Source organism: Dehalococcoidia bacterium, assembly GCA_040902535.1.
GTDB lineage: Bacteria > Chloroflexota > Dehalococcoidia > DSTF01 > JACRBR01 > JBBDXD01.
The window spans coordinates 114,310-227,997 of the sequence record JBBDXD010000019.1; the positions used below are offsets into that span (position 1 = coordinate 114,310).

The following is a 113,688-nucleotide window of genomic DNA, read 5'->3' on the forward strand; positions in this document are numbered from 1 at the left end:
GGCGCGAGCTCCTCATCCTGGACGTCACGGCCATGGCCGGCGACAACGTCTGCGTTGCGGGCCTGGATCTCGAGTCCAGGACGACGATTCGCCTCAACCAACCCCAGCCGACGCGCAGTGGCCTGAAAGCGCTCGGGGGGCTCACGCCTGGCGAGGTGATCGCCGTCGATGTTGAGCCCCTCGCCCAAACGACACGTCCGCACGTGGAGGATCACCAGTGGAATCCCCGCAGCGTCGAGAAGTTCCGCCGCATGGACAACGCTGAGATCCTCGGGGCGCTGACGGGGACAGAGGTCCGCTCCCTCAAGGATGCGTTCGGAGAGCCATCGCGTTCAGGAAAGCGGCATAACGCCGGATGGAAGCCCGGCGAAGGCGAGCGCTCCCTTGCGACGCTCCGCGTGAGGTATGTCCGTCAGGAGGAGGTCGAGGCGGGCAAGATTCGGATCGACCTGCGCGACAACGAGCGATACTGGCATGGAATCCCATTCCAGGACGTGACGGTCAGGGAGCACGGCACCAGTTGTGAAACATGCAGTGCAGGCTTCCTCGACCTCGTTCGGACGGACTTCGAGGCGAATGCATGCCTCGTGCGCGTCGGCCTGACGCGGCGATTTCCGCCGGACGAACATGACGACGGTTCGGCCTGCTGGCTTCAGGTCACGAACATCTTCGCCCGCGACCGCGCTCACTTCTTCTAAGGCTAAGTGGGCTAGTCTCCCACGTTCGGCCGCCACCCCTAATGCCGAAGGCCAGGCCCGCTGCCGAGAGTTAAAATGGGTGTGAATCGCTTCATCTATTCGGTGGAGGTGGCCCCGCATGGCGCAGCAGTACCAGAACTTCATCGGCGGGCGGTGGGTGGACGCGCGGAGCGGCGAGCGCTTCGAACGTGAAAACCCGGCGACCGGCGCGATCACCGGCAGCTATCCGCGCTCGAGGCGTGATGACGTGCAGGACGCCGTCTGCGCGGCCCTCGACGCGCAGCAGCGGTGGCGCCGCATGCCAGCGCCCAAGCGGGGCGAGATCCTCTACCGCGCGGGAGAGATCCTGGTACGCAACAAGGAGCGTTACTCGCGCGAACTGACCGAAGAGATGGGCAAGGTCCTGCCCGAGGCGCGCGGCGACATCCAGGAAGCCATCGACATGACGTACTACATGGCGGGCGAGGGTCGGCGTACGTTCGGGCAGACGACGCCTTCCGAGCTGCCGGACAAATTCGCGATGTCCGTACGCGCGCCGGTGGGCGTCGTGGGTTGCATTACGCCGTGGAACTTCCCGATGGCGATACCGTCGTGGAAGATCATGCCGGCGCTCGTCACCGGTAATACGGTCGTCTTCAAGCCGTCGCAATACGCACCGAAGAGCGCGTACAACCTGATCAAAACGCTCGAGGAGTCCGGCATTCCCGCAGGCGTCGTCAATCTCGTGTTCGGTGAGGGCGCGGAGGCCGGCGCCGGCATCATCGATCATCCAGCCGTCGCGCTGATCTCGTTCACGGGCTCGAACGCCGTCGGCAAGCAGATCGCCTTGCAGTGCGCGGAGCTTGGCAAGCCGGTCTCGCTCGAGATGGGCGGCAAGAACGCGATCACCGTGCTCGACGACGCCGATGTCGCACTGGCGATCGATGGCGCGATCTGGAGCGCGTTCGGGACGACGGGGCAGCGCTGCACCGCCGCGAGCCGGATCATCGTGCAGGGCGGGGTGTACGACGAATTCGCGACGAAGTTCATCGAGCGTGCGAAGTCGATGCGCCTCGGCAGCGGGCTCGACGAATCGACCGACGTGGGGCCGGTCGTGAACCGGCAGCAACTCGAGAAGATCGCCTCGTACATGCCCGTCGGCAAGGGCGAAGGCGCGACGATCGCGACCGGCGGCGGCATCGCGGACGGCGATCGATTGTCGAACGGCTATTTCTTCGAGCCGACGGTCTTCGTCGATGCGAAGCCTTCGATGCGGATCGCGCAGGAGGAGATCTTCGGGCCGGTGACGGCGCTGATCAAGGTGGATAGCCTCGATGAAGCGATCGACGTCAACAACGGCGTGCCCTACGGACTCAGCTCGTCGATCTACACGCGCGACGTCGACAAGGCGTTTCGCGCGATCGAGCGGATCGACACGGGGCTTGTCTACGTGAACGCAGGCACGATCGGCGCCGAAGTACACCTGCCGTTCGGGGGCACGCGCGGCACCGGCAACGGCCACCGCGAGGCCGGCACAGCGGCGCTCGAGACCTTTACGGAGTGGAAGTCCGTATACATCGACTACAGCGGCAGGTTGCAGAAGGCGCAGATCGATGATGTCTGAGCGGTCGTCAGTCGTCAGTCGCCGGTCGTCGGGGGGACCTCGCGAGTCGAAGGCTTCCCGTCGTGCGGGTCGACGTTACGCATTGGGGGTTGCATGACGGCGCCGATCTTCCGCGCGCCATCATCGCCGGCGGCGAGTCCGGCGCACGCGTACGGCGTGCTGCGGCACGGATTTGCGTCGTTTTACGCGGCGCCCGTCGTCGAAGACATGGACGACTGGCACGCCGACGTCGCGTTCGTCGGCGTGCCGTTCGACGCCGGCACGAACGACCGGCCGGGCGCGCGTTTCGGGCCGGCGGCCGTGCGCGACGCGTCGATGCGCTACCGGCCGGAGGAATTGTGGTCGGGCTGGATCGACGCCGAGCACGGCGGTCGCATCCTGGCGGACGTCTCGATGGCGGACGTAGGCGACGTGAACGTGCGCACCGTCGACCTGCGCGAGAACTTCGACGCGATCACGGAGGCGGCGCGGATGGCGCGTCGCAGCTCGCGCGTGCAGGCGTTCATCGGCGGCGACCACGCGATCACGTTCCCGCTCGTCCGCGCCTACGAGGATACGCCGCTGACGCTCATCCAATTTGACGCGCACCAGGACTACACCGACGAGAAGTCCGGCGTACGCTTCTCGCACGACAACCACATGCGGCGCTCGAGCGAGTTGCCGCACGTGCGGCAGATCGCGAACATCGGACTGCGGGGCGTCATCGAGCATTTCGAGCCGTACGAAGCGGCGCAGCGCAACGGCGTCACGATCGTGCCGGCGGAGCGCATCGTCCGCGAGGGCGTCGATGCGGCTATGGCGCCGATAGCGGGAAGCGGTAGCGCATACGTGACGATCGACATCGACGTGCTGGATCCGTCGGGGGCGCCGGGTACCGGGTATCCCGAGCCGGGCGGCATTACCTACTATCAGCTCCGCGACGCCCTGCGGCTCGTCGCCGCGCGCTACGACGTCGTGGCGTTTGATGTCTGCGAGGTCGACCCGATCTACGACACCGCCGCCGTCACGACGCGCATCGCGGCGAAGCTGGTGCTGGATTTTCTGGGGGCCGTCTTCTCACGCTTGCAATAAGCACTGATGTTCTGTTAGAATCCCGCTCCCGCACTGTGCCATAATCGTCGCGAAGGGAGTCGTCGACATGCCCCCAATCGACTGGCTTAAACTTGTTCTCTTCCCTACCGATGGAGAACCTACGGCGCTGGATCCAATCCGTATCCAGAAGGCGTTGTTCTACATCTCCCGGTCAGACCAGATTCCGTCGACCGAGAAGTACACCTTCGTCCCATACAACTATGGCCCGTATAGCAAGGCCATTTACGACGATCTCGATGAACTCGTCGCCAATCAACTTGCGGTTCCTGTTCAGAACACATCTCGCCGCTGGAGTCAGTACCAACTTACGCCTGCGGGCACGGAACACGTACGGCAACTGATGCCGGAGATACCGGGGGAATGGGTGGTGCTCGCAGCCGAAACCCGCCACCTAGTGACTTCCCTTACGTTCAAAGCTTTGCTGCGAAGGGTCTATGCGGAGTATCCAGACTTCGCCGAGAACAGCATCGCAAACATCTAATGACGATTGTATGCGCGCTCATGGCGAAGACCGGCGTTGCAATCGCCGCTGACAGTCAAGCAACAGACCTCGAAGCCGGAATCAAGATTGTTGCCGACGATAAGCTGTGTCGACTCGGGACTCATCTTGTCTGGGGGTTCTCCGGCGCTGTCGGCCTTAAACAATTGATACGTCCCGCACTAGAGGCGGCACACGCGCCCGACTGGAAGCGCAAAACGATCGCAGAGCTTAGGATGCCCATCCCGGAACGCATAGCCACGGTTCGTAAGGCGGTCGCCGCTCAGCACTTGATCGCTCAAGCGCTTCCCTCGGCCGAAGCGATGGTCGTCGGCGTTACCGGTCCTCCAGGTATGCTCAAGCCGTGGATCCTCGAATGCCCTAGCGACAATATCGCGCAAGAGCATTTTCGCTTCTGCGCCATCGGAAGCGGAAAGAAGGCTGGGTATCACGGCTACGAGTCGCTCCGCCACTATGAGCCCCACGAGCAACCCATCGGGCTGGCGAAACTCTTTCTGTTCCGGATCATGGACGACGCGATCAGAGCGGAGGGATTCGGCGTCGGGGGCCAGATCCACCTTTGGAGCGTCACTAATGATGGTGCTGTAGAGGAGCCAGGCCCCGCGATGGAGGATCTGGCGCAACTGCTGGACCAATGGCGGCAGACTGAGAAGGAAGGACTCCGAGGGCTGATGAAGCCGCCCGGGGACGAGCCGGGCGCGGAAGCGCTCGACACCGAGACTGAAGAATCTTCAGCCTAAACCGTGATCCACTCCGGGTTGCTGACTTCCAGCTTGGCGTACACGGTGTCCCGCACGTGCGCGAGCACGAGCGCGCGGAACTCGCCGGTGTCGGCGTCACCTTCGCGGATGCGCGCTGCTAGCTCTTCGTTGCGGGTGCGGAGCGCCTGGCGCAGCGCTTCGAGGGTGCGCGGGCGCTCGGACGCGCCGAGGACCACGTCGAGGCCGCGCCATTCGGCGTCGAGCTGGCGCTCCTCGTGTTGCAGCTCGCGCCGCACCGTGCGGATGACGTTCGACGCGACGCGCGCGTTGTACTTGCGTGCGCCATCGAGCCACGGCACGAACTGGGTATCGAGCAGGAGTTCGACGGCGCGCAGCAGCTCGTCGACGCTCGGGCGGTCGTGCATGTTTGCCTCCTTATTCGCCGCTCACTCGATGAGCGAGAGCAGTTCCCATTCGGTCTCTGCGGTGCGACGCCCGATGCTCGCCAGTTCGACGCTGTCAGAGCGTCCATCGAGGTAGGTGCGCGCCTGGCTGATGCAGATGATGCCCCATCGCAGGTTGCCGAAAATCTCCCAGAAGCGCACGCGCTCGGGATCCACCTGCACGCCGCCCGCAGTCTCGTACGCGGCGAAGAACTCCTCGCGTTCGCCGATGCCGCCGACCGGCTTGTCGCCGCCGAAGCGCCACGACCGCACCGACATCCACGCCAGGTCCTCCATGGGGTCGCCGGCGTGCGCCAGCTCCCAGTCGAGGATGAGTTGCACGCCGCTCGCGTCGAACAGCACGTTGCCCATGCGATAGTCGCCGTGCACCAGCGTACGGCGCGCGGCGGGCGGCGGCAGGCGCGCGCCGAGCCATCGCAACGCCAGTTCGAACGCCGGGTGCGGCTCGGGTGCGAGCGTGCGGAACGTCTGCTCGTAGCGCGCCAGTTCGTGCGCAACCGGCGACTCGCCGGCGGGCGGCGCGGGCAGCGTCTCGATACCGGGCGCGGTGAGCGGGATCGCGTGGATCTTCGCGAGGATGCCGCCAAGCTGCGACGTCAGCACGGTGCGCGTGTGCGCGTACGCGTCTTCGCGCAGGAGCCGGCGTGGCAGGGTCTCGCCATCGACGCGGCGGACGAGGAAGAACTCGCCGCCGAGGGAGTCATCGCCAAAGAACATGGGCTCTGGCGCGGGGACGCCGGCCTCGCGCGCGGCTTCGAGCAGCCGGTACTCAAGCAGGCGCGATGCCGGCGTCAGCGCCGCGCGCGCGTCGTGCTGCAGGATCAGCGGCAACGTCTCATCGCCGATCGCGGCATCGAGCGACCACGTCTCGCGCGATGCGCCGCCCGTCAATCGCCGCAGATCAGAGATGCGCACCGCAGGCCCGCCGGTCGAGCGCTCCAGGAACGCTTCGAGGCGGCTCGTCAGTTCTTCAGGCGTGCCGTCAGGCGTCACCTGGCTCGACCTGATCGAGGTACTCCGAGAGCCCGTAACCGACGGCGTCGCCGCAGCGGAACTCCGTCATGCCCTCGCCGACGTGCGTCGTCATGCCTTCGCGGCGATTGCGCAGCGGGATGAAGCCCATCACCTTGCCGGACACGTCGAGCTTCTCGCCGGCGGCCGTCGTCACGTGCGCAACGAGGTTGCGGTGAAACAGCCCGTTGTCTTCGAAGTCCGTCTCGATCTCGACGTTCGCGATGCGCTCGAGCCTGTCGCCGCGCACGACGACGCCGCCCTGCGTCGTTTCGTCGGGCGAGCGCCAGATCTTCGACACCATCATGCCGAAGTCCGGGGCGAAGTTGATGGTGAGCCATCGATACGAGTGGATCGCCTGCCAGTACCGGGGGCCCCACGAGTGGTCGCGCAGCCCCAGCCCGTCGATCGGCATGATTTCGCCGTCAACGTCGATGGTGCCGCTGACGGCCATGTGCTGCTCGTAGTGCGCCTTCGCGAACTCCTTCTCCGGGTCGACGACCTTGTGATTGCGACCGCTGGAGCCGTACACGGGCCCCGCCGACGCGTGCACGAGGTCGAGCTTCACTTTCTTGAACGGATTGTTGCGAAACGCCTCGCGCGGGTCGGCCATTTGCGCCGGCTCGGTCAGGTACACGGCGTGGCCGTCGTACGTGGTGCGCAGCTTTTCCATCGGTTCGATGACTTCGAATCTCATGCCGCCGGCGTCCATCGCGTCGTTGTGCGAGATGTCGGCGCGCTTGAACTGGAAGAGCACGCTGCCATCGGGCATGTAGAGCGTCATCGTCATCTCCGCGTAGCCCTCGTTGGCGCGGTTGCCGAGCCGGACGAAGCCGCCGCTGTTGCGGGCGCGGTCGAAGAAGTTGAAGTACATGCTCTCGTTGAAGTTCGACTCCGGCCCCAGGGGGTGCGTGTAGTCGTCCTGCGCCGAGAGGTCACCGAGGATCGTCGCGACCATGTGTCACCTCGCGTTTAGCGTCCACGTCGGGTTGGTGCGGACGGATCGAGTGTAGGGGAAGCGGCGGGCGAGAGAAAATGGCGCCCGCGATGATGCGGTGAGTTCAGATTCTCGACGCGACTCTCGGCCGCGCGCTACCGGGCGAGCAGTCCCGCATCGATGACGAACTGCGAGCCGGTGACGAACCGCGCGCGGTCGGAGGCGAGATACAGCACCGCCTCCGCGACGTCCTCCGGCTCGATCCACGGCACGGGCAGCAGGTTGCCGGCGGAGCGCTCCGCGACTTCCCGGGGCGTCAGGCCTTCCATCTGCGCGAGGCCGTCGTTCATGGGCGTGTTGACGCCGGTGGGATGAATCGAGACGACGCGGATGCCGTGCGGCGCCAGTTCGATCGCCCAGGAGCGTGTCAGGCCGGTGAGGCCCCACTTGGATGCCGCGTAGTGGCTCAGCCTGTTCATGCCGCGCAGCCCGGCAACGGACGAGTTGTTGATGATGACGCCGGACTGCTGCCGGATCATCACCGGAATCACGCGCCGCGCGACGAGCCAGCTCCCCTTGAGGTTGATGTCGATCATCGCGTCCCAGGCGTCCTCGGTGAGTTCGTGGGTGAGGCCGTAGGCGCAGATGCCGGCGTTGTTGAAGAGAATATCGACGCGACCGAACTCGGCGACCGTCGCATCCACGGCCGTCGTGATCGACGCGTCGTCGCGCACGTCGCCCACGAACGTCAGGCAGTCCGATCCCGACTCGCGGCATGCGGCCTGCAGCTCGCGCAGGTCGTCCTGCGATCCGAGTTCGTACGCCGGATACGGCAGCGGCTTCGCGACGTCAAAGGCGGCGATGCGCGCGCCTTCACGAGCGAGCGCCAATGCGACGGCTCTGCCCTGTCCGTGCGCGGCGCCCGTGATGAACGCGACTTTATCCGTGAACTCTCGTTCTGCCATCACTCCTCGCCCTCAACGGCGGCGGCGCCCCTTCGGTATGGCGCCAGGTACGTGTCCAGATCGACCTCCAGCGCGTTGTTGACGATGTTCGTCGCGACCATCATCGCGCCGAAGGCGGTGAGCGCGACGATCTGTTCGGCGTTGAACGTCGCCGCGAGGCGGTCGTACAGTTCGTCAGGGACGCGCGCCAACGGCCTCGCGAGCGCCAGCGCGTAGTCGACGACGGCCTGTTCGCGCGCATCGAGCGGCGGCGCGTCGGGTGTGTCACCCGCGTCCTGGAGGAGGCGGCGGAAGAACGTCGAACAGATGAGACAGTCCGTCTCCGCCGAAATGGCGTGCGAGAAGAGGTTGGTCAGCCGCTCGCCGAGGAACGGCTGCACGGCATCGCGCAAGGGATACCACCCCATGAGCGCGCGAAACGCCGGCTGCGAGTGCAGCAGGGTCTGCTTCATGTTCGTCATGCGACCGTGCTCGCTGACGACGCGATCGTAGGCTGCGCGGGCGTCTGGCGGCGCGTCGTCGTACTCGACCGGGCGGATACGCGGCATGAACGTGTGCTCCTGCGTCACGCAGAATATCCTATAGGAGTGCGAGGAGCGTACGGACGGAGATACCCATGGCCGATGTGAAGTACAACGAACTGACCGATGAAGAGCGACGCGTGATCGAGTCGAAGGGGACGGAGCGCCCGTTCTCGGGCGAATACGACGATTTCTACCAGGCCGGCACGTACGTATGCCGTCGTTGTAACGCGGAGCTTTATCGCTCCGACGATAAATTCGACGCCCATTGCGGCTGGCCCGCCTTCGACCAGGAGATCGCCGGCGCGGTCAGGCGCTTGCCGGACCCGGACGGGCAGCGCGTCGAGATCGAGTGCGCGAACTGCGGTGGCCACCTCGGGCACGTCTTCGTCGGGGAGCGGCTGACCGAGCGCAACACGCGGCACTGCGTCAATTCCCTGTCGATGCGATTCGTGCCGGCGGGTTGAAGCGGCGCATTCATGATCGACTACAAGCCCGGAGCACCTGCGGGTCGCTGTGGCCCCGCAGGTGCTCCGATGTTCTATTGTGTCAGCGTCAGTCGCCGCCGGTGCCGGCTTCCTGTGCGAGCCGCCCCGCGGGCGTCGCCTGCGCGGGCGAGTCGGGCTCGACGCGCAGCACGGGCAGCCAGCGCAGGAACGGCGGCAGGTACCAGTTCCACTTCCCCATCAGCTCCATGACGGCGGGCACGAGCACGAGCCGGACGACCGTGGCATCGATGAAGATGGCGAACGCGAGTCCGAAGCCGAAGAGCTTGAGGTCCCGCAGGCCGCCGAGCACGAAGGCGCCGAACACGCAGACCATGATCGCCGCCGCCGCCGAGATCACGCGTCCGGTCGCCGCCAATCCATCGGCGACGGCGCGGGCGTTATCGCCGGTGCGGTCGTACTCCTCGCGGATCCGCGAGAGCAGGAAGACCTCGTAGTCCATCGACAGGCCGAAGAGGATGGCGAAGAGCATCATCGGCGTCCACGCCTCGATCGGCCCTTCGCGACCGAGGCCGATCAGGTTCGCGCCGATGCCCCACTGGAAGACGGCGACCATGGCGCCGAACGCCGCCGCGATCGACAGCAGGTTCATGATCACGGCTTTCGCGGCCACCACGATGCTGTGGAATACCAACATCAACAGCAGGAACGACAGCACCAGCACCGAACCGATGAACAGCGGCAGCCGCTCGGTGATGTAGTCAGCGAAGTCCACGACGCCCGGCGCGTCGCCGGTGAGGCGAATAACGGGCGTATCACCCTCGATGACTGACGGCACGACGTCGTTACGGATGCGGTGGACGAGTTCCGTCGTTTCCTCGTCCTGCGGCGCCGAGTCCGGGTAGACGTTGAACAGGTGGATCGTGCCGGACGCAAACGACTGCGGCGCGGTCACCTCCGACACGCCTTCCGTCGACTCGATCGCCGTCTTCAGGCGATCGAGCGCCGCGACGTCGGATTCTCCGTTCGGCGTCTCAGCGACGATGATGAACGAGCCGTTGAATCCGGGCCCGAAGCCCTCCGCGAGCACGTCGTAGGCGCGGCGCGTCGTATCCGACTCCGGGTAGTTGCCGGAGTCGCCGAAGCCCAGGCGCAGCCAGAACACCGGCAGCGCGAGCACGATCAGCACTGCGGCGCTGAGCAGGAACGCCGGCCACGGGTGGCCCTGGATGACGCGGCTCCATTTGTACCAGATCGATTCGCCGCCGCTCTCTTCGGCGGCTTCCTTGTGAGGCAAGCCGAAGCGGTCGATGTTGCGGCCGGTGAAGCCCAGCAACGCCGGCAGAAGTGTGAGCGACGCGACCATCGTCAGGAACACCGCCAGCACGCAGGCGATGGCGATGCTGCGCACGAACTCGAGATTGAGCATGAACATGCCGAGCAGCGCGATGACGACTGTGATGCCGGCAAAGAGGACGGCACGGCCTGACGTATCGAGCGACAGCGTCACTGCCTGTTGCGGATCGAGGCCGTCGCGCAGCCCTTGCCGGTAGCGTGTCACGATAAAGAGCGCGTAGTCGATGCCGACGCCGATGCCGATCATGGCGGCGACGGACGTCGTGAACTCCGGGACGTCGATCAAGCGCGTCACGAGGCCGATCAGCGCTGCGCCGGTGCCGACGCCGAAAAGCGCCGTGATGATCGGAAGCCCCATCGCGAGCAGCGAACCGAAGGCAATCAGCAGGATGATGACGGCCGCCGCGATGCCGACGAACTCGCTGGAGAACTCGGGCTGCTCGGCGAAGAGGAACCCGCCCAACTCAACCTGGAGGCCCTGGAGTTCGACGTCATCGCGCACGTCCTTGATGATGTCGGCGTCGCCGGTGTACTCCCGGCTGCTGCGGTCCGAGAAATTGATCTCGGCGTACGCGATCTGGCCGCCATCGGCGATTTGGTGCGCGTTCTCCGCGTCGTACGGGCTGACGACGTCGACGCCTTCCACGTCGCGTTCGATGCTGTCGAAGAACGACTGCATCGCCGCACGCACTTCGGGGTCATCGACGCCCTGGTCGGCGCGAAAGACGACCTGGCCGAAGAAGCCGGTCCGTTCGTTGACTCCTCGCTCTTCGAGGAGGTCCAGGGCCTCCTGGCTCTCGGAGCCGGGAAGCTTGAACTCGGTCTTGAACTCCCCGCCGAAGGCGAAGGAGAGCGCGAATGCGCCCACCAGCAGCGCTACCCAGGCGAGCAGCACGAGCCAGCGATGGCGGTACGAAAACTCTGCAAGCGACTTCAAGAATGACCTCCACGTCGAGGATGGGTTGGTGACCGCACGGTGGTCCGGATCAGCCTAACGGACGGGACTGACAGCGTAGTGTCAGGGGGTTGCGCAAAGTTTGACGAGACTTCGAATTCGGAGCGGATCGAGCCACTCAGCCCGTCCGCCAGATTCATCTTGCCAGCGTATCAACGCGGCCGTCCGGTCGCATCGTGCCATCGTCGTAGCGGCGCTGCATCGATCGTTGTACCTGCATCACCGCCGCGATGATGCCTCTCTTCGAGTGTGCCGTTACTTCACGAAGGCCGCCGCGGAGCGCCGGCTTCCATGGCCTTCGTGTCCGCGGGCTTGTAGATCGTCATGAATCGCATGCTTCTGTCTCCTTTACCGGATGCTTGCTGGCGGCCGGACCTTCATCTCACTGACGAGCGACTGTTCCACTAAGGCGTCGAACGCGCCACCTCCGGATCGACAAGGTAGCGCGTCGGTGCGGAGGCACAGTTTGTGAAGTCTGTGCAAAGCTGAGTGCACAGAAATGTAATCGCTTCGGGAGCACGTTTAGCCCACGCGCGCCGCCTGGGCGCCGAGCCACACGGCGGCCATGCCGCAGGCAAGCGTCGCCGCGACGTTCAGCGTCGCGGAGGCGAAGTCGCGCGCTTCCATGAACTGCAACGTATCCCATGCGATCGCGGAAAACGTCGTGAACGCGCCCAGGAAGCCCGTCGCGACGAGCAGGCGCACGTCGCGCGACAGACCCGTGCGCTCTTCGCTGAGCGTGAGGAACAGGCCGATGATGAAGGCGCCCGCGACGTTCACCGCGAACACACCGACGGCGTTCGAGTTTGCCCATTCGGCGACGCGCGTCGCACCGTAGTAGCGTGCGAGCGTCCCGAGTGATCCGCCGATGATGAGGTAGAGGGTGTCATCGCATGAGGGCGGGCGGCCCGCAGTGCCTGGCCGCCTGCCCGGTAGAATCTGCCTTCCCGCTGCGCTACGGGTGATGCTCCGACGGGGTGACCTCCGGGAAGCCGACGTTTCGCGGGATCAAGATGTAGTTCTGGACGATCGATGCGACGGTCCCGCCGATGATCGGGCCAACCCAGTAGATCCAGGCGTCCTTCCATTCACCCTCGACCAGCGCCGGTCCGAAGTGCCGCGCCGGGTTCATCGCCGCGCCTGTCAGCGGCCCGCCGACGAGGATATCCATGGTGATCGTGAGGCCGATCGCGAGCGATGCGATGGCGTGCGGGCCGCGCGAATCGACGGCCGTGCCGATGATCACGTACACGAGGAAGAACGTGAGGATCATCTCCAGGATCAGCGCATTGGCGCGACCGAAGATGATGCCATCCGCCGCGCCGCCGGCCTCGTCGTAGTTCACCACGGGTACCGCAGAGGCGAAGTTCGCAACGGAATCGTCGAACAACTCCCTCAGGATCAACGCGGCGACCGCGGCGCCGATAAGCTGCGCGGCGATGTAGCCGATTGATTTCAGGAGGCCGATCTTGCCGCCGAAGAACAGGGCAATCGTCACCGCGGGGTTGTAGTGCCCGCCCGAGATGTGACCCGCCGCCGCGACCATGAGGCCGATCGCGAGTCCGTGGGCGAGCGCCACCATGACCAGCGTGCCGCCGTTGTTGTACCCCTGCGTCGCCGCCAGCAAGATCGACCCGGCGCCGAAGAAGACGAGGGCGAAGGGACCAATCATTTCGGCGATCAGGGGACGAATCCACGCGTCCAGCAGGTCGTCGTCCATGAAGTGGTCGGCGGTGTAGTCCCGGGCGGGGACCATCATGTCGTCGTCGGCCATGGCGGGCCTCCTAAATGCTAAGGCGATACGACCTTTATGTGGATCATCCTAGATTCGACGGATGAGGTCTGTCAATAGCCGTCAGCGCCAGCCGTCAGCGCCAGCCTTCAGTGCGGTTGGCGTCCTTGAGGGCGGCGGCGTAGAGCCGATCGCGGGGCACGCACCCCGTCGCGTACTGACCCAGGTCGTTGTGCTTCGCGCGCATGAGGGCCGTGCAGTAGCTGACACCGACGCACGACTTGTCGCGCTCCATCGCTCCCCTTTCCAGCGCGTCGGCGGCGAAGTCCGGATACGCCAACGCGCCGCGCCCCAGGCCGACCATCGAAACGGCGCTGCTCGTTATGTTCGCTGCGCCGGTGTTCAGCGCGTAGTGCCGCAGCCACGAATAGCCGGTGCCGACGACGGGCAGGTCGGGGTACGCACGCTGGACCGCGGCGGTCAGCCGCATGTGCCGCTCGACGCCTCGGAGCGGGTGCTCCGGCGGCGTGTAGCCGTCGACGGGCGGCTTCTCGAACGGCCGGCCGATGTGCGGATTGTAGTAGGGGCTTCCCATCGACACGTTCACCATCGCGAGGCCATGTGCGCGAAGGTCGCCGATCAAGCGCAATGGCTCGTCCAGCAGCGGCCGCGAGGGGTCGTGCGGGTCTGTGCCCCAAGCATTCCGGTAGGGAACTTCGTGCGGGGCGGGCACGCCGAACCCATCGGCGGCGGCTACGTACGGCAGACTATCGAACACGTTCATGCGCGTCGCCAGGATGATCGCATCGCCCAACCGCGCGCGGATTTTGGCGAAGACGTTGCGCACGAAGCGCGTGCGATGCTCGTAGTCGCCGCCGTACGCACCGTCGCGCGTGTAGGCGCCGAGCAGTTCGTTGAGCAGGTAGGTGTGGCACTGCTTGATGTCGATGAAATCGAAACCGATCTTCGCGGCAAGGGCGGCAGCGTCCGCGAAGCGATCTTCGAGCCGCTCGAGGTCCGCATCGGACAGCAGCGGCGCGCGTTCGCAGCCCTTCAGCGCATCGATCGCCGCGCCGTGCTGGACGATGATCGGCGCCGGATGAGACCAGCGGCCCGAATGCGTGAGTTGCACCCCGACGATGAAGCCGTCGGTCGACCCGAAACGCGCGCGATGGGCGGCACGCGTCGCATCAAGCAGGCGCTTTAACTCGGGCGCTGTGTCCGGCGAGATCAGCAGTTGGCGCGGGTTGGCGCGGGCGTCAGGCGCAACTGCGGTAGCCTCGCCCCAGAGCAGAGCCGCGCCGCCTTCCGCGAAGCGCCGCCAGCGGCGGAACGTCAGTTCGCCGGGCGTGCCATCGAGGTTGCCGTCGCAACCCTCCATCGGGTGTACGGCCATCCGATTCGACGCCGTCAGCGGCCCGATCCGCACGCCTGCCGCCAGCGCTGACAGATCGTCTGTCACGGGCAGGTCGACGTCCAGCGCGGCGACGGCGTCGCGCAGCTCGTCGAGTGTGCGGTACTGGAAGTACGGCATGGCGGGTCTAGCGTACCGGAGGCCGCGGCGGCGCCTACGTGCCGTGACGGGATCGCACGCCCTATCGGCGGGAACGATTGCCACGGTTATGTCACGAATGAACGGCGTTCACCCCTTCGGCTGATGCGGGCGCGCGCATATCTTCGAATCAGCCCGGATCCGCGTGCCTCGCCGGGCGTCTTCACTGAGCGGCAATGCGCGGTCATCGCGCTCGCCCTACGGCGACGCGCGAGAGGCGTTGCGGCGTGGGGGCGGGGCGGCGCCGTTCGTCGCAGGTTCCTTGGAACACGGGAAGGTTGGAGCATGCGAGAGCGCTTTTGGCACGGCTGGGGCTCCCTTGCCCTGGCGGCCGGACTTGCGGTGGTCGCGCTAATCTCCGCGATCGGCGCAGTACAGGCATCAGGCGGCGGCGGGCGCGGCGAAGGACATACGCCTGTCACGATATGCCACTGGGTACCGGCGCACGGCGGAAGCTTCGTTGTCATCACGGTCGACGACGATGGTCTGAACGGACACGGCGAGCAGCACGAAAACGATGTGATACCGGCGAGCGACGACTGTGAAGACGAAGGCGACAAGACGGCGGTATCGACGAAGACGCACGCCCCGAAGACGAAGACCATCGTGGTGACGCAGACCACGGCCCCGGCCACGACGACGCCGGCCGCGACGAACACGTCAACGGCGGTCGCCACCCAGACTTCGACATCGACGCCGCTGGCGACGCAGACCGTCGTGGGCGGCCTCGGCCCGGGTCCGGATCTCACGCCCGACGCGACAAACACGTCGGTCGCGGTGGCTAGCTCGACGAGCACACCCGAGGGCGATGAGGGCGCAGACACGGCGACGCCGGAAGGCGTCGACGGCGAAGAAGCGTTGGACGAAGATGACGACGGCGAAGGCGGCGTGTTCGGGGAGTCGGTCGCGCCCCAGGGCGGCGGCGCCGAGGCGTTGCCCGAGTCCGGCACGGGCTTTGGATCGAGCGGGAACGACGCGTACCGGTTTAGCCTCGCGGCGCTCGCGTTCGCGGCGCTAGCCGGCGCGAGCATGCTTCTGCTACGACGCAGGCTCTCCCTCTAACGCAAGGCCGGTTTACGAACAGAGAAGGGGCTGCACAGCGCAGCCCCTTCTCTGTTCGTTGTTAGCGCAACGAGACGAGCGAGATCGCTATTGACGTACACGCTTTGGGAGTGCGTTCGTGCGAGAAGCCGCGCGGGCTGAAAGCCCGCGCTCGTACCTCGCTCGTGTCTCCCGCTCGTCTCGGTAGCCCGCGCGACCGCTACCAGATGCCGAGTTGCATCTTCACGTCGTCGCTGGCCATCGTCCGCGGATCCCAGGGCGGCGAGAACGTGACCTTGCCGGTGACCGTCTTCACGCCGGGCAGATCGATCACGGCATCCTGGATCTGACCATCGATGACGGGGCCCAGCGGGCAACCCGGACTGGTCAACGTGTAGATCACCGTCACGTCACCCTGCTCCGAGATCTCGATCTCGTACACGAGCCCCAACTCGACGATGCTCATGTGGATCTCGGGGTCGAAGACATCTTTGAGCCGTTCGCGGACCAGTTCTTCGCTGAGTAATCCCTTGACTGACATTCGGCCTCCTACAGTTCCTCGATGCGGACGGCGCCGTCACCATGTTCGTGCTGGTCGATACCCTCGTTCAACGTGTGCCAGGCCAGGGTCGCGCACTTCACGCGTACCGCGAACTTCGCGACGCCCTGCAGCGCTTCCAGGTCTCCCAGCGACGCTGGGGGCGGCGCATCCGGCTCCTTCATCATATTCTGAAACTCGTCGGTCAGTCCGCGGATCTCGCCGACGGTCTTGCCTTCGACGAGCTCTGACATCATGGATGCGGAGGCCTGGCTGATCGAGCAGCCACGGCCGCGCACGCCGATGGCGGCCAGCCGCTCACCGTCGAAGTCGAGTTCCATTTCGATCTCGTCGCCGCACACGGGGTTGAAGCCCTCGGCGGTGACGTCCGGCGCGCCCACCTTCTGCCTGTGGCGCGGATTCTTGTAGTGATCCAGGATCAGGTCCCGGTACAGCTCATCGAGCTGCAGTTCTTGCGACATCTCCGAATATCCTGTCGCTTGCCTTGATCCCGTCGATCAGGGCGTCGACCTCATCATGTCGATTGTACAGATAGAAGCTGGCGCGCGCCGTCGCGACGGTATCGAGCCGCCGCATGAGCGGCTGCGCGCAGTGGTGTCCTGCCCGGATCGCGATCGCCTCCTGGTCGAGGACCTGGCTGAGGTCGTGCGGGTGCAGGTCGCGATAGTTGAACGTCACGGCGCCGCCCTTCTCCGTCGCGTCGGCCGGGCCGTACACCACGACGCCGTCCGTCGCGCTCAACCGGTCGATGGCGTATTGCGTAATGGCGATCTCGTGCGCGCGCACGGCGTCCATGCCCAACCCCTCGAGGTAGTCGATGGCAGAACCGAAGGCGATCACGTCGGCGATGTTCGGCACGCCCGCCTCGAACTTCATCGGCGTCTCTGCGTACGTGCTCGTGTCGTCTGCCACGCGGCTAATCATCGATCCGCCACCGAGGAACGGGTCCATCGCGTCCAACAGGGCGCGCTTCCCCCACAGCACGCCCACGCCCGTCGGGCCGAGCATCTTGTGCGACGAGAAAGCCAGAAAGTCGCAATCCAACTCCTGCACGTCCACCGGCATGTGCGGCACACTCTGCGCGCCATCGACCACCACGATCGCGCCGAACCTGTGCGCAACCTCGGCGATCTCCTTGATCGGGTTGATCGTGCCGAGCACATTCGACATCTGTGTGATCGCCACGACCTTCGAGCGCTCGCCGATCTTCGCCAGCACGTCGTCCCAGATCAGGTGTCCCGTGTCGTCGATCTCGATGTACCGCAGCTTCGCGCCCGTCGCGAGCGCCACGAGCTGCCACGGCACCAGGTTGCTGTGATGCTCCATCCTCGACACGACGATCTCGTCGCCCAGCCGCAGGAACTTGCGGCCCCACCCATGCGCGACGAGGTTGATCGACTCCGTCGTGTTACGAGTGAAGACGATCTCCTGCTCCGGATGCGGGGCGTTGATGAAGCGCCCCGCCTTCACGCGCGACGCCTCGTACGCCTCCGTCGCTTCCTCTCCGAGCGTGTGCAGCGCCCGATGTACGGCCGCGTTGTAGTGCTCGTAGTAGTGCACGAGCGCGTTGATCACCTGGCGCGGTTTCTGCGTGGTGGCGGCGTTGTCGAGGTAGACAAGCTGCTTGCCACGGATCTTGCGCTCGAGGATCGGGAAGTCTTTGCGGATCTGCTCGACGTCGTAGGTCATATCAAACTCTGCTATCCGACGTCGACGGTGACGTCATCGCCTTCCACCTGCACCGGGTATGTCTTTACGGGTCGCACGGCCGGCAAGACGACGGCTCGGCCGTCCGTGACGTCGAACCTCGCGCCGTGGCGCGGGCATTCGACGAGCTTGCCTTCGAGCACGCCCTGGTCGAGCGGGCCGCCGTCGTGCGTGCACACATCGTCGATGGCGTAGAACGTGCCGCCGACGTTGCACAGCGCGATGCGTTTGTCCGCCATCTCGAACACCTGGATCTGTCCGTCCGGGACGTCCGACGTCTTTGCCACTGCCACGAAGTTCCCCACTTGCACGTGCTTCCTTCTGCTATTGCCCCGCGGGCGCGTCGTCCGCGAGCAGTTCCTCGGTCGAGAGCGTTGCCGTCTCGCCGCCCGCCTTAGCGATCACGGCGTCGGTGACACGCGAGCGCAAGCGCTCGCTGGGGATCCGCATAATCACGTCGGCGAAGAATCCCTCGACGAGCATCTGTTCCGCGATCTTGCGCGGGATCGCCCGCGATTGCAGGTAAAACAGCTCGTTCTCGTCGACGGGGCCGGCCGTCGCGCCGTGGCTGCACTTCGCCACGTCGTAGGCCTGGATCTCCAGGATCGGGATCGGCGCCGCCTTCGCGTGGTCGCTGAGCAACATGTTGCGCGAGGTCTGGTTCGCTTCGCTGCCGCCGGCCGTCGGATTGATGCGCGTGATGCCGTACCACACCAGTGACGACGCGTCGGTCAGCGCCGACTTGAACTGCAGGTCGCTGATCGTGTGGTTGCCGACGTGGTTCTGCAGCGTGTTGTAGTCGAAGTGCTGGTCGCCGTTGCCGAACGTCACGCCGAGCAGTTGCGCCTGCGCGCCCGCCTGCGGCATTTCGGTGTCGATGCGCATCTTCGTCAGCTTGCTGCCCATGCCGGCGGCGAGCGCAGTGAAGCGAGCATCGCGTCCGAGCGTCGCGCGCATGGTCTTGAAGTTGTAGACGCCGTCACCCCACTGGTTGACGTCGTAGTACTCGAGTTGGGCACCATCGCCGAGCACGATCTCCACCGCGCTCGAAACGAAGCCCTTCTGCCCGTCCGGCGACGCGCTCTCGTCGATCAGCGCCACGCGGCTGTGCGCCTCGGCGATGACGAGCGTGCGGGTGAAGAGCGCCGCGCCGGCCACGTCGGGGCCCGTCGTCAGCATTTGCAGCGGCAGCGTCACCTCGACGCCCTTCGGCACGTAGAGGAAGGCGCCGGTGTTCCAGAGCGCAGCGTTCAACGCCAGGTACTTCCATTCCTCGGGCTTCACGGTGTCGTAGAGGCGGCCGCGAGCGCGATCGAGCGCGTCACGCAGCGGCGCGAAGACGACGCCGGCGTTTCGCGCCTCCTCGGGAAGCGTGATCTCGGTGGTCGCCGCACTTCGCTGCAACCCATCGAGCGGCAACGCGCGCACGTCGGTACGGCGCCACTCCTCGTCGTAGATATCGGGCAGGTCCATCGATTCGTACGAGCGCCAGGCCGCGCGCCGCTGCTCTTGCAGCCACGCCGGCTCGTTCGCGGCGATCGCCTCGACGTCCTGCTCGGTGATGCCGGGGATGCCCGGCGCAAGCACTTCTTGGGTCATCTCAACACGCTCTTTGAAACAAAGGGGCGCGGTACGCGCCCCTTGTGATCTCGCTTCCCGCTTCTCGCTTGTCGCTTCCGGGCGTCAGCCGACGGCGCCTTCCATCTGGAGTTCGATCAGCCGGTTCAACTCGACCGCGTACTCCATGGGCAATTCCTTGACGATCGGCTCGACGAAGCCGTTGACGATCATCTTCGTCGCGTCGACCTCCGAGAGGCCGCGGCTCTGCAGGTAGAAGAGCTGGTCCTCGCCGACCCTGGACACGGAAGCCTCATGGCCGATGTTGACCTGATCTTCCTCGATCTCCATCAACGGGTACGTGTCGGAGCGCGACTTCTCGTCGAGGAGCAGCGCGTCGCAACGCACGGTGGCCTTCGAACGCACAGCGCCCGGGTACACCTTGAGGGCGCCGCGGTAGCTGGTGCGGCCGCTGCCGCGCGACACCGACTTCGAAATGATCGTCGAGGTTGTGTCCGGCGCGGCGTGCACCATCTTGGCGCCCGCGTCCTGGTGCTGCCCGTCCGATGCCATGGCCAGCGACAACACCTCGCCGTGCGCACCCGGCTCCATCAGGTAGACGCTCGGGTACTTCATCGTCAGGCGCGAGCCCAGGTTGCCATCGACCCATTCCATGACGGCGTTCTCGTAAGCCGCCGCGCGCTTGGTCACGAGGTTGTAGACGTTCGTGGACCAGTTCTGGATCGTCGTGTAGCGGACGCGCGCGCCCTTCTTCACGATGATCTCGACCACCGCGCTGTGCAGCGAGTCCGACGAGTAGGTCGGCGCCGTGCAACCTTCGACGTAGTGCACGTAGCTGCCCTCTTCGGCGATGATGAGGGTCCGCTCGAACTGGCCCATGTTTTCCTTGTTGATGCGGAAGTACGCCTGGAGGGGGATGTCCACTTTCACGCCGGCCGGCACGTACACGAAGCTGCCGCCAGACCACACAGCGCTGTTGAGCGCCGCGAACTTGTTGTCCGCAGGCGGAATGATCGTGCCGAAGTACTGGCGGACGAGATCCGGATAATCGCGCACCGCGGAGTCCATATCGACGAAGATGACGCCGAGCTTCTCGAGGTCCTCGCGGATGCTGTGATAGACGACCTCGGAGTCGTACTGCGCCCCGACGCCGGCGATCAGCGATTTTCGCTCCGCCTCGGGGATGCCGAGCTTCTCGAACGTGTCCTTGATGTACTCGGGGACGTCGGTCCAGCTATCCTCGGCGCGGTCCGACGCGCGGGCGAAATAGTAGATGTCGTTGAAGTCCAGGTCGTAGTTCTGAATGCTGCCGCCCCAGAAGCCCGTCGGCATGGGCTTCTCGAGGAAGTGCTGATAGGACTTCAGACGGAAGTCCGTCATCCACTGCTCTTCGTTCTTGACGCGCGAGATCTCGCGGACGATATCTTCGCTGAGGCCCTTTTCGGTGCGGTACTTGTAGACGGCATTGTCGTTGTCGTTGAAGCCGAACTTGTAGCCGTCCTCGACCGCGATCTGCGGAGTAATCTTTGCCACCATCGCTTATGCCTTCTCTCCAGCGGCCGCCAGTACGGGGCCGTACTTCGCGATAACCGGGTCGTATCCCTGCTCTTCCAGTTGCAGCGCCAGTTCCGGACCGCCGGACTCGATAATCCGCCCCTGGTACAGGATGTGCACGAACTGCGGCGTGATGTAGTTGAGCAGCCGCTGGTAGTGCGTGATGAGCACCACCCCGAGTTGGTCCGTCATCAGTGCGTTCACGCCCTCCGCGACTGTCCGCAGCGCGTCGATGTCGAGGCCGGAGTCCGTCTCGTCCATGATCGCCAGGTCCGGCTGCAGGATGCCCATCTGCAGCACTTCGGCGCGCTTCTTTTCGCCGCCGGAAAAACCTTCGTTGACGTAGCGGCGGGCGAACTGCTCGTCCATGCGCAGCAGCTTCATCGTCGAGAGCAGCTTCTCGCGGAACTCGCGCACGGGCACGTCCTCGGAGCGCACCGCCTTCAGCGCCTGTCGCAGGAAGTTCACCATCGTCACGCCCGGGATGCTCGTCGGGTACTGGAACGCGAGGAACATGCCCATCTGCGCCCGCTTGTCCGGCGTCATGCCGAAGACATCCTGGCCCTTGAACGACACCGTGCCGCCGGTCACCGCATAGCGCGGGTGGCCCATGAGGGCATTCGCGAGCGTGCTCTTCCCCGAGCCGTTCGGCCCCATGATCGCGTGCACTTCGCCGCGACGGACCGTCAGGTCGACGCCATTGAGGATCTGCTTCCCCTCGACGGCGACCGTGAGGCCCTTGATATCCAGTAGCGTTTCGCCAGCCATTCGTTCCCTTCCCTGATACGCGCCGCAGCGCCGATTTGCGTCGTTAGCTCGATGCGCCGTCGTCGACTGCGGTTTCGCTTTCCTGCGCCCGCGCCTGGTCGCGCACGACGTACTCACACATCGCGTGGCCGTCCACCATGCGGCTCACCTGCTCCACCGGCGCGCCGACCAGCAACTCGACGGTGCGGTGGTCGGCGTGGCACGGCGCCTGCGACGCTTCCGCGGCCTTGCGGTACGGGCAGGCCGTATTCATGAGGTGAAAGCCGTCGGCGTCCTTGCGCCAGTGGTCGACGATGCCCTCGTCCTTGAGGGCCTCGCTCGTCTGCGCGACGCGCTCCCGGACGGTCGCGCCGGTCACACTCGGCCGGTACGCGCCGGCGATGTCCTGGGCGACGCCCTCGAACACCTCATCGAGCAGAGCCGAGCCGGCGTCGCGGGCGGCGAGTTGGCGCACCATACGGCTGACGAGCCGCGGGTAGTGGCCGCTCAACTCCTCGGCGCGCTCGGTCAGGCGGTAGACGTATGCCGGTCGCCCGACCTCGTGGCGCTGGATTCTTACGTCAACCAGACCCTCCGCGCGCAGCACTTCGAGGTGGCGGCGAATATTGGCCTGATTGAGGCCTAGTTCGCCCGCAATCTGCCCAACCGTAGCCTCGCCACGGGCGTTCAAGAGGTCGCGCATCAGGTCTCTGGTGGACTTCATCGTATCTAAATCTACCGTTTGGGGGCCGTGATAACAAGCAAAAACCGACTTTAAATGCAGGATTGCATCAAAATATTGCGCGTTATTTCACAGGCGAACGCGAAGTCCCATTCCGCGCTTCGGAGGATGGCTAGAGTGCTGCGAGCTGGTCGAGGGCGTTCGTCAGCTCTTCCTCGGTGAAGACGGCCTCGATCTTGCCGACTACGGCGCCCTCGCCGTTCATGAGGAACGTATAGGGCTCGGTCGGCAGGTTCCACTCGACGCCCGCTTCGCGGTAGGTCTTGAGCTGGAAGTCCTTCCACACCTCGATGTGGATGAAGTCGACGCGGTCCTGGTGCGCGGGCATCTGGTCCAGCAGCACCTCGAGCACCGGCCCGCAAAACCGGGATTCGCAGAAGGCGGGCGTGCTGAACTGCACGACGAGAGGCCGGCCCTTGCCGAGCACGTCGGCGATGACCTTGTCGTGCAGGGGGCAGATCGGGTCGCGCGAGCAGAGGCTTTCGCTGTTGGGGTTCGTCGCTCCGGTGTCGTTCTGGCTGGCGGGCGGGACGCTGCCGACCGCGGGGCTCTTCGGTTCGGCGAGCACCTCGAAGGGCACCTGCACCGTAACCGGCGGCGCGCCGCCTTCGGGGGCAACCGCCAGCTCGACGCCCCAGGCTCCGGCGTCGTCAAAGGGCGTGTTGGCGACGTAAAACGACACCTCGTCGCCGGACAACTGCTCGCCGGTCGTCGAATCATGGGCATGCGCGCCTTCGACGTTTAACTCCACGAATCTAAGATCGCCTTCGCCGCGGAACTCGCCGGTCTGGCCATCGGCGCCGATCTTGAAGAACCGCGCATGGACGGCGGCGTCCTTGACGAGGCGCGCGTCTTGCAGCAGGCCGACTGCGAAGCGATTGTTCTGCGCGGCGACGAACTCTGAGGTCAGCAACACGGGCCTGATGTCTCCTTCGCCGCCCGGCGTGGTCATAGGCGAGGGCGATCGCTCCGAGGCGCTCGTCGCGGTCGGCGACGGGTCATCGTCGCCGCCGCCGCAGCCAATGGCATACAACGCTGCGCCGCCGGCCGTAGCGGCGAACGCGCCGCGGACGAATGCGCGACGGCTCAGCGCGCGTCGAATCAGGCGTTCAGTATGTTCGGGGTTCACGCGGGGCTCCTGGCCGGCGTACCGGATGTGCCTATTCACCGTAGAGTACGCGGTGGGCGCGGGCAACGATCCGTGCGCTGCTCCGCAGCAGGATCGCATGCCCGGCAGTGTTGCATCGAGCGGCGGACGGCTTAGCCGCCCGACCCTGCCTCGATCAGCGCTTTCAGATCCTGCTTCGCGTCGAGGATGTTCGACCAGAGGTCGCCGATGCGCTCGACGCGGTCGGGGAGCGTGTCGATGTCGAAGTCCGTGGGATAGACGTGACGCAGTTCTTCCCACGTCACGGGCGCCGAGGCGGCGGCTGTCGGATGCGGCCGCAACGAATATTGCGCCGCGAGCGTCTTCCCGCGCGTGTTCTGGTTGTGGTCGAAGAAGATCTTGCCTGTGCGCTTGGTCGTCGTCCACTCCATGGTGATGTCCTTGGGGTAGAGCTGGATCATGTAGCGCCCGACGGCTTCGCTGGCGGCGCGGATCTGGTCGTAGTCGTACTGGCGCAGCACCGGCACGTAGATGTGCAGTCCCGTCTTGCCAGTCGTCTTCACGAACGACGACAGGCGCAGTTGCTGCAGAATGTCCTTGAGCGCGAACGCCATCTCGCGCGTCTTCTCGAACGCCTTGCGGTTGAGCGCCGGCTCCTCGCCCTTCTGCTCCGTCCCGGCGTAGATGTAGGGGTCGAGGTCGAAGACCATGTAGTCCGGGTAGTTGAGCACGCTGCTTTCGATGTTCTCCTCCGAACCGGAGAACGTCGCCGGCAGGTGACGGGCGTCCGGCTCGGGGTTCGTGCGCGCCATCCACGCGTGGATCTCAAGGTCCGCGAGCTGCGCCAGCCAGATCAGCGTCTCGAAGTTGTTCGCCATGATGTAGTCGCCGTCGCGGTCGTTGTGCGCGGAGTACAGCGGCACGCGTTCGACGGTGAAGTCTTTCGGAAACGGCTGCGGCCAGTGCTTCTGGTAGAACGAGCCGCCGTTGATCCCGTTGGGGTAGCGCGTCAGCGTCAGCGGCCGGTCCTTGAGGTGCGGCAGCAAGTACGGCGCGATGCGCGCGTAATAGCGGATCATGTCGCGTTTCGTGCGCGGCGGGCGACCCTCGGTCGCCGGCCAGAACTCCTTCGACAGGTTCGTCACCTTGATGCGCGCGCCGCCGACCTCCAGCAGCACGTCCTCTTTCTTCGCGGTGTCGAGTTGCTCGACGACCGAGGCCACGAGCGCGTGCATCGACGACGGCGCGGCGACGGCGGCAGAAGCATCATCCTCGACGACGACATCAACGGACTGCTTCGTCGCGTCTTCGCGGCGGACCGAGCGCGGATCGATATCTTCGCGCATGCCCAGGAAGACCGGCGCGCGCAGGTTGCCATCGCGCGTCCACGAGGCGAACTTCACTTGCGCGACGAGTTCGGGCTTCACCCAGAAGCAGCGCGCGGCCTTGCCGCCGGCCCAGCGGCCGCCGATCGTCGTCGGCGGGTTGACGAACGGCGATTCGTCGGTCTTCAGTTCGCGCAGTTGCGTCGTGATGTTGTCCAGCATGACGTCGGACAGCCCCGACCCGACGCTGGATGCGAAGCGCAGGTCGCCGTCGTCGTCGTAGTAGCCGACGAGCAGCCCGCCGAAGGTCCTGGCGCGCGATCCTTCGCCCTCTGAATAGCCGCCGACGACGAACTCCTGCTCGTTGACGTTCTTCACCTTCAGCCACGACTTGGTGCGCACGCCGGGCTCGTACGGGCTGTTCGCGCGCTTCGCGACGATCCCCTCGAAGCCGACTTCGGTCGCTGCCTTGTCCATCGTCACCCCGTCGTCCTGGATGTGGTCGACGTACTTGATGTGATCGCCCTGCTCGAGCGTGCGCCAGAGGATCGCCTTGCGTTCGCTGAGCGGCAGCGCGGTGAGATCGTGGCCATCGAGGTAGAGGATGTCGAAGGCGTAGTAGTACACCGGCGTCTGCGCTGCGATGCGTTCGACCTCGGCGGGGCGCGAGAGGTTGATGCGCGGCTGGATCTCCTGGAAGTCCGGCACACCGCTGTCGTTGCACGCCACGATCTCGCCGTCGAACACGGCGGTGCTGGCGCGCTGGGCGCCGACGGCATCGCGCACTTCTGGATATTGCACGGTTGCCGGATTGCCGCGTCGCGTGCGCAGTTCGACGTCGCCGTCGCGCAGGAAAGCGAGGGTGCGGACGCCGTCCATCTTCGCTTCGAAGAGCCAGCCGGGCCGCGAAAACGCCTTCTCGATGAGTGTGGGGAGCATGGGTCGCAGGGTGCGCGGATCGGGGAAGTTCGCCTCTTTTGCGTGCGGATGCGGCTTTTTGTTCGCACCGTCTCCCGACCGCATCGCGGGCATGCGGCCCTCCTGGAGGTCCTTGATGCTGAGGCCGCTGATCACCGACTTGTCTTCGTCGAGGATGTCGCGCGTCGTCGATGCGTACTCGTCGCGATGCTTGATCAGCAGCCAAGAGTTCGGCTCTTTCTTTGTGCGCACGAGCGTCCACGAGCCGCGCAGCTTCTTGCCACGCATCAAGATCGAGATCTTGCCGCGCTCGATGCCCTCGCGCATGCGGCGGCTGCCCTCCTCGCGGTCGCCCCACGACGTCTCGCCGTCCTCGTCGGGCGTGTAGGTGCCGTTGTCCCAGACGATCACCTGGCCGGCGCCGTAATTGCCCTTCGGGATCACGCCCTCGAACGAACCGTAGTCGAACGGGTGATCCTCAACGTGCGCCGCCATGCGCTTGTCGGCGGTGTTCAGCGAAGGCCCGCGCGGCACGGCCCACGACACGAGCACGTCATCGACCTCCAGGCGGAAGTCCCAGTGCATGCGGGTCGCGCGGTGCTGCTGGACGACAAACGTGAGGTCCCGTTCGTCCGCGGGCGTGCCGGATTCGGGCTCCGGCGTCTTCGCGAAGTCGCGCTTCTGGCGGTAGCGCAGAAGCTGGTCGAGGTCGGGAGCGGGTTTATTGGCCACGATCCCATTGTGGGAGTCCCGAGGCCGCGCAGGCAATGCAGGTGCATGAGAGAGCCGGTTGGGCGCACGCCTCGAAGTGGTCCGCTCGTCACGCGACCAGAGAAAGCGCCCAGGTGCCGCCCACGTGCTCGCCGGCCAACGACGCCTCCGCCCGTACGTGGCCGGACGCGCCGGCGAAGCACCCGGCGCCTCCGTCAACCTCATACCGGAGACGCATGAGATGATCGACCGCAATCTCGTCTTCGACGTCCGTCACCTCTGCCGCCGTAAGCGTGGCGAAGACCTCGTCGCCGTTCTGGCGAGACAGTGTCATGTCGCCCTCGCCGGGATAGTCGATGAGCCCGCGGTTCCACGACACCGAGCCGACGAGCGTCCAGGCGCCGTCGTCTGAAACGCCTTCGATCGTAATCGTCTGCGTCCCGTTGAGCAGTTCCTGCCGCTCGACGATGTCGCCGGTGATCGAAACTAGTAGAAACGCCATGTAGCACATCACGCGAAGCGCGGAGAACACCAGCCGCCGTTCGATCCAACGTCTCAGAGCAGTGTACGCAACGCAGGTGCGCACAGCCGTGCGCCCCTGCCATCCGATCCACGTGAAGTTTGCGCGGCTAGCCCTCGTCCTTGACCTTCTTGATGGCGTCGATCAACGCCGGCATCACCGTCTTGAAGTCGCCGACAATACCGAAGCGCGCCGCCTTGAAGATGTTGGCATCGGCGTCCTTGTTGATCGCGATGATGTTCTTGGAGCCGGAGCAGCCGGCCATGTGCTGGCTGGCGCCGGAGATCGCGACGGCGATGTACACCGTCGGGCTGACGACCTTGCCGGTGAGGCCCACCTGCTCGGCCACCGGTCGCCAGCCCAGGTCAGCGACCGCGCGGCTGCAGCCGACGGCGCCACCGAGCACCTTCGCAAGCTCTTCGATGCCGGCGAAGTTCTCCGGGCTGCCGAGGCCGCGACCGCCCGACACGACGACGCTTGCATCTTCCAGCCGCACGCCTGCCGCCGACGCCTCTTGCCGGTCCACGACGTTCGTCCGCACGCCCGACATATCGGCGCTCACCTTCTCGACCGCGCCCGCGGCGCCGCCTTCGATGGCGTCCTGCGACTTCGGCCGCACGGTGGCGATCGCCGGCTCCGTCGAGAAGCTGTTGACGGCGCGGGCGTTGCCGCCGTATGCGGGGCGCGTCGTGTGCAGCTTGCCGTCGTTCATCTCCATCGCGATCGTGTCCATCGCGACGGCCGTGCCTAGCTTGGAGGCGAGCGCCGGTGCGAGGTCGCGGCCCATGTCGGTCTGACCGAGCAGGATGATCGCCGGGTCGGCCTGCTGCGCGATGGCCGCGGCCGCCGCGACGTAACCGTCGGTGGTGTACTGCGCGAGCGCAGCGTCATCGACCACGTACGTCTTCTCGACGCCCGTCACCTTCGCCGCGGCGCCTTCGACGCCGGCGCCGATGAGCATCGCCGACACGGGTCCGGCGCCGAGCCGCTGCGCCGCGCCGACGAGTTCGTTGGTGATCGCGACGACTTCGCCGTCAACGACCTCCGCAAGGATCAGTACTCCGTTTGGCATTCGATTTCTCCCGTACCGGCGCGCGACGCGGCCGCCTAGATCAGCTTTGCTTCTTTGAGGCGTCGCGCGAGCGCCATCGCCTGCTCTTCGGGCGTATCACCCTCCATGATCTCGACCTTCGTATCGACGACCGGCACGAAGAGCGACTCGAGGGTGAGTTTCGGCGCGAGCGCTGGTGCGTCGAGGCCGAGGTCGGCGGCGGCCCACGTCTGCAGGGGCTTCTTGCCGGCGGCCATGATCTGCTGAAGTTTTGGATAGCGCGGCTCGCCCAGTTCGTTGCTGACGGTGACGACGGCGGGGAGAGGCGCCTCGACCTTCTCCGTCGCGTCCGGCAGCACGCGCTCGACGGTCACCTTGCCGTCGTTCACGGCGACGGCCTTCGCGAAGGTCACGACGGGCGCATCGATCATGCCGGCGATCAGCGTGCCGGTCGTGCCCTGGTCCCAGTCGACGGCCTGGCGGCCGGTGAGGACAAGGTCGACATCGCCGAGCTTCTTGATGGCGGATGAGAGCACCGTCGCCACGGCGCTGCTATCGAGATTGTTGAGTGAATCGTCGCTGATCAGGACGCCCTCGTCGGCTCCCATGGCGAGGCCCTTCTTGATCACCTCTCTCGCCGTGGGCGCGCCGAGGCTGATCACGGTGACCTTGACGCTATTGTCGGCGTCCTTGATGCGCATCGCTGCTTCGACCGCGATCTCGTCGAACTGGCTGGCGACGGCGGCGACGCCGGGCGGGGGGACGACTTTCTTCGTCGCCTCATCGACCTTGAAGCTTGCGGGCGGAATGTCCCAGTCGGGAACCTGCTTCACGCAGACGGCAATATGCAACTTCGTCCCTCCGTATGGGCAGAATCAATGGTCACGGCACTGGTCAGGGTTAATGCCACCAGGCGTCGCTGCCGATCCGGTGGCCCTGAGGCCGATGAAAGGTACATAACCGACCGTCTACGATCTAGGAGGGCGATCCTCACCCCCGCGCGCGGCCTCAGCTCCCGAGCGTCGGATGGAGTGCCACTGAGGTCAGCGCGCGATCCCACTTAGCGGAAGGTACCTCCGCTATAGTGTCGCGGCGATTCGGAGGGGGAGCGGAGGACAGATCTGATGACGGCATTGCGTTACTTATTCGCCGTCGCGGCGATGCTTGCGGGGCTCACGATCTTCGGCGCATGCGATGGCGACGGCGGCAGCAACGATGATGGCACGCCGTCGGCGGTTGCGACGGGCGGCGGCGACGAAGGCGATACGCGGGACCTCGCGGCCATCGCCCGACGATTTAACGAAACGGCGTTCCGTGGCGAGTACGACCTCACCGGATCGGTCGATGAGTCGGAGTTCACCAACGCCAAACTCGTCATCTACAAGGACGGAGTCGACCGGTTGCGCTTCGACCTGTCGGCCGAAGAGGATGGCGAAGCCACGGAGGTCATCTTCATCCAGACGCCGGAAATTTCGGCGTTTTGCCTGAGGAACGCGGGGGAATTCGGGCTTCTGCTCGGCGTGGCCGAAGACGAAGGCGTTTGTTTCAACGACGATCCCAGCGGCGGCGGCGGCGCAGGCGACTACAGTGAAATCATCGAGCAGATCGAGAGCGGCGAGGGCGAGATCGTCGAACGCAGCGAGCGCGAGATCGCGGGCGAGGACGGCGACTGCTATCGCATTCGCGATGCGGAAGGAAACGTCAGCGACGCCTGCTTCTCCGGCGATGGGTACCTGCTGGCGGTGAACGAAACAGATGGCTCAGGGCTAGAAGCCACGAGCGTCAGCGGCACGGTTGATGATGGCGACTTCGATCCGCCGTACGAGCTTCGCGATCTGCCGGATTTCGGCGGCGAGGAATAATCAGCGGCAGCGGTAACACCGAAGAGGACCGTGCAGTTTCGCACGATCCTCTTCGCTTCTGGTCGGGGCCTGGTTACCCGCGATCGCTTACCGCGGCGCGCCGGCGTTCGGCTCAACCGGCTCGACTTGCTCGCCCGTGCCGGGGTTGGCGCTGGAGCCGGCGCCGCCCGACGATCCGTCTGTGCCAGCGCCCTGGTCCTGCGGGCAGGCGATGGCACCGTCGCTGGAGACGGCGCAGTCGGGCGGCAGGCAGCGGGCGCGCGCCGTGTCGTCGCAGTCCGGAGGGGCATTGTCGACGCAGTCCGCGGCGGCGCGTTCCTCCTCGGGCGTCAGCGTCGCTTCTGGATTGAGCGCGGGTTGCGGTGGCACGCACGAGACTTCGGGTGCGGCGCAGCCATCGGCGTCGTAGCCGTTATCGCAGAGCACATCGGGCTCTGCGCAGACCCGGTCCGGCGCGCAGTAGGCATCCTCGCCGACGACGACGTCGACGCAGTCAGTGACGCCCGGTGCGCACATCGCGAGTCCGCCGTCTGTCCTCTGATCACCGAACGGCGTATCGATGCAGTCACCGGTGCCTTCGAGGCAGGTGCCGCCGGCAGCGCCGCTGTCCGTCCGGTCGCCGCCGAGCGGCGTGTCCTGGCAATCAACGGTGCCCTCGATACAGATCGCGGAGACGCCGCCGTTGGCACCGTCTGAATTCGCGTCCTGGTCTGATTGGCTGGCTGACGGATCGTCGCCGCCATCGTCGCCGCCCCAGATGGCGTAGGCGCCGCCGGCCGCGGCGACGGCGAGCACCACCGCGGCGATACCTATGCCGAGCCTATTCCAGTTCTTCATGTCGGTTCTCCTCTAGCGCTTCGCGGCGCCGGCCGCCGGCCGCCGGCCTGCTGTCTGCGACTATGACGCCACGCCGCCCTCAAAAGTTCCACGGCGGAGCAAGGAGGCATTTCTGCATTTCCGCCCCTCACGTCCGGACGCAGCTCTCAAGGGAGAAGGCGCGGCCGAGTCGAGCGAGGATCGCGCGCCAGCGGGACTCCATGTCGGTCGCGTAGAGGTACGGGCGCCAGCCGAGGTTCAGGTAGATGTCGAGCGCCGCGAGCCGATCATCCTCGGTGCCGAGCCACGGACGCGCGTAGCCTTCGTCGACCAGGCGGTTGGTGACGGTCGCGGCGGCTGCCGTCGCGAGGCCGCGGCGCCCGTGCGCGGGATCGGTGACGAGCCAGCCGAGCGAGCCGTCGTCGGGGTGGCGCTCCGGCGACTCCGGCGAAAAGGCGACGCATGACGCGACAAGCAACCTGGACGCGGAGTGCTCGATGACGACGAAGCCAGCCGGCAAGGCGTACCTGCGCGTATGAGCGAGCGTGCCCTTGTCAGTCCAGCCGAGCGCGAACAGCTCCTCATAAGCGCGCTCATCTTCCTCTCGGAAGTGGCGGAGTGCGTATCCGGCCGGGAGCGCGGACATCTCCACGCGGTCACGCGATGGCCGCACCATCTCGAGCTGATGTTCAAAGCGCGATTCGAGGTACGGATGCCTGGCGCGGCTATTCATGGTTCGACCCTAGCATGCAGCGCGTTTAGCTCAGGAACCGCTAAGGCGGCCCGCCTTCCCGCATCGGCAGACGGACGGCATAATCCCGGTCATGCCCCGACGTATCTACGCCTCCAGGATGGCCGGTTGACCAGCGCGCGCTTCGCGGTCGCCCTTGCGCTGCTGCTCGCGGTCGCCGCTGTGATCGTCGGCGCGGCGGCGTTCGTGATGGCGTGGGCGGACGAAGCCGACGACACCGGGCGCCTCGTCTCGACGCGGATCACGCTCTCGTACGAGGGCGACCCGGTGCTCTTCCCGCTGGACGACTTCTATTTCGCCCGCGGCGGCGATGAGCGGATGCGCGCGCTCTACGTCTATCCGCCCGGCTTCTTCGGTCACACGCGCGGCTGCAAAGTCGTCTGGATCGCCGACGAGGACATCGACGGGCCCGGCGGTGCGGGGCCGGGCTACTTCGTCGACCCGTGCGGCGGCGCGCGCTTCTCGCGCGACGGTTCGCTGGCCGCGGGGCCGGCCGACCGCGGGCTCGACTACTTCGAGACGCAGCCCGGCGTCGAAGGCATCATCGTCGACACGCGGACGCTGTGGTGCGGGCCGCTGTACGCACCGCCCACGCCGGTCCCGACGGCAACCTTAACGGTCACCGTCACGACGGTGATCGGATCGGCGACGGCATCGCCCACGATCACGCCGTTCGGCGGCGCCAGCGCGACGCCCACGCCGAGCGCCACGGCGACCGCATCGCCGACGCGCACGACGACGGGCACGCCGAGCGTGACGCCGGACGCTGAGGAGACGGCGACGGCCCGCGCGACGCCGCACGAGTGCGACCGGGTGTCGCCGAACAGCAAGCGGTAACGCCCGATGGAACGCGCGGGATGAGAGTTCGGTACGGTCGTGTGCGCTAGGCTTGCGCGCGCTCGACGTCGCGCATGTGGCGCGCGATCTCGAGATCGCCCCAGCGATACAGCAGGTGCCTGAGCGGCCCCAGCTTGCGCGGCAGGTCCGGATAAGTCATCTCACCGCGAATGATCTCTGTCAGGTAACGCCAGAACCCGTTGTTGTATTTAAGCATCATGATCGAGACGCTTGGCAAACGCTGAAACACCGCCTGCAGCCGGCGCGACGCCAGGATCTCGTCATCGACCAGCGCGCGCAGTGTGCGGCCGTAACCGTCGAGCGACGTGACGCTGCCGGCGAGATAACGGTGCGCCTCTTCCGCCGCAAGGCGCCCGCTGATGAACGCCGCCCAGATGCCCTCGCCCGACAGCGGGTCGACGAGGCACGCTGCATCGCCGGCGAGCATCGCGGGGCCGTGGACGACGGGCGCGTCGTCGCGACGGAGCGGCAACTGGTAGCCGCGATGCCCGAAGAGTTGCGACTCGTCGAAGCCGTAATACGCGCAGAGCTGCGACAGGCGGCCGCGCAGCGTCGGTCCTACGGACTTCCAGCCGCCGACGCCGACGTTCAGATGATCGCCCTTGGGGAAGACCCAGCCGTAGCCGCCGGGGATGCCGCCGAGGTCGAGCGCGATGAGGCGCGCCCAACGGTCCATCAGCGCGCCGTCGGCGGGCAGGTTCGCCTCGTAGGCCACGGCGACCTCCGAACGCGGCTCCAAGCCGAGCACGCTCGACGTCACGCCGTTCACCCCGTCCGCGCCGACGAGCACGCGCGACTCGTACACGTCGCCGTTCGAACGCACGCGCGCGACAGCGCCATCGATCTCGAGCGAAGCAGCGCCGACGCCGTCGCGAAACTCTGCGCCGCCGCGCACCGCGTGCTCGACCAGATACTGGTCGAGGTCGCGGCGCTGCGTCATGCGCGCCAGCAGCCGCGTGCTCGTGCGGTCGAAGCAGCGGCCGAGCTTGACGCTGATGCGCACGCCATAGATCTCGCGCTCCGTGACGGGCGCGAGGTCGAGATCATTGGCGTCGTCGGCGCGGAACGTGAGGCCGCCGCCGCACGGCTTGTCACGCGGGAACTTCGCCTTGTCGAGCAGGAGCACCTTCGCGCCGCCGCGGGCGAGATGTCGCGCGGCGGTGCTGCCGGCGGGGCCGGCGCCGAGGACGATGGCGTCGTAGCTGGAGGTCATCGTTGGAATTTTACTCTCGGCGGCACTCGACCGCGCTGGTCGCCGAGCGCAAGGCGATGCGCGTCGCGCATGAACTCTCCGGTGTCGCCTATCACGGCGAGATTCTTCGCTGCGCTCAGAATGACGGTGTGCTTCAGTTCAGCGCGATAATGGCCGCCGCGAGCAGGATCCCTTCGGCGCCGATCGCCGCCAGCAGCAACACGTAGCCCACCATGCGCTCCCACGAGTGCGCGATGAAGCCCGCAGCGAGATTGATCGCCAGGAGGCCGATGCCCGTCATCGGCAGCTTGAGCAGTTCGGACTTGGAGCCGACGCGCGTCACGCCTTCAAGTTGCGGGAACGAGAGCTCGATGCTCTGCGACAGCCCCGCGTACTGGTGATACACGTACGCGAACATCGCGAAAAAGACGGCGGCGGCGGCGAGCGCCAGCGTTTGCGCGATGCGGTCGTCCCAGAACGGCTGCGCGGCAAGGTAGAGCCGGTCGGGCGTCTGCGGCACGGCGACGAGCGACCCGAGCCGCTGTTGCGCCTGTACCGCCTCCGCGAAGGAGACTTCGTCGTCGACGCTGACGGCGTATGACTGGCCCGCCGTCACCACGTAGAGCAGGTCGTCCGGGGAGCGGTGCGTCGAGTAGAAGAGCGTGTCGCCGATGCCGCCATCGACGTGCGCGCGTCCGACGTGATGGCCCATCCAGCTCACGCCCGCGACCTGGGGATTCGGCAGTTCGCGGCCGGGCACGAGCCGCTCGATCTGCGACATCGGCACGAGCTGGCGGATGTCGCCCCAGACGATCGTCAACGCGTTCCTGTCGAGCACGTAGCGCAGCGTGCCCAGGCTGTACGTCCAGTACGCGAACAACAGCCCGAGCAGGAAGAAGATCGACGCGACGATGTAGAGCGAGATGACGCCGAGCGATACGTCCTGCGCCAACCCTCGCGCGACGAGCGCGACGGTCAGTGCGAAGCACCACGCGGCGATGCCGCCGCCTACCAGCGTCCCGATAGCGCGCGGGGGCTTGAATTCCATGCGCGGCTAGCTCTTCGCCGCCGCGGTCTCCGCGACGGGCGACACGGCCTGCACCCAGTGCGCGTACTTCGGATTGCGACCGCGCAGGCAGTCGAAGAACATCGCTTGCAGCCTGGACGTGATCGGACCGATGCCGCCGGTGCCGATTTTGCGCCGGTCGACTTCGATCACCGGCGAAAGATGGGCGGCGGTGCCGGTGAGGAACACCTCATCGGCGACGTACATCTCGCTGCGGTCGATCGTGCGTTCGATGACTTCGAGGCCAAGTTCCGCGCGTGCCAGCTCGAACACGGACGCGAGCGTGATGCCTTCGAGCACGTTATCGCTGCGCTCCGGCGTGATCAGCCTGCCGTGCCGGACGATGACGATATTCTCGCCGGAGCCCTCCGAGACGTGCCCGTCGTCGTTCAGCATGATCGCCTCGTCGAAGCCGTTCTGCATCGCTTCGGTCTTCGCGAGCGCGGAGTTCACGTAGAGGCCGGTGACCTTTGCGCGCGCCGGGATCGACGTGTCGGGCACACGCCGCCACGTCGATGTCTGGCAGCGGATGCCCGCATCGAGGTCCAGGTAATTGCCGAAGGGGATGACGAACAGCAGGTAGTCGTCCGCAACGTCGTGCATGCGCGGGCCGATGACCTCGCCGCTCTTATAGGCGATGGGCCGCAGGTAGACGTCTTCGCGGTAGCCGCACATCGCGACGACCTGCTCGCAGATGTCCACCAGTTCATCGACCGATTGTTCCATGCCGATGTGCATGATCTGGGCCGACATGCGGAGGCGTTCGAAGTGCTCGCGGGCGCGGAACAGCAGCGTCGCGCCCTGCTCCTCGCTCCAGTTGCCGCGGATGCCCTCGAAGACGCCGGTGCCGTAGAGGAACGCGTGCGTCATGACCGGTACCCGCGCTTCCTCCAGGGGCACGATGCGCTTCTGGAAGTAGGCGTATTGGGTAGGCATCCTTCGCGTCCTTTCTATTCGGGGATGGGGCGATTATAGGGTTCAGCACGGTCGCGGGACAAGAATCTGCTGACTGCTTGCTCAGCGGACGGCAAGCCGGTGTACGAGCGCATGGGCTTCCGCACGGTGTGCGAGTACCGCACGTTTCATCGGCCGGGGGGGCGAGAGCGAGCGTGCGGCGACGGGAGCCTGCGGATCTCACCGTGACATCGCCAATCAAAGGACTCAACCGTCAGACCCGCCGTTCAGTGAGGCGAACGCCAAGGCGTGTTCGCCCGATCAGCGATCCTGATTATTGTTACGCTGTTCTGGTCACGAACGAGCATACGTACGGAGAGAGTGAGCTGGACGGTGGAAGCTGATCACTCCGCCCGCCAACAACTGACACGACACAATCACTTCGTCCCGCAAGGGTATCTTCGAAGATGGACGAACGACGGGAATCATCTTTTTTCGTACAGGACTCTTGTCTCCCATTCGTCGGTCCCACTCTGGAAGCTGTCCTCAACACGCGGCGTCGCGTTTCAGAGAGACCTATACAGCACGTTTTCGGGTAGCAAGGAAGCTGACGGACTCGAAAGATGGCTCGCCAAAGAGTTCGAAGCGCCGGGAATGGATGCGGTACAAAAGGTCGTGGATGGCGCTCGGCTTAAGCGGCAAGACTGGCATAACTTGATCCGTCTTCTCGCCGCTCAAGACGTTCGCACGCCGCGGCAATTTCTTGAGTCGATGCAGCGCTGGCAAAGCGAGATGCCTGAACTGCTTGAACGAACTGCACGCGAATCCCTAGCCGAATTCACTGCAGCGAAGCGAGATGGCCGGCAACTGCCCATCAGCACCGAACCCAATGCGTTTTCGGACGTCTTGAGGGTAACCGTTGATCGGAATCAGTCAGTGGTAAAAAGCGAGGTTACACTAGGTCGGGGACTCTTCGCGGCACAGATTCGACACGCGTTGACGACCACAGTTCAGGCTCTGAAAGAACACGACTGGCAGATCTTGGAACCCGCGAATGGGCACGACTGGATCACGAGCGATCACCCGGTTCTGAAGCTCAACTACTATGGAGCGAGCGGCTACGACTTCGGTGGGGGATGGGGCAGGCGGAACACCAATCTGATCATGCCGCTAACGCCCGAACATCTTCTACATACCCAGGTGGGGACAAGAGGTAGGCGCCGCGAGCAGTTGTCCGTCGAAGGCACGACGCTGTTCCAGCGTTTCTTGGCAGAACGCGCCCACCGTGCCATATTCGCAAATAAGCCCATGGATTGGGTTGGTGAGGTTCGGACTAGGATCGTTGATGCTGCCCAATACGAGGGCGAGCAACGAGCCTGGCAACGATGGCCAATCGAGCAGCTGGCATCTGAGATCGAGGCGAACTGAACTCGGTCGTTACCGGCGGCCGAAGGCGGGCTTACGCCGCGATCCGAAGCCCGACATGGTGTTGCGTCGGGAGCCGACTTTCGGCTGTGTCTTCGGCGGGTCGACCTTGATCTCTTCGCCCTCGGGCGTCAGGCGCGGGAGCGTGCGGCCGAGGCCGCGTTCGATCTCGCGCCACTTCGGCAGGTCGGCGGGGCCGAGCAGCGTGATCGCGCTGCCGGAGCGGCCCATGCGGCCGGTGCGACCGACGCGGTGCGTGAACAATTCGTGGGTCTCGGGCAGTTCGAAGTTGATGACGCGCGTGATGTGCAGCACGTCGAGGCCGCGCGCGGCGACGTTCGTCGCGAGCAGGACCGGCGTCTTGCCTTCGCGGAAGCGCTTGATCACGCGGTCGCGCTGGCTCTGGCTCAGGTTGCCCTGCAGCACGTCGACGTCGTAGCCGAGACGCTCGAGCTTTACGCCGAGGTTGCGCACGCCGTGCTTGGTGCGACCGAAGACCAGCGTCGTGCCTTCGGTCACTTCGTCGAGCAAGCGCTTGAGGACGTTGAACTTGTCCTCGCGCCAGACTTCGTACACGACGTGGTCGATCTCGGGCGCTTCGGTCTCGTCTTCGGTCGCGGTTTCGATGACGACCGGGTGCTTGAGGTGCTTGGTCGAGACCTTGTGTACCCACTCGGGCGTCGTTGCGGAAAAGAGCGACATCTGCCGCTCCTTCGGCGCCATGGCGAGGATGCGCTCGACATCGGGCGCGAAGCCCTGGTCGAGCATCTGGTCTGCTTCGTCGAGCACGAGGTACGTGACGCCCTCGAGCGTCATCGTGCCGCGCTGCAGGTGGTCGAGCACGCGCCCCGGCGTACCGACGCAGATCTGAGCGCCGCGATAGATGGCGTCCTGCTGGGGTCCGAACGCGCGGCCACCGAAGATGACCGTCGTGCGAATGCCCGAGCCGCGCGTCACCTGGTCGATGACGGCGTGAACCTGCTGGGCAAGCTCACGCGTCGGGACGAGCACGAGCGCCTGGAGCCAGCGGTCTTTGACGGAGATCTTGTGGATGAGCGGCAGGCTGAACGCGAGCGTCTTACCGGAGCCCGTAAAGGCCTGCCCGATGACGTCTTTCCCCTCCATGAGCGGCGGGATCGACGCCTCCTGGATCGTCGTGGGTACGACGATATCCATCGCTTCGAGAGCCTTCATCACTGAAGGCCGAAGCCCGAATTCACTGAACGTAGACAAATGTGTACCTTTCGTCGGAGATTTCTTCTCGACGACCAGTGCGAAACAGGGGCCGTTGCACTGGGATGTTCAGTGGGAGGCAATCGCAGCGGACGTTTTCTGAAGATCTTATGTGTCGAGTATACGGTCCGGGGGGCCGCCTCACAAATCGGCATACGCCCTAGATTCGCCCGCAGACTCGCCCACAGGCCCTCCTGGAGTCCGCATGAGCTTCGAAACCATCGAGTACAGCGCTGAAGGCGGGGTGGCCCGGACCGTCCTCGACCGGCCGGAGCGGATGAACGCGATCAACACGCAACTCGTGGCTGACCTGCGGGCGGCCGTCATCGCCGCGAACGACGATACGGCCGTGAAGGTGCTCGTGCTGAGCGGCGCCGGGCGCGCCTTCTGCGCCGGCTACGACCTGGATTGGGGCACGAAAGCAGAGGACGCCAACCAGCGTTCGATGGCCGGGCAGTGGGACCCGGTGCGGGACTACATGGGCATGTCGCGCAACGTCCGCGCTTACATGTCGCTGTGGGAGAGCCCAAAGCCCGTGATCGCGCAGGTACACGGATGGTGCGTCGGCGGCGGCACGGACCTGGCGCTGTGCAGCGACCTGATCTTCATGGCGGAGGACGCGCAGATCGGTTATCCGCCGGCACGCATCTGGGGCGAGCCGACGACCGTCATGTGGGTGTACCGCCTCGGCCTCGAGCACGCGAAGCGGCTGATGCTCACCGGTGAATCGCTCACCGGCGTGGAGGCGGAGCGTCTCGGCCTGGCGTCGAAGGCTGTGCCGTCGGAGCAGCTCGCGGGCGACGTCGACGCGATGGCGCGCAAGCTCGCGACGATCCCGCTCAATCAACTGGTGATGAGCAAGCTGCTCGTGAACCAGGCGTACGAGAACATGGGGCTGCGCACGTCGCAGCTCATCGGCACGGTGTTCGATGGCATCGCGCGGCACACGCCGGAGGGCGTCGCATGGCGCGACATGGCAATGAAGGACGGCTTCCGCGAGGCGGTGCGCCGGCGTGATGCGCCGTTCGCGGATTACGGGGAGCGCGGGAGCAACTCATGATGCGGTCGTTCGGAGGAGGAAGCAGTAGTGTTATTTCGTGCAAACTGTTACACGGATGCAACTTTCAGATCGCTCATTTGATGACTCAAGCGGCGAGGCTGGATAGCATTCGGCGATGGAATAATCCGGAGCGACCGGTTAGGGAGCCATGGGTCACGAACGGCTGAAACGTTACGAATCCAACCTGGTCGAGCTCCGCATGAAGCTCATAAGGACGCTCGGGATTGACGCGGTGGACGTGGTGATGAGACGTGCTATCGCCGAAGTGTCCAACAGTTATCCCGCGCTGTCGCTGATCAGATGCGTGGACGAGCAGGTCGTATTCGACGGCACTGAGGCCGCGTTGGCCGGCGCAGCCGATGATCAGATCGATGCGGCATTCGAGGCGTTAAACAGCGTGATGCTGCTCGTCATCGCGCGAATCCTTGGTCGTGAAATCGCTTCCCGGCTCGCCGAGGGTGTGGAGGCTCACCACCTCATGAAAGGGATCCCCCATGACGGTCCGTAGCGGGCTTCGGAACCTCGACCGCGTAACGACGGGCGTGGATTCGCTGGATGACATCCTGGAAGGGGGCATCCCCCAGTACTCGATCGTCTTCGTCGCCGGTCTACCGGGAACGGGGAAGACCATCCTTTGCGAGCAGGCGTTGTTCGCCAACGCAAGGCACGGCACGTGCCTCTACATGAGCACGTTGTCTGAGCCGGTCATGAAGATGCTGCGCTTCGGCCAGCGTTTTGAGTTCTTCGATTCGACCGCGCTTGGACACGACGTGATCTATAGCGACCTGGGCGCAAGCATCCGCAGGGGCGGCGCAGACGGATTCCTTGCGGAACTCGAGCGATTAGTCCAGGAGCATCGGCCCAGCTTCATCGTGATCGACAGCTTCAAAGTCCTCCGTGAAGAGTTCGATGAAGACCGGGCTTTCCGGAAGTTCGCCGCAGATCTGATGGCGATGCTCAGCACGTGGGAAGTGACGTCATTCCTGGTCGGTGAGTACTCCGAGCGTGACATCCGGGAGCGACCGGAATTCGCCATCGCGGATGGCATCATTCACCTGTACGGGACTGAGGAATCGCTCCGCCAGAAGCGCTATTTGCGGATCATGAAGATGCGCGGGACGTCCGTCTTCTCCGGCGAGCACTACTTCGACATCTCGACCAACGGCGTGACCGTGTATCCGCGCATGAACCCAGAGGTTGTTGGCGAGTACGCGATCCCGGAGGGACGCATTGGCTCCGCCGTGATCGGACTGGCGGACATGATGAGCGGGGGTGTAGAACGTTCGACAGTCACGATCATTACTGGCCGCACAGGTTCTGGAAAAACGATTGTCGCGCTCAGCATGCTTGTGTCCGCGGCGCGAGCCGGCCTTCCTGCGCTTCTGCTGACGCTGGAGGAAAGCCCCGCTCAAATCTCCCGCAACTTTCGCAGCTTCGGCTGGGAAGTCGACTCGCTCCGCGAACATGGCTTGCTGGACGTGCTGCACGTTTCGCCTTCCGAAGTCGATCTCGATGCGCATGCTGTGCTGCTGAAAGAGCGGGCAGAGCGTATTCAGGCCAAAGTGGTGGTGATCGACAGCATCACCTCGTTTCAGGCCGCGGTACCCGACGAGCAGAAGTACACTGGCTATCTCTGGGCGATCGCGGACTACTTCAAGCGCTCCGGTGTGGCCGTTCTGATGACGAATGAGTTGACTTCGGGAGACTCCTTTGTCGAGCGAAAGGTCTCTTTCGTGGCGGATAACATTGTGTCACTTGCATTCAGTCAACGTGGCGCTGAGCGCATCAGGACGGTGAGCGTGCTCAAGACGCGAGGAAGCCCGCATGAAAACGTGGCGCGCGAACTTCTAATTGCTCAGGACAAGGTATCCGTCGGTGAACCCGTGACGCTCAACGGGTCATATGTTGGCTAAGCAATAGCCAACACCGTGAAAGTCCAGCAGAAGGGTAGGCCGCTCGGGGTCGTCGCCGAGCTTTTTGCGCAACGATTCGGCGGAAACGCGCAGATACTCCATGTCTCGCGTATTCTGCCAAACCTTCGCAAGGATCTCGCGATACAGACAGACCATGCCCTTGTTTGCGGCGAGGTGCTTCAGAAGCGCCCACTCCGGCTCGCTCATCCTGATCACCGCCCCGTGGACGCGAACGATCTCACGGATCAGGTCAACTTCGACACCATCCGTCCGTACTAATGTTGCCTCGGTGTACGGCGGCTCCATGCCGAGCAGGAAGCGCACCCTTTGCAGAAGCTCGTCCTGCTCAAATGGCTTGACAACGAAGTCGTCCGCGCCAAGCGCGATCGAACGGGCATGGGTCTCCGACTCGTCATTCTCGCCGAGGACAAGCACTGGCACATTCAACGCCCGAATGTCTGAAATCAGTTCAAGCTGAACAGCACCATCGGCGGGCGCATCGAGAATCACGAGCGATGGTTGCAGATGTTCGCAAGCTGCACGCGCATCCGAGGGCTGTGCCAACTCCAGGTTGAAGTCACGACCAAGTTCGAGTGCTGTCAGCAGACGCACGCGTGAGTCGGCGTGAACGAGAAGAATGACTGCCTTGTCGCTCATTCCGGCGTCCAGTGCACGGCCTGTCGTGACCCGGCTTAGAGCGCATTCTATAGTCGCCCTTCCTGCAACGGCAACAAAACCCTAAAGAGGCGGTCCGCGTCGTCTCACATCGGTCTTCAGTACCTTGCCCCATCCCAACGCCAAACAGCAGGACACGGGGTGTCTACGCCGTCGAACCCCACGATCCCGCTCTACCGGCTCGTCATGAGCAAGCTGCTCGTAAACCAGGCGGACGAGAACGTGGGCTTGCGCACTTTGCACCTCATCGGCACGATGTTCAACGGCATCGCGCGGCATACGCCGGATGGCATCGCATGGCGCGACATGGCGATGAAGACGGCTTCCGCCAGGCGGTGCGGCGGCGTGACGCGCCGTTCGGTGATTACGGGGAGCGCCCGCCCTCCGCGTGAGCACTGGGCGTCGCTCTAATGTTGAGTGTGAGGAACCGTGAACGTCGACACTTCCGGACTAGTTCCAGAAGCACAACGACCAGCACGTGAGGCGGCCGAGGCGTGCCTGAAAAGCACAGGTGACCGGTGCATTGCTCTTGTCGCGGTCGGATCCGTGGTCAAAGGCGGATTCATCCCCGGATGGAGCGACATCGATATTCTGCTCTATCTCACCGACGACGCGTTCGACGACGGAACGCTGCATCTTCCTCTGGCGTTGACGATTCAGCGAAGTCTGGCAAACGTCGAGCCGGCGCCGTTTCAGTTCATCTCCTGTCTTGCCGTCCGCGCATCCGATCCGAGGGCCGCCCCGCCACTCGTACACGGTGCATACGTGTCGCTCGCCGGGATCGTGCCGTCCTCCGAAGCAACGCCCGAGGAGCTCCGCGCGCAGGCGCGAGAATGGTTTGCAGCCGCGGGACCGGAGCCGGGATACGTTGGCATCGGGTTGCTCGAACATGGCGGCGGGCGGTTGCCATTGCTGGTACGACGGTTGTGCGGTGAAGTCTGGCGTGCGCTGTTTCACGCTCTCGCATTGACGGAGGACCCAATTCTTGCATGGACGCTGCCGAAGCCTGCCGCCGTAGAAATGCTTCCAGGAGAAACAGCGTCGGGACGTAAGATTCGCGCGTTCTATCGATCCCTCACTGCGTACCAGCCGCATGACAGAGACTCGCTGGACGCCGCGCTGCGCGTGCTGACAGACGGTTTGGCATTTCTCCGAACGCTAAAAGCGGAGGCGGCGCTTGTGCTCGCGATCGGCGTCCCGAACCAACGGCTGCGCGAGATCTGATCTCGTATCTCTTGCAGCTCAATCCGTAAACAACTCATCACGCCTAACCGGCAAGCAGACGAAACGCAGCCGCCCCTGCCAGCATCGACCTATAGTGGAGAGAGACGGAAAGACCGCAGCAGACAGGAGGTTTCGAGCATGGTTGCTCAGACGCAGACCCGCACCGGCACGGACGTCATGGAGTGCCTCGTACACGCACAGGCGAACGCCATCGCCAGTTACCTGAACTACAAGCGCTATCACTGGTTCACGTTCGGCGCTCATTTCCGCGACCTGTATCTCTTCTTCGACGAAGTCGCCGGCGAGGCGTTCGCGGAGATCGATCCGTTCGGCGAGCGGATCCGCATGTTGCACGGCGACCCGTTGTCGACGCCGCGTGAGATCGAGCGGGCGGCGACGATCCGGATGGCCGAAGGCAAGGTGACGCCGCGGCAGATGCTGGAGGAAGCGCTGGCAAACGAGCGCAACATCATCGAAGGCATGCGGCGCGGGGCGAAGGTCGCGGAGGAGAGCGGCGACTACGGCACGAACGACCTGTTCTCGCAGCACGTGCAGACGCACGGGAAGTACGCGTGGTTCATCCAGGAGTTCCTGCGCAAGGACGACGGGATGGGGGCGTAGCCGTTAGGGGCGAGCGCGTTTCACGAGCACTGGAGGCTGGAAGCTGGAAGCTGGAGCGGGTGAAGTCTCGATCAACGTGAAGCTTGAACGAGACTTCGCTCGCGCCGCGCGGTCCTGTGGTGCGCGGTTTGAATTAGCCGGCGAGGCGGACGTTAACGGCGCGGCTGCGGCGGCTGTCGCGCGGATCCGGTTCGGTGTCGAACTCGACGTTCTGGCCTTCGCTCAGGTCATCGAAGACGGCGCCGGCCTGCATCGCTGAGCCGTGGAAGAAGATGTCCTCCGAAGCTCCTTCCGGCCGGATGAAGCCGAAGCCGCGGTCTCGCACCAGTCTCTTGATCTGTCCGCCTGCCATGGAAACTCTCCTTGCGTCGTCGACGACGACCTGCACCCACAACCGGCCGTATGCGCCGGCCCCTCGTCTCGGTACGTCTGTCGGAGCAGTTGGAAGCTTCAGCGGCAGGCGACGTCGCGATGAGGATTATGCAGGAACGGTAGCAACCGTCCGCGAACGTACGCAAATGAGCGTCCCGGAGGAGCGTCGTGGCATAGCGGCGCCGGCAGGTTCCGCGTATTGCTGCGCCCGCCTACAATGCGCCCTGATTCGCATCGAGGAGGAAGCGGCCATGGCAGAGGTCGACGGCGCGACGCTCATCGCGCGCAGCCTGAAGCAGCACGGCGTGCAGTACATGTTCGGGATCGTCGGCGTGCCCGTCGTGCCGATCGCGTTCGCCGCGCAGCGCGAGGGCATCACGTACATCGGCATGCGGCACGAGCAGTCGGCGTCGTACGCCGCGCAGGCCGTCGGTTACCTGACGGGGCGGCCGGGGGCGTGCCTCGTCGTATCGGGCCCGGGCATGACGAACGCGATCTCGGGCATCGCCAACGCGTGGTCAAACCGCTGGCCGATGATCCTGCTCGGCGGCGCGTCGGACATTTCGCAGCACGGCATGGGCGCGTTCCAGGAAGCGCCGCAAGTCGAAGCGGCGCGCATCTGGTGCAAGTACTCAGCCGCTATCGACCGTGTCGACAAGATCCCGTACTTCATCGAGCAGGCAGTGCGCACGTCGATCTATGGGCGGCCGGGGCCCGTCTACCTCGACCTGCCCGGCGACATCATCGGCGGCATGATCGACGAGGAGCGGGCGCCGCAGCGGCCGCCGCTGGCGGATCCGCCGCGGACCTTCGCCGATCCGGCGTCGGTCGATGCCGCTGTGGCGGCGCTGAAGAGCGCCGAGCGGCCGCTGGTGATCGTCGGCAAGGGCGCCGCGTACGCGCGCGCCGAAGATGAAGTGCGTGCGTTCATCGAGTCGACGCAGTTGCCGTTCCTGGCATCGCCGATGGGCAAGGGCGTGATGCCGGACGACCATCCGCTGTCCGTCGGCGCCGCGCGGTCGCACGCGCTGCAGAACGCCGATCTGGTGTTCCTGATGGGCGCGCGGCTGAACTGGATCATGCACTTCGGGTTGCCGCCGCGCTTCAACCCCGACGTGCGCGTCGTGCAGATGGACATCGCACCCGAGGAGATCGGCACGAACGTGCCGGCGGAAGTGGCGCTGGTGGGCGATGCGAAAGCGATCACGGGGCAGATCAACGCGGTGCTGCGCGATGCGCCGTGGCAGTTCGGCGCCGAGAACACGTGGCGCACCGGCATCGCGAAGAAGGTCGAAGAGAACCAGGCGCAGACCGCGCCCCTGTTCGAGGACGACTCCGTGCCGATGAACTACTACCGCGTGCTGCGCGAGATCCGCGACATGCTGCCGAGAGACGCGATCATCGCCAGCGAAGGCGCCAACACGATGGACATCGGCCGGACCGTGCTGCCGAACTTCCTGCCGCGGCATCGCCTCGACGCGGGCACGTTTGGCACGATGGGCGTCGGGCTTTCGTTCGCGATCGCCGCGCAGGCGGTACACCCGGGCAAGCGCGTCGTGGCGGTCGAGGGCGACTCGGCGTTCGGGTTCAGCGGCATGGAGGTGGAGGTGGCGTGCCGGTACAACATGCCGATCACGTTCATCATTCTCAATAACAACGGCATCAGCGGCGGCCCCAGCACGATCGACCCGAACCGGCCGGTGCTGCCCGTCGCGTACGTGCCGCAAGCGCGGTACGAGCGGGTGATCGAGGCGTTCGGCGGCGAAGGCTACTTCGTCGAGACGCCGGAGCAACTGCGGCCGGCGCTGGAGCAGGCGTTCGCGAGCGGCAGGCCGAACGTCGTGAACATCATGATCAGCGCGCAGGCGGGTCGCAAGCCGCAGCAGTTCGGCTGGCTCACGCGGTAGTCGCCAGGAACCGCCGCACCTCTGCCTGGAAGACGCCCCACGCGGGTTCCTCCTCAAGGAGGATGTGGTTCGCCGACTCGAGCGGCACGAAGCGGGCACCGGGGATGATCGACGCGATCTTGCGGCCCTCCTCGAACGGCGCGCGCGTTTCATTGCGCGCGTGGAGGACCAGCGTGGGTGCTGTTACACGCGGCAGCAGGTCGTCGACGTCGATGCGTGAGAACTCCTCCATGAAACGCACGGCGTTCTCCGGCGACGTCGAGATGCGACACAGATCGTTGAACCAGCGGACCTGTTCGCCGCTAGCACCCGGGATGAAAAACGACGCAAAGATCTGGCGATAGGCCGGATTGTCGCGCCCCCAGCCTTCGCGTGTGAGCGTGAGGAGCGCCTGGCGTTCGTCCAGTTCCTCACGTGATCGTGCGCTCGCGTTCCAGCCGCGGGAGTACGCCCCGCAGAGGACGAGATGGCTCACGCGCTCGGGGTGCCGCACCGCGTACGTGATCGCTACGGCCGCCCCCTGCGAGATCCCGAGCAGCGCGAAGCGCTCGACGCCCGCCGCGTCGACGACCGCTTCCAGATCGCGCACCCACGCATCGATGGTGAAATCGGGCACATCCCAGTCAGACAAGCCGCAGCCGCGTTCGTCGTAGCGAACGAGCGTGTGCCCACGCGACAACTCTTGCATCCAATGGCGCCACACGGGGCTGTTCCAGTCGAAGTCGAGGTGACTGAGCCAGTTCGCCGCCTTGACCAGCGGTGGCCCCTCGCCCGATCGCGCATAGGCGATGCGCACGCCATCGGCGGCACGGCAAAACTCGATCCGCTGGGTCAACTGTGCGTCATGCGCGCCAGCGATGACGTCGGGTGACGCATCCGGGCGAGCGCCCGCGACCGAGACTTCGACATCGGCGATCCAACGATAACCACGGCGAGGCAGCGTGCGGATCACCCGTTGTTCCTCGCCGTTGTCGCCGACGGCTCGACGCGCGGACATGAGTCGCGTGTTCAGCGCTCCGTCGGAGATGTAGCGATCGGGCCAGATCTGCCCGATCAGTTCGTCCTTCGTCACGACGCGCTCGTGATTCTCGACGAGATAGACGAGCAGGTCGAACACCTGCGGTTCAACCGGCACGCGCTCGCCGGAACGTCGAAGCTCATACAGCCCGGTATCGAGCGTGCAATCGCCGAATATGTAGATCGTCGCGTTGGCCGCCATGTCAGATACCGCGCGCCTCACGGAGACCTCGCGCCACCTTCGGCGCGGTCTGTCCGCAGGCAACATCCACAGATTATCTACGGAATCGTGACGGAACCTTCAAGCCAGCCGAGAGCCTCCGGAATACCGTCCTCCATATCGTAGCGATCATTTGTGGAGGAACGTCATGAACACGCACACAGTCACGGGCGGGAACCAACTGAAGCTCCACGTTGAGGAAGCTGGGCCTGCCGACGCTCCATCGATCCTCTTCATCCACGGATTTTCGCAGTGCGGCCTCGCGTGGCGCCGCCAAATCGACTCCGAACTGGCCAGCCGGTTTCGGCTCGTCGCCATGGACCTTCGGGGCCACGGCCAGTCGGAGAAGCCTGCCGACGCGTATGGCGATGCACGCCTGTGGGCGGAGGACGTCCACGCCGTGATCGGGGCGCTCGATCTGAAGCAACCCGTGCTCGTCGGCTGGTCGTATGGAGGTTTTGTGATCTGCGACTACCTGCGCTACTACGGCGATCACGACGTCAGCGGCATCAACTTCATCGGTGCGGCTACGAAGATCTCGCAGGAGACGGCACCAGCCATCCTTGGAAGCGACTTCTTGTCGCTGCTGCCGGGCTTTTTCTCGCACGACACCGATGAGACGATCGCAACGCTCGTGACGTTTGCAGGGATCTGCACGCATCGTCAATTGGACCGTGGCGAGTTCTACCTGACGCTGGGATTCAGCGCTCTCGTGCCGCCCGCCGTGCGCCTGGGCCTGCTCTCGCGGACGATCGACAACGACGATCTGCTGCCAAAGCTGCGCGTGCCGGTGGTCATCAGCCACGGCGAACGCGACCGCATTGTGCATGCGCAAGTCGCGCGCGATCACGCGGCGCTCATCCCGAACGCAGAGCTGTCGATGTACGCGGACGCCGGGCACGCAGTCTTCCTGGATGATGCAGGCCGATTCAACCGGGAGCTTGCGCGCTTCGTTGATGCATCGTCGGGCGTCGGCGCGGGATTGCCTACTCGCGGTGCGGGCGCCCATTCTACTGCGGCTGATATGTGATCCTGACGCGGGCGAGGAGGCCGGCCGGGTTGTCCTCGTACCGGCAGTTGCCGCATGCGTTGCCGTTCGCGGCCCAGAGCTTGATGCAATTCTCGCCGCTCTCCAGCAGCGCACCGATGTTCACGCTTGTGACGTTGTTCGAGCCGGTCACCCACTGGATCCAGTTGTCGTTGACGTAGACATTCGCGCCGTGGTCGGCGGCGAGTTCGAGGACGCCCGTGGCCGGCGCGCCTGCGATATCGAAGCAGCGCGCGAAGTAGAACTGGTCGTCGTCGTTCCACGAATCTTTCGTGATGCCGGGCACCCACATCCACTGCGCATTCGGTATCGTGGCACGCCAGATGTTGCCGCCGGCGTCCCATGATGTCGCGCTGCCGGGACAGTTCGCGGGCACCATGTCGGGCTCCCGTCGCAGGCAGACGACGCGCGCGCTGCCGATGTCGTCATCGAGGCCGCTGTCCCAGTACACCGTCCATCCCCCCGGCGATGTCATCGCAATGGTCTGGAGCGGCGGTACGGGCGTCGGCAGGATGGGCGTCGAGGTGCGCGTGGCGGTCGGCGGCGGGCCGGAACCGCCTGTACTGCCGCCACCCCCGCCCCCGGAAGGACGCGGCGTCGCAGACGGTACCGCGATGGTCGCGGAGGGTGGAGCGGGGCTCGGCAGCGGCGCCGGCCCGTGCGGCTCGGCGGGCACCGGCGTTGGTTGCGCCGGAGGCGGCGCGGAAGGTTGCGGCGGAAGGCTGACTTGCCTTCGCGCAGCGGCCGCGGTCGTCGGGCTTGGCGGCGGCGCCACGGCAGCGCCCGCGACGACGCCTTCGTCAGCGGCTTCGGTGGGTGGCGGCGCTGCCGTGGATGTTGCCGTGGCGGCGCGCGGGGTGCGCGTCACCTGGTCCACCGTCACGCCGACGGGTGTCTCATCGCCGGAACCGTCGCCCGCGGCGGCGGTTGTAGCATCGCCATCGTCGCTGTCCCTCATCGCGTTGACGGTGAGGAAGCCTGCGGCGGCGATCGCGACGACCGCCGCGGTGCCGGCGAGCGCGAGCTTCGCGCTCCGGGGAGGCGACCATCGAATGGATGAGACACGACGGGCACCTGCCGTGACCGCACGGCGACCCTGGCCGCCCGTCGCGACGGCAAGCGCGGCGAACGCACCGGCGGCGCCGATGACCCCGTCAGAGAGACCTCTCGCCGCCCGGCGGCTTGCCCTGACAACAGGCTTGAGGACGCGGTCGGGACGCAGGCGTGCCGCGGCGACACCGAGAATAGCGGCGCCGGACGACCTCGACGCGCGCTTGAGCCGTCGATCCGGCACGCTCGCCGTATCGAGCTGGCCGACGAGGTGCAGCGCCTCGATCAGGTCGTCCGGATCGTGATACCGCTGGTCCGGTGATTCTTGCAGCAGACGCAGCACGACCGCCGCGAGCCTGGGCGATGCTCGGCGCAAGAGTCCGACATCGAGCGACCTGCGCGGCGCAGCGGCATCGAACGGCAGGCCGCCGGTCAACATCTCGAACATGTTCACGCCGAGCGAATACATGTCCGACGGGACGTAGACCGGCCGCTCGTGTACCTCGGGCGCGGCGTAGTCCGGCGCCGGGACGAACGCGATGCGCGTCGAGGCCATGACGTCCTGCGTGGCCGCGATGCCAAAGTCGGAGACGCCGACTTTCGCGCCCTCGCCGAGCAAGATGTTCTCCGGCGTCAGGTTGCGGTGCACGACGCGCTGCGCTTCGGCCGCATTCAACGCATGGGCGACTGACAGCGCGATGCGGTACGTCTCGGCTTCCGACAGGCGACCTTCGCGCTGGAGACGCGAACGCAGGCTCTCGCCTTCGACGAGTTCGGAGGCGATATAGCGTTCGCCGCCGGCCTCCCCGGCTTCGATCACGCGCGCGATGTTGGGGTGATAGAGCTGACTGCCGACACGGGCGGCGGTCTCGAGCCGGGCGATCACATCGTCGTGACGGGCGACTTCCGGGCGGATCACCTTGAGCGCGACCGAGGCGCCGGTGCGCGTGTCGCGGGCGCGGTAGACACTGCCGGTGGCGCCGGCGCCGAGCCATTCCTGCAGCTCGTAATGGGCGATGGATTGCGGCACGATACACCCTTCGTGACCGCGGGGCGTGACCTACCATAATGCGCTGTCAAGCGAACTTCAATGCCCGTGCGCACGCAGATCGGGCATCCAGCGGGATGCGAAGCAAGCGAATTTCCGCATCTTGACTTTTCGGCCGGGCGATCGAGACCGATTTTTCGCCCGGCGGCGCTACAGCACGGCCAGGTACCGGTCCATCTCGAAGTCGCTGACGTGGCGCCGGTAGTCGTTCCACTCGATGGTCTTGTTCTTGATCAAGCTCTCGAACACGTGGTCGCCGAGCGCCCGGCGCATCAAGTCGCTGGCGGCGAACGCCTCGATCGCTTCCTTGAGGCTGCCGGGCAGCAGTTCGATGCCGCGTTCGCGTCGCTGGTCGTCCGTGAGCTCGAAGACGTTCTCCTCCGTCGGCGCCTGCAGCGGATACTCGCGTTCGATGCCCTCCAGCCCGGCGGCCAGCATCGCCGCGAACGCGAGGTACGGGTTGCACGCCGGATCGGGCGCGCGATACTCGATGCGCGTCGAGACTTCCTTACCCGGCTTGGACTCCGGCACGCGGACAAGGTCCGACCTGTTGCGCCGCGCCCATGTGACGTAGACGGGCGCTTCGTATCCGGGTACCAGGCGTTTGTAGCTGTTAATCCACTGGTTGGTGACCAGCGTGAACTCCGACGCATGGCGCAGCAGCCCCGCGGTGTACGCCTTCGCGATCGGCGAGAGATGGTACTCGTCGTCGCCGTTGAAGAAGGCGTTGCGGTCGCCCCGGAACAGCGATTGGTGCGTGTGCATGCCGGAGCCGTTCTCGTCGATCAGCGGCTTCGGCATGAACGTCGCATAGACGCCGTTCGCCAGCGCAACTTCCTTCACGACGAGCCTGTAGGTCATCGCGTTGTCGGCCATCGTCAGCGCGTCGGTGTAACGCAAGTCGATCTCGTGCTGGCTCGGCGCCACTTCGTGGTGGCTGTACTCGACGCCGATGCCCATGTCTTCGAGCGTCAGCACGGTCTGCCTGCGCAGGTCGCTGGCGACGTCGAGCGGCGTCAGGTCGAAATATCCGCCCTTGTCGAGCCCTTCCGGCTTGTCCGCCGACCGGAAGTAGAAGAACTCCAGCTCCGGCCCGACGTAGAAGGTGAAGCCGAGGTCGTTGGCGCGCTTGAGTTGCCGCTTCAGCACGTAGCGGGGGTCGCCCTCGAACGGGTCGCCGTCGGGGTGGAGGATGTCGCAGAACATGCGCGCGACGCCACGCTCGCGGGGGCGCCAGGGCAGCGTCTGGAACGTCGCCGGGTCTGGCATGGCGATCATGTCCGACTCGTCGACGCGGGCGAAACCTTCGATGCTCGAGCCGTCGAAGCCCTGGCCCTCATCCATCGCCTGCTCAAGCTCTTCGACCGTGATCGCGAAGCTCTTGAGCGACCCCAGGATGTCCGTGAACCAGAGCCGGATGAACTTGACGTCCTGCTCGCGGCACGACTGCAGCACGTACGCCTTCTGGTCGTCGAGCATGATGGCCTTCCGTCTCGCTGCGATAACTGGCGCCATTGTATCGACGCGACTCCTGCCAACCGGCAGGAAATAGCGCTCCGGCTGCCGCTCGTAACCTGAACTTAACCGCGTCTTCCACCGTGACCTTCGCGGACGTCTGCCGGCCGGTGTCGCCGTCGCCACGAGGTTTCGCTGACGCCGGGCGACCTAACTTGCTATTATGTAGTACCTGTACGCCGAGGGAGGATACGCATGACGAAGGAATACGGGCTTCCCTGCCCTGTCGCCCGCACACTCGAGATCGTCGGTGACCGCTGGACGCTGCTGATCGTCCGCGACCTGCTCGCGACGGGCACGCGCAAATACGCCGAGCTTTCGGAGTCGCTTAAGGGGATCGCGCCGAATATCCTGGCGGACCGCCTGAAGACGCTGGAAGAGCACGGCATCGTCGAGCGCGAGTTCTACTCCGAGCACCCGCCGCGCGCGCACTACAAGCTGACGAAGAAGGGCGGCGAGTTGAACATGGTCATGCTGGCGCTCCTCCAGTGGGGCAACCGGCACCTCTACGATGGCGTATCCATCGTGCACGAGGCGTGCAGCCACGACGTGACGCTCACCGTCATGTGCGAGCACTGCGGCGAACGTGTGCGGCCCCGCGAGATGCATCGCAAGTTCAAGCGCCGCGAAGCCGCGATCGCCGCCGGCGCGAGCATATAGGTCGGAGGGCGCCCCGCCGAGTGGCGGACTGGGCGCGCGTCTCTCCTCGATCCAGCTACTTGACTTTTGCTAGTGACTTACTACAGAATTGCTAGTGACGCGCGACCTGCGCCACGCCGCTAGCGAGGAGTCACCAGCTGCCATGGACACCGACTTCGCCCTCCGCGCCATTACCGCCAGCCGGGAAGCCGAAGCGAAGCGCCTGCTGCGAGCACGCGCCGCCCGCGAGGACGCCGCCGTCCTGGGACCGCCGCGCGGGCGGTTCCCGTCGGTGCTCCGCACGGTACTTGGCTCGCCGAAACAGAAGGCCGTCGACGGCATCCAGGGAAAGCACGCCAACCCCACGGTCTAGCTGCATTCTCGCGTCGCTCCGTGCATTCCACCTGCGCAAACGATGTCGCGCTGTCGAATGGCATGTTGGCCGCGCTTCCGTCCTGCACACCTGCCGCACGCACCCTGGGCATCCCGCATCCCGCTTCCAGCATCCCGCGTCCAACAACGGCACTTCCCCCTGCCCCGCCGACGTGCTTTGATCGATCGCGCCACCATTGACGATGGGCACGGAGGAGTTCGAGCATGGCCGGACAGATGGCATCGTTTCCGAGCAACGGTCACACCGGCGAGGGCCATCTCGCCATGCCGGCATCGGGAAGCGGCCCGGGCGTGGTTGTCATCCAGGAGTGGTGGGGGCTCGTGCCGCACATCAAGGACGTCGCCGACCGGCTGGCGGACGCGGGGTACGTGGCGCTGGCGCCGGACCTGTACCACGGCAAGACGACGACCGAGCCGGACGAAGCCGGCAAGCTGATGATGTCGATGAAGATGGACGAAGCCGCGCAGGACATGTCCGGCGCCTTCGACTATCTGAAGGGTCACGACGCGACGACGGGGAAGATCGGCAGCGTTGGCTTCTGCCTGGGCGGCGGTCTCTCGCTGTATCTCGCGACGCTGCGCCCGGTCGACGCGTGCGTCATCTACTACGGCGCGCTGCCCGGCGTGCAGCCGGACCTCAATAATATCGCGGGATCCGTGCTCGGGCACTACGCGGAGAACGACGGCTGGGCATCGCCGGAGGCGGCGGCGGCGTTGAAGAAGCAGATCAGCGACGCGGGCAAGCAGGTCGAGTTCTACCAGTACGCGAATACGGGCCACGGTTTCTTCAACGACGACCGTCCGGAGGCACACAACGCCGAAGCAGCAAAGCTGTCGTGGCAGCGGACGCTCGACTTCTACAAGAAGCACCTCTCCTGAGGTGGCATTTGAGCGCACACGCGAGCCGTATCGCATCAGCACCGACCCGGAGCTGCTCGACCTGGACGTCATCCATGGTTTTCTCAAGGGGGCGTACTGGTCGCCGGGCGTGCCCCGCCAGGTCATCGAGCGCGCGATCGAGGGATCGCTGAACTTCGGCCTGTACAGGGGCGATGAGCAGATCGGATTTGCGCGCGTGTGCACGGACCGCGCGACATTCGCCTACCTGATGGACGTGTTCGTGCTGCCCGAGCATCGTGGCAACAAGCTGTCGGTGTGGCTCATGGAGACCGTGATGGCGCATCCTGACCTACAGGACCTGCGCATCTTCCGGCTCGCGACGCGTGACGCGCACAGCCTCTACGAGAAGGTGGGGTTCAGCCGCATCGCCAACCCGGACGCCATGATGGAGATCACGAGGCCAGACATGTACTTGACGATGGAGCAACAGCCATGAAAGCAGCGGTCTATTACGAAGCCGGCAAGCCCGACGTCTTTCGATACGAAGACGTGGCCGATCCGCAACTGCATCCAAAGGGCATCTTATTCGACGTCCAGGCGATCGGCATCGAGGGCGGGGACGTCCTCAACCGTGCGGGCGGCGAGCTGGTGCAGCGGCCGCACATCGTCGGCTACAACTGCGCCGGCGTCGTGCGGGAGGTGGGCGCGGAGGTCACGGACCGCAAGCCCGGCGACCGCGTCATGGCGCTGATGGCCAACGGTTCGCACGCGGCGATGGCGTCGGTGCCCGCGACCTCGACGTGGCTCGTCCCCGAGGGCGTCACGCTGGAACAGGCGGCGTGCGTGCCGGTGGCGTTCGGGACGGCGCATGACTGCGTACACGAGTTCGGGCGTGTGAAGCAGGGCGAGACCGTGCTGATCCAGGCGGGCACGTCGGGCGTGGGCATCGCCTGCGTGCAGATCGCCAGCCGTGCGGGCGCGACGGTCATCGCGACGTCGTCGTCGGATGAGAAGCTGGAGCGGCTGCGCGAGTACGGCATGAGCCACGGCGTGAACTACGCGGACGGCGACTTCGTCCCGAAGGTGCGCCAGATCACGGGCGGCAAGGGTTGCGACCTGATCGTCGATTCGGTGGGCGGCAAGACGCTCGAGGGCAGCATCCTCTGCGCGGCGTATCGCGGCCGCATCATCACGGTCGGCAACGTCAGCCGCGAAGGCAAAGCGATCGACGTCGGGCCGCTTTCCGGCGCCAACGCATCGCTCACGGGCGTGTTCTTCGGTCTCGAGACGGTGCTGGGCGCCGCACGGGTGGTGCCGATGATGGACGGCATCCTCAAGGCGATCGCCGACGGCGAGATGAAGGTGGCCACTGACCGGAAGTTCCCGCTCTCCGAGGCCGCCGACGCGCACGCGTACATCGAGAGCCGCGCCGCGTTCGGCCGCGTGCTGCTGATTCCGTAGGCATCGGGAACAACTGCAACGTACGAGAGGGAGGCGCGCCGCCCTCTTCTTCAGTTCGCGGACAGCTCGGCGAACACCGTGAACAGTTCGTCCTTGTTAACGGAGGAGAGGCGGATGTCATCGAACCACGCCTCGAACTTCGCACGGTCCCATGTTCCGCGCGAAGTCAACTCATCGAGGCGCTCCCAGGGCGGCGCCGGTATGCCCAGATCCATGAGGGCGCGATTGCGCTCGACGACCTGTTCGGCGGCGCCGTCCGCGAAGGCCCGTTCGACGCCATCGCTCCTGCGCCCGCAGGCGGCGCGCACGGCGTCCGGGTTGCCGAAGTAGTCGGTGACGGGTGCCGCCGCGAGCAGTTTCGCGCCCGTCAGCGGCCCGATGCCCGGGACGCCCATGATGTTGTCCGAGGGGTCGCCGATCAGCGCGCGGTAATCGAGGAAACGCTCGCGCGGGAAGACCACAGGGTCGCCCTTCGATGTGCGCGGCGCCGCCGCCTCGAAGAAATTCGACTCGTCGATGATGATGCGCTTTACGGGCGCATATACGGACAGCTTCGGGCCGATGAGCTGCAGGAAGTCGCGGTCCGTCGAGACGATGCGCGCCGTGCCTTCGGGGTGCGCGTGGACCATGCCCGCGATCAGGTCATCGGCCTCGGTGTTGTCGCCGCGCAAGACATCGACGGGCGCGTGGGCCATCGCCGCCGCGAAGTCATCGATCGCGGCGAGGATGGTCGGTTCGTTCTGGATGAACTTCGGGTCGCCCTCGCGGCCGGTCTGGTAGGGCGGGTACATCGCGCGGCGGCGGAGCGGGCGTCCCTTGTCGAAGCAGATCGCGACGCGCGTCAGTGTTTGTGACGCCTTGCTCTCCGGCGGCTCGCCGCGGCGGGCGATCGCGCCGAGCACCGCGCCCGTCACGCCGAGTTCGGCGACGCGCAGCTTGCGCTCGTCGTCCTCGGGCTTCATGGCGCGTTCGAGGCTGTAGTAGCCGGCCCAGGCCATGTTGTTGCCATCGATGAGGAGGAGCATCGCGGTGCATTCTGCGGGACGGCATCGGGAGGAGCCAGCGACACGATAGCGAGAGGCCGGCGCAGGCTATGCAGCCCCTCGCCGGCCTCCATCCCCGCCGGATCCCTCCAGGAGGTTTCACATGAAGCATCGGCGCCTAACGGAGCGCGTGAACGTAGGGGATCTTCCGCGATTTTTCGCGACTCGACGTTTCAGTTCCTCGGGAATCGTCAGGGCGGATGTTTCGCTGCGTAAGAATGACGATTCGTGCGTTACAAGGCGGAATGCTTCGGCTTCGCTCAGCATGACGGGTGCCGCGGCTGGTCAGGCGAAGACGTTGACCGCGCGCTGCGCTGCGTCGATGAGCGGCATGGGGTAGACGCCGAACGCGAAGACGCCGGCGGCGGCGACCAGCAACATGCCCTGCATGGCCGGCTCAATGCGCAACGCGGGCAGATCTTCAGCCTCACCGGCGTACATCTGCCGCACGACGCCCAGGTAGTAGAACGCCGACAGCACCGTATTCAGCACGGCGACCATCACGAGCCACACGAGGTCGGCCTGCACCGCCGCGTTGAAGATGTAGATCTTGGCGATGAAGCCGGCGGTCGGCGGCAGGCCGGTCAGCGACAGCAGGCAGAACGTCAGCACGATGGCGGCGATCGGCGCGCGGCGGCCCATGCCGGCGTAGTCTTCGATCTCGGCGCTGTTCGTGCGATGCTCGATCGCCATGACGGCGAAGAAGGCGCCCAGGTTCGTGAACGCATACGTCGCGAGGAAGAAGACGACGGCGCTGGCGCCGAGTTGGCTGTCGCCGTCGGTGGTGGCGGAGATCGCGGCCATTCCGACGAGGAAGTTCCCGGCCTGCGCGATGGAGCTGTACCCCAGCAGCCGGCGTACGTTCGTCTGGCGCAGCGCCATGACGTTGCCGACCGTCATCGACACGGCGGCGAGCACGGCGAACATCATCTTCCAGTCGTCGCCGACGAACGTGTCCGTCCCGAAGCCCTCGAAGAAGATGCGCAGGACGACTGCGAAGGCCGCCGCCTTGCTGCCGACCGAAAGAAACGCGGCGACGGGCGCCGGCGCGCCCTGGTAGACATCGGGCGCCCACATCTGAAACGGCACGATCACCATCTTGAAGCCGAAGCCGGCGGCGATGAACACCATGCTGACGATCAGCGCCGACTGCATACCGGAGTCGCCGCTCGCGATCGTCTCCGCGATGCTCGGACCGCCGTCGGTGGAGATGAGACGCGTCGTGCCGGCGAGACCGAAGAGAAACGCCATGCCGTACAAGACGACGGCGGACGACACGGCGCCGAGCAGCAAATACTTGATCGCCGCCTCGCTGCCCTTATCGTCGCGCAGTAAGCCGGCGAGGATGAACTGCGTGATCGACGTCAGTTCCAGCGCGACGAAGATCGTCACGAGGTCGCGGGCGCCGGCGAGCAGCATCATTCCGGAGGTGGCGACGAGGATCAGCGCGAAGAACTCGCTCTGGTGCTCGCCGAAGCGATCGCTGTAGTCGAGCGACGCGACCACGACGGCACCGGCGACGCCGATGAACAGGAACATGAAGAAGATGCTGAAGTTGTCGAGCGCCATCGAATCAGTGAAGTACGACGCCTCGCGCTCGCGGACGATGAGCGTGACGAGCCAGATCGCCGAAGCGGCCAGGCCGGCGAGCGCCAGTCCCGCCACCAACTTCACGCGTTCGCGGGGAAGGACCAGGCCGGCGATGATGATCAACGCGGCGGCGACCATCACGGCGAGTATGGGGCCCAGTCTGTCGAGATCTTCCAGCACGTCCGGTCGCTACTCCCCTCGCGCTACGCCAGCGCCGTCACGATGTTGATGATGCCGGTGTCGATCACGTCGGTCACGATCGCCGGGTACACGCCAATGCCGACAATCGACACGATGAGCGCCGCCATCGGGACGCGCTCCCACCACGTATCCGCATCGGGCAGCGATGCCCAGCGATCCGTCTTCGGTCCGTAGAAGAGACGTTGGATTGTCCACAAGATGTAGCCCGCGGACAGCAAGATGCCGATGACGGCGACGATCGTAGGGACGGTGTACTTGTCGAAGCTGCCCAGGAAGACGAGCAACTCGGCGACGAAGCCTGACATCGCCGGCAGGCCAAGCGCCGCGAGGCCGGCGGTGATCATCACGACGGCGGTCAGCGGCATGGTGTGGGCGAGCCCCGAAAGCTGATCTAGGTCGCGGGTGTGCGCCCGGTCGTAGATGATGCCGACCATCACGAACAGCAGGCCCGTGATCGTGCCATGCGTGACCATCTGCAGCGCGGCGCCGTTCATGCTGACGTGCCCGAGCGCTGCGATGCCGAGCAGCACGTAGCCCATGTGACTCACGCTCGAATACGCGATCAAGCGTTTAAGGTCCTTCTGGCGGAGCGTGCAAAACGCGCCGTAGATCACCGAGATGGCGGCGAACGTCGCCAGCCATACGCCGTAGTCGCGCGCCGCATCGGGCAGCAGCGAGACGTTGATGCGGAGGATGCCGTAGCCGCCCATCTTCAGCAGCACACCCGCCAGGATCACGGAAACCGCGGTCGGCGCATCGGTGTGGGCGTCGGGCAGCCACGTGTGGAACGGGAACATCGGCAGCTTCACCGCGAAGGCAATGAAGATAAAGCCGAAGATCACCCAGAGCGGCAGCAGCGTGTCGGTGATCTCGCTCTGCTGCAGTCGCACCATGTCGAAGGTGGGCGTCGGCTCGGCGCTGAAGCCCATCACCAGGAAGCCAACCAGCATGAACGCCGATCCGGCGATCGTGTACAGCAGGAACTTCATCGCGGAGTACTCTTTGCGGCCGGTACCCCAGATCGAGATCAGCATGTACATGGGCAGCAACTCGACTTCCCAGAACAGGAAGAACTGGATCAGGTCGAGCGACGTGAACACGCCGAGCACGCCCGTCTCGAGCGCGAGCAGCCAGATGAAGTACTCCTTGGTGCGGAGCTTGATGCCGAACGACACGAGCGTCGCGACGACGAAGAGGAACGTGGTGAGCACGACCATCGCCATGCCGAGGCCATCGACGCCCATGTGGAATTGCACGTCGAAGCCGGCCGTGGCGGCGTCTATCCATGTCGCCTGGGAATCGAACTGGAACTGGTCAGCGGACGGCGTGCCGGGGCTGCGGTCGAACGCACCGAGCAGCACGATCGATGCGACGAACGCCGTCATCGTCGCGATGAGGGCGAGCCACTTCGCCTGGTTCTCGCTCTCGCGCGGGACGGTGAGCATGACCACGCCGGCGGCGACGGCGGGGAAGAAGACGGCGAAGACGAGCAGTCCGTTCATCTATGCCTCGATCAGCACGAGCATCAGCACCGCCGCGACGATCAGTCCGGCGAAGCCGAGGCTTCCGTACGCCTGCACGGAGCCGGACTGCAGCCAGCGCAACCCGTCGCCGGCGCGGCGGGTGACATTCGCGCTGCCGTTGACGGCGCCATCGACGATGTTCGTGTCGAACCACTGCGTAACAGCGACGACGACGCCCATCAGTCCGTTGCGGACGACGACGTCTTCGTACAGCTCATCGACGTAGTACTTCTCGGCGACGACGGTGTGGGCGGGGCCGAAGACGCGTTGCAGTTCCTCGGAGCGGACGGTCTTCGCTTCGTACACCAGCCATGCGGACGCGATGCCGGCGAGCGCCAGCGCCGTCGAGCCGATCGCGATCGGCCAGCTGAACTCCGCATGGTGCAGCAGTTCTTCGGACTCCAGCGGCAACGCGCCTTCCAGCAGGTGGGCGATGTCCTGGTTGAACGGCGCGTTGAGCAGCCCGGCGAGCACCGCCGGCACCGCGAGAATCAGCAACGGCAGCGCCATCACCGACGGCGATTCGTGCGGTTCACCGCCGTGCGCATCGTGGGCGCCGTGCTCGGACGGTTCGCCGCCCTTGTACTCGCCGTGGAACGTCAGGAAGACAGCGCGGAACGTGTAGAACGCCGTCATGAACACGACGATCATCGCGACCCAGAAGAGCAACTGGTTGTCGTCCCACGCCGAGCCGAGGATCTCATCCTTCGACCAGAAGCCGGCGAGCGGAAACACGCCGGCGAGGCTCAGCGACCCGATCAGGAACGTGAAATACGTGATCGGCATGTAGTTCCGCAGGCCGCCCATCTTGCGCATGTCGAACGTGCCCGTCGCGTGGTTCACGGAGCCAGATCCGAGGAAGAGCAGCGCCTTGAAGAACGCGTGCGTGAACAGGTGGAAGATCGCCGCGACATAGCCGCCGACGCCGAGCGCGAGCATCATGTAGCCGAGCTGGCTGATCGTCGAGTAGGCGAGCACGCGCTTGATGTCGGTCATGACGATGCCCATCGACGCGGCGAAGATCGCCGTAAAGCCGCCGATGTAGGCGACGGTCGTCATCGCATCGTCGGACGCCTGGAACACTGGGAACATGCGCGCGACGAGATAGACGCCGGCGGCGACCATGGTGGCGGCGTGGATCAGGGCGGAGACGGGGGTCGGGCCCTCCATGGCATCGGGGAGCCAGTTGTGCAGCGGGAACTGCGCCGACTTGCCGGCCGCGCCCGCGAAGACGCCAAGCGCAAATAGCGTGATCACGGTGTCCGACAGTTCGCCGGAGAGCGCCATCTCCTGGATCACCGGGATGTTGAAGGTGTCCGCCTTCGTCCAGATCAGCAGGATGCCGAGGAGAAAGCCGATATCGCCGAGACGCGTCGTCAGGAACGCTTTCTTCGCGGCGTCCGCGGCGGACTTCTTGTGAAACCAGAAGCCGATCAGCAGATACGACCCGAGACCGACGAGTTCCCAGAAGACGTAGACCATGAGGATGCTGTCGAACATCACCAGGCCGAGCATGGCGGCGGTGAAGAGCGACATCCACGCGAAGTAGCGGGCGTAACCGCCGTCGCCTGCCATGTAGCCCTGCGAATAGATCTGCACGAGCAGCGATACGGCCGTCACGACGACGAGCATGATCGCGCTGAGGCCATCGATGTTCAGTGCGAGGTCGATGGTCAGCGACTGGCCGCCGGCGCGTTCGAGGACCGTGTTGTCGGTGCTGATCGTCAGCCACTCGTACGTGCCCAACGCCAGGCGGTGGCCGTCGTTGTCGATGACGCTGTCGAGCGTCCAGAGCGAGAACGCGAACGCCGTGCCGATCGCGGCGATCGTGACGTAGCCCGAAAGCTTCGGGTAGGGCTTCGTGATGAAGCCGATGGTCATCAGCGACGCTATCGGCAGCAGCAGGATCGCCCAGACGATGCCTTCGGGGATCGTGGGAAGCAGCACCTGTTTCCTAACCCCTCAAATCTTGCGCATGATCTCGGCCGCGACGTGCGTCTTGCTGTCGGGCACCCAGATCTCGCGCGGCTGCGACATCGGCGCGTCGCTGGCTATCGGCGGCACGATGCGATTCGATATGCCCTCCGCGTCGAAGAGTTCCTTCCACACCTCCGCGGCGTAGGCGTTCTTCACTTCCATGAACTTGGACCACATCTGTCAGACCTCCGGTCTTCTGGAGGCTGGAGGCTGGAGGCTGGAGGCTGGTTCGCCGTCGCCGCGACGTTCGCGTGAGACCGCGATTCGGCCTGCGACGCTTGCGGTGAGCATGAGGATCACCATCGCAGCACGTCGATCTCGTCGATGTTCACGGTCTCGCGGTGGCGGTAGACGGCGACGGCGAGCGCGAGCGCGACGGCGGCCTCCGCCGCGGCGATGGTTATGACGAACGTCGCGAACACCTGCCCATCGAGCGGGCGCGGCGACTCGATGAAGCGCGCGAACGCGAGTAGCGTGACGTTGACGGCGTTCAGCATCAACTCGACGCCCATCAGGATGCCGATGGCGTTGCGCTTCGACAGCGCGAGGTAAAGGCCGATCGAGAAGAGTGCGGCGCCGACGATCAGCACTTCCTCGAGGTGCAAGGTCAACGTGAGCATGATCTCAACCACGATCGTCCGTCTCCTGGCGCGAGAGGATGATCGCGCCGATCATCGCGGTCGCAAGCAGCACCGACGCGACCTCGAACGGGACGATGTAGGGCTTGAGGAACGCTTCCCCGAGCGATGCCGCTGTTGTCGCGAACGCCTCGCGGTCGGAGGTGCGCCACTCGGTATCGATCGCGACGAAACAGATCACGCCGAAGACCAGCAAGCCGAGGACGAGCGCCGGCGCCTGGAAGACCGTCGATGAATTGAGGCGGTCGGCGCCGGGCGTGAGCATGATGGCGAACGTCATCAGCACGCCGACGGCGCCGGCGTAGATCAGCACCTGCACGACGGCGACGAAGTCAGCCGAGAGCACGATGTAGATTCCCGCCACACCGACGAACGTCAGCGCCAGGAAGAGCACCGAGTGCACCAGATTGCGCACGGCGGCGACCATCAGCGCGCAGACGATCGTCGTGGCGGAGAGGCTCCAGAACGCGATGACGATGGCGTTGTCCTCGATCAAACGGGCGTCTCCCTGAGTTCGCTCGCGGCGGGAGCCGGAAGAGACGGCACGTCGATCGTCGTGTACATGCGCGGGCGGTCCGGGAAGCGCTGGAACTTCGGCGCCATGGTGCGCACCCAGCCGACGATCAGCAATCCTGCGAGCGCGCCGTTGATCGCGATGCTCGCCGGCAGGATGACCGCGGCGCTCCAGCCCGTCTCCTCCCAGATCATCACTTCCGTGGCGACCGCCAGGATGTTGATAATCGCCATGGGCGTCATCCACTTCCACGCGAACGCGAGGAGCTGGTCGATGCGGAAGCGTGGGAGCGTGCCGCGCGTCCAGACGAAGATGAAGTAGACGGCGTAGATCTTGCCGATGAGGATCATCCAGCCGGGCACGATCTGGTCGAGTTCGTACATCCACCACCCGCCCAGGAATACCGTAGCGATGATCGCGGAGACGGCGACGGCGTTGATCAGTTCGGCGGCGTAGTACAGCCCGAACTTCATGCCGGAGTACTCGACGTGGTAACCGCCGGCGATCTCGGACTCCGCTTCGGCGAGGTCCGCCGGCGTGCGGTTCAACTCCGCCGTTGACGACAGGAAGTAGATCAGGAAGGCGAGCGGCTGCAGCATGACCAGGAGCAGCCAGTTGTCCGCCTGGAACAGCACGATGCCCTGCAGGTTCATCGTCCCGGCGAACATGACGACGCCGAGCAGCGACAGGACGATCGGGATCTCGTACGTCACGAGCATCGCGATCACCCGCATCGAGCCGAAGAGCGCGTACTTGTTGTTCGAGCCGTAGCCGCCGATGAAGACGGCGAGCGCTGCCAGCGATGACATCGCGAACAGGTAGACGATGCCGACATCGAGGTCGGCGAGCACCATGTTGCGGCCCCACGGGATCACGGCGAACAGCGCGATGCCCGGCACGGTGAACGCGATCGGCGCAAGCGTAAAGACGAGGCCGTCGGCGACCTTCGGCTGCAACACTTCCTTTTGCATCAGCTTGATCGCATCGGCGACGGGTTGCAGCAGTCCGAACGGACCGAGGCGGTTGGGGCCGAGACGCGACTGCATGCGCCCGACGACCCTTCGCTCCACCCAGATATTGATGATCGCGACGCCGCCGATGAAGCTGATGATGCCCAGCGTCCCGACGACGCCGGAGATGACGTAGATGCCCCAGTCGGGCACGTTGAGGTCATCGCGCAGGAGGTCGTACACGGCGTCGGTGAGATTCGACAGGTCGCGGATATCCCACCAGCTGTCGGTGATCAGCGACAACAGCGTCAGCATCATCGGTCCACCTCACCGACATTGATGTCGATGCTGCCGAGCGTGACGATCGCATCGGCGATCGTCTGACCGACCGTCATCTCGCGCAAAACGCTCAGGTTGATCAGCGAAGGCGCGCGCACGTGCCAGCGATAGGGCGCTGAGCTGCCATCGCTGACGACGTAGAAGCCGAGTTCGCCCTTCGGAGATTCGACGCGCGAGTACGCCTCGCCGACCGGCGGCCGAATCGCGAGCGGCACTTCGTTCTTGTGGGGGCCACCCGGCAGATCATGCATGCACTGGCGGATGATGCGCAGGCTCTGCTTCATCTCTTCGATGCGGATCACCATGCGGTCGTACGAGTCGCCGTTGTAGCCGACCGGGATCTCGAAATTGAGGCGGTCGTAGACGCAATAGGGATCGGCCTTGCGGATGTCCCAGGCGATGCCGGCGCTGCGCAGCATGGGCCCGCTGAGCGCCGCGTTGATCGCCTGCGCGGGCGTCACGACGCCGACGTCGCGGGCGCGCATCTGGATGATCTCGTTGCCGACGATGAGCGACTCGAGCTCCTCGAAGCGCGCCGGCAGGTCGTCGTTGACGAGCCGGTCGACGGCGGGGAGGAACTCCTCCGGAATATCGAATGCGACGCCGCCGATGCGCATGTAGTTGGTGGTGATGCGGGCGCCGCACACCATTTCGAAGAGATCCAGGACCTTCTCGCGGTCGCGGAAGCACCACATGACGGGCGTCTGCCAGGCGCCGCAGTCGTTGATGAACGCGCCCGTTGCCATCTCGTGGCTCGCCACGCGCTGCAACTCGGCAAAGATCGTGCGCAGGTACTGGCCGCGCTCCGGCACCTCGATGCCGGAGAGCTTTTCGACGGAGAGGCAGTAGCCGAGATTGCCGGTCATCGCCGCCAGGTAGTCCATGCGGTCCGTGAACGGGATGTTCTGCGTGTAGGTGCGCTCTTCGGCGAGCTTCTCCATGCTGCGATGGAGGTAGCCGACCACCATCTTCACATCGACGATGCGCTCGCCATCGATCACGGCGACCATGCGGAAGACGCCATGCGTGCTGGGATGCTGCGGCCCGATGTTGACTTCGACGAGGTCGGACTTGATCGGCACGTCGTACCTTTTTACTCGCCGGTGCCCGGTTCCCGCGGCCGGAACTCGCCGCCCGTTTGACCCTGCACCTGCTTCGGAAACTGGCTGAGGCCGGGCTTTTGGCCGCCCGGCAGCGCCATGAAGTCCTTGCGCAACGGATGGCCGGGGAACTTATCCCACAGAAACAGCCTGGTGAGCTGCGGGTGACCGGGAAACGCGACGCCCATCAGGTCGTAGACCTCGCGCTCCTGCAGGTTTGCGCCGATCCACAGCGGCGTGATCGATGGCACCTCCGGGCGCTCGTGATCGGTGGGCACCTTCACTTCGAAGATGTGGTTCTGCGCGAGCGACGCGAAGTGATACACGACATCGATGCGGGTGATGACATCGACGCTGCACATCTGCACGAGATACTTGCCATCGAGCGTTTCGTCGTCGCGCAGGAACTGCATGGCTTCAAACATGCGCGCCGGATCGAGGACGACGAACGCCTCCTGCGCCTCGCGGACGGCGCCCGGAAGCGCGCTTGAGATCCGATCGGCGACGTCCTGCCCGCGTAGCGTCACGGTGGCGGGGTGCGGCACTAGATCCACTCCATGGCGCGCTTGCGCCAGGCGTAGACGTATCCGACGAGCAGGATCGCGATGAAGATCAGCGCCTCGACGAAGGCAAACAGACCGAGTTGTCGGTACGCGACGGCCCAGGGATAGAGGAACACCGCCTCAACGTCGAAGATCACGAAGAGCAGTCCGAGGACGTAGTAGCGGACGTTGTAGCGCACCTGCGCATCGCCGACCGGGACCATGCCGCATTCGTAGACCGACTCCTTGATAGGGTCCGGACGAGAGGGGCGGATCTTGAACACCCCCAGCGCGACCGAGGCGACGATGGGGATGAGCGGGAAGATGACGGCGAAAATGAGCAGGAATCCGGCTCGGCCAAATTGCTCGATCAATGCCGGGTCTCCGATGGATGAGATTGTGAATTTCTACGCTATCAGGCTGCGAATCTTATCACAGCCCCCATGCACGAACAACACGAGCCAGATTCGCCGTAAGGGTCGCGGCGCCGGGTGCCGCAGGAATTCCACCTAAGCGGCTCAGAAGCCTCAAGTCAGGGAAATCCCTGCCGATAGCTCCTGTAGCAGAAGGATTAAGTCCGCTTTGGAGGAGGTATCGCAATGACCCGTTACATCCCTGCCGCGCTCATCGCCCTCAACGTCGTCGCCACGATGGCGATCACCGTCGCTCCGTGGAGCTGGGGCAGTTAAGCCCTGACCCGCTTCGAGACCGGGGGAGCCCTCCGCGGATCGCGGGGGGTTTCTTGCGTGTCAGGGGCAGCCTGCATGTGCCGGCCGCCCACGTCGATATTCCTGCGAGGGAGTGACGGGTTGGACCCAAAGGTGAGCGACTACGTCTCGCGCAACCGAATGGCGCTCGGTGCATCCCTGGCGCTTTCGCTGATGCTGCTGCAGTTCGGCGTGATCAGCGCATCGCCCGGCGGCCTGGCGGTGCGCATCGTGCTGCCGGCGACGATCGCCCTGGCGCCGCTGGCGCTGTGGCCGCTGCGGCAACACCTGGGCGTGTGGGTGGTGTTCGTGGGGTTGACGGCCAACTTCGCGACGATCCTGGCGAATGGCGGCCTCATGCCGATCGAACGGTCGACCGTCGTCGAAGCGGTGGGCGCCGAACGGGCGGCGACGCACGCGTCCGGGCAGTGGATCGCAGGATCGAAGGACGTGCTCGTCGCCGACGCTGAGGGCCAACTGACGGCGCTCGGGGACAGCATCATCGTGCGGGTCGGCGGAAGCGGGTTCGCCGCGAGCCCGGGCGACATCGTCGTCTGGTGCGGGCTGGTCTTGCTGGCCGGCGAAGCTTCGTGGCGGTGGCAGCGTGGCTTGCGCGGCACACGCGAAGGGGCGCCCTCGCGCGTGCAAAGGGCGGAGGGGAGCGCGCCTACTCCTCAGTGACGCGCCACCCCGCCACCGATCAGAAGGCACGCGACAGCGAGGGCAAGAATCTGCCGCGCGACCTCTGCTCGGCGCATGCTATGCGCGTCCGTCTGACGAGATTCTCACCGTGCTTTATGGTGAGAGGCTGATTGCTGCGTAACCGCACGCTCAGCGGCACGATCGATCCCGCGATGACAAGCGTCTTCGCAGGCGGAGCCGTGACGGCGCCTACGTTCGATCCAGGGCACTGCGATTGACATCCGGTGCGCGAAGACGAGATTTTCTCGCGCGGATCAGCATGACAAGAGAAAGCCCGGCACAACGCCGGGCTTTCGATCGATGCCTTGTGGCCGGTAGCGGTCAGGCCGGTGCGATTTCCGCGACCTTCGCGCGGGCGGCGTCTTTGTCCTTGAACCAGAGCGCGTTGATCTCCGTGTACGGTTTCTGCGCGTCCGGGACGTCGTCCTCGGCGAAGATGGCGTTGACCGGGCAGGCCGGCTCGCAGGCGCCGCAGTCGATGCACTCGTCGGGGTCGATGTACAGGATCTGGTCCTCGTCACCGTCGTCGTGGATGCAGTCCACGGGGCAGACGTCCACGCACGAGCGATCCTTGGTGCCGATGCAGGGGTCGGTGATTGTGTAAGTCATGGGCGTTCGCTCCTGTGAATTCCTCCACGTACGGCGGCATTCTAGATACGACCGGGCCTTAAGTGAAGCAGGTTTAGGCAGGTATTACTTAGTTTATACGCCGATGCCACGTCGGCGCGAACCGTGAGCCACGATTCCGTCGTAGGCTCTTGCAGGGCGCCACGATGGCAGCAACGCGAAGGAGCAGCGGGGATGTTGAAGATCGGACGGGACGCACCGGAATTCGAGATGCAGGACGAGAGCGGGAAGACGGTGCGACTCGGCGACTTTCGCGGGAAGTCCGCGGTCGTATTGATGTTCTATCCCGCGGACGAGACGCCGGGGTGCACCAGGCAGATGTGCGCCGCGCGCGACGACTACGACACCTACCAGGCGGCGGGTGTCGCAGTATTCGGCGTCAATCCGGCGAACGCCGAGCGCCACCAGAAGTTCGTCGCGAAGCACGAACTGCGGACGCCGCTGCTCGTCGATGACGGCGCGAAGGTGTCGCGCGCGTACGACGCGTTGATGCCGATCCCGATTCTCTCGATCGTGAACCGCACGGTCGTCGGCATCGATCGCGACGGCAAGATCGCGTTCTACAAGCGCGGGATGCCCTCGACGAAGGAGATCATGGGCGCGATGACGTCGGACGCGCCGGCGTAAGCTCGTTGTATCGCCGTGCGCCAGCATCCGATCCGGGCGGGGTTACTCAAGCCGGTCGGTTCCACTTCGAGTCCGTGGCGCTTGCGCGTAGAAACAGCAAAGCCGATCCGACCCACAGCGCGACAAAGAATCCATTCACGTTCAAGATCTCGGACACGGAGCTACCAGGATCCTGGTGCATCCCGGCCATCAGTGCGATCGCGGCGACCAACGCCTGAGCGATCGCCGTCGCAAACAACACGCGTGCCATTCCATGCGGCTGGAAGCGCGCGATGAGGGCGCCGATGATTCCGACGGCGAGCACCCCTACATACATCAAGTTGCCGGGGTTGTCCTCGCTCCCGATGATGCCAACGGCAAGGTTTGCCCAGACCAGGACGAGCGCTGTCGCGAGCGCAACGCCGGCGGCGGCTCGGTACGTCATATCGCCCGCCTTCCTGGCAGCCAGCTCATACATGGAACCAGTGCCGACGATGAGGGCGCCGGCGACAGCGAAGTCGACCGGGCCCCAGACCACTTCATCGGTGATCAGCATCGCCAACAAGGGCAACAACAGTATGATCGCCGCGACGGTGACCCACTTTCCGATGATGTTCTGCGTAATGATGGCTGCCATGTGCTCTCTCATAATCCCCGCGGATGTTTCGACGAACATCCAGAGAGCGCAACCGAATACTCCACGTTCTTTCTCTGCGCGCTCTCGGAGAAGATCGTTGAAGGTCTGCTCCATTCCCTCGCCGAAGCGCGCATAGTACGGCTTCGAATGGAGGCGAAGCAGTTTTGCATACCAGTGCCGATATCGTCGTATTGAGTCGTTCACGTGCGACACGCAAACGTACTCGACGAGACCAGTTTTTGTTTGGCGACCGCCACGACTCGACGATATCGCTGCAATTCCGCCGCTAGCGCTTTTTGGCCGAGGCTTGTGGTGTTGTAGTAGACCCGCCGCTCGTCGTCCATTTCCGGGTCTATCTTTTTGTCGCTCTCGCGTATCAATCCGGCCTCGATCATGCGACCAATTGAGCCATAAAGTGTGCCCGGTCCCATGTTTACCCTTCCCTGCGAATCAACGTGGACCTGCTTCATGATCCCGTAACCGTGCCGCTCCTGCGTGGAGAGCGCGAGAAGGATATGAAGCACCGCTGGAGTGAGGGGCGCATTGGTTGTGTCTTTCTTAGACATGCCGCCAAAATATATCCGTAACGGATATATTGTCAAGCGGAAGTAAGAAGTAACAAGTGGGTATGACCTGCCCGCATGATCGCCGCACGCGCGATCTCTCCGGTGCGCTTCGCGGCGCGACGGAACTCCTACCCCGGGATCCACCCCGCGCGTTTCACCAGGAAGTACTCCAGCGAGTCGGCGAGTGCGAGCCACGACGCTTCGATGATGTCGGTGCTCGCGCCGACGGTCGTCCAGAAGTGCTCGCCATCCGTCGATTCGATCAGCACGCGCACCGCGGCGCTCGTCCCCGCCGCGCTGTCGATGATGCGCACCTTGAAGTCAACCAGCTTTACGGCGTAGATCGTCGGGAAGAACTCTACGAGCGCCTTGCGCACGGCAGCGTCGAGCGCGTTGACGGGGCCGTTGCCCTCGGCGGCCGTCTGGCGCAACTGCGTGTCGATGCGGACCTTCGCCATCGCCTCGGCCTGCATTTCGCGGCCGTGCTCCTGCGTCGCCGCGCTGCGCTCGACGATCCAGAAGTCGTCGAGTTCGAACGCAGGCGCGTAGTCGGGCTGGAGCCGGCGCACCAGCATGTCGAACGAGGCTTCGGCGCCTTCGTACTGGTAACCCTTCGATTCCTGCTCGTTCACCACCTGCTGGAGCTTGCGACCCTCATCGCGCGACAGTTCGAACTCGAAGCCGCGCTCCTTGATCTTCTGGACGATGCCGCTGCTGCCGCCGAGCTCCGAGACGAGCAGGCGCCGCGTGTTGCCGACGGCTTCCGGCGGGACGTGCTGGTAGCTCACGTCGGTCTTGAGCACCGCCGCGACGTGCAGCCCGCCCTTGTGCGCAAAGGCGCTCGTGCCGACGTACGGCTGGTACGCGCTGGGCACCATGTTGACGATCTCGCTGACGTAGTGGCTCGTCTCGGTCAACAGCGCGAGCTGCTCGTCAGTGACGACGTCGTAGCCGAGCTTGAGCTTGAGATTGGCGATGATGCTCATGAGGTTGGCGTTGCCGCAGCGTTCGCCGTAGCCGTTGACGCAGGCCTGCACCTGGCGCACGCCCAGCGCGACCGCGGCGAGGCTGTTGGCGACGGCAAGCTCGGCGTCGTTGTGGGTGTGGATGCCGAGCGGCGCATCGATCTGCGCCTGCACGGCCCGAATTGCGTCGACCAGTTGCTGCGTCGTCATACCGCCGTTGGTGTCGCAGAGCACGAGGCAGTCCGCCCCGGCGGATGCGGCGGCCTTCAAGCATTGCACCGCGTACTTCGCGTCGGAGACGAAGCCGTCGAAGAAGTGCTCCGCGTCGAAGAAGACGGTGCGGCCGTTTTCCTTCATCAGCCGCACGGAGTCCGCGATCATCGCCAGGTTCTCCTCGAGCGACGTCTCGATCACTTCACGGACGTGCAGTTCATGCGTCTTGCCGACGAGCGTGACGACCGGCGTGCGGGCGTCGAGCAGGGCGCGCAGGTTGGCGTCGGTCGCGGCGTCGCCGCCCGCTTTGCGCGTCGAACCGAAGGCGGCGAGGCGCGCGTGCTGAAGATTGAGTGACTGCGCGCGCACGAAGAACTCGGCGTCCTTGGGATTGCTGCCGGGCCAGCCGCCCTCGATGTAGTGGACGCCCAGTTCATCGAGCTTGCGGGCGATCTTGAGCTTGTCCTCGACGGAAAGGGACATGCCCTCCATCTGGGCGCCATCACGCAGCGTGGTGTCGTAGAGTTCGACGTTCATGGGTGAGATTACGTCTCCTGAATCGCCGCCAGTATAGGACTGGCGGATCGGCCTGCCTATCGGTGAAACGACGGACAGCCAATGACGCCCCGCGGCGATTGACCGCGGGTTTGGCGCCTCTCAGGAGTGGAATTCGTAGCCATCGTGGGGGCAGCCTAGCAGATTTGCTGCGGGCCATCCGTCGCCGCCGGCGGCCGTCATCTGCGCCGTCTGCTTTACCGGCCGATCTGGCGGCGTTACGATAGCTTGATCGAGTACTGAGAGACTGACAGGTCGCGATACGCTGCACGCCGACGCCCTCCGCACCCCCACACTGAATTCTCACGGGAGTCCCGTGCGCTCTTCGCTCACCGCCAGGCGCCGCGCCGATGTCTGAGCGCGGAAGCGAACCCCCGGACGAGCGTACGCAGCGCCATCCGGAGGACGATGGCCGCGAGCAACGGCCTGAGCCGACGCACGTCCGCATCCCGCGCGGGCAACAAGACGACGTAGAGCAGACGGAGATCGTCAGGGGCGCGAAGCCCGGGAGCCGGTTCGCGCGCCGGATCCGCGCCGGCGAGCGGCGGTTCGAGCGTGGCGACGTCGAAGGCACGTACAGGGCGACGGCGCGCGCGACGGCGCCGGCGACGTCGTTCGGGCGCGTCCTGCGCAACTTTCGACGCGTCTTCGTCGGGTCGCCGATCTCGTCCGAGCATCTCGAAGATCAACGACTGCCGAAGTCGAAGGCGCTCGCCGTCTTTTCTTCGGACGCCCTCTCGTCGAGCGCATACGCCACGGACGAGATCTTGCTCGTACTCGCCGGCGCGGGCACCGCTGTGCTGACGCAATCGCTGCCGATCGCGCTGGCGATCGTGGCGCTGCTGGCCGTCGTGACGTTTTCGTATCGGCAGACGATCAAGGCGTACCCGAGCGGCGGCGGCGCGTACATCGTCGCGCGCGACAACTTCGGGAACCTCGCCGGCATTACGGCTGCGGCGGGGCTCGCCGTCGGGTACATTCTGACCGTTGCGGTCTCGATCGCCGCGGGCGTGTTCGCCGTGGTATCGGCAGTCCCGGAACTCGTCGACTACAAGGTGCCGATGGCGCTCGGGGCGGTCGGACTGGTGACGCTGCTCAACCTGCGCGGACTGCGCGAAAGCGGCACGATCTTCGCGATCCCGACGTACGGCTTTATCGCCGCATTCGCGTTCATGATCGCCGTCGGACTCGTCCGGTCGATCATCGACCCGGACCTGCGCGCCACCGAGCCGCCGGGCGGCTGGCACGAGCCGGGCACGAGCGCGCTCTCCATCTTCATCATCCTGCGCGCGTTCTCCATGGGTTCGGCGGCGCTGACCGGTGTCGAGGCGATCTCTAACGGCATCCCCGCGTTCAAAAAGCCGGAGTCGCAGAATGCCTCCACGACGCTGCTGATGATGGCCATCATCCTGGGATCACTGTTCCTCGGCATCACGTTCCTCGCCAACCAGTTCGACATCCAGCACGGCAACGAAATGTCGGCGCCGGCGCAGATCGGCCGCACCGTGTTCGGCGAGTCGCCGATCTTCTACCTGATCCAGGCGTTCACGGCGTTGATCCTGTTCCTGGCGGCGAACACCGCGTATCAGGACTTCCCGCGCCTCGCATCGATCCTGGCGCGCGACCGCTTTTTGCCGCACCAGTTCCTGTTTCGCGGCGACCGCCTCGCGTTCTCGAACGGTATCACCGTGCTCGGCGCCGCCGCCGCTGGTCTGCTCTTGATCTTCCAGGCCGACGTCAACCGCCTGATCCCGCTCTATGCGTTCGGCGTGTTCCTGTCGTTCACGCTTTCGCAGACGGGCATGGTGCGCCACTGGCTCCGGCTCAAGGAAGAGGGCTGGCTGCACAGCGCGGCAATCAGCGGCATCGGCGGCGTCACGACCGGCATCGTCGCCATCATCGTCGGCACGACGAACTTCGCCGCGGGCGCGTGGATCTCGATGGTCGCGATCGCTTTCCTCGCGGCAACGTTAGGGGCGATCTACTCGCACTACATGGGCGTCGAGCGCGAGACGGCGGTGCCGGAGAACACGATCCTCGAAACGGGACGCAAGCAGCGACAGGCCGTCATCGTGCCGGTCGAAGACATCAGCCTCGCGACGCTGCGGACGGTGGATTACGCGCGCAGCATTTCCGCCAACGTGACGGCCTTGCACGTGACCGACGACATCGAACGCGGCCAGGAGCTGCGCAAGCAGTGGGAGTCGACCGTGCTCGACATCCCCTTCCGGATTATCCACTCGCCTTACCGGTCGTTTGTGGCGCCGCTGATGCATTACGTCGACTTGCTTGACCGCGCGGATCCGGGGCAGTACGTCACGGTAGTGCTGCCGGAGTTTCGCACGCGGCGGCCGTGGCAGCGCTGGTTGCACAACCAGTCGGCGCGGCGGTTGAAGAACGCGCTGCTGGAGCGGCCGAACACCGTGATCGTCGAGGTGCCGTACCACCTGGCGAGCGGCGTCGACCAGGTGCTGGAGCCGGATTAGGCGCGCATCGAACGTTGCACCCGTTCAGGCGCCCCGCCGGGATCCCGCGAGCGCGCGCTCTTCGTGCGCGGCGACGTCCCGCAGACGTCCTATCCGGATTGCTATAGTGGGCGCCGTCATCGGGGACGCGGGAGAGCGGGTTGAACGAGATCAAGCGACTGAACTGGGCCGTCATCGCGCCGGTGGGCCTGCTCGCGCTGGCGCTGCTGGCGATCCTGTGGCTCGACCTGGCGACGGGCGGCGAGGCGAAGCCGGACCCGTTCCTCGGCACCATCGGGACGCCGGTGCGCGGGACGTTCGTCGCGCCGACGTCAACGCCGCCGGGCGCGGAAGCTACGCCACGGCCGCGACCGACGGTCGGCGGCGACGCCGAAGGCACGCCGCTGGAGCGCGATGCGGCGCGGCGCGGCGCCCTGGTGCTGCTGCTGGTCGCGGCGGACGAATATCGCGACGAAAACGGCGAGTATCCGAGCACCGGCGGCAACCTGCAGACGCTGTGCGTGTACAAGGACGACGACGTCGGTTGCGACCTGGCGGAGACGTACGACGGCGCGCTGCCGGAAGATCCTGCGGGCGATCCGATCAAGAACGGCTACTGGTACCAGTCCGACGGCGAAACCGTGAAGATCTACGCGGCACTGGAACTCGAGATCAGCGACTCGGAGCGCTGCCCGACGGACAACGTCGACCTGCGCGTGAAGCAGAGCCTCGTCTGCATCGAGGGGCCGTAGAACCGTGGAAGTGGGAAGCCGGATGCGGGATGTCCATGGCCCTCAGGTCCCAATGCTCGGTGCAACGCTGATCGCAGGGACGAATTGACGACGTAGAGCGACGGCGTTGGCGGGCGTCACGTCTCCGGCGTCGCCGAGACACTTTGCTAAGCTGATCGCACGTTCCGAGAGCAGGAGGATCGCGCTCCATGGCACTCGATCTGTTCAACAAGCGCTCCCGCGAAGACCACGAGCGCTTCGGCGAACGGCTGCCTCCCGGTCAGAAGCTGACCGACGGCTGGCCGGTGCTGCACTACGGCGGCATCCCGAGCATCGACCTGGCGACGTGGAAGTTCTCGATGATCGGGCTCGTCGACGATGAGGTCAGTTTCACGTGGGACGAGTTCATGGCGCTGCCGCAGACGACGCTGCGGTCCGACGTCCACTGCGTCACGCACTGGAGCAAGTTCGACAACGACTGGACGGGCGTCGCGATCCAGGACCTGATGAAGCAGGTGCGCCTCAAGCCCGAAGCGAAGCACGTCATGCTGCACAGCTACGGCGGCTACACGACGAATATCTCGATCGATGAGTTGCTCGATAACGACGTGCTGTTTGCGCACAGTCACAACGGCGAGCCGCTGACGAAAGAGCACGGCTGGCCGCTGCGACTCGTCGTGCCGAAGTTGTACTTCTGGAAGAGCGCCAAGTGGGCGCGCGGCATGGTCTTCATGGACGAAGAGAAGCCCGGATTCTGGGAGATGTACGGGTATCACATCCACGGCGACCCGTGGCGAGAAGAGCGGTATTCGTAGGTGTTAGGTCGTCAGTGGTGCGGGTTCTACCGCCGGCGCGCAGAACCGCCGAGGCTTTGTATCGTTGAGCGCGGGCTTTCAGCCCGCGTCACTCCCACGCTTCGATACGCTGGCCCTCAGACCGCTCTTGCCGCGCGCGCGCTGCTGCCTGTAGATTCCGGAGACGCCGCACGCCGGTCACGCGAGGGAAGACTTGCCGTCGTTCACGCTCGTCCCGCACAAGGTCTCGACGCGCTTCACTGACCCCATCGTGACGCCGCTGGCCGCGCTGGGCGTGACGCCGAACATGATCTCCGTGTTCGGTTTCGCCGGGAACGTCGCGGCGGGATGCCTCGCGGCGGGCGGACACCTGTTCGCCGCCGGCGCCGTGATGCTCTTCTTCAGCGCGCTCGACTTGCTCGATGGCGCGCTGGCACGGAAGACCGGCACGGTGACGAAATTCGGCGCCGTCTTTGACTCGGTGCTCGACCGCCTGTCCGAGGCGGCGGTGCTCGCCGGTCTGCTCTTCCACTATTCGCAGCGTGGCGGCCACACGGAGGAGATCGCGCTGATCTACGCGGCCATCGTCGGCTCGATCATGGTGAGCTACGTGCGGGCGCGCGCGGAAGGGATCGGGCTGGAGCTGCGCGAGGGGCTGTTCACGCGCGCGGAGCGCGTGATCCTGCTCGGCGGCGCGCTGCTGTTCGGCGGACAGGTGCTCCGCATTGCACTCTGGGTGCTGGCGTTGCTGGCGCACCTTACGGCGGCGCAGCGCGTCTTCGCCGTATGGCAGAAGCTGCGCGACGAGGCGCCTGCCCGATGACGACGGCAACGGCCGCCGAACGGACGCAGGGCAACGTCGTCCGCACCGACACCGAAGCGGATGCGGTCAGCCGCGCGTTGAACTTCGACTTCGCGCAGCCGATGGCGTTCGCGGCACTGGCTGTGCTGTTCGTCTTGAGCCGCGCGCCGTTCATCAACATCGGCTACGGCACCGACCCCGATGCGTGGCGCATGGCGCTGACGGGGCACTGGCTCTGGGAGAATCACGAGTACTATCCGTCGCGCATGCCGGGGTACCCGGTGCCGGAGTTCGCCAACGCCCTCGTGATCAACGGCGGGTGGCTCGCGACGAACTCGCTGACCGTGTTGATCTCGCTCGCCGGGCTGTGGTTTTTCGCGCAGATCGCCTCGAAGCTGGAGTTGCCGCACCGCGGCGCCATCGTCATCGCGTTCGCGTTCACGCCGTTGCTGTGGATCAACAGCATGACGACGATGGACTACATGTGGGCGCTGACGTTCAGCCTGGCGTCGTATTACTTCCTGATCCGGCGCAGCAGCGTGCTCGCGGGCATCATGCTGGGACTGGCGATCGGGTCGCGCTCGACGTCGGCGCTGATGCTTGTGCCGCTGTTGGCATACATGTGGCGCGACGATCTGAAGCACGAGATACGGCCGTTCATCGTCGCCATGGTGGCGGTGTCGTTGCTGGCGTGGACGCCGGGCTACTGGCGCTACGGCCCGGGCATGCTCACCTTCTACGACGCGAAGGTCGGCTACCTCAACGTCTTGCGGCTGCTCGGCAAGGATACGCTCGGGCTCTTCGGGTCGATGGCCGTGATCGCCGCGCTCGTCGTCTCGTTGCCACGGCTCGCGCGCCTGCCGGCAGACGTCGTGCGCGACAAGCACGTCATGGTATGGGTGCTGGCGATTGCGGTGACCATCGTCGCCTTCGCGCGGCTGCCGCACGAGGCGGCGTACCTGATCCCGGTGTACCCGTTCGCGTTTTTGCTGATGGCGAAGTACGTTCAGAAGTGGGTCCTTACCGGCGCGATCGGCGTCGTGTTGCTCGCCGGATGGGTGGACCTGACGTCGCCCGGCGAGGAGATCAACAGCGAGGCGTTCACGAACGCGAGCATCGGCAAAGGACTCGTGCTATCGAACCGCGAGACGATGCTCAACCAGATCGATTACGTCGAGGACATCGAGGCGCTGGACGTCGCGAATGACACGGTCGTGTCGCTCGGATTCATCTATCCGCAATTCGCGGTGCTCAACCGTGATCGGTTGCGCCTGGACATTTTGGAGAAGGACGAAGACTCGATCAGCCAACTTTCCGACGCCGGTAAGGCAGTCGCCGTAGAGCGCAACATCGTGTACGTCTGGCTGCTCGACTGGGATCAATTTCAGGGGTTTAGCAGCCAGGGCTTCGCGTTCGCCCACACGCTGGATGCAGGACGCAGCACGGCCGGGCTCTATGACTATCGTCCGGCGCTCCTCGGTTCGCGGGCGATTGACCTCGGGCGCGGGCCATCGGGCGGCGCCGGCGCGGCGAGGACGGACCGCTGATGGCGGACGACGCCGCGACAGGCGCCACGTACCTCGCGTACCTCGCGTACCAGTACGGCGACGCCGAACGGCTGCGGGTCCGCTGCGAAACGCACCGCCTGTACAGCGTCGTGCCCGATAACTTCCGCGGCTGGGTGATCGAGCAGTGCGGCGTGCGATCCGGCATGCACGTCCTCGACGTCGGTTGCGGGCCGGGCACGTACCACACGGCGCTGATCGCGCTCGCCGCGCGCGTGACGGGGTGCGACTTCTCGCGCGGCATGGTCGTCGAAGCGCTGGCGAACAGCCGGACGAATCGTTACCGCGCCGGACTGGCGCAGGCTTCGGCGGAGGCGCTGCCGTTCGCCGAGGCATCCTTCGACCGGGCGATGGCGAATCACATGCTGTACCACGTGCCCGACATTCCGCTGGCGCTGCGGGAGATCCGCCGCGTCTTGCGACCGGGCGGGCGCGTGGTGCTGGCGACGAACGACGCCGGCAGAGGACGTCTGTTCGAGCTGCACGAGCGGGCGGCGCGTGACTGCGGTTTCACGCCGACGGAGATCGCTTCGGCGCGCTTCACGCTCGATGATCTGCCGCTCGTGCAGTCCGTCTTCGCGGACGCCGTGATGCACCGCAAGACGAACGCCTTCGCGTTCCCCGACGCCGAACCGGCGCTGCGCTACTACGCGAGCTGCCAGATCGACGAGATCGAGGAGCGTGCGGCCGACGGATCGCATCGCGAGCCGCTGATGCAGCGCATGCAGGCGTTGATCGAGGAGATCGTCGCGCGCGAGGGCGAGCTTCGCACGCCGAAAGATGCCGCCTGTTTCGTGGCGGATGTGTGAGGCGTCGGGTGTGGTCATTCAGACGGTGCATTGCATCGCGCCGCGCGGGCTTTCAGCCCGCGCTCGTATTGGCGCGCTGCTTCGTTGCCGACGTCTGAGGCGTCGGGTGTCGTCATACAGACAGTTCGTCGCGTTGCGCCGCGCGGGCTGAAAGCCCGCGCTCATATTGGGCGCGGAGTTGTTTTTATTTTGAGCGCGGGCTTTCAGCCCGCGCGTGCTGTTGGGTTGGCGGTTACCACCGGCTGCGGATCACACTCGCCGAATACACGATGGTGCCGAGCGTTGCGAGCGCGAGCACGCCGATGATCGCGTACGCGATCATCGTGCCGCCGCCGTCGCCGTCACTACCGCCCGATGATGCGGAGCCGTCGCTGTCACCCGGCGATGACGTAGCTTCGCCCCGTGCCTCTTCGTCGTCTGGCGCCGGCGTGACGGTCGGCGCGGCGACGCGTGGCGGCAGGCCGACGAACCCGCGCCATTCGTTTTCGAGTCCGGCCTGGTCGAAGCCGTACACGGTCTCGAACGCGTTGTCGATGCGCGACCCCGCCTTGAATGTGCGCAGCAATTCGGCGAACTGCTCCTCGCCATACGTCTCGACGAGATAGCGCACCATCGAGCCCGACTGCCCGTAGTACACGCCGACGGTGCCCGCGCTGCCGCCCGTCGCCGACGAATTGAGCTGCGGCATCGTGAGCGTCCGGTCGTTCGCGATCGCCGTGTCGAGCGCGCTCTGGTGGCCCGGCAGTGGCGCGTTTTGCACGAACACCGAGATGCCCTCGTTGAGCCAGCCGGGAATGTCGAACGGGCCACGCGTCGCTTCGCGCGTCACGATGTGCGCGATCTCGTGGCGGGTGATGTCGAGCGTCGCGGTGTCGGCGGAGACCATGGCGGTGTCGGAGTACAGCACTTCGCCGAGCACCGTCACGCCCTGCCCGCCGCCCGAGACGATCGCGGGCTGCATCTCCGCCGCGGTCTCGTACAGGAAGATCTTCACCGGAAACGGCACCGTCGCCTGTTCGAGGCTGCCGGTGCGTTCGATGCCCTCGATCGCGGCGCGCAGCACAGCCGCCGCTTCGTCCTCCGTGGCCAGATGGTAGAAGACGGTGACGTTGCCCTCCGTCAGCTCGAAGAAGTTGAAGCGCGTGTCCTCGTGCGCGTAGAGCCGCTCGTCCGTCGACGTGCGGTCGCCGGCCGCGTCGGTGATCTCCCAGTGATACGTGATCTGCGCGCCGGGGATGACGTAGATGCCGCGCCCGCTCGTCAGCGTGAACGAGCAGTTGATCGTCGATGTGCCGTCGCAGTTCGCGATCGCCGTGGCGCCGGTGCCGTCGGGCGCCAGCTCATAGCTCAGGCGCACCTCTTCGGGTTGCGACGCCGCGGTGAACGACAGCGTGAACGTGACGCCGGTCGGGAAGTCGTTGCGCGCCGCGTCGGAGATGATGTTCACGCCCTCCTGCGCGCGCGTCTGCGTCGCAAACGGCGCCTGCATCGAGAGCGCGACGAGGATCGCGAGAAGCGCTAGGACGCTACGCCGCACTGTTCGCCCCCACCGTCGACTTGAGATATGCCTTGATGAACTCGTCGAGGTCGCCGTCGAGGACCTTCTGTGCGTCGCTGGTCTCCTGGCCGGTGCGGTGGTCCTTCACCATCTTGTACGGGTGCAGCACGTAGCTGCGGATCTGGTTCGACCAGCCGGCGCTCACGTGATCGCCCTTGATCTTCGCCTGCTCATCGGCGTGCTTCTGCAGTTCGAGCGCGAGCAGCCGCGCTTCGAGGACGCGCATAGCCGACTCACGGTTGCGCCCCTGCGAGCGCTCGTTCTGGCACGTGACGACGAGCCCCGTCGGCAGGTGCGTGATGCGGATCGCCGTCGAGTTCTTCTGCACGTTCTGACCGCCGTGCCCGCCCGCGCGAAAGACGTCGACGCGCAGGTCGTCGGGGTTGATCGTCACCTCGGCGTGGCTGCCTGCCTCGGGCATCACTTCGACGAGCGCGAACGACGTATGGCGCTTGTGCTCGGAGTCGAACGGCGACAGCCGCACGAGCCGGTGGACGCCGCGCTCGCCCTTCATGTAGCCGAACGCGTGCGGCCCGGTGACCTCGACGGTCGCGCTCTTGATGCCGGCCTCTTCGCCGGGCATCAGGTCGACGATGTCGGTCGTAAAGCCGCGCTTCTCGGCCCAGCGGAGGAACATGCGCAGCAGCATCTCCGCCCAGTCCTGCGACTCGGTGCCGCCGGCGCCCGCGTGTACCGCGAAGATGGCGTTGCGGTCGTCGTACTCGCCCGAGAAAGTCAGCTCGAACTCCAGGTCGTCGAGCTGCGATTCGATGCCGTCGGCGTCGCGCGCGACGTCTGCGGCGGTGGCTTCGTCGCCATCGGCGGCGGCCAGTTCGAGCAGTTCGAGTCCGTCGTTGACGCGCGTCTCGAGTCCGCGCCACGTATCGACGCGCGCCCGCAACTGCGCGATGCGCTTCATGGTGGTCTGCGCGGACTCGGGATCGTCCCAGAACCCGGGTTCGGCGGACTGCTGTCCGAGGGTTTCAGCTTCGGAGGCTAGTGAGGCGATGTCAAAGACGCGCCATGACATGCGCAATGCGCTCTTTGAGCCCGATCAGCCGCTCGCGTAGCTCCTGCATGTCGTGACGTCCGTCCTTTCGTGATTCGTTGTGCTGTTCATCGTAGCGGATTGATGGCGCTATGGAGGGTCAGCCAGATTGCCGCCGTAAACTTGACCAACCAGTATCCGGCACCGAGAATGACGCACCATGGATATAAAGCTCGGCGTCCTGGCGGACTTCGCCAGCATCTCCCGTGAGGGCAAGCTCAACATCGGGCATCTTCGACGAGATCAACGTCGAGGCTTTCCCTGGCGCGTTGCCTATCTTTTACGTTGTCGTGTCGTACAGTACCGGAGCGACGGAGTTCGATACCGAGAAGACGATCGAGATCGCACTGCAGAATCAGGATGGCGAGATCCTCCTTAAGATTCAGCAGCCGATCCATGTCCCAAGGCCTGATCATCCCGGAACACGAGGTACAGTGAATCAGGTTCATGCGTTAGCAGGCCTACCGTTCCAACGACCGGGGATGTACGAGTTTGTCATATCGGTGGCTGGACGTCCCGATCCTCACACAATCCCCATCCGTGTGAATCTGCTGCCGTCCCAGGAGGAAGGGCGATGACACCACCAGCTACCACCGTACTTGAATCGCAGACCGCCAAGATCACCGTCGGCGACTCCCATACGAAGCTTGAGATGTCGCTCGTCGTTTTCACCGCTCATTCCGTCGCCGCGGGGCAATCGCCAGAAATTTCCTACTATGACGCTGGCTCAATGGTGGATGGCGCTCGGTACCCAAGCCTCGCTGCGGTCTGGGAGAACGACGAGGACGACGCGGCATTTGCCGACCTATGATGCAGGCTCGGTCGTGGCGGTGCTCTACCGGTACACCAGCGGCGTCGGGGCGAAACGTCGTCCCGCCGTCATCCTCTCGTGCGCTGACTACCACGCTTCAAAGGCCGACGCTGTAGTCATACCGCTCACGACACAAATGGCTTTTGACTACTTTGGTACGACCTTCTTGATTGGGCCGCCGCTGGTCTATTACAGAGATCCAGGGCCAAAGGTGTCATCGAAACGATCGAGCGCGCCGCTATCGCGAGACAAATCGGTAGACTCAGCGATCGCGATCTGCGGGGCATCAGGGAGTCTGTTCGTCGTATTCTAGACCTCTGACAGTCAATTTCTAAAGAAACCGCTTCATCACCACGATCACCTCCCGCACTTCCCTCACCGCGATCCCACCGTCCGGCGTCCGCAGCGCGTCGTACATGGCGAGCAGGCGGTCGATGTCGCGCTCGACGTCGAGGTCCGGCAGCATCCACGGCGCCGTGAGCAGCAGGTACACGAAGTCGCCGAACGTCTCGTAGACGGCGGTGTACTCGTGGCGCTCCGCCCGCTCGACGGGGATGCCGATCGCCGCAAACTCGTCCTGGTAGCGATGGAAGTGGTCGCCAAAGTCGACGGCCTCCGGGAACCACGCGCGGACCTCGCGCCAGTCATCGTGGCCGACCTGCTGCGTCACGAAGCGGCCGCCCGGCCGCAGGATGCGCGCGACGTCGGATGTCGAGAAGTCTTCGTGGCGGCTCAGCACCAGGTCGAACGTCGCGTCGGCGAACGGGATGTCCAGGCTGGAGCATCGCACGACGGGAATGCCAAGCGGCGCCAGCCTCCGATACGCGACCGGCGCGTTGACGTGCCACTCTTCGGTCGCGTACATGCGGTCCGGCAGCGACTGCCGCATGGCCGCGACGCGCTCGCCGCCGCCGGTGCCGAGATCGAGCGCCGCCGTCGCCCCTTCCGCGGCCTCGGCAACGATCTGCGCGTAGTCCCATGGCAGCGGCAGGTCGGGCGGCCGCACGCGGACGTTATGCATCCAGCCGGAGAATCCGCGCGCCTTCTCGATGTAGGGGCGGAGGTGTTCGAGGGCTTCGTCGCGATCCATCGCACGAGCGTAACATCCCCCGGTTGACGCCGCCGAAATGGTGCATTTGCACCGTGCCGCGTCATCGCGCGCAGGACGATGCTTCCGGCATGTTGAGGCAGGCCGCACGCGCTGCGACGCGAGGCACGATCGAGCACGGCCGCCCGCTCGACGCGCGTCGTGTCTCGATTGCGCGCGCGGCGGCGTGGGTGCGCACACGGAGCGCACGTTGGTGGCTCTGCGCGCTGCTCAGTACGGTCGGAATCGTCGAAGCCGTGCAACTCGCGTTCGCGTTCTTCGGCGACCGCAGCCTGATCTTCTACGGCTACGACTTTCCAGCGTTCTACGCCGCCGCCCACATGGTCGCCGATGGCTCCGGCCATCTCATCTACGACGTCGAAGCGGTCGGACGCCGAGAGTTAGAGATCGTCGGCGCGCCGGTCGGCGGCACCGGCGTGCTCGCGTACTTCAACCCGCCGTTCTTCGCCCTGCTGCTCGCGCCCCTCTCCCTCGTGTCGATCGATCGCGCGTTCCAGCTCTGGACCCTGTTCAATCTCGCGCTGCTCGCCGCAAGCGTGCTGATGCTGCGCGCCCTGACGCCGGAGTTGTCCCGCAAGGCGCGCTGGACGCTGATCCTCGCGTTCGTGACGCTCGTGCCGATCACCTACGGCCTGGCGCACGGGCAGTTCTCGCTGATCCTGCTCACGTCATGGTCCGGCGCATATCTGCTGCTGCGCCGCAACCACGATGCGTGGGCGGGCGCCGCGCTTGCGCCCCTGCTCATCAAGCCGGAACTGCTGATCGTCGTCGCGATCTACGTCGCCTGGAAGCGGCGATGGGCCGTCTTCGCGACGCTCGCTCCCATCACCGTCGCTGCGGTGCTGGTCTCGCTGTGGGTCGCGGGGCTCGCCTCGGCGATCGACTATCCGGCGTACCTGATGGACAGCACGCAGTGGCACGGCGCCGGCGTCACGAGCCGGCTGATGTTCGACTGGAACGGCATCGTTGCGATGGCGTGGGACGCGCCCGCGTCACGGCTGCGGCTGGCGCTCGTGGCCGTGCTGTCGATCGCGACGGTCGTGCTGGCGGCGCGCGCATGGCGCGGCGGCTTCGACGCGCGGTCCGGACGCTTCGAACTGCAATGGTTGACCCTAACGATCGCGACGATCCTCGTCGACCCGCATTTCTACCTGCAAGACACGATCATGCTCGCGCTGCCGGCGTTCGCGTTCCTCAACGCCGTCGAGCGAGACCAGCGCAGGCGAATCGTGCTGGTCATGGTGCTTGGATGGATGCTGCTCGCGCTCGGCACGTTTCCGAACGAGCACCTTCGCGTCAATCTCGTGGGGTTGTATCTTCTCGGCTGCTTCGCGTTTCTGCTGTGGTGGCCGCGGATGGCCCCGGAGACGCGTTTCGCTCGCGTAGCCGCTTGATGACGAACCACGCCACGGCAGCGACAACGAGCGCCACCACGACGTAGGTCGCGACGCCGACGTAGTCCGACGCGCGCTCCCACTGGTCGCCGAGGGCGGCGCCGGCGCCAATCAAGGCCGTGTTCCAGATCGCGCTGCCCGCGGCCGTGAAGAGCAGGAACTGCGGCATCGGCATGCGCTCGACGCCCGCCGGGATCGAGATGATGCTGCGAATGCCGGGGATGCAGCGGCCGATGAAGACGGCCTGCGTGCCGTGGTCCGTGAACCAGCTCTCGGCGCGGTTGTAGTCGTCCTCCGAGACCAGGAAGTACTTGCCGTAGTCGCGCATGAACGCCCGCACGCGCGCCTCGCTGACGATCGCGCCGAACGCGTAGAGCACGACGGCGCCGATCAGCGAGCCGATCGTCGCGGCAACGATCGTCAGCGGGATCGCGATCACAGGCGGGCCGGGAAAGTCACCCTGCGCGGCGAGGAAGCCGCCTAGCGGCAGCACGAGTTCCGACGGGATCGGCGGGAAGATGTTTTCGAGGGCAATCATGGCGGCGACGCCGGGATAGTGCGCCGCCTCGACGACGTCGCGCACCCATTCGGTGATCCCGTCCAGCAGCCCCATGTGCGGTCATGCCCCCTGTGATCGACGCGCCGAGGGGCAGCCTACCCGACGGGCGGTACCGGGGCTACGGCTCACGTGACTCGCGGATCACCGCCAGCGCGCGATCTTCGCCGCCCCAGTGCGTGACGGGGCGCTGGTTCGCGACGTAAAACGCGAAGATGTCGTCGCGCAACCGCGGCAGCCGCGGCGCGATCGCTCGCCGGTCGACGTCGGTGGGGATCGCGAGGAGCTTGTGGTCGCCGTCGCTCCGTTCGAGCACGTCGATGACGCGCACGTCGATGCGCTCGCCGCGGTCCCGCGGCCGGTCGTCGATGAGCATGATGTCGAGCCACTCGTCGTCGCCTGGGCTGATCAGCCGCGTCGAGCAACCGTAGTGCGTGAGCATCGGCGGGTAGTCGTGACGAAAGACCACCGCGTCGTCCTCGGCGACCCACTCCCAGCGCCCGTGCTCGCCCTCGCGCTGCTCGATCACCATCTCCAGCGTCATCTCGAGCAGGCGGCGCTTCATCTCGCCAGCGAGCCGGTCGGCGATGCGCGTCGGTTCCGGCACGCGGTACGTGCGCGTGCACGCCAGCGCCCACCGCTCCGCCCCGGCGAGCGATATGCGGTGGCCGATCGAGACGTAGACCAGGCGTACGCCATCGCGCGTGCGCAACGCGGCGCCGATCGTCTCGCCGTGGTGCGTGAGGTTGGCGCGCGCCCCGCGCTCCGTCGCCACACCCGCGTGCTCGCCGATCAGCAGCGACTTGGCGACGCCGATCGTCGGCACGTCGAGCAGCAGCCCGATGTGACATGCGAACCCGAAGCGACGCGGGTGCGCGTACCCGTGCCCATCGACCATCAGCAGGTCAGGCGTCGTGCGGAGTTGCTCGAACGCGCCGATCAGCACCGGTGTCTCGCGAAACGACAGCAGCCCGGGCACGTACGGAAACGTCACCGGCGTTTCGACGCAGACCTGTTCGACGATCTCGAGTGACGGATACGCGAGCGCGACGGCGACGCCTACCGCGCGACCATGCAGCTTGTCGAATGCCACGTCCGCGCCGGCAACGAAGCGCACGCGCGCCGGATCGAGATCGGCTTCGCGGATCACCTGCGACGCAAGCTCCGACTGCAGGCGCATGGCGTCTTTCGGCGAGAGGTCCCACGGATGGAGCTGGCGGACGCGCATACCATCACCTCTTCGGCGGATCGCGCCCGCTGCCAGGTGCTGATCGCGCAACCGTGCGTTTTCGATAGGATGCTCACGCATGCAACCTCACCCTAACGCACCATCGCCGGACGAACAGCTCGTGCGCAAATGGAGCCTCACCCCGGTCGAATACCTGGGTGGCCATGCTAATCAGCACTGGCGCGTAGAGTCGGGTGGGCGGAGCATGGTGCTCACCAGGTACGCGGATCGGTTTCACGACATCGACTACCAGCTGCGTCTGCTCGCGCGTCTGCGGGAACTGCGATGGCCGGTGCCGGAGGCTGTCGACGAGCCTGCGCGAGTTGAGGGCCGCACCTGGTGTCTGTTCACGTGGCTTCCCGGTGCCGCCAGATGGCCGCATCCTGACCGTGAGGAGAGACGCGCGCGCGGACGCCTGCTCGCCGAGTTGCATGACGCCACCGCTCAACTAGGCAGCTTGCGACAACGCGACGGCTACGCCCTGTCCGACGAACTGATCCGCGATCCGGAACTGCCTCCGTTGCTGCGCGACTACGAACTCATCCGTCCCGTCGAGGGGCGCATCCTTCTGCGATATCTTGAACACGCGCTCGCGTGCTTCGACCGCATCGGACCGATACATGCCGAGACGATCGTGTTGCACGGCGACTTCAGCCCATGGAATCTTCTGTTCGAGGGCAACAACCTGACGGGCGTGCTCGATTTCGAGTTCGCGCACCTGAACTACCGCGTCGCTGACTTCGCGCTGTCCTGGCGCGGTTACCAGGACGACGTAATCGAGGGATACGAGGAAGTGCGCAGGCTCACCGATCTCGACTGGGAGCTTCTCCTCCCTGCGTACTGGTCGTGGCTCTTCATGGGCGTCAAGGACGAAATCAAAGCGATCACTTCCGGACGGAAACCGGCGCATGACTTCGGGTGGCAGATCAGGCATCTCTTGAAGCGGTCGGAGTTGGCCGGGCGCCACGCGGCGTATCCGGAGTGATCGACGGACGATGAACGCTCGCCGCCGGCACCCGCCGACAGGATCACTCGCACGGGCCGCAAAGACGCCAGCTTGTCCGCGCCCGCGGCGGCGACTAGGATGCCCGACGTGAAACGAAGTCCCCTCATCCTTCTCGTGCTTTCGAGCGTGCTGATTGCGGCCTGCGGCGTACGGTTCGCCGATGCGACGCCCGGCACGGAGTTCTTCACGGAGATCGAGATCAGCGGCGAGATGCGCGCGGGCGCGCCGCTGACGGTGCTCGTGCAGTACGAGCAGTTCTACCCCGTCGACGTGACGTTCCATTGCGAGTTGCGCCGCAAGAAGGAGATCATCAAGCGGCTGGGGGAGCACGCCGTCATCCCGCTTGAGAACGGCGCTCCCGATAAGACGCCGTTCCCCGGGGCGATCGCGTTCGACTTCTCGGTCGATGCGCCGGGAGAGTACATCGTCGAATGCCTGACGGAGAAGGACGAAGATAACTTCATCGGCGACGAGATCACGATTGCGCCGGCTGAGGGCGGGACGCCCGTGCCGTAGGCCCGCGCCCCGATGAGCGCCGCCGTCAACGTCTCCGTCAGGCCACGCCGGCCAGTGCCCTCACCCGCTTCGACATCTCGTGCGAACGGGCTAGGATCGTCGCGGGAGGCGCATGACATGCGCACTGATTGGCTGGCTATCGTTGCTCCGCTAAACGAGTCGCCTGGGCCGCGGGCGCGCGCAAGTTGCCCACTCAATCAAACCGGACAATCAAGTTTGAACCTACAGGCGCCCTGCGGGAACACGAAAATCTCAAACAATCGAGTTGGCCCCTTCTGCGCTACCGGCTCCGTACCGCCAGCGGCGTATCGCTCCTACACTCCCCGTAGCCCGCCGCATCACGAAAAGCGAGGAGACCGAGCCGATGGCACAGATTGACGGCGGCGACCTCGTCGCGCGGATGCTCAAGCGCGAGGGCATCGACACGATCTTCACGCTCTCCGGCGGGCACATCCAGAACATCTACGACGGCTGCATCGACGAAGGGATCCGCATCATCGATACGCGGCACGAGCAGTCTGCGGGGCATGCGGCGGAGGGGTACAGCCGCCTGACGCGCAAATGCGGCGTCGCGGTCGTGACGGCGGGGCCGGGCGTCACCGATACCGTGACCGCCGTGGCGACGGCCTACCAGAACGCGAGCCCGCTGCTGGTGATCGGCGGCGCGGCGCCGCTGCGCACGTCGCTGATGGGAGCGCTGCAGGAGATCCCCGGCACCGTCGAGATGATGCGCCCGATCACGAAGTGGTCGGCGACGATCCCGTTCACCCACCGCATCCCCGACTACCTGGCGCAGGCGTTCCGCATCGCGCTCACGGGGCGATACGGGCCGGTGTTCCTGGAGATCCCTTCGGACATCCTCTTCGGCCGCGTCGAAGAAGAACAGACGAAGCTGCCCGAGGGATACCGCACCGAGGGCAAGACGCAGGGCGACGCGGCGTTGATCAAGCGCGCCGCGCAGATGCTGGCGAACGCCGAACGGCCCGTCGTGATGGGCGGCACGGGCGTCTACTGGTCGGACGCCGGAGGGGCGTTGCGGGAACTTGCGGAGAAGGTCCAGGCGCCGATCTACCTCAACGACATGGGACGCGGCACGGTCAGCCAGGAGCACCCGCAGTTCATGAGCCGTACGCGGCGCACGGCGCTCGGCGAGGCCGACGTCGTGCTCTTCGCCGGCACGATGTTCGACTTCCGGCTGCGATACGGCGGCAGCATCGGGCCGCAGGCGCAGATCATCTCGATCGATATCGACCCGAACGAACTCGGGCGCAACCGCGGCATCGACGTCGGCATCGAAGGCGACCCGAAGAGCGCGCTGATGCAGATTACGGCGGAGATCGGCGCGCGCACGGTGCGTCACGACGAGTGGATCTCGAAACTGCGCGATGGCGAGACAAAGGTCCTCGAGCTGCGGCAGAAGTGGCTGCACTCCGACAACTCGCCGATCCATCCGCTGCGCCTGTGCAACGAGATGGCGAAGTTCGTCGACGAGAATACGATCGTCGTGGGCGACGGCGGCGATATCGTCGCGACGGCGTCGCAGGTGCTGCCGGTCAATCAACCGGGACAGTTCATGGGGCCGGGCCCGCTCGGCACGCTCGGTGTCGGCACGGGCTTCTGCATCGCGGCGAAGAGCGTGCATCCCAAGAAGCGCGTGCTGATGGTGAACGGCGACGGGTCGTTCGGGCTCAACGGCTTCGACTTCGACACGTTGGTGCGGTTTGACATGCCGGTGGTGGCCGTCGTGGGCAATGACCGCCAGTGGGGCCAGATCCTCGTCGGGCAGGCGAAGATGTACGGCGAGGAGCGCGTCGTGGCGACGCGTCTGGGCGACAACGCCCGCTACGACAAGGTCGTCGAGGCGCTCGGCGGCCACGGCGAATTCGTGACGGAAGCGGACGACATCTTCCCCGCGATCGAGCGCGCGTTCGCGAGCGGCAAGCCGGCCTGCGTAAACGTTATCATCGACCAGAAGCCGGACGGCGTCGCCGGCGGCTACGAGTTCCTTGGCTGACACGCCCGGGGGGAGCACAGTGAACCGCAAAGAAACGCAGAGGTCTTTCGTTGGTTCGCACGCAGCGACGGTGGCACGTCGATGAGGCGCGCACGGCTCGTAACGCTGTGCGCCATGGTGCTGCTCGCCGTATCGATGAGCGCGGCGCGCTGCTATCCGCCGGGCACCGGTGTCGTCGTGTTCGTGCAGGGTCTCTACACGTATCTCGATGAAGACGGCACGCAGAGCACGGTGTTGGAGGACCACCGGTTCGACGCGATGAAGGCGGCGTTCGTCGCGAACGGCTATGGCGCTGACCGGCTGCTCGACTTCAGCTATAACGGCGGTTCGCTGACCGCTGACGGCACGTGGCAGCCGGAGCCTTATCCGTGTACCGCGACGGACCGGCCTGCGGCGCAGAGCGTCGCCTTGCTGGAGCAGATGCTGCGCAACTATCGCGAGCAGCATCCCAAGTCGCATTTCATCCTCGTCGGGCACAGCCTTGGCGGCTACCTGAGCTTCCTTGCGGGAGCGCGCGACGCGACGCGGCCGCCCGGCGAGCGGCTCGAGATCAGCGCCGTCGTCGCGCTGGACTCCCCGCTCAACGGGGTCAGCGCCGACAAGAAGTTCGTGATCGACCTGATCCCGTGCGACAAGACGTTCCAGGCGGGCGCCGAACTCGTCGCCGACGGCGCGAATGCGCAGATCAGGGACATCCGGCGCTACCAGGCGGGGGTGATGGCGGCCGATGGCGTGCGACTGGCGACGATCGGCAACACGCGAGACTGCCTGTACAACACGGTCGCCTGCACGGGCATCGCGCTGGCGGACGACAGCGAGACGCAGTTCATCGAGAACGCGGCGCTGGTCAAGCGGTACACGATCAACTCCGAGGTGCTCGCGAGCCACGACTTCATCGCCTCGTTCGGGCCCGCGATCCAGGACGTCGTGACGTTCGCGGGGCGGGGCGACCGGTAGCTGGATAGCAGAACAGGGGCAGCCGCGTGGCAGATGCTACGGTTAGGGTCCGGCACCTTTTCAAAGCCTCAATTGCCGCGCTTCTATCGTCGCTCGTTCGCGCCTATAATGCCCGTCGCTGCGCCGGTGCTTCGGCGCGCTCGCAGATAGCTTCGCGCCGAGGGATCGGGTGATTAATCCGCTAACGGCCCTGCTGGGCTTCTTTTCGCATGACGTCGGCATTGACCTGGGTACGGCGAACACGCTGGTGATGGTCAAGGGGCGCGGCATCGTCATCGACGAGCCTTCCGTCGTCGCCATCGACCGCCACACGAAGAAGATCCTGGCGATCGGCGAGGAGGCCAAGCGCATGGTGGGGCGGACGCCGTCGAACATCATCGCCGTACGTCCGCTCAAGGACGGCGTCATTTCGGACTTCGAAGTGACCGAGCGGATGCTCCAGTACTTCATTCGATCCGTGCACGAGCGGTTTGGCTTCGGCATTCCGCGGCCGCGCGTCGTCATCGGCATACCATCCGGCGTGACGGAGGTCGAAAAGCGCGCCGTGCACGATGCAGCGCTCAACGCCGGTGCGCGGCTGGCGTTCCTCGTGGAAGAGCCGATGGCGGCGGCGATCGGCGCCGGATTGCCGATCATGGAACCGAACGGCTGCATGATCGTCGACATCGGCGGCGGCACGACGGAGGTCGCCGTGATCGCGCTCGGCGGCGTCGTTGTCAGCACATCGATCCGCACGGCCGGCGATGAGATGGACCAGGAGATCATGGCGTACGCGCGCCAGGTGCACAACATGCTGATCGGCGAGCGCACGGCGGAAGAGATCAAGATCGAGGCGGGGTCGGCGTATCCGCTCGAAGAGGAAGGTATCGTCGAGATCCGCGGGCGCGACCTTGCGACGGGACTGCCGAAAAGCGTCGAAGTGAGCACGGTCGAGATCCGTGACGCGCTGTCGGGCAGCATCAACGCCGTCATCGACGCGGTGCGCTCGACGATCGAGATCACGCCGCCGGAACTCGTCGCGGACCTGATGTACCGGGGCATCGCTCTTGCGGGCGGCGGAGCGATGCTGCGGGGACTTGATCGGCGACTGGCGCAGGAGACACGGTTCCCGGTGTACGTGGCGGAGGATCCGCTGTTTTGCGTTGTGAAGGGCACGGGCGAAGTGCTCGAAGAGACGAAGATGCTCCAGAAAGTACAGTCGTCGCTGGCGATGCGAAAGCCGCCGCGATAGGCGGAACAAATCGGCGGATGCCGGCGTCTTCCAGTCGATAGCAAAACAGACAACGATGAGAAGACAGTAAATCGCACACTAGAGGGGTCCCCCGCCATGAAGTTCCCATTGTTCGTACTTTCGCTCGCCGCGGCTGCGTCGCTGCTCGCGTCTGTGGCGTGCGGCGATGATGACGACAACGCCGATCCGACGCCGGAACGCACACCTACTGCCGAAGCGACGGCTGCAGCCTCGCCGACACCTGCCGTTTCGCCGACGCCGGGGAGTGACGGCGTTTCAGGCATCGCCGCCGTCGACGACGCGATCGCATCGATGGTCGCCGGTGACTTCCAGGCCGTCGAGGCGATGTTCCAATTCCAGATGGTGGCGTGCGAGATCGACGTGATGGGCGCAGGCGGACCGCCGCAGTGCGAGGCGGACGAAGCTGACGGCACCGAGGTCGAAGTATTCCCCGTCGCGCAGTGCGAAGGCGCGTTCCTGCGCGCGGACGAAGTGTTCTTAGCGGAGCGGCTGCGCGACCAGCAGATGGAACTCTACGCTGTGTACGACGCGACTTCTGCCGGCATCTATCCGGCGGGTGACTACGCCGTACTGTTCTCGTACGTGCGGCCGGAGATTCCCGGGACGACGCTGGCCCTCGAACTGATGATGGACGACGACGGCGTGACGGGCGTGGACTTCGGCTGCGGCGAGGATCCAGCGACGCTCGCCGAGGCGCAGGGACTCACGGACGCGATCGTTACGCCGGAGGGGACGTAGCTCCCGCAGGGCGCAAGTCCTCGACGCGCAGTCCGACCATGCCGGCGGGCGAGACTTCGATGGTGTAGACCACGTCGACGTTGTCGCCTGCGGCGAGGGCGATCTCGGCCATGTCGAACGCAACGGCTGGCCACACGGTGGCGCCATCGCGCAGCTTGAGGCGACGGTGCTTGTCGCCATCGCCCAGCCACTTCGTCTCGGTGACGACGACGTTGCGCGCGAGGAACGCAGGCGCGGGGTTGCCGATGCCAAACGGTCCCAGGCGAGTCAGCCAGCGCAGCTCTTCGCCACGGAGCTGGCTGAGCGGGAGATTGCAGTCGATCTCGAGCACGGGTGCCAGTTCGCGGCCGGCCAGTTCGCGCTCCGCTTCGGCCACCAGGTGAGCGCGTACCTCTTCGATACGCGCGTTCTCCGCCGTGAAGCCGGCCGCAGCACGATGACCGCCGAAACGCACGAACAGGTCCGGCTGCGCGCGCAAGGCGTCGGTGATGTGAAACTCGTCGATGCTGCGGCATGACGCGCGGCTGGTCGTGTCGCCGATCTCGTAGACGACGGACGGCCGTCCGTAGAGCGTGACGAGCTTCGCTGCGATCAACCCGACGATGCCGGACGAGAACTCTTCGTGGCCGATCATAATCAGCGCCGGGTGCTCCCGATCGCCCATCATCTGGGTCGCCATCTGCACGGCATCACTCGTCTTGCGCTGACGTTCGCGGTTGAGGGCATCGAGTTGGAGCGCGAGCGCCATGCCGCGCTCCTCGTCGTCCGTCATGAGCAACTCGAGGGCTAATTTCGCGTGTGCGATGCGTCCAGCGGCGTTGAGCCGGGGACCAAGCTTGTAGCCGATGTCCTCGGCGGTGACGTTCGGGCGGTCGATGCGTGCGACGTCCATCAGCGCGCGCAGGCCGGGGCGGCGTGTGCGCGCGAGCGCGCCGATGCCTGTGCGCATGAGGCGCCGGTTCTCATCGACCAGGGGCGCCATGTCGCAGACGGTGCCGAGCGCTGCGACATCGAGGTACGCCTCGGCGTCGAAGGGGCGACCGGCAGCGTCGTGGAGCGCGGACGCGACGTGGAACGCGAGGCCCGCGGTCGCAAGTTCGAGCATGCCGCCGGGCGTTGCACCGGGCAGCCTGGGATTGACGAGCGCGTTCGCGTCCGGGAGCGCCGGCGGCACCGTGTGGTGGTCGAGCACGATCACGTCCATGCCGATTTCGCGAGCGCGCGCCACTTCATGCACAGAACTCGTGCCACAGTCGGCGGTGACGAGCAGCGTGGCGCCATCGCGGCGCAGCCGTTCGATCGCCGGGACGTTGAGGCCGTAGCCCTCGCTGAAGCGATCCGGGACGTAGGGCACGGGCACGCCGCCGAGCGCGGCGATCGCTTGCGAAAGTTGCGCGGCGGAGGTCACGCCGTCAACGTCGAAGTCGCCGAAGATCGCTACCGTCTCGCGCTCGCGGACGGCGCGCAGCATGCGCTCGATCGCGATATCAAGCGCGGGCAGTGCGTACGGATCCGGCTGACCTTCAGGGGAGGCGAGAAAAGCGCGCGCGGACGCATCGGTCACGATCCCGCGCATCGCCAGCAGGCGGCCGATGAGATCGGGAAATTCACCTTGCGGGATCGCTTCGGGACGAGGGCGCCCGCGCCACCGACGCCGTCGCGACGGTGATTCGTCGGCGCGTGTCTCTTGCGTCGCGGAGAGCACCATGCGTTCGACTCTAACAGCAACGCGTCGCCAAGTCGAACACTTGTACGCGTCATAAGGTTCGCGCGTTGCGGCCGATGCTATCCGGGGGAGCTCCACCTGGGGGACTAGCACGGAGGAACAATGACGAAGATCCAGCTGAAGCTGGGCATTGCCATCGCGGCCGCTGCCCTGATGGTCGTTGGCGGGCCGGCGGCGGGAGGCGTTGTTCGCGCAGGCGAACGGACGCGCTTCCCGCAACCCGAGGAATGGACCGCGGTGATGGATTACCTGGAAGCGATCGCCGCGAACGAGACGAGGGCGCCGGCCACATCGCCGGATGCCGCGCCCGCCGAAGCGCCCATCGAATCGGCGCCGGTCGCACCGCCCGCCGCGCACGTCGAAGCTCCGGCCGTGCCCGCGGCGGTCATCGATACGGCGGCACCGGCGCCTGCCGTGCAACTCCCGAACGCAGGCACCGGCGGCGAAAGTCCCGCGTTGCCTATGACGATCGGGTTGCTGGCGCTGTCCGGCGTGGCGATCGTCGGGGCGGCACCCGCACTACGCATCGCGAGAGCGAGCGTGTAAGCACAGCAGATGGTCGCAGGAAGGCGCCGCTCCGGATGGAGCGGCGCCTTCATTCTCCGAGCGCCTTGCGGCGGCGGATCGGCTCGGCGTACTTCAAGCCGAATTTCCGGATCGCGGCATCGCGGATGATGGTCGCAGCTTCCTGCGGCGAATCCGTGAGATGGAACATCGCGAGATCGCCCCCACCGATCGTGCCGGCGGCCAGCAGGTGCGCGCGCATGTAATCGAGAAGCGGCGTCCAGAAATCGACGCCCATCAGGATGAGCGGGAAGTCCTTGATCTTGCCGGTCTGGATGAGCGTCGCGGCCTCGAAGATCTCGTCGAAGGTGCCGTAGCCGCCGGGCAAGGCGATGAAGGCGTACGAGTACTTCACGAGCATGACCTTACGCACGAAGAAGTAGCGGAACGTAAGCACGATATCTACGAACCTGTTCGATGCCTGTTCATGCGGGAGGACGATATTGACGCCGACGGAACGTCCGCCGGCTTCCCTGGCGCCGCGGTTCGCGCCTTCCATGACGCCGGGCCCGCCGCCGGTGATGATCGTGAATCCCGACCGCGCCAGTTCGGCTGCTGTCTGGCGCGCGAGCGCGTAGTAGCGGTGGTCGTCAGCGAAGCGCGCGGAGCCGAACACCGTGACGCAGGGGCCCACGAAGTGCAGCGTGCGAAAGCCGCGAACGAACTCCCAGGCGATGCGCAGTACGCGCAGAAGTTCGGCGAGGCGGCTCTGCGGGCCGGCGAGAAAGCGGACCTCTTCGGGGTAGGCCTTTCCGGGGGGTGGGTTGCCGGGGGCCTCGGGGGGCTGCTGCTCGACTTCGACTTCGGCCATGAGCGTTCCTTCACGGTGAAAAAGTCGCCGGGTAGTTGGCACAGATTCTAGACGAGCCGCGCTGGCTGTTGGAGTGCAAAGACGATGGGCGTCGGTCGGGCGGGCGAGGTCAATCGCGCCGTGTGCGCGGATCGCCCTGCGACCTCGCTGTTAGCATCGCGTCAAGATCCTTCGGCGACGCGTTGGTTCAGGGTCGCGGCGCCGGAGCGACGTCGCGTTGTTCAGCCTCCGGGACTTCGGTGACCTTCGTTGGCGCCATCGTCGGTGCGGCGGCGCGGTCGTTGATCAGCAGTGCGACGAAAACGCCAACGAGCGAGAGCAGGCCGATGAGCAGGAATACGTCGTGGAATGCCGAGATCGCTGGGGCCGGAGTCGCAGGCCCAAGTACGGCACCGTGATCGGAGAGCCGGCTCGTAAGCGCCGTCGCTCCGATCGCGACGCCAAAGCTCGATGCTACCTGGCTCGCCGCGTTGTACAGCGCCGTCGCGCGGCCGGTGTCGGACGCAGAGACGGTGGCATAGGTGGCGGCTTGCAACGGCACGAGCACGAACCCGAAGCCAAGTCCGCGCACGAGCATCAGCGCCCGGATCGTCCACAGATTGGTGTCTAGCTCCACATACATCAGCGCCAGCGTCGTCAGCGCCATGGCGACGAGCCCGGCGCCGATCATGCGACGCGGCCCGACGACGCGATAGATGCGGCTGGCGGGCTGCGCGATCATCATGACGCCGATCGCCATCGGAAACGTCGTGAGTCCCGACTCGAGCGCCGACAGGCCGCGGACGGCCTGCAGCTCGAGCGTGACGAGGAAGATCATGGACGCCCCGCCGAACATCGTCACGAGCCAGGCGAGGTTGCAGGCACGAAACAACGAGTCGCGATAGATGCGCAGGTCGAGCATGGGCTCGCGCACGCGAAACTCGACGAGCGCGAACGCCGCGAGCAGCGCGATCCCGGCGAGGCCGCCGGCGATGACGCGCTGGTCGTCGAAGCCGCGTTCCCCGGCCTCCGCCAGCGCAAAGACGACGAGCGCGAGTCCGGCGGCGGAGAGGATAAAGCCGAGCGGGTCGAAGCGGCCGGGGTTCGGCTCGCGGTGCTCCCTGATGTACAGCGCGGTGATCAGCAGCGCGACGACCCCGATGGGCACGTTGACGAGGAAGATCCACTCCCACGAGACGTAGTCGATCAGGAGCCCGCCAACGACGGGACCGCTGGCCGGCGCCGCTGCCGCGGGCACGACCATGATGCCGGCCGCCTTCGAGCGCTCCTCCGGCGGAAAGGCGCGCCAGACCATCGCGAACGCGACGGGCGAAAGCATGCCGCCGCCGACGCCCTGCAGCACACGGAAGGCGATGATCGTCTCGACGTTCCACGCGAAGGCGCAGAGCAGCGACGCCAACGTGAACGTCGCGACGGCGAACATGAAAACGCGCTTGGTGCCGAAGCGGTCGCCGGCCCACCCGCTGACCGGAATGAAGACTGCGAGGCTGAGCAGGTAGCCCGTGATCACCCACTGGATGACCGACGCCGAGTCGACTTCGAACTCGCTGGCGAGCGTGGGGATGGCGACGTTCACGATCGTCGTATCGATGAGTTCCATGAAGATGGAGAACACGCCGACGATGGCGACGATGTACTTGTGATCGATCCTGGCCAGCATCTCATCTCCGATCCGACGCCATGTACATCGATCCCTGCACGTGGCGGACTGCTTCTAGTAAAAAACAAGCTACCGCTTAGACGCCAAGCAGCGCCACCCTGCCCATATAATCACCGCATTCCAAACTGTGAAGGAGGGGCGGTATGCCGGGTCCGATGGACGGCATCAAGGTCGTCGAGATGGGTGTGTGGGTGGCGGGGCCGTCGTGCGCGGCGATCCTCTGCGACTGGGGCGCGGACGTCATCAAGATCGAGCCGCCGGCGGGCGATCCGTTTCGCGGGCTCTTCGCAAGCGCGCTCGGCGCGTCGATTCCCGTCAACCCGCCGTTCGAGATCGACAATCGCGGCAAGCGCAGCGTCTGCCTGAACTTCGAGAACGAAGAGGCGCGCACGATCGGGCGGCGTTTGCTCGATGAAGCAGACGTGTTCATCAGCAACATGCGGCCGCGCGTGCTCGAGCAGTTCGGCTTCTCGTACGACGAGCTGCGCCGGACGAACGCGAAGATCATCTATTGCCAGGTCACGGGGCACGGGCCGGAGAACCCCGACCGCGACCGTGCCGCCTACGACATCGGCGCGTTCTGGGCGAGGGCGGGGGTCGGCGCATCATTGACGGCCGACGGGCAGCCGATCCCGCAGCAGCGCGGCGGTATGGGCGATCACATGACGGGCTTGAGCGGCGCCGCCGCGATCTCGGCAGCGCTCTATCATCGCGAGCGCACGGGGGAGGGGCAGCGCGTCGCCGTGTCGCTCGTGCGCACGGGCGTCTACATGATGGGCTGGGACTACGCGCTGGAGATGCGGCTGGGCGTGCAGACGAAGCCCTACGACAGGTATCACGCGCCGAATCCGATCATCAACTGCTTCAAGACGAAGGACGATCGCTGGTTCTGGCTCCTCCTGTTGCAAGGAGACCGACACTGGCCGGATCTGCTGCGCGCGCTGGGGCGCGAGGATCTGGCGACGGACGAACGCTGGAGCGACATCAGCCTGCGACGGCAGAATTCGGAAGGCATCGTCGGCGAACTGGATGGCGAATTCGCGAAGCGCACGCTCGACGAATGGGCGCCTATTTTCGACCGGGAGAACGTCTGGTGGGCGCCGGTGAACACGATCACCCAGGCGCTGCAAGATCCCGTCGTGCAGGCGTCGAACTCCGTCGTGCAGGTTGCGGGGCCGGATGGCGCGGTGCCCATCGTGAACACGCCGGTCGACTTCTACGCGACGCCGAACGCGCCGAAGGGGCTCTCACCGGAACTGGGACAACACACCGAAGAGGTCTTGCTGGAGATGGGCTTCGACTGGGAGAAGATCATCGCCATGAAGGAAGCCGGGGCGATCCCCTGAGCCCGTCGTCGCGGCGTCATGCGGGGCTCGTATGCAGTTCGCGAGGTGCGATCGACTCGCGATGCGACACGTAGTAGGCGAGCGCAATCAGGACGCCAAGGAGGCACGCGGCGGCGTTGACGGCGATCGCCGTCGAAACGCCCATGGTCTCCGCGAGGAAGCCCGTGAGGAAGCCGCCGATCGGCGTCGAGCCGGCGAAGAGCAGCATGTAGAGCGCCATCACGCGGCCGCGGAGGTGGTCTGGCGTGGCGAGTTGCAGCGAGGTGTTCGCCGTCGATGCGAACGTCGTGTTGGCGACGCCCAGGAACAGGAGCAGCGCGAGCGTCAGCAGGTACCACTGGCTGAACGCGACGCCGGCGAGCAGCGCCGTAAACGCGAAGCCACCGATGAAGAGCGTCGAAACGGCGGCGCGCGAGCGGCTCGCCAGCACGAGCGCCGAGATCAGCGCGCCGAGTCCGACCGCTGCCGTCATGAAGCCGAGGCCTCGCGGTCCGCGGTCGAGCACGTACTCCGAGAGGAGCGGCAGCATCACCGTAAAGTTGTAGCCGAACGTCCCGACGATCGCGACGAGGATGACGACGAGTAAGACCGACGGCGTCCGGAATGCGTACGACAGCCCCTCGCGCAACTCGCCGATCGGGTTCATGCGGTCGCTCCTGCGACTTTCCGTGCCGTGGAGTTGCGATGTGTCCATCAGAGCGAGGCTGAGCAGGATCGGGATGAAGCTCAGTCCGTTGATCAGAAACGCCGTGTCGACGCCGAACAGGTCGATGATCACGCCGCCGAACGCAGGACCGACGAGCCGCGCGCCATTGAACAAGCCCGAGTTGAGCGCGATGGCGTTCATCAGGTCGTCCTTGCCGACCATGTCGACGATGAACGCCTGGCGTGCGGGCTGTTCGAACGCGTTCGAGAGCCCGAGCACGAAGGCCAGCGAGTAGACGTGCCACAACTCGACGCGGCCGGAGTAGACGAGCGCCGCCAGCACGAGCGCCTGGGCCATTGCGAGCGTGCGCGTGGCGAAGATGAAGTTGCGCTTCGGCACGCGGTCGGCGATGACGCCAGCGAACAGCACGAATATGGTGATCGGCAAGAACTGGAGCATCGTCACGGTGCCGAGGGCGATCTTCGAGTCAGTGAGCTCGATGACGAGGATCGCCTGGGCGATGGTCTGCATCCAGGTGCCGCTGAGCGAGATCGCCTGGCCCGTATAGAAGAGCCGGTAGTTGCGATTACGAAGCGCGCGAAATGTGGCATCGAGCGTACCGCCCGGCGAGGGTGGCGCGGCCGCTTCGAGCGCGCCGGGTATCGGTTCGACGTTGCGCCAGCGGAACAGGCGCCCGAATCGAGACGGAGTGCGGCGCTTCACGCGTTCCCTTTCGTTGACAGATGATGTCGATTGTAGCGAACGGCCTCGGCGCAAGCCGCTCGACCGCGTGCGCGGCCTCGCTGCCGCTCAAGGCCGCACTCGGAACAGCCTGCACCGCCGCGATGCGCATACAAACGATGGCACAGCGCGCCAGCGTGGCGTTCGTCAATTTCGACGGCCGCAGTCGACGGATTGCGCGCCTAGTGGCTTGCGCTCGGAAATATCGTGCTATCATGATCGTGAAGATATTCGCCGCGAGGAGGCATCTCTGGACTCCGATTACCGCATCGACGTCTCCGAAGTGAATCGCAACATCGACCTCGTCGATGTCATTGCGATGTACTTTCCGTTGCTTCGCAAGACGCTGCTGATGGACCTGCGCACGAGCGAGGTGGACGGCCCGATGATCCGCGTCGTGCCGATGGCGAACACGCCGGAGGAGCGCTTTCAGTCGCTGATCAAGATGCGTCCGCGCTTCGGCAAACCGGACACGATCACGATCATCCCCTGGCCCAAGTACGTGCAGAGTGTCGTCGCGCTGGGCATCTGGGATCACATCGTGCGGCGATACGCCGACACCGGCTCCGCCGCGATGGTGCGCCAGTGCGAGAAGTGCCTGGCCGAGCTGGCGAAGCTCGAACGGGAAGAGACGGCAAGGGCGATCACGGGCGAAAACTACGAGACGATCTGGGGCAAACCGGGCGTCGCAGAGGTCACTTCCAACCTGCTGGAGGACGAATCAGACGAGGACTTCGACGACGAGGACGACATCGTCGAGGACTTCTTCGAGAACGACGACTAGACGCTCCAGCGACTAAGACGACGAACGGCCGCCGATTGGCGGCCTTTCTGCTACCGCTCACCAGACTAAACAATTGCTCGCTCATGCGCCAAGTGCCGTGTTAGAATCCGCGCGTCGTACGGAGGCGCACACATCGGCATGCAGGCTCGACAGATCGGCCGCCCGAACCCGACGTCGCATGCGCGTCTCCAACTCGTCCTCGTCGCGCTCGGCGCGTGGAACCTGCTGATCTTTCTCCTGGAACTGACGAACGCCGGCCCGCTCCGCGTCGGCGATGTCGACGGGGTGCTCGGCGCACGCGCTGTCAGCGGCGCTGTTGGCGTGCTGGGCGTGGCGTACCTGTACGCGGCGCGCAATCCCGTGCGTTACCGGTTCGTGCTATGGCTGGCGACGCTCGAGCAGTTCGTCGGATTGTTCACGGCGACGTTCCACTGGGCGCGCGGCGACCTCGGCGCGGACGAGGCGGTCGTGCCGATCCTGGTGTGCGCCGGCGCGCTCGTGCTGCTGATGACGAACCTGCCGCGCCAAACTGATACGCTCTGAGTATGCGCCGATCCGCGGAACCCGCCCCCCCGGCCGCGACCCGCTCGGAACCCGACGTCGTCCCTGCATCGGGCGTATACCGCGCCGCGATCATTCTGCTTGGCGTCTGGACTATCTTCGCCGGACTCGCGCTGGTGACGCAGGGCGTGCCCGCGCTATCGCTCGGTGCGAACGATGCGGCGGAGCGGATCATCGGCTCGCAGATGCTCATGCTCGTGCCGATCTACGCGCTGATCGTCTGGCGCCCGGACGAGAACCGCCTGCTGCGCTGGATCCCGTACGCAGCGCAGCTTTCGATCATGCTGCCGTTCGTTTGGGACACGCTGATCACGGGCGACCACACGTTTACCGACGGCGCTCTGCTGTTCGTCGCGGCGGCCGTGTTCCTGGGCGTGCTCGTCTACCTGCGGTCGAGCGCGCATCCGCTCGGCTTCTTCGCCGTCGACTCCGAGGACGAAGAGATCGACGAGGACGCGGAGTATGACGAAGAAGAGGGCGATCTTCTCGACGAAGAGGAGGAGCCCGAATCCGGCCCGGAGCGAAACGCGCGAGGACGCCGGTATCGACGCAGCACGTAGTTACCGCGCGAAGTCGCGGACCAGGCGCGCCGCCGCCTCGGCGACAAGCGCCGCTCCTGCGCGCATGGCGTCTTCGAGGCGCATCCCGCTCGGCGTCGATGCCATCACGGCGTCAAACATGAGCGAGGACGGATCATAGTCGCTGATCGTGCCCGCGACGGCGATCACCGGCTTCCCACACTCGCGCGCCACCGCGGCGACGCCGGCGGCGGCCTTGCCGTACGCGGTCTGGCTGTCGAGCCGGCCCTCTCCCGTGACGACGAGATCCGCCGCTTCGACACGCGCGCGCAACCCGATCGCATCAGCGACGATCGGGAAGCCGGGCTCGATCGTCGCACCGGTGCCGACGAGAAGACCGGCGCCGAGACCGCCCGCCGCGCCGCTGCCCTCGATCGCCTGGAGGTCGAGAGCGAAGTCACGTTGCACGACCTCGGCGAAGCGTCGCAGGGCGGCGTCGAGCGTCGCGACCGCCTGCTGAGATGCGCCTTTCTGCGGCCCGAAGACGACGGCGGCGCCTTCGGGCCCGTAGAGCGGGTTGCGCACGTCGCTCGCAACGCGGATCGCCGCGCGGGCTACGCGCGCATCGATGGTTGTCAGATCGATGCGATCGAGATCCGCGAGCGCAGCGCCACCGCGATCGAGATCGGCGCCCGACGCATCGAGCAGGCGCGCGCCGAGCGCCTGCAGCGCACCGGCGCCCGCATCCACCGTCGCGCTGCCACCGACGCCGACGATGATGTTGCCGCAACCGGCGTCCAGCGCGGCGACGATCAACTCGCCGACGCCGGACGTCGTCGCGGCAAGTGGATCGCGCTCGGCTTCCGCGAGCAGCACCAGTCCGGAGGCTGCAGCCATTTCGACGACGGCTGTAGCGTGCGGGAGCAGCGCCCACGTGGCTTCGATCGGGCGCATCAGCGGATCGTGCACGGTGATCGTACGGCGCTCACCGCCGCGGCCGGCGATCAGCGCGTCGACGAGGCCCGGGCCGCCGTCAGACACCGGCGCTTCGTCGACGGTCGCGCCGGCCATCGCCCGGCGCACGCCGGCGGCGATGGCGCTCGCGGCTTCGACCGCGGTGAGGCTTCCCTTGAATTCTTGCGGCGCGACGAGGATGTGCATGGCGCGGCTTTCCCTCTCGCTCGGCAGAAAGAGGATAGAAGATGTGCCTGGCCGCCACTCTGAGGTCTTGACATCGCACAGGCGTTCTATTATGATCGCCAGAACAGAACATTTGTACCAACGGAGACCGCCATGACTCGCCGTATCCGTGTCCGAACGATCGTCCTGCCGCGTGCGCGGGACTGCCCTGACTGCGGCGGTCCCCTGGTGCATGCTGAGGGCTGCGTTACGTGTCCCGTGTGCGGGTTTAGCGCTTGCAGTTGACCTAGACTCGCGACACGGCCGCTGCTGTTATGATGCCTGCGAATCTGCAGGGAGGCGCCGGCATCAACCCGCACGCGACGCAGACACTGGCCCCGGTCGACCTCCCGCTAGTCGCAGACCGGCCCTCTCGCTATGTCGCTCCGCCTTCCACCAGCCCTCGCATCGGGCGGGTCGCCATCATCACGCTCGGCTGCAAGCTGAACCAGGCCGACTCCGAGTCGATCGCGCGCCAGTTCACGCAGCGCGGCGTCCAGGTCATCGATCGGCCTGCTATCGCCGACGCATACGTCATCAATACCTGCTCGGTCACCCACGTCGCCGACCGCAAGGCGCGGCGCATGGTGCGCCTCGCGCGGCGGCTGTCGCCAAACGCGCCCATCGTGCTGACCGGCTGTTACCTGCAGACGGCGCCCGCCGATATCGCGCGCGAACTCGGTGCGGACATAGCGATCCACACACGCGACAAAGCGTCGATCGCCGACCGGATCGGCGTCGTCCGGCGTATGCGGGCCGTCGAGCAGCCGACCGCGTTGCGCACGCGCGCATTCGTGAAGGTGCAGGAAGGCTGCAACGACGTCTGCGCGTTCTGCATCGTGCCTAAGACGCGCGGGCGCGAAGTCAGCGAACCCATCGAGCGCGTCGTGCGCGAAGTGCAGGCGCGTGAACGGGAAGGCGTCCAGGAAGTAGTGCTCACGGGCACGCAACTCGGCGCATACGGCCGCGACGCCGGGACGGCGCCCGCCGATGTCATCGCGGCGGTGCTGGCCGAGACGTCGGTGCCGCGGATCCGGTTTTCTTCGCTGCAACCGCAGGACATCACGCCGGCGCTGCTGGGACTATGGGACGACCCGCGCCTCTGCCGCCACTTCCACCTGGCGCTGCAGAGCGGCTCCGACGCGACGCTGCGCCGCATGCGCCGGCGATACGACGTGGCGCAGTATCGCGACGCCGCGCAGCGGATCCGCGCGCACACCGGTGACGGCGTGGCGATCACGACGGATGTGATCGTCGGGTTCCCGGGCGAGACGGACGTTGAGTTCGAGGAGAGCATCGCGTTCTGCCTTGAGATGGGATTCGCGCAGATGCACGTCTTCCCGTACTCGAAACGCTCGGGGACGGTCGCCGCGCGCCTGCCGGACCAGGTGCCCCACGATGTGAAACACGCACGCATGCAGCGCATGCTCGCCGTCGCGCCGGAGTCACGCCGGGCGTTCCTCGATCAGTTTGCGGGACGGGTGATGCCGGTGCTCTGGGAGCGCAGCCGCGGCGATGCCAATGGAGCGCCGGCGTGGGACGGGCTGACAGATAACTACATCCGCGTCACCGCTCGTTCGCACCGCGAGTTGCGTAACCAGCTCACCGTGGCGCGGCTCGTGACGGTGAACGCCGACGGCGGGTTCGAAGGGGAGGCGTTGTGAGCGACGGCGCGCTCGAGCAGGTCAACCGCTTCATCATCATCGTTGCGGCCATGCTCATCATATTCGCGCTGGCGATCGTGGTGCTGATCGCATGGGCGGCGCCTTCGGACGGCATCGGTTGGGTCGATGACTTCGCCGGTTACCTGGCCGACCACGAAACGCGCGAGGCGAAGACCATCGTGACGCTGGTCGCGGTCGTGATATCGCTGCTGATGCTGACGTTAATCATCGTGCAACTGACGCCTTCGCCGACGGAGAAGATGCGCGTGCGCGACGTCAAAGCGGGCGACGCGACGATCAAGACGACGGAGATCGCCGGGCGCATCGATGACGGTGTCCGGGAGGTAGCGCACGTAGCAGATTGTCGCTCGATCGTCGCGGCGCGGGGTACTGCCGTCGAAGTCGTGCTCGACCTGCACGTCGATGCCGGGGCCGACCTGGCGAAGACCGCCGACGAAGCGTGCCGGCGGGCGCACGAGATCGTGGAGCAAGAGATCGGCGTGCGGGTGTCCGCCCCGCCGCGCGCTACGCTGCACTACCGCGAACTGCTGCTCAAAGAGGAACCGGCGCGACCCGGGCGCACAACGCAGCTTCCATCCGGATGGGAACGACCCGCCGACGAGGGGACACATGACGAACGAGCAAACGCCGACGCACCTGAAGAAGCGCAAGCCTAAGCTCATCGAGCGGCCCGAGCCGGACGAGTTGCTGCCAATCCTGGAGGCGGTGCTGTTCGTCGCGGACGCGCCGATCGACATCGCCGCGCTGGCGCGCACGGTGAACGCGCCGAGGCAGGAAGTGCTCGATCGGCTGGAGGAGCTGACGGAAGCGTGTCGCGACCGCGGCGTGCGCCTGCAGCAGACGGGCGATCTGGTGCAATTGGTATCGGCGCCACAGACCGCCGCGTACGTCGAGCGGTTCCTGGGGCTGGAGCATCCGCCGCTGACGAATGCATCCCTCGAGACGCTGGCGATCATCGCCTACCGGCAGCCGGTGACGCGCGCCGGCATCGAGTCGGTGCGTGGCGTGGATTGCGACGGGCCGATCCGCACGCTGATAGCGCGCGGGCTGATCGAAGAAGTCGGCCGGGCGCCGGTGATCGGGCGGCCCACGCTCTTCGGGACCACGGTGCGCTTCCTGGAGTATTTCGGGCTCGAGAAGCCGGATGACCTGCCGCCGCTGCCGCAGATCGAGGAGCAGGACGAGGAAGAGACCGAAGAGGCGGCGATCTGAACGTCGGCGTGCTGCGCTTCACCCTTCGCATTCCGGAGAGCGGATCGCTGAAGGACAAGCGGCAGGTCGTCCGCAGCGTCGCGCAGCGCCTCCGCAACAAGTACCAGGTGGCCGTCGCCGAGGTCGATGACAACGATGCGTGGCAGATCGCGACCATGGGCGTCGCCTGCGTCGCCAACACGGCACGCCACTGTGACGACGTTTTGTCGGAGATCGTGGCGTTCGTCGAGCAGTCGCGCCTCGACGCCGAGGTGACGGACGTCGAGCGGGAAGTGATTTCGTTTGACGCCTGACGCCGATCCGCGCGGCCTCGCCCCGACGAGTTGGTTCGACCAGGAAGTCGCAGCGTACGAGCGCGCGCGGCCATCGTATCCCGACGCGTTGTTCGAAGACTTGATCGCGTATCTGCGGGCCGGGGGCTGCGACGCGCCGTTCGACGCCATAGAGATCGGGCCCGGCACAGGTAAGGCGACGGCATCCCTGATCGATCGCGGCTTCCGCGTCACGGCGGTCGAACCGGGAGCGAACATGGCTGCATTCCTTCGCGAGAAGTTCGCGGGTAAGCCGCTCGACGTTGTACACGCACGGTTCGAGGATGCCACGCTCCCCGATAGCTCGTTCGATGCCGTCGTCAGCGCCACGTCATTCGGGTGGGTGGACAAAGACGTGCGCCTCACGAAGTCATCGCGGCTTCTTCGCGCGCGCGGCGTCCTGGCGGTCATCGGTACGGAGCAGATCGCCTCAGACGTCGACGGTGGCTTCTTCGAGCGCTGCTTTCCCATCTACCTGCGCTACCGTCCGAATGAGGAGAACCGGCCCTTGCCTGGCGAGGACGTCACTCCCTCGGTGCTGGAGGAGGTCGAGGCGAGCGGCCTGTTCGGATCGGTCCGCCTCCATCGCTACCGCTGGGACCAGACCTATCCGACGGATCAGTACGCCGATCTCGTGCGCTCATACTCGAACACGCAGATGATGCCTCGTGACGAGAAGGAGGCGCTGATCGCGGATCTGTGCGCGCTGATCGACGCGGAGTTCGATGGTTACGTCGTGCGTCCGCTGGTGATGACGTTGGTGGTCGGGCGCAAGGCGTAGAACTTCGCCTGCGGCGGCGGATGGACCGGCGAGGGCGCCTGTCGTCCACGCTTCGCGATTTTAGGTCGTCACAGCTTGCGCGATCGGGCGTGCGACGAGGTCGTACGCGAGCGCCGACGTGACCGTCGCGCGGACGAAGTCGCCGGGTTGGAAAGCGCCTTCGAGCAACACCAGTCCGTCCACTTCCGGCGCATCCCGGTACGAGCGTCCGACCGCGATCCCCGCGCGCTCGCCCTCCTCGGTCTCGCTCAGCGACTCTACAAGCACGTCGATCTCGCGGCCGACCATGAGGCGATTGCGCATGATCGAGACCTGCTGCGCTACTTCCATGAGCTGGCGCTGGCGCCGCTTCTTGATCTTCTCGGGCACCGGATCCGGCTCGTGCGCTGCTGGCGACTCCGACTGAGGCGAAAACGTGAAGCATCCGACGTGGTCGAACTCCATCTCTCGCACGAAAGCGAGGAGTTCGTTGAACTCCGCGTCGGTCTCGCCCGGATACCCGACGATGAACGTCGTGCGGATCGCGATGTCCGGCATGGCGGAGCGCAGGCTGCCGAACATCTCGCGCACCATGCGCGTGTTGCTCGGGCGCTTCATGCGCTGCAGCACGCTCTCAGCGGCGTGCTGCAGCGGAATGTCGATATAACGTGCGACGTTGGGGAGGCGCGCCATGGTCTCCGCGAGCTTCGGCGTCACGTGCCCCGGGTACGCGTACATGATGCGTATCCACGGCACATCCGGCACGGCGGCCGACAGCCGTTCGAGCAGCTCCGGCAGTGCGTCGCGGAGTCCGAGATCGCGCCCGTAGTCCGTGCTGTCCTGCGCGACGAGCACGATCTCGCGCACGCCCTCGCCGGCGATCCGGCGCGCTTCCGTGATGAGGTCGTCGGCGGGCGTGCTGTGCAGCTTGCCCTTCATCTTCGGGATGATACAGAAGGTGCAGGGAGCGTTGCAGCCGTCGGAGATCTTCAGGTAGGCGCTGGGACGCGCGACGCGCGTCGTCTCGGGGATGTCGTAGCGCTGGCGGTCGAGCACGACCGGCTCGACCATGGCGGCGTACTTGCCGATGCCCGCCCAGTCCTCGGCGCCGAACACGGCATCGATCTCGGGGACTTCGGCCTTCAGTTCGTCGCCGTGGATCGCGGTCAGACAGCCGGCGACGACCAACTTTTGGCCGCGTCGCTTCGCCTGCGCCAACTCGACGATCGTCGTGACGGACTCATCCTTCGCGGCGTCGATGAAGCCGCAAGTGTTGACGATCACGACGTCGGCGGCATCCGGCGCGGCGACTTCGGCGTGATCGCCGGCGCCGAGCACGCGCGTGATGCGCTCGCTGTCCGCGACGTTTTTCGCGCAACCCAGGGTGACGATGTGATAACGCACGGATCATCTTAGCGAATCGGCTGCGACGGGCAGTCTTTCGTAGCTAGCCGCGGGGGACGACGAGCGTGACGGACGTGCTGCCGTCGGCATCGCTGCCGCTGGCCGGGCTTTGCGACGTGATCACGCCGGGGGTGCCGGCGGCGGTGTCTGTCTCGACGATCAGGTAGTCGATCTCGGCCTGCTTGAGCGCCGCGATCGCATCATCGATGCGCACGCCGGCGAGATCGGGCACGACGTCCTTCTCGACCTCACCGACGGGCCGCCCGAGGCCCGGCTGCGGACCGCCGCCCTGGCCCTCCGGTGCTGACGTCGGCACCGCGTCACCCGGCGACGCTACCGAGGGGTCGTCGTTGTCGCCATCGCTGCGACTCGAGAGATACAGGAAGGCGCCGGCGATCACCAGGAACGCCGCGACGATGCTGGCGAGCGTCCAATTCATCGAACCAGTGGCAGGTGTGGCGCGCACCTCCGGCAAAGGCTTGATCTCCGGTTCTTCCTGCGCCTGGTACATGCGCATGAGTTGCTGCGGGTCAAGCGACAGATATTGGGCATAGGTGCGCAGGAAGGCGCGGCTATAGACGGGCGCGGGAAAGATCTTCCAGTCCTCGCGCTCGAGCGCGTCCAGGTACCGCTTGGAGATGCGGGTGTCGCGCTCGCAATCTTCGAGCGTCAGTCCGCGCGTGACTCTCGCCTGTGACAGTGTCTTGCCGAGTTCGGGCATCTGGCCTTCTACGAAAACCGCGCCGCGGGTCGAAGCTTGGCTTGAGAGTACCGGAGGGCCCAGAGGCGATCAAACGAGCGCGATGTTAAGTCAAGCCGTCGCTCCCCAACCCGACCAAACGTGTCAATGCTCCTTCTGCCGGGCGGCAGGGGCGCACCGTCCCAGATGCTAGCTTCAAACAAGTCACTATCCGATGGAGGAGGGCGCGGCGCACCACCGTGAGGCAGGCGACGAGCGATAGGCGGCTACCGCGTCTGGCTAAACCCGGCGCTCAGCCGCGGCCCAACTCGTCGAGGCGGTCGTCGTCGATGCCGAAGAAGTGTCCGACTTCGTGCAGCACCGTCGTGCGGATTTCTTCGACGAGCGCACCGTCGTCTGCGAAGTCTTCTTCGAGCGGCTCCTGGTAGATGTAGATGACGTCGGGCACGGTCATGCCATAGCCGCTGGTGCGCTCAGTCATTGGCACGCCCTGGTAGAAACCGTACATCGACTCGCCCGGCACGAGCCCGGCGGCGTCCAGATCGGCCGCGGTTGGACGCCGCTTGACGATAATGTCGATCTCCTTCAGATGGTGCTTGAAGGGCTGCGGCATCTCGCGCAGGGCGCGTCGTACGAGGCGTATGAACTTCGTCCGGTCCAACGTCAGCGCGTCGCGGGCCAGAGCGTGCGGTAGCCCTCGCCGGCGATCGCGTTCGCGACCTCATCGCGCTCCATGCGTTTGAGTTCGGCGAGGATCGAAGCGCATTCCGCGGCGGCGTCCGTAAAGCCGCCATCGGCGATGCGCTTGACGAGCGCGTCCCACACGCCGGTCTCTTCCAGGCTGGCGATGTACCGCGGCCACCAGATGGCGCTGATCTTGTTCGGCAGCTTGAAGCGGGGGCGCAGCATCTTCAGGCTCTTGAAGCGCTCTTCAGCGCTGACGACGCGCGGCACGAGCTTCACCATGGGCGGATCGATCTCGTTCGAGCGATTGTCGATCAGGAGTCGCATGGGCACGGTGACGAAGCGAAACGCGACGACCTCCGCGTTGCGGATGCTGTTTAGAATCTGGTCGTAGTCGAGGTGGTACTCGTTGTCCATCGCCTCGAGTCGCTCCGCGGGCAGGCCGGAAGGGTGTGCGAGCATTCTAACACGGCGCGATCATCTTCCTGCTCCGACGGGGTGGCGGGTACCCTACCGGCATGCTGCTTTCGCGCGAAGAACTCAGCCGTCATGCACCGGGGCGTCCGCTTGGGGTGACGATCGGTGTGTTCGACGGCGTGCACCTGGGTCACCGCCACCTCATCGACACGCTGCGGCAGCGGGCAGGAGAACGCGGGCTGGCAAGTGGCGTTGTCACGCTGCATCCGGACCCGGTGCAGGTCTTGCGGCCCGACGTCCGCATGTCGTACCTCACGAGCCTGGAAGAGCGCGTCGAACTCTTGCGGGCGACCGGCGTCGACGCCGTGGCGCCGCTGACGTTCACGTCTGAGGTCGCCGAGTTATCGGCCTTCCAGTTCCTGGAACTGCTTCATGCCACGCTCGACATCAACTACCTGCTCATGGGGCCCGATCACGCGTTCGGGCGTGGTCGTGAAGGTACGCCGGCCCGCGTCGGGGAGATCGGCGAGGAACTCGGATTCGACGTTGACGTACTGCCGTCGCCGCTTGGAGGCACGTCCGGGGCCGTCAGCGCCACGGCGATTCGCAACGCACTCTCCGAGGGCGACATGGGGCTCGTGCAGCAACTGCTGGGGCGCCCGTTCTCGATCCGCGGGCCCGTGGTGCGGGGCGCCGAGCGGGGCCGGACGATCGGCTATCCGACGGCAAACATCGCCGTGACGCCTGACCGCGCGATGCCGGCGTTCGGCGTGTACGTTACCCGCGCGATCGTCGGCGGGCGCACCTATGCTTCGGCAACCAACATCGGCATCAAGCCGACGTTTGTCGATGAGCGGCCGTCGGTCGAGGCGTACATCCTGGACTTTGAGGGCGACCTCTACGGGCGCGAGATCCGCATCGAAGCCCTGCACCGGCTGCGCGGCGAGATCAAGTTTGACAGCATCGACGCGCTGACGGAGGCGATTGCGGCGGACGTGCAGGAGACGCGTGAGTACTTCGCAGCGCACCCGCTCTGACGAAGGTTCTCGGGAGCGCGTCAGCTTCGGATCGCCGCGGCTTCCGCCGAACCGGCTGATCCAGGGCGACAACCTGGACGTGATGCGCGCGCTGCCGGACGCAAGCATCCATCTGATCTACGCGGACCCGCCGTTCTTCACGGGGCGCGACCACGCACTCACGGATGGCGGAGCGGGATTCGCCGATACGTGGACCGACGGCATCGAGGAGTACGTGACGTGGCTGCGTACGCGGTTCCTCGAGATGCGCCGTCTGCTCGCGTCGCGAGGCGTGCTCTGCGTGCATTGCGACTGGCACGCCGGGCACTACGTCAAGGTCGAATTGGACCGCATCTTCGGCGGCGAGGTCTTTCGCAACGAGATCGTCTGGCATTACGGGCTCGGCGCGTCGAACGCGACGCGCCACGTGCTGCGCAAGCACGACACGTTGTTGGTCTACGGCGCACCGGGATCGACGTTCAACCGCATCCGCGGCGAGGTGACATCGGCGATGCTCGCGAAGTATTGCCATGAAGACGAGCGCGGACGATACATGATGTCGCGCGGGCGGCGCTACTACCTGAAGGGCGGCAAGCCGTTGGACAGCGTGTGGAACATACCGGCGATCGCGGCGACGTCTCGCGAGCGCGTTGGCTACCCGACGCAGAAACCGCTGGCGCTGTTGGATCGCGTCGTGCGGGTGTGGTCGAACGAAGGCGACGTCGTCGCCGACTTCTTCGGCGGCAGCGGCACGACGGCGGTCGCCGCGCAGCAGCTCGGTCGCCGCTGGTTAGTGTGCGACGAATCAGTTACCGCGATCGGGCTGGCGCATCAGCGGGTCGTCGCCGGAGCGGAGGGGTTGGCCGGCGTCGGACACGCGGTGCCGGACATCACCTTCCGTTAACAATGGCGTACCGCCCATGTCGTGCGGGGCTGAGGTCCGCGTCGTCGCAAGGTGGCGATGTGTGACGCGGCGTATCAGCGGATCTTCTGTTTCACCATCGGTGAGAGACGGCGCGCGGCGAGCAGCGCGACCTTCGACACGCGGCCGTGCGGCAGTGCGGCGTAGAGCGCCCACGGCAGCAGGCTCACCACCGTACGGCGCACCGTCGATGGGCGCGCGCGAAACGAGAGCGTGAAGCCGATCGGCTTGATCTCGATGCTCTTTTCGAAGATCGGCTCGGGATCCACGGGCGCAGCGTAGCAGGTACCGAATTAGGCGTGGGACCCTGGGGAATCGAAGAGAAGTTGACGAACGATTAGCGCTCGGTCTAAGATTAGAATAGTTCATAATTTTAGCCGAGGAGCTAATTCATTATGGAAAAGGCAGTCAAGAATCCCTTTCGGCCAGGCGCCGGACACGATCCGCCATATCTGGCGGGACGTGGCACCGAGAAGGCTGAGTTCGCCCAGTTTCTAAAGCAAGACCGGATCTTGGACAACGTGATTCTGACCGGCCTCCGCGGGGTTGGTAAAACAGTCCTCCTTGAAGGCGCCTTCAAGCCGATGGCGATCAGGGAGGGGTGGATCTGGGTGGGTACTGATGTCTCGGAGTCGAGCAGCGTAACAGAGGAGACGTTGGCAATCCGACTCATGACTGATTTATCGGTAGTAACGTCATCCCTCATCACCGGAGTGACCGTGGAACGAGGTACGGGGCTCGCCGCGGGAGACAGAGCCACGGCACGTACGCTGGACTTCCACGCGCTGGTTGCAACTTGGCAAGCGACCAATGGACTCTCAGCGGACAAGCTTAAAGCCGTTTTGGAGACTGCTTGGGCTTCAATCGCCCCTCTCAGTAAGAAGGGAGTGATTTTCGCCTACGACGAGGCTCAGAACCTCGCTGATCATGCGGGACGGCGCGAGTATCCGCTGTCGCTCCTGCTGGACGTATTCCAATCGCTCCAAAAAAGGGGCATCCCTTTCATGCTCGTCCTCACGGGACTTCCAACTTTATTCCCGAAGCTCGTTGATGCGCGTACGTTCGCGGAGAGAATGTTCCATGTGATGACGCTGGAACGTCTTGATGATGCGGCTACGCGCGACGCCATCATGAAACCCATCAAGGACTCAGGCGCGTGGGTGAGTATCGCCGAGGGCTCGGTGCCGGGGATCTACAACGTCACGCGAGGGTATCCCTATTTCATTCAGTTCGTCTGCCGGGAGCTTTATGACGTGTGGACGCAACAGGCGGAGGCTGGAGAAGAGCTCCGATCCGTTCCATGGGACAGCGTCATGCGAAAACTTGATGCCGACTTTTTCTCCGGGCGGTGGGCACGCGTTACGGATCGCCAACGTGACTTGATGTGGGTTATCGCCCAGCTCGAGAATGCCGAGAGCGAGTTCTCTGTGCAGGACATTGTGAGGCAGTCAGCCATGCTGCCAAAGCCGTTCAGTGGCAGTCACGTAAGTCAGATGCTCAT

116 protein-coding genes (2 of these 116 cut by a window edge) are annotated in these 113,688 nt (G+C 65.6%); 52 read left to right on the top strand and 64 right to left on the bottom strand.

The features are described 5' to 3' along the window. The 5 genes from WEB52_10180 to WEB52_10200 form a co-directional block, all read left to right on the top strand. Positions 1–698: the 3' portion of a hypothetical protein gene (locus WEB52_10180; GenBank protein ID MEX2226801.1), read on the top strand. Its footprint begins 4 nt before the window's first position; only the last 698 of its 702 coding nucleotides appear in the window; its start codon lies beyond the left edge, outside the window; its stop codon occupies positions 696–698. A 118-nt stretch (positions 699–816) separates the two neighbouring features. Further along, the gene (locus WEB52_10185) at positions 817–2,301 is read left to right on the top strand and encodes an aldehyde dehydrogenase family protein (GenBank protein MEX2226802.1); all 1,485 of its coding nucleotides are present in this window, start codon (positions 817–819) and stop codon (positions 2,299–2,301) included. Positions 2,302–2,394: 93 nt separating this feature from the next. Continuing rightward, complete coding sequence (gene speB / locus WEB52_10190; protein ID MEX2226803.1) at positions 2,395–3,372, top strand: agmatinase; 978 nt, start codon at positions 2,395–2,397, stop codon at positions 3,370–3,372. A gap of 67 nt (positions 3,373–3,439) precedes the next feature. Beyond that, positions 3,440–3,874, top strand: coding sequence for a hypothetical protein (locus WEB52_10195; GenBank protein MEX2226804.1), 435 nt, complete (start codon positions 3,440–3,442; stop codon positions 3,872–3,874). A gap of 20 nt (positions 3,875–3,894) precedes the next feature. Continuing rightward, entirely contained in the window at positions 3,895–4,632 is a 738-nt protein-coding gene (locus WEB52_10200) for a hypothetical protein (GenBank protein MEX2226805.1), read from the top strand. On the opposite strand, the gene WEB52_10205 is transcribed toward WEB52_10200, so the two are convergent. The 5 genes from WEB52_10205 to WEB52_10225 all read right to left on the bottom strand — a co-directional run bounded on the left by WEB52_10205 (position 4,629) and on the right by WEB52_10225 (position 8,539). Further along, the gene (locus tag WEB52_10205; protein ID MEX2226806.1) at positions 4,629–5,018 is read right to left on the bottom strand and encodes a DUF6285 domain-containing protein; all 390 of its coding nucleotides are present in this window, start codon (positions 5,016–5,018) and stop codon (positions 4,629–4,631) included. The two genes, WEB52_10200 and WEB52_10205, sit on opposite strands and share 4 nt — an antisense overlap. 21 nt (positions 5,019–5,039) lie before the next feature. Beyond that, positions 5,040–6,050, bottom strand: coding sequence for a phosphotransferase family protein (locus WEB52_10210; GenBank protein MEX2226807.1), 1,011 nt, complete (start codon positions 6,048–6,050; stop codon positions 5,040–5,042). After that, positions 6,040–7,026: a hypothetical protein gene (locus WEB52_10215; protein MEX2226808.1), complete on the bottom strand. Its 987-nt coding sequence runs from the start codon at positions 7,024–7,026 to the stop codon at positions 6,040–6,042. The genes WEB52_10210 and WEB52_10215 overlap by 11 nt, the downstream gene beginning before the upstream one ends. Before the next feature lie 134 nt (positions 7,027–7,160). Continuing rightward, complete coding sequence (locus WEB52_10220; protein ID MEX2226809.1) at positions 7,161–7,970, bottom strand: mycofactocin-coupled SDR family oxidoreductase; 810 nt, start codon at positions 7,968–7,970, stop codon at positions 7,161–7,163. Next, positions 7,970–8,539 (bottom strand): hypothetical protein, encoded by a 570-nt coding sequence (locus WEB52_10225; protein ID MEX2226810.1) that lies wholly within the window; start codon positions 8,537–8,539, stop codon positions 7,970–7,972. Before WEB52_10225 ends, WEB52_10220 begins: the two co-directional genes overlap by 1 nt. Before the next feature lie 47 nt (positions 8,540–8,586). Here WEB52_10225 and WEB52_10230 point away from each other — a divergent pair, with 47 nt between their 5' ends. Then, a complete protein-coding gene (locus WEB52_10230) occupies positions 8,587–8,958 on the top strand; it encodes a methionine-R-sulfoxide reductase (GenBank protein ID MEX2226811.1) in 372 nt (123 codons plus the stop codon). A gap of 88 nt (positions 8,959–9,046) precedes the next feature. On the opposite strand, the gene WEB52_10235 is transcribed toward WEB52_10230, so the two are convergent. The 4 genes from WEB52_10235 to WEB52_10250 form a co-directional block, all read right to left on the bottom strand. Beyond that, a complete protein-coding gene (locus WEB52_10235) occupies positions 9,047–11,230 on the bottom strand; it encodes an MMPL family transporter (protein MEX2226812.1) in 2,184 nt (727 codons plus the stop codon). Between the two features lie 540 nt (positions 11,231–11,770). Next, positions 11,771–12,214, bottom strand: coding sequence for a fluoride efflux transporter CrcB (gene crcB / locus WEB52_10240; protein MEX2226813.1), 444 nt, complete (start codon positions 12,212–12,214; stop codon positions 11,771–11,773). Then, a complete protein-coding gene (locus WEB52_10245; GenBank protein MEX2226814.1) occupies positions 12,204–13,022 on the bottom strand; it encodes an MIP/aquaporin family protein in 819 nt (272 codons plus the stop codon). Before WEB52_10245 ends, crcB begins: the two co-directional genes overlap by 11 nt. Before the next feature lie 94 nt (positions 13,023–13,116). Further along, the gene (locus tag WEB52_10250) at positions 13,117–14,514 is read right to left on the bottom strand and encodes an NADH:flavin oxidoreductase (GenBank protein ID MEX2226815.1); all 1,398 of its coding nucleotides are present in this window, start codon (positions 14,512–14,514) and stop codon (positions 13,117–13,119) included. A gap of 303 nt (positions 14,515–14,817) precedes the next feature. On the opposite strand from WEB52_10250, the gene WEB52_10255 reads away from it, so the two are divergent. Next, positions 14,818–15,594 (top strand): hypothetical protein, encoded by a 777-nt coding sequence (locus WEB52_10255; GenBank protein ID MEX2226816.1) that lies wholly within the window; start codon positions 14,818–14,820, stop codon positions 15,592–15,594. 199 nt (positions 15,595–15,793) lie between these two features. Here WEB52_10255 and WEB52_10260 read toward each other — a convergent pair whose 3' ends face one another. The 13 genes from WEB52_10260 to WEB52_10320 all read right to left on the bottom strand — a co-directional run bounded on the left by WEB52_10260 (position 15,794) and on the right by WEB52_10320 (position 28,926). Continuing rightward, the gene (locus WEB52_10260) at positions 15,794–16,114 is read right to left on the bottom strand and encodes a metal-sulfur cluster assembly factor (GenBank protein ID MEX2226817.1); all 321 of its coding nucleotides are present in this window, start codon (positions 16,112–16,114) and stop codon (positions 15,794–15,796) included. A gap of 8 nt (positions 16,115–16,122) precedes the next feature. Then, complete coding sequence (locus WEB52_10265) at positions 16,123–16,593, bottom strand: SUF system NifU family Fe-S cluster assembly protein (GenBank protein MEX2226818.1); 471 nt, start codon at positions 16,591–16,593, stop codon at positions 16,123–16,125. After that, on the bottom strand, positions 16,568–17,821 hold the full coding sequence (locus WEB52_10270; GenBank protein ID MEX2226819.1) for a cysteine desulfurase: 1,254 nt from the start codon (positions 17,819–17,821) through the stop codon (positions 16,568–16,570). Before WEB52_10270 ends, WEB52_10265 begins: the two co-directional genes overlap by 26 nt. An 11-nt stretch (positions 17,822–17,832) precedes the next feature. Further along, complete coding sequence (locus WEB52_10275) at positions 17,833–18,150, bottom strand: non-heme iron oxygenase ferredoxin subunit (GenBank protein ID MEX2226820.1); 318 nt, start codon at positions 18,148–18,150, stop codon at positions 17,833–17,835. 13 nt (positions 18,151–18,163) lie between these two features. Next, positions 18,164–19,438 (bottom strand): Fe-S cluster assembly protein SufD, encoded by a 1,275-nt coding sequence (gene sufD, locus WEB52_10280; protein MEX2226821.1) that lies wholly within the window; start codon positions 19,436–19,438, stop codon positions 18,164–18,166. A gap of 84 nt (positions 19,439–19,522) precedes the next feature. Further along, entirely contained in the window at positions 19,523–20,953 is a 1,431-nt protein-coding gene (gene sufB / locus WEB52_10285) for a Fe-S cluster assembly protein SufB (GenBank protein ID MEX2226822.1), read from the bottom strand. A gap of 3 nt (positions 20,954–20,956) precedes the next feature. Further along, on the bottom strand, positions 20,957–21,739 hold the full coding sequence (gene sufC, locus WEB52_10290; protein ID MEX2226823.1) for a Fe-S cluster assembly ATPase SufC: 783 nt from the start codon (positions 21,737–21,739) through the stop codon (positions 20,957–20,959). Between the two features lie 43 nt (positions 21,740–21,782). Then, entirely contained in the window at positions 21,783–22,442 is a 660-nt protein-coding gene (locus WEB52_10295) for an ArsR family transcriptional regulator (GenBank protein ID MEX2226824.1), read from the bottom strand. A 130-nt stretch (positions 22,443–22,572) separates the two neighbouring features. Next, complete coding sequence (locus tag WEB52_10300) at positions 22,573–23,589, bottom strand: hypothetical protein (GenBank protein MEX2226825.1); 1,017 nt, start codon at positions 23,587–23,589, stop codon at positions 22,573–22,575. A 131-nt stretch (positions 23,590–23,720) separates the two neighbouring features. Next, positions 23,721–26,543 (bottom strand): non-homologous end-joining DNA ligase, encoded by a 2,823-nt coding sequence (gene ligD / locus WEB52_10305; GenBank protein MEX2226826.1) that lies wholly within the window; start codon positions 26,541–26,543, stop codon positions 23,721–23,723. 88 nt (positions 26,544–26,631) lie between these two features. Then, positions 26,632–27,024, bottom strand: a complete 393-nt coding sequence (locus WEB52_10310; protein MEX2226827.1) for a hypothetical protein — start codon at positions 27,022–27,024, stop codon at positions 26,632–26,634. A 127-nt stretch (positions 27,025–27,151) separates the two neighbouring features. Continuing rightward, a complete protein-coding gene (locus tag WEB52_10315) occupies positions 27,152–28,114 on the bottom strand; it encodes an electron transfer flavoprotein subunit alpha/FixB family protein (GenBank protein MEX2226828.1) in 963 nt (320 codons plus the stop codon). A gap of 35 nt (positions 28,115–28,149) precedes the next feature. Then, on the bottom strand, positions 28,150–28,926 hold the full coding sequence (locus WEB52_10320; protein MEX2226829.1) for an electron transfer flavoprotein subunit beta/FixA family protein: 777 nt from the start codon (positions 28,924–28,926) through the stop codon (positions 28,150–28,152). 291 nt (positions 28,927–29,217) lie between these two features. Between WEB52_10320 and WEB52_10325 the strand changes: the two genes are divergently transcribed. Next, a complete protein-coding gene (locus WEB52_10325; protein MEX2226830.1) occupies positions 29,218–29,955 on the top strand; it encodes a hypothetical protein in 738 nt (245 codons plus the stop codon). Positions 29,956–30,042: 87 nt separating this feature from the next. On the opposite strand, the gene WEB52_10330 is transcribed toward WEB52_10325, so the two are convergent. Further along, on the bottom strand, positions 30,043–30,792 hold the full coding sequence (locus WEB52_10330; protein ID MEX2226831.1) for a hypothetical protein: 750 nt from the start codon (positions 30,790–30,792) through the stop codon (positions 30,043–30,045). A gap of 127 nt (positions 30,793–30,919) precedes the next feature. After that, positions 30,920–31,504, bottom strand: a complete 585-nt coding sequence (locus WEB52_10335) for a GNAT family N-acetyltransferase (GenBank protein ID MEX2226832.1) — start codon at positions 31,502–31,504, stop codon at positions 30,920–30,922. Positions 31,505–31,630: 126 nt separating this feature from the next. On the opposite strand from WEB52_10335, the gene WEB52_10340 reads away from it, so the two are divergent. Then, a complete protein-coding gene (locus WEB52_10340; protein MEX2226833.1) occupies positions 31,631–32,359 on the top strand; it encodes a hypothetical protein in 729 nt (242 codons plus the stop codon). 46 nt (positions 32,360–32,405) lie between these two features. Here the strand turns inward: WEB52_10340 and WEB52_10345 are convergent, their stop codons facing one another. The 3 genes from WEB52_10345 to WEB52_10355 form a co-directional block, all read right to left on the bottom strand. Beyond that, positions 32,406–33,593 (bottom strand): geranylgeranyl reductase family protein, encoded by a 1,188-nt coding sequence (locus tag WEB52_10345; GenBank protein ID MEX2226834.1) that lies wholly within the window; start codon positions 33,591–33,593, stop codon positions 32,406–32,408. 133 nt (positions 33,594–33,726) lie between these two features. Then, entirely contained in the window at positions 33,727–34,620 is an 894-nt protein-coding gene (locus tag WEB52_10350) for a PH domain-containing protein (GenBank protein ID MEX2226835.1), read from the bottom strand. A 6-nt stretch (positions 34,621–34,626) separates the two neighbouring features. Beyond that, a complete protein-coding gene (locus WEB52_10355; GenBank protein MEX2226836.1) occupies positions 34,627–35,574 on the bottom strand; it encodes a branched-chain amino acid transaminase in 948 nt (315 codons plus the stop codon). A 351-nt stretch (positions 35,575–35,925) separates the two neighbouring features. Between WEB52_10355 and WEB52_10360 the strand changes: the two genes are divergently transcribed. Continuing rightward, entirely contained in the window at positions 35,926–36,960 is a 1,035-nt protein-coding gene (locus tag WEB52_10360) for a DUF4238 domain-containing protein (GenBank protein ID MEX2226837.1), read from the top strand. A 9-nt stretch (positions 36,961–36,969) separates the two neighbouring features. Here the strand turns inward: WEB52_10360 and WEB52_10365 are convergent, their stop codons facing one another. Further along, a complete protein-coding gene (locus WEB52_10365; protein MEX2226838.1) occupies positions 36,970–38,151 on the bottom strand; it encodes a DEAD/DEAH box helicase in 1,182 nt (393 codons plus the stop codon). A 244-nt stretch (positions 38,152–38,395) separates the two neighbouring features. Between WEB52_10365 and WEB52_10370 the strand changes: the two genes are divergently transcribed. The 3 genes from WEB52_10370 to WEB52_10380 all read left to right on the top strand — a co-directional run bounded on the left by WEB52_10370 (position 38,396) and on the right by WEB52_10380 (position 41,163). Further along, a complete protein-coding gene (locus WEB52_10370; protein MEX2226839.1) occupies positions 38,396–39,250 on the top strand; it encodes a crotonase/enoyl-CoA hydratase family protein in 855 nt (284 codons plus the stop codon). 148 nt (positions 39,251–39,398) lie between these two features. Continuing rightward, positions 39,399–39,758, top strand: a complete 360-nt coding sequence (locus WEB52_10375) for a hypothetical protein (protein ID MEX2226840.1) — start codon at positions 39,399–39,401, stop codon at positions 39,756–39,758. Then, positions 39,745–41,163, top strand: coding sequence for an ATPase domain-containing protein (locus WEB52_10380; GenBank protein MEX2226841.1), 1,419 nt, complete (start codon positions 39,745–39,747; stop codon positions 41,161–41,163). Before WEB52_10375 ends, WEB52_10380 begins: the two co-directional genes overlap by 14 nt. Here WEB52_10380 and WEB52_10385 read toward each other — a convergent pair. After that, positions 41,149–41,820, bottom strand: a complete 672-nt coding sequence (locus WEB52_10385; protein MEX2226842.1) for a response regulator transcription factor — start codon at positions 41,818–41,820, stop codon at positions 41,149–41,151. The genes WEB52_10380 and WEB52_10385 overlap by 15 nt on opposite strands. 159 nt (positions 41,821–41,979) lie before the next feature. Here WEB52_10385 and WEB52_10390 point away from each other — a divergent pair, with 159 nt between their 5' ends. From WEB52_10390 to WEB52_10400, 3 genes are all read left to right on the top strand, one after another. Then, a complete protein-coding gene (locus tag WEB52_10390) occupies positions 41,980–42,249 on the top strand; it encodes a hypothetical protein (GenBank protein MEX2226843.1) in 270 nt (89 codons plus the stop codon). Between the two features lie 18 nt (positions 42,250–42,267). Next, positions 42,268–43,062: a nucleotidyltransferase domain-containing protein gene (locus WEB52_10395; GenBank protein ID MEX2226844.1), complete on the top strand. Its 795-nt coding sequence runs from the start codon at positions 42,268–42,270 to the stop codon at positions 43,060–43,062. Between the two features lie 138 nt (positions 43,063–43,200). Then, positions 43,201–43,683, top strand: coding sequence for a DNA starvation/stationary phase protection protein (locus WEB52_10400; GenBank protein MEX2226845.1), 483 nt, complete (start codon positions 43,201–43,203; stop codon positions 43,681–43,683). Positions 43,684–43,816: 133 nt separating this feature from the next. Here the strand turns inward: WEB52_10400 and WEB52_10405 are convergent, their stop codons facing one another. After that, a complete protein-coding gene (locus tag WEB52_10405) occupies positions 43,817–44,035 on the bottom strand; it encodes a cold shock domain-containing protein (protein ID MEX2226846.1) in 219 nt (72 codons plus the stop codon). A 271-nt stretch (positions 44,036–44,306) separates the two neighbouring features. On the opposite strand from WEB52_10405, the gene oxc reads away from it, so the two are divergent. Then, entirely contained in the window at positions 44,307–45,962 is a 1,656-nt protein-coding gene (oxc, locus tag WEB52_10410; protein MEX2226847.1) for an oxalyl-CoA decarboxylase, read from the top strand. Here the strand turns inward: oxc and WEB52_10415 are convergent. After that, complete coding sequence (locus tag WEB52_10415) at positions 45,952–47,202, bottom strand: alpha/beta fold hydrolase (GenBank protein ID MEX2226848.1); 1,251 nt, start codon at positions 47,200–47,202, stop codon at positions 45,952–45,954. The two genes, oxc and WEB52_10415, sit on opposite strands and share 11 nt — an antisense overlap. A gap of 145 nt (positions 47,203–47,347) precedes the next feature. Here WEB52_10415 and WEB52_10420 point away from each other — a divergent pair, with 145 nt between their 5' ends. Next, complete coding sequence (locus WEB52_10420) at positions 47,348–48,229, top strand: alpha/beta hydrolase (GenBank protein ID MEX2226849.1); 882 nt, start codon at positions 47,348–47,350, stop codon at positions 48,227–48,229. On the opposite strand, the gene WEB52_10425 is transcribed toward WEB52_10420, so the two are convergent. Beyond that, the gene (locus WEB52_10425; GenBank protein MEX2226850.1) at positions 48,210–50,327 is read right to left on the bottom strand and encodes a serine/threonine-protein kinase; all 2,118 of its coding nucleotides are present in this window, start codon (positions 50,325–50,327) and stop codon (positions 48,210–48,212) included. The genes WEB52_10420 and WEB52_10425 overlap by 20 nt on opposite strands. A gap of 168 nt (positions 50,328–50,495) precedes the next feature. After that, positions 50,496–51,824 (bottom strand): glutamine synthetase family protein, encoded by a 1,329-nt coding sequence (locus tag WEB52_10430; GenBank protein ID MEX2226851.1) that lies wholly within the window; start codon positions 51,822–51,824, stop codon positions 50,496–50,498. A gap of 231 nt (positions 51,825–52,055) precedes the next feature. Between WEB52_10430 and WEB52_10435 the strand changes: the two genes are divergently transcribed. The 5 genes from WEB52_10435 to WEB52_10455 all read left to right on the top strand — a co-directional run bounded on the left by WEB52_10435 (position 52,056) and on the right by WEB52_10455 (position 55,193). After that, entirely contained in the window at positions 52,056–52,520 is a 465-nt protein-coding gene (locus tag WEB52_10435) for a helix-turn-helix domain-containing protein (GenBank protein MEX2226852.1), read from the top strand. A 142-nt stretch (positions 52,521–52,662) separates the two neighbouring features. Next, on the top strand, positions 52,663–52,872 hold the full coding sequence (locus tag WEB52_10440) for a hypothetical protein (GenBank protein ID MEX2226853.1): 210 nt from the start codon (positions 52,663–52,665) through the stop codon (positions 52,870–52,872). Positions 52,873–53,096: 224 nt separating this feature from the next. Then, positions 53,097–53,771 (top strand): dienelactone hydrolase family protein, encoded by a 675-nt coding sequence (locus WEB52_10445; GenBank protein ID MEX2226854.1) that lies wholly within the window; start codon positions 53,097–53,099, stop codon positions 53,769–53,771. 1 nt (position 53,772) lies between these two features. Next, positions 53,773–54,228, top strand: a complete 456-nt coding sequence (locus WEB52_10450) for a GNAT family N-acetyltransferase (GenBank protein MEX2226855.1) — start codon at positions 53,773–53,775, stop codon at positions 54,226–54,228. Beyond that, the gene (locus tag WEB52_10455) at positions 54,225–55,193 is read left to right on the top strand and encodes a zinc-binding dehydrogenase (protein MEX2226856.1); all 969 of its coding nucleotides are present in this window, start codon (positions 54,225–54,227) and stop codon (positions 55,191–55,193) included. The genes WEB52_10450 and WEB52_10455 overlap by 4 nt, the downstream gene beginning before the upstream one ends. Before the next feature lie 50 nt (positions 55,194–55,243). Here WEB52_10455 and WEB52_10460 read toward each other — a convergent pair whose 3' ends face one another. From WEB52_10460 to WEB52_10510, 11 genes are all read right to left on the bottom strand, one after another. Next, positions 55,244–56,218, bottom strand: coding sequence for a hypothetical protein (locus WEB52_10460; protein MEX2226857.1), 975 nt, complete (start codon positions 56,216–56,218; stop codon positions 55,244–55,246). Between the two features lie 303 nt (positions 56,219–56,521). Next, the gene (locus WEB52_10465; GenBank protein ID MEX2226858.1) at positions 56,522–58,006 is read right to left on the bottom strand and encodes an NADH-quinone oxidoreductase subunit N; all 1,485 of its coding nucleotides are present in this window, start codon (positions 58,004–58,006) and stop codon (positions 56,522–56,524) included. A 23-nt stretch (positions 58,007–58,029) separates the two neighbouring features. After that, positions 58,030–59,529, bottom strand: coding sequence for an NADH-quinone oxidoreductase subunit M (locus WEB52_10470; protein ID MEX2226859.1), 1,500 nt, complete (start codon positions 59,527–59,529; stop codon positions 58,030–58,032). Further along, the gene (nuoL, locus tag WEB52_10475; GenBank protein MEX2226860.1) at positions 59,530–61,497 is read right to left on the bottom strand and encodes an NADH-quinone oxidoreductase subunit L; all 1,968 of its coding nucleotides are present in this window, start codon (positions 61,495–61,497) and stop codon (positions 59,530–59,532) included. It lies immediately after the preceding gene. A gap of 15 nt (positions 61,498–61,512) precedes the next feature. Further along, a complete protein-coding gene (locus WEB52_10480; GenBank protein ID MEX2226861.1) occupies positions 61,513–61,704 on the bottom strand; it encodes a hypothetical protein in 192 nt (63 codons plus the stop codon). A 119-nt stretch (positions 61,705–61,823) separates the two neighbouring features. Further along, a complete protein-coding gene (gene nuoK, locus WEB52_10485) occupies positions 61,824–62,147 on the bottom strand; it encodes an NADH-quinone oxidoreductase subunit NuoK (GenBank protein ID MEX2226862.1) in 324 nt (107 codons plus the stop codon). Between the two features lie 4 nt (positions 62,148–62,151). Next, on the bottom strand, positions 62,152–62,661 hold the full coding sequence (locus tag WEB52_10490) for an NADH-quinone oxidoreductase subunit J (protein ID MEX2226863.1): 510 nt from the start codon (positions 62,659–62,661) through the stop codon (positions 62,152–62,154). Continuing rightward, on the bottom strand, positions 62,658–63,947 hold the full coding sequence (nuoH, locus tag WEB52_10495) for an NADH-quinone oxidoreductase subunit NuoH (protein MEX2226864.1): 1,290 nt from the start codon (positions 63,945–63,947) through the stop codon (positions 62,658–62,660). The genes WEB52_10490 and nuoH overlap by 4 nt, the downstream gene beginning before the upstream one ends. Then, positions 63,944–65,050 carry an NADH-quinone oxidoreductase subunit D gene (locus tag WEB52_10500; protein ID MEX2226865.1) on the bottom strand — a complete coding sequence of 369 codons (1,107 nt, stop codon included), beginning with the start codon at positions 65,048–65,050 and terminating at the stop codon, positions 63,944–63,946. Before WEB52_10500 ends, nuoH begins: the two co-directional genes overlap by 4 nt. Before the next feature lie 11 nt (positions 65,051–65,061). Then, positions 65,062–65,613 carry an NADH-quinone oxidoreductase subunit C gene (locus WEB52_10505; protein ID MEX2226866.1) on the bottom strand — a complete coding sequence of 184 codons (552 nt, stop codon included), beginning with the start codon at positions 65,611–65,613 and terminating at the stop codon, positions 65,062–65,064. Continuing rightward, positions 65,613–65,981 (bottom strand): NADH-quinone oxidoreductase subunit A, encoded by a 369-nt coding sequence (locus WEB52_10510; protein ID MEX2226867.1) that lies wholly within the window; start codon positions 65,979–65,981, stop codon positions 65,613–65,615. The genes WEB52_10505 and WEB52_10510 overlap by 1 nt, the downstream gene beginning before the upstream one ends. A 438-nt stretch (positions 65,982–66,419) precedes the next feature. Here WEB52_10510 and WEB52_10515 point away from each other — a divergent pair, with 438 nt between their 5' ends. Then, positions 66,420–66,998, top strand: a complete 579-nt coding sequence (locus WEB52_10515) for a DUF5317 family protein (protein MEX2226868.1) — start codon at positions 66,420–66,422, stop codon at positions 66,996–66,998. A gap of 342 nt (positions 66,999–67,340) precedes the next feature. On the opposite strand, the gene WEB52_10520 is transcribed toward WEB52_10515, so the two are convergent. Further along, positions 67,341–67,628 (bottom strand): ferredoxin family protein, encoded by a 288-nt coding sequence (locus WEB52_10520; protein ID MEX2226869.1) that lies wholly within the window; start codon positions 67,626–67,628, stop codon positions 67,341–67,343. A gap of 195 nt (positions 67,629–67,823) precedes the next feature. Between WEB52_10520 and WEB52_10525 the strand changes: the two genes are divergently transcribed. Continuing rightward, positions 67,824–68,273 (top strand): peroxiredoxin, encoded by a 450-nt coding sequence (locus WEB52_10525; GenBank protein MEX2226870.1) that lies wholly within the window; start codon positions 67,824–67,826, stop codon positions 68,271–68,273. Between the two features lie 46 nt (positions 68,274–68,319). Here WEB52_10525 and WEB52_10530 read toward each other — a convergent pair whose 3' ends face one another. From WEB52_10530 to cimA, 3 genes are all read right to left on the bottom strand, one after another. Continuing rightward, on the bottom strand, positions 68,320–69,003 hold the full coding sequence (locus WEB52_10530) for a hypothetical protein (GenBank protein MEX2226871.1): 684 nt from the start codon (positions 69,001–69,003) through the stop codon (positions 68,320–68,322). A gap of 86 nt (positions 69,004–69,089) precedes the next feature. After that, positions 69,090–69,455: a helix-turn-helix transcriptional regulator gene (locus WEB52_10535; GenBank protein ID MEX2226872.1), complete on the bottom strand. Its 366-nt coding sequence runs from the start codon at positions 69,453–69,455 to the stop codon at positions 69,090–69,092. Between the two features lie 128 nt (positions 69,456–69,583). Further along, positions 69,584–71,170, bottom strand: coding sequence for a citramalate synthase (gene cimA, locus WEB52_10540; protein ID MEX2226873.1), 1,587 nt, complete (start codon positions 71,168–71,170; stop codon positions 69,584–69,586). Positions 71,171–71,538: 368 nt separating this feature from the next. Between cimA and WEB52_10545 the strand changes: the two genes are divergently transcribed. The 6 genes from WEB52_10545 (at position 71,539) to WEB52_10570 (ending at position 78,354) form a co-directional block, all read left to right on the top strand. Then, positions 71,539–73,674 carry an APC family permease gene (locus WEB52_10545; protein MEX2226874.1) on the top strand — a complete coding sequence of 712 codons (2,136 nt, stop codon included), beginning with the start codon at positions 71,539–71,541 and terminating at the stop codon, positions 73,672–73,674. A gap of 140 nt (positions 73,675–73,814) precedes the next feature. Then, positions 73,815–74,405: a hypothetical protein gene (locus WEB52_10550; protein ID MEX2226875.1), complete on the top strand. Its 591-nt coding sequence runs from the start codon at positions 73,815–73,817 to the stop codon at positions 74,403–74,405. A 188-nt stretch (positions 74,406–74,593) separates the two neighbouring features. Next, positions 74,594–75,199: a sulfite oxidase-like oxidoreductase gene (locus WEB52_10555; GenBank protein ID MEX2226876.1), complete on the top strand. Its 606-nt coding sequence runs from the start codon at positions 74,594–74,596 to the stop codon at positions 75,197–75,199. 193 nt (positions 75,200–75,392) lie between these two features. Next, positions 75,393–76,001, top strand: coding sequence for a CDP-alcohol phosphatidyltransferase family protein (locus WEB52_10560; GenBank protein ID MEX2226877.1), 609 nt, complete (start codon positions 75,393–75,395; stop codon positions 75,999–76,001). Next, entirely contained in the window at positions 75,998–77,527 is a 1,530-nt protein-coding gene (locus WEB52_10565; protein MEX2226878.1) for a hypothetical protein, read from the top strand. The genes WEB52_10560 and WEB52_10565 overlap by 4 nt, the downstream gene beginning before the upstream one ends. After that, the gene (locus WEB52_10570; GenBank protein ID MEX2226879.1) at positions 77,527–78,354 is read left to right on the top strand and encodes a class I SAM-dependent methyltransferase; all 828 of its coding nucleotides are present in this window, start codon (positions 77,527–77,529) and stop codon (positions 78,352–78,354) included. The genes WEB52_10565 and WEB52_10570 overlap by 1 nt, the downstream gene beginning before the upstream one ends. A gap of 232 nt (positions 78,355–78,586) precedes the next feature. Here the strand turns inward: WEB52_10570 and WEB52_10575 are convergent, their stop codons facing one another. From WEB52_10575 to WEB52_10585, 3 genes are all read right to left on the bottom strand, one after another. Continuing rightward, positions 78,587–79,891: a peptidase MA family metallohydrolase gene (locus tag WEB52_10575; GenBank protein MEX2226880.1), complete on the bottom strand. Its 1,305-nt coding sequence runs from the start codon at positions 79,889–79,891 to the stop codon at positions 78,587–78,589. Further along, positions 79,881–80,991, bottom strand: a protein-coding gene (prfB, locus tag WEB52_10580) for a peptide chain release factor 2 (GenBank protein MEX2226881.1) whose coding sequence is annotated in 2 segments (ribosomal slippage) — positions 79,881–80,924 and positions 80,926–80,991 — 1,110 coding nt in all. Because the reading frame shifts where the segments join, the coding sequence is not laid out codon by codon here. Before prfB ends, WEB52_10575 begins: the two co-directional genes overlap by 11 nt. Positions 80,992–81,178: 187 nt before the next feature. Next, positions 81,179–81,358 carry a hypothetical protein gene (locus tag WEB52_10585; protein MEX2226882.1) on the bottom strand — a complete coding sequence of 60 codons (180 nt, stop codon included), beginning with the start codon at positions 81,356–81,358 and terminating at the stop codon, positions 81,179–81,181. 176 nt (positions 81,359–81,534) lie between these two features. Here WEB52_10585 and WEB52_10590 point away from each other — a divergent pair, with 176 nt between their 5' ends. Further along, positions 81,535–81,771: a hypothetical protein gene (locus WEB52_10590; protein MEX2226883.1), complete on the top strand. Its 237-nt coding sequence runs from the start codon at positions 81,535–81,537 to the stop codon at positions 81,769–81,771. Between the two features lie 331 nt (positions 81,772–82,102). Here the strand turns inward: WEB52_10590 and WEB52_10595 are convergent, their stop codons facing one another. After that, positions 82,103–82,861, bottom strand: a complete 759-nt coding sequence (locus WEB52_10595; protein ID MEX2226884.1) for a methyltransferase domain-containing protein — start codon at positions 82,859–82,861, stop codon at positions 82,103–82,105. Positions 82,862–82,950: 89 nt separating this feature from the next. Between WEB52_10595 and WEB52_10600 the strand changes: the two genes are divergently transcribed. Then, a complete protein-coding gene (locus tag WEB52_10600) occupies positions 82,951–84,273 on the top strand; it encodes a glycosyltransferase family 87 protein (protein ID MEX2226885.1) in 1,323 nt (440 codons plus the stop codon). On the opposite strand, the gene WEB52_10605 is transcribed toward WEB52_10600, so the two are convergent. Both WEB52_10605 and nfi read right to left on the bottom strand, forming a co-directional pair. Further along, entirely contained in the window at positions 84,176–84,886 is a 711-nt protein-coding gene (locus tag WEB52_10605; protein MEX2226886.1) for a DedA family protein, read from the bottom strand. The two genes, WEB52_10600 and WEB52_10605, sit on opposite strands and share 98 nt — an antisense overlap. A gap of 64 nt (positions 84,887–84,950) precedes the next feature. Continuing rightward, on the bottom strand, positions 84,951–86,138 hold the full coding sequence (nfi, locus tag WEB52_10610; GenBank protein MEX2226887.1) for a deoxyribonuclease V: 1,188 nt from the start codon (positions 86,136–86,138) through the stop codon (positions 84,951–84,953). On the opposite strand from nfi, the gene WEB52_10615 reads away from it, so the two are divergent. The 6 genes from WEB52_10615 (at position 86,137) to WEB52_10640 (ending at position 92,540) form a co-directional block, all read left to right on the top strand. Continuing rightward, positions 86,137–87,042 carry a phosphotransferase gene (locus WEB52_10615; GenBank protein ID MEX2226888.1) on the top strand — a complete coding sequence of 302 codons (906 nt, stop codon included), beginning with the start codon at positions 86,137–86,139 and terminating at the stop codon, positions 87,040–87,042. The two genes, nfi and WEB52_10615, sit on opposite strands and share 2 nt — an antisense overlap. Positions 87,043–87,150: 108 nt before the next feature. After that, a complete protein-coding gene (locus tag WEB52_10620) occupies positions 87,151–87,579 on the top strand; it encodes a hypothetical protein (GenBank protein ID MEX2226889.1) in 429 nt (142 codons plus the stop codon). Between the two features lie 364 nt (positions 87,580–87,943). Continuing rightward, on the top strand, positions 87,944–89,593 hold the full coding sequence (locus WEB52_10625; protein MEX2226890.1) for a thiamine pyrophosphate-binding protein: 1,650 nt from the start codon (positions 87,944–87,946) through the stop codon (positions 89,591–89,593). Between the two features lie 81 nt (positions 89,594–89,674). Beyond that, entirely contained in the window at positions 89,675–90,550 is an 876-nt protein-coding gene (locus tag WEB52_10630) for a lipase family protein (GenBank protein ID MEX2226891.1), read from the top strand. Positions 90,551–90,719: 169 nt separating this feature from the next. After that, positions 90,720–91,781 carry a rod shape-determining protein gene (locus WEB52_10635; GenBank protein MEX2226892.1) on the top strand — a complete coding sequence of 354 codons (1,062 nt, stop codon included), beginning with the start codon at positions 90,720–90,722 and terminating at the stop codon, positions 91,779–91,781. 96 nt (positions 91,782–91,877) lie between these two features. Next, positions 91,878–92,540, top strand: a complete 663-nt coding sequence (locus WEB52_10640; protein MEX2226893.1) for a hypothetical protein — start codon at positions 91,878–91,880, stop codon at positions 92,538–92,540. Here the strand turns inward: WEB52_10640 and recJ are convergent. Continuing rightward, positions 92,521–94,248, bottom strand: a complete 1,728-nt coding sequence (recJ, locus tag WEB52_10645) for a single-stranded-DNA-specific exonuclease RecJ (protein ID MEX2226894.1) — start codon at positions 94,246–94,248, stop codon at positions 92,521–92,523. The genes WEB52_10640 and recJ overlap by 20 nt on opposite strands. A 120-nt stretch (positions 94,249–94,368) precedes the next feature. Between recJ and WEB52_10650 the strand changes: the two genes are divergently transcribed. Then, on the top strand, positions 94,369–94,812 hold the full coding sequence (locus WEB52_10650) for a hypothetical protein (protein ID MEX2226895.1): 444 nt from the start codon (positions 94,369–94,371) through the stop codon (positions 94,810–94,812). 49 nt (positions 94,813–94,861) lie between these two features. Here the strand turns inward: WEB52_10650 and WEB52_10655 are convergent, their stop codons facing one another. Both WEB52_10655 and WEB52_10660 read right to left on the bottom strand, forming a co-directional pair. Further along, positions 94,862–95,641, bottom strand: a complete 780-nt coding sequence (locus tag WEB52_10655) for a TIGR00730 family Rossman fold protein (GenBank protein MEX2226896.1) — start codon at positions 95,639–95,641, stop codon at positions 94,862–94,864. A gap of 187 nt (positions 95,642–95,828) precedes the next feature. Continuing rightward, complete coding sequence (locus WEB52_10660; GenBank protein ID MEX2226897.1) at positions 95,829–97,301, bottom strand: MDR family MFS transporter; 1,473 nt, start codon at positions 97,299–97,301, stop codon at positions 95,829–95,831. A 143-nt stretch (positions 97,302–97,444) separates the two neighbouring features. Here WEB52_10660 and WEB52_10665 point away from each other — a divergent pair, with 143 nt between their 5' ends. Then, positions 97,445–98,647 carry a CoA transferase gene (locus WEB52_10665; protein ID MEX2226898.1) on the top strand — a complete coding sequence of 401 codons (1,203 nt, stop codon included), beginning with the start codon at positions 97,445–97,447 and terminating at the stop codon, positions 98,645–98,647. Between the two features lie 16 nt (positions 98,648–98,663). Here the strand turns inward: WEB52_10665 and WEB52_10670 are convergent, their stop codons facing one another. Then, on the bottom strand, positions 98,664–100,016 hold the full coding sequence (locus tag WEB52_10670) for an MFS transporter (GenBank protein ID MEX2226899.1): 1,353 nt from the start codon (positions 100,014–100,016) through the stop codon (positions 98,664–98,666). Between the two features lie 208 nt (positions 100,017–100,224). On the opposite strand from WEB52_10670, the gene WEB52_10675 reads away from it, so the two are divergent. The 3 genes from WEB52_10675 to WEB52_10685 all read left to right on the top strand — a co-directional run bounded on the left by WEB52_10675 (position 100,225) and on the right by WEB52_10685 (position 101,939). Next, positions 100,225–100,818: a hypothetical protein gene (locus WEB52_10675; GenBank protein MEX2226900.1), complete on the top strand. Its 594-nt coding sequence runs from the start codon at positions 100,225–100,227 to the stop codon at positions 100,816–100,818. A 138-nt stretch (positions 100,819–100,956) separates the two neighbouring features. Then, positions 100,957–101,361 (top strand): hypothetical protein, encoded by a 405-nt coding sequence (locus WEB52_10680; GenBank protein ID MEX2226901.1) that lies wholly within the window; start codon positions 100,957–100,959, stop codon positions 101,359–101,361. Between the two features lie 2 nt (positions 101,362–101,363). After that, positions 101,364–101,939 (top strand): hypothetical protein, encoded by a 576-nt coding sequence (locus WEB52_10685; protein ID MEX2226902.1) that lies wholly within the window; start codon positions 101,364–101,366, stop codon positions 101,937–101,939. On the opposite strand, the gene WEB52_10690 is transcribed toward WEB52_10685, so the two are convergent. Further along, positions 101,940–103,058 carry a glycerate kinase gene (locus WEB52_10690; GenBank protein MEX2226903.1) on the bottom strand — a complete coding sequence of 373 codons (1,119 nt, stop codon included), beginning with the start codon at positions 103,056–103,058 and terminating at the stop codon, positions 101,940–101,942. Positions 103,059–103,354: 296 nt separating this feature from the next. Between WEB52_10690 and mtaB the strand changes: the two genes are divergently transcribed. Genes mtaB through WEB52_10715 form a run of 5 tightly spaced genes read left to right on the top strand, consistent with a single transcriptional unit; the run spans position 103,355 to position 107,065 of the window. After that, positions 103,355–104,740 carry a tRNA (N(6)-L-threonylcarbamoyladenosine(37)-C(2))-methylthiotransferase MtaB gene (mtaB, locus tag WEB52_10695; protein MEX2226904.1) on the top strand — a complete coding sequence of 462 codons (1,386 nt, stop codon included), beginning with the start codon at positions 103,355–103,357 and terminating at the stop codon, positions 104,738–104,740. Continuing rightward, the gene (locus tag WEB52_10700) at positions 104,737–105,417 is read left to right on the top strand and encodes a hypothetical protein (protein ID MEX2226905.1); all 681 of its coding nucleotides are present in this window, start codon (positions 104,737–104,739) and stop codon (positions 105,415–105,417) included. The genes mtaB and WEB52_10700 overlap by 4 nt, the downstream gene beginning before the upstream one ends. Beyond that, the gene (gene scpB / locus WEB52_10705) at positions 105,371–105,973 is read left to right on the top strand and encodes an SMC-Scp complex subunit ScpB (protein MEX2226906.1); all 603 of its coding nucleotides are present in this window, start codon (positions 105,371–105,373) and stop codon (positions 105,971–105,973) included. The genes WEB52_10700 and scpB overlap by 47 nt, the downstream gene beginning before the upstream one ends. Positions 105,974–105,981: 8 nt before the next feature. Next, a complete protein-coding gene (locus WEB52_10710; GenBank protein MEX2226907.1) occupies positions 105,982–106,266 on the top strand; it encodes a DUF503 domain-containing protein in 285 nt (94 codons plus the stop codon). Next, positions 106,256–107,065 (top strand): class I SAM-dependent methyltransferase, encoded by an 810-nt coding sequence (locus WEB52_10715; GenBank protein ID MEX2226908.1) that lies wholly within the window; start codon positions 106,256–106,258, stop codon positions 107,063–107,065. Before WEB52_10710 ends, WEB52_10715 begins: the two co-directional genes overlap by 11 nt. Before the next feature lie 60 nt (positions 107,066–107,125). Here WEB52_10715 and rimO read toward each other — a convergent pair whose 3' ends face one another. The 4 genes from rimO to WEB52_10735 all read right to left on the bottom strand — a co-directional run bounded on the left by rimO (position 107,126) and on the right by WEB52_10735 (position 110,294). Beyond that, complete coding sequence (gene rimO / locus WEB52_10720) at positions 107,126–108,448, bottom strand: 30S ribosomal protein S12 methylthiotransferase RimO (GenBank protein ID MEX2226909.1); 1,323 nt, start codon at positions 108,446–108,448, stop codon at positions 107,126–107,128. Between the two features lie 43 nt (positions 108,449–108,491). Further along, on the bottom strand, positions 108,492–109,169 hold the full coding sequence (locus tag WEB52_10725) for a helix-turn-helix domain-containing protein (GenBank protein MEX2226910.1): 678 nt from the start codon (positions 109,167–109,169) through the stop codon (positions 108,492–108,494). A 271-nt stretch (positions 109,170–109,440) separates the two neighbouring features. Then, a complete protein-coding gene (locus tag WEB52_10730) occupies positions 109,441–109,809 on the bottom strand; it encodes a metallopeptidase family protein (GenBank protein MEX2226911.1) in 369 nt (122 codons plus the stop codon). A 2-nt stretch (positions 109,810–109,811) separates the two neighbouring features. Continuing rightward, positions 109,812–110,294, bottom strand: coding sequence for a hypothetical protein (locus WEB52_10735; protein MEX2226912.1), 483 nt, complete (start codon positions 110,292–110,294; stop codon positions 109,812–109,814). A gap of 56 nt (positions 110,295–110,350) precedes the next feature. Here WEB52_10735 and ribF point away from each other — a divergent pair, with 56 nt between their 5' ends. Together ribF and WEB52_10745 are read left to right on the top strand one after the other, a co-directional pair. After that, a complete protein-coding gene (gene ribF / locus WEB52_10740; GenBank protein MEX2226913.1) occupies positions 110,351–111,286 on the top strand; it encodes a riboflavin biosynthesis protein RibF in 936 nt (311 codons plus the stop codon). Then, a complete protein-coding gene (locus tag WEB52_10745; GenBank protein MEX2226914.1) occupies positions 111,258–112,169 on the top strand; it encodes a site-specific DNA-methyltransferase in 912 nt (303 codons plus the stop codon). The genes ribF and WEB52_10745 overlap by 29 nt, the downstream gene beginning before the upstream one ends. A 74-nt stretch (positions 112,170–112,243) precedes the next feature. Here the strand turns inward: WEB52_10745 and WEB52_10750 are convergent, their stop codons facing one another. Continuing rightward, the gene (locus WEB52_10750; protein ID MEX2226915.1) at positions 112,244–112,456 is read right to left on the bottom strand and encodes a hypothetical protein; all 213 of its coding nucleotides are present in this window, start codon (positions 112,454–112,456) and stop codon (positions 112,244–112,246) included. 126 nt (positions 112,457–112,582) lie between these two features. Between WEB52_10750 and WEB52_10755 the strand changes: the two genes are divergently transcribed. Further along, positions 112,583–113,688, top strand: partial view of an ATP-binding protein gene (locus tag WEB52_10755; GenBank protein MEX2226916.1) — the 5' portion only. Its footprint extends 106 nt past the window's final position; 1,106 of the gene's 1,212 nt are visible here — the first part of the coding sequence; the start codon lies at positions 112,583–112,585; the stop codon falls past the right edge of the window.

What these genes read in the sequence shown, in the direction of transcription:
- WEB52_10185 (MEX2226802.1), top strand. Translation starts at nt 817, where the DNA reads ATGGCGCAGCAGTACCAGAACTTCATCGGCGGGCGGTGGGTGGACGCG.
- speB (MEX2226803.1), top strand. Translation starts at nt 2,395, where the DNA reads ATGACGGCGCCGATCTTCCGCGCGCCATCATCGCCGGCGGCGAGTCCG.
- WEB52_10195 (MEX2226804.1), top strand. Translation starts at nt 3,440, where the DNA reads ATGCCCCCAATCGACTGGCTTAAACTTGTTCTCTTCCCTACCGATGGA.
- WEB52_10200 (MEX2226805.1), top strand. Translation starts at nt 3,895, where the DNA reads ATGGCGAAGACCGGCGTTGCAATCGCCGCTGACAGTCAAGCAACAGAC.
- WEB52_10205 (MEX2226806.1), bottom strand. Translation starts at nt 5,018, where the DNA reads ATGCACGACCGCCCGAGCGTCGACGAGCTGCTGCGCGCCGTCGAACTC.
- WEB52_10215 (MEX2226808.1), bottom strand. Translation starts at nt 7,026, where the DNA reads ATGGTCGCGACGATCCTCGGTGACCTCTCGGCGCAGGACGACTACACG.
- WEB52_10220 (MEX2226809.1), bottom strand. Translation starts at nt 7,970, where the DNA reads ATGGCAGAACGAGAGTTCACGGATAAAGTCGCGTTCATCACGGGCGCC.
- WEB52_10230 (MEX2226811.1), top strand. Translation starts at nt 8,587, where the DNA reads ATGGCCGATGTGAAGTACAACGAACTGACCGATGAAGAGCGACGCGTG.
- WEB52_10245 (MEX2226814.1), bottom strand. Translation starts at nt 13,022, where the DNA reads ATGGCCGACGACGACATGATGGTCCCCGCCCGGGACTACACCGCCGAC.
- WEB52_10250 (MEX2226815.1), bottom strand. Translation starts at nt 14,514, where the DNA reads ATGCCGTACTTCCAGTACCGCACACTCGACGAGCTGCGCGACGCCGTC.
- WEB52_10255 (MEX2226816.1), top strand. Translation starts at nt 14,818, where the DNA reads ATGCGAGAGCGCTTTTGGCACGGCTGGGGCTCCCTTGCCCTGGCGGCC.
- WEB52_10260 (MEX2226817.1), bottom strand. Translation starts at nt 16,114, where the DNA reads ATGTCAGTCAAGGGATTACTCAGCGAAGAACTGGTCCGCGAACGGCTC.
- WEB52_10265 (MEX2226818.1), bottom strand. Translation starts at nt 16,593, where the DNA reads ATGTCGCAAGAACTGCAGCTCGATGAGCTGTACCGGGACCTGATCCTG.
- WEB52_10270 (MEX2226819.1), bottom strand. Translation starts at nt 17,821, where the DNA reads ATGACCTACGACGTCGAGCAGATCCGCAAAGACTTCCCGATCCTCGAG.
- sufD (MEX2226821.1), bottom strand. Translation starts at nt 19,438, where the DNA reads ATGACCCAAGAAGTGCTTGCGCCGGGCATCCCCGGCATCACCGAGCAG.
- sufB (MEX2226822.1), bottom strand. Translation starts at nt 20,953, where the DNA reads ATGGTGGCAAAGATTACTCCGCAGATCGCGGTCGAGGACGGCTACAAG.
- sufC (MEX2226823.1), bottom strand. Translation starts at nt 21,739, where the DNA reads ATGGCTGGCGAAACGCTACTGGATATCAAGGGCCTCACGGTCGCCGTC.
- WEB52_10295 (MEX2226824.1), bottom strand. Translation starts at nt 22,442, where the DNA reads ATGAAGTCCACCAGAGACCTGATGCGCGACCTCTTGAACGCCCGTGGC.
- WEB52_10310 (MEX2226827.1), bottom strand. Translation starts at nt 27,024, where the DNA reads ATGGCGTTTCTACTAGTTTCGATCACCGGCGACATCGTCGAGCGGCAG.
- WEB52_10315 (MEX2226828.1), bottom strand. Translation starts at nt 28,114, where the DNA reads ATGCCAAACGGAGTACTGATCCTTGCGGAGGTCGTTGACGGCGAAGTC.
- WEB52_10325 (MEX2226830.1), top strand. Translation starts at nt 29,218, where the DNA reads ATGACGGCATTGCGTTACTTATTCGCCGTCGCGGCGATGCTTGCGGGG.
- WEB52_10330 (MEX2226831.1), bottom strand. Translation starts at nt 30,792, where the DNA reads ATGAAGAACTGGAATAGGCTCGGCATAGGTATCGCCGCGGTGGTGCTC.
- WEB52_10335 (MEX2226832.1), bottom strand. Translation starts at nt 31,504, where the DNA reads ATGAATAGCCGCGCCAGGCATCCGTACCTCGAATCGCGCTTTGAACAT.
- WEB52_10345 (MEX2226834.1), bottom strand. Translation starts at nt 33,593, where the DNA reads ATGACCTCCAGCTACGACGCCATCGTCCTCGGCGCCGGCCCCGCCGGC.
- WEB52_10350 (MEX2226835.1), bottom strand. Translation starts at nt 34,620, where the DNA reads ATGGAATTCAAGCCCCCGCGCGCTATCGGGACGCTGGTAGGCGGCGGC.
- WEB52_10355 (MEX2226836.1), bottom strand. Translation starts at nt 35,574, where the DNA reads ATGCCTACCCAATACGCCTACTTCCAGAAGCGCATCGTGCCCCTGGAG.
- WEB52_10365 (MEX2226838.1), bottom strand. Translation starts at nt 38,151, where the DNA reads ATGAAGGCTCTCGAAGCGATGGATATCGTCGTACCCACGACGATCCAG.
- WEB52_10370 (MEX2226839.1), top strand. Translation starts at nt 38,396, where the DNA reads ATGAGCTTCGAAACCATCGAGTACAGCGCTGAAGGCGGGGTGGCCCGG.
- WEB52_10375 (MEX2226840.1), top strand. Translation starts at nt 39,399, where the DNA reads ATGGGTCACGAACGGCTGAAACGTTACGAATCCAACCTGGTCGAGCTC.
- WEB52_10380 (MEX2226841.1), top strand. Translation starts at nt 39,745, where the DNA reads ATGACGGTCCGTAGCGGGCTTCGGAACCTCGACCGCGTAACGACGGGC.
- WEB52_10385 (MEX2226842.1), bottom strand. Translation starts at nt 41,820, where the DNA reads ATGAGCGACAAGGCAGTCATTCTTCTCGTTCACGCCGACTCACGCGTG.
- WEB52_10400 (MEX2226845.1), top strand. Translation starts at nt 43,201, where the DNA reads ATGGTTGCTCAGACGCAGACCCGCACCGGCACGGACGTCATGGAGTGC.
- WEB52_10405 (MEX2226846.1), bottom strand. Translation starts at nt 44,035, where the DNA reads ATGGCAGGCGGACAGATCAAGAGACTGGTGCGAGACCGCGGCTTCGGC.
- oxc (MEX2226847.1), top strand. Translation starts at nt 44,307, where the DNA reads ATGGCAGAGGTCGACGGCGCGACGCTCATCGCGCGCAGCCTGAAGCAG.
- WEB52_10420 (MEX2226849.1), top strand. Translation starts at nt 47,348, where the DNA reads ATGAACACGCACACAGTCACGGGCGGGAACCAACTGAAGCTCCACGTT.
- WEB52_10430 (MEX2226851.1), bottom strand. Translation starts at nt 51,824, where the DNA reads ATGCTCGACGACCAGAAGGCGTACGTGCTGCAGTCGTGCCGCGAGCAG.
- WEB52_10435 (MEX2226852.1), top strand. Translation starts at nt 52,056, where the DNA reads ATGACGAAGGAATACGGGCTTCCCTGCCCTGTCGCCCGCACACTCGAG.
- WEB52_10440 (MEX2226853.1), top strand. Translation starts at nt 52,663, where the DNA reads ATGGACACCGACTTCGCCCTCCGCGCCATTACCGCCAGCCGGGAAGCC.
- WEB52_10445 (MEX2226854.1), top strand. Translation starts at nt 53,097, where the DNA reads ATGGCCGGACAGATGGCATCGTTTCCGAGCAACGGTCACACCGGCGAG.
- WEB52_10455 (MEX2226856.1), top strand. Translation starts at nt 54,225, where the DNA reads ATGAAAGCAGCGGTCTATTACGAAGCCGGCAAGCCCGACGTCTTTCGA.
- WEB52_10460 (MEX2226857.1), bottom strand. Translation starts at nt 56,218, where the DNA reads ATGCTCCTCCTCATCGATGGCAACAACATGGCCTGGGCCGGCTACTAC.
- WEB52_10470 (MEX2226859.1), bottom strand. Translation starts at nt 59,529, where the DNA reads ATGAACGGACTGCTCGTCTTCGCCGTCTTCTTCCCCGCCGTCGCCGCC.
- WEB52_10480 (MEX2226861.1), bottom strand. Translation starts at nt 61,704, where the DNA reads ATGTGGTCCAAGTTCATGGAAGTGAAGAACGCCTACGCCGCGGAGGTG.
- nuoK (MEX2226862.1), bottom strand. Translation starts at nt 62,147, where the DNA reads ATGCTCACGTTGACCTTGCACCTCGAGGAAGTGCTGATCGTCGGCGCC.
- nuoH (MEX2226864.1), bottom strand. Translation starts at nt 63,947, where the DNA reads ATGATGCTGACGCTGTTGTCGCTGATCACCGACAGCTGGTGGGATATC.
- WEB52_10520 (MEX2226869.1), bottom strand. Translation starts at nt 67,628, where the DNA reads ATGACTTACACAATCACCGACCCCTGCATCGGCACCAAGGATCGCTCG.
- WEB52_10530 (MEX2226871.1), bottom strand. Translation starts at nt 69,003, where the DNA reads ATGGAGCAGACCTTCAACGATCTTCTCCGAGAGCGCGCAGAGAAAGAA.
- WEB52_10535 (MEX2226872.1), bottom strand. Translation starts at nt 69,455, where the DNA reads ATGTCTAAGAAAGACACAACCAATGCGCCCCTCACTCCAGCGGTGCTT.
- cimA (MEX2226873.1), bottom strand. Translation starts at nt 71,170, where the DNA reads ATGAACGTCGAACTCTACGACACCACGCTGCGTGATGGCGCCCAGATG.
- WEB52_10545 (MEX2226874.1), top strand. Translation starts at nt 71,539, where the DNA reads ATGTCTGAGCGCGGAAGCGAACCCCCGGACGAGCGTACGCAGCGCCAT.
- WEB52_10555 (MEX2226876.1), top strand. Translation starts at nt 74,594, where the DNA reads ATGGCACTCGATCTGTTCAACAAGCGCTCCCGCGAAGACCACGAGCGC.
- WEB52_10565 (MEX2226878.1), top strand. Translation starts at nt 75,998, where the DNA reads ATGACGACGGCAACGGCCGCCGAACGGACGCAGGGCAACGTCGTCCGC.
- WEB52_10570 (MEX2226879.1), top strand. Translation starts at nt 77,527, where the DNA reads ATGGCGGACGACGCCGCGACAGGCGCCACGTACCTCGCGTACCTCGCG.
- WEB52_10585 (MEX2226882.1), bottom strand. Translation starts at nt 81,358, where the DNA reads ATGGATCGGCTGCTGAATCTTAAGGAGGATCTCGCCATCCTGATTCTG.
- WEB52_10590 (MEX2226883.1), top strand. Translation starts at nt 81,535, where the DNA reads ATGACACCACCAGCTACCACCGTACTTGAATCGCAGACCGCCAAGATC.
- WEB52_10595 (MEX2226884.1), bottom strand. Translation starts at nt 82,861, where the DNA reads ATGGATCGCGACGAAGCCCTCGAACACCTCCGCCCCTACATCGAGAAG.
- WEB52_10600 (MEX2226885.1), top strand. Translation starts at nt 82,951, where the DNA reads ATGTTGAGGCAGGCCGCACGCGCTGCGACGCGAGGCACGATCGAGCAC.
- WEB52_10605 (MEX2226886.1), bottom strand. Translation starts at nt 84,886, where the DNA reads ATGGGGCTGCTGGACGGGATCACCGAATGGGTGCGCGACGTCGTCGAG.
- WEB52_10615 (MEX2226888.1), top strand. Translation starts at nt 86,137, where the DNA reads ATGCAACCTCACCCTAACGCACCATCGCCGGACGAACAGCTCGTGCGC.
- nfi (MEX2226887.1), bottom strand. Translation starts at nt 86,138, where the DNA reads ATGCGTGAGCATCCTATCGAAAACGCACGGTTGCGCGATCAGCACCTG.
- WEB52_10625 (MEX2226890.1), top strand. Translation starts at nt 87,944, where the DNA reads ATGGCACAGATTGACGGCGGCGACCTCGTCGCGCGGATGCTCAAGCGC.
- WEB52_10630 (MEX2226891.1), top strand. Translation starts at nt 89,675, where the DNA reads ATGAGGCGCGCACGGCTCGTAACGCTGTGCGCCATGGTGCTGCTCGCC.
- WEB52_10640 (MEX2226893.1), top strand. Translation starts at nt 91,878, where the DNA reads ATGAAGTTCCCATTGTTCGTACTTTCGCTCGCCGCGGCTGCGTCGCTG.
- recJ (MEX2226894.1), bottom strand. Translation starts at nt 94,248, where the DNA reads ATGGTGCTCTCCGCGACGCAAGAGACACGCGCCGACGAATCACCGTCG.
- WEB52_10650 (MEX2226895.1), top strand. Translation starts at nt 94,369, where the DNA reads ATGACGAAGATCCAGCTGAAGCTGGGCATTGCCATCGCGGCCGCTGCC.
- WEB52_10655 (MEX2226896.1), bottom strand. Translation starts at nt 95,641, where the DNA reads ATGGCCGAAGTCGAAGTCGAGCAGCAGCCCCCCGAGGCCCCCGGCAAC.
- WEB52_10660 (MEX2226897.1), bottom strand. Translation starts at nt 97,301, where the DNA reads ATGCTGGCCAGGATCGATCACAAGTACATCGTCGCCATCGTCGGCGTG.
- WEB52_10665 (MEX2226898.1), top strand. Translation starts at nt 97,445, where the DNA reads ATGCCGGGTCCGATGGACGGCATCAAGGTCGTCGAGATGGGTGTGTGG.
- WEB52_10680 (MEX2226901.1), top strand. Translation starts at nt 100,957, where the DNA reads ATGCAGGCTCGACAGATCGGCCGCCCGAACCCGACGTCGCATGCGCGT.
- WEB52_10685 (MEX2226902.1), top strand. Translation starts at nt 101,364, where the DNA reads ATGCGCCGATCCGCGGAACCCGCCCCCCCGGCCGCGACCCGCTCGGAA.
- WEB52_10690 (MEX2226903.1), bottom strand. Translation starts at nt 103,058, where the DNA reads ATGCACATCCTCGTCGCGCCGCAAGAATTCAAGGGAAGCCTCACCGCG.
- mtaB (MEX2226904.1), top strand. Translation starts at nt 103,355, where the DNA reads ATGCCTGCGAATCTGCAGGGAGGCGCCGGCATCAACCCGCACGCGACG.
- scpB (MEX2226906.1), top strand. Translation starts at nt 105,371, where the DNA reads ATGACGAACGAGCAAACGCCGACGCACCTGAAGAAGCGCAAGCCTAAG.
- WEB52_10725 (MEX2226910.1), bottom strand. Translation starts at nt 109,169, where the DNA reads ATGCCCGAACTCGGCAAGACACTGTCACAGGCGAGAGTCACGCGCGGA.
- WEB52_10735 (MEX2226912.1), bottom strand. Translation starts at nt 110,294, where the DNA reads ATGCTCGCACACCCTTCCGGCCTGCCCGCGGAGCGACTCGAGGCGATG.
- ribF (MEX2226913.1), top strand. Translation starts at nt 110,351, where the DNA reads ATGCTGCTTTCGCGCGAAGAACTCAGCCGTCATGCACCGGGGCGTCCG.